We start from the raw sequence: 115,343 nt of genomic DNA, 5'->3' as shown, positions 1-115,343 counted from the left end.
CTCAACGCCAGGTGTAGCACCCCTGCCACGATCAGCGATGGCAGGGTGGCACCCACGTCAGGCCACTGGCTCGCCAACCCTTGATACACCGCGATACCGGCGCCCCACGCCACCAAGGCGAGGCCATGCCACCGCTGGCTAGGCGCCATGGCGCGGCGCTGGCGAAGCAGGTAATGGTCGACCAATACCACGCCAAACAACGGCGCGAAAACCGACCCGATCAGCAGTAGGAAATTCTGGTACTGGGCCAGTGGCGCGAGGGCGGCGATCAGCGTGCAGGTTGCGCCTACCAGTATCGCCAGGTGTTCTACTTTCAGGCGCACCAGCAACCCGATGGATACTGCCGCGGAGTGGATATCGGCAAAGGTATTCTCTGACTCATCCAGCAGAATCAGCAGCAAGGGCACGCCAAGCCCGGCGCCGGCCAACGCCAGCAGCAGTGCGTTGGTTTCCCCCGCTGGCGCGAACGCCAACGTATAGGCTACCCCTAGGCACATCAACCACACGTTACCCAGCCAGAAACCAAGCCCCGTCCCCCTGAACACACGAGCCGAAGCCCGACCGAAGCGGGAGTAATCGGCGATCAAGGGCAGCCAGGACAGTGGCATGGCAATCGCAATGTCAACGCCTGCCGCGAACGTCATTGAGCCGTCACCCGCACGCTGCCACAGCAAGGCCAGGTCCGCTGAGGCGAACAGGTGCCAGGTGAGCCAGGTGCAGGCAGCCAGCAGCAGCCAGATACCCCATTTACGCAATACCTTACGCACGAAGGTCAACGGGCCGCTGAAGGCCAGTGCCGTAGCCAACGCACCAAACAGCAGCGTCCACAGCAACGGATTGGCCCAAGCGCTGGCCTCTCCCCAGCGGTCGGCAGCCAATAGGCTGGCGGCGTCCCGCATCACGATCAGCTCGAACGCTCCCCAGCCTACCAACTGAAGCACGTTGAGCAACGCTGGGAGCGCCACGCCGTAGCGCCCCAGGCTGGTCTTGAGGCACGCCATGGCCGACAAGCCGGTGTCGCTGCCAATGACCGCGACGGTTGCCAGTAGCAACACGCCAACAGAAGTGCCCAAGAGTATGGCCAGTACGCCATGGGCCAGGCCAAGCCCCGGCGCTAGCAGGGCGCCGGTTTGCAACACCATCAAGCCTACCCCCAGTGAGAACCACAGGGTGAACAGGTCTCGGGTACCCAATACGCGCCCCTCGGGGGCGATAGGCAGGTCAGGTGAATAGTGAGTCAATTGAGCATACTCGCATGAGACGAACAGGCGACCCGGCGTTCAAACCGGGCCGGTAGGGGTCAAAGCTTGTGATACAGCTGGCTGCCAGCCTCCCGGAAACGCTCAGCCTGCTGGCGCATGCCCTCCTCTGCGCTGACGTCCACGCTGGGGATCTGCCGGGCGGCGTACTCACGTACTTCCTGAGTGATTTTCATGGAGCAGAACTTCGGACCGCACATAGAGCAGAAATGCGCCACCTTGGCAGACTCCTTGGGCAGGGTCTGGTCGTGGAAGGCCCGTGCGGTGTCCGGGTCCAGCCCGAGGTTGAACTGGTCATCCCAACGGAATTCAAACCGCGCCTTGGACAACGCGTTGTCTCGCAACTGGGCACCGGGGTGGCCCTTGGCAAGGTCGGCCGCGTGGGCGGCGATCTTGTAGGTGATGATCCCGGTCTTGACGTCATCCTTGTTGGGCAGGCCCAAGTGTTCCTTAGGCGTGACATAGCACAGCATGGCGCAGCCGAACCAACCGATCATTGCCGCGCCGATGCCCGAGGTGATGTGGTCGTAGCCTGGAGCAATGTCCGTGGTGAGCGGGCCGAGGGTATAGAACGGCGCCTCGTCGCAGCATTCGAGCTGCTTGTCCATGTTCTCCTTGATGAGCTGCATGGGCACATGGCCGGGGCCTTCGATCATGCACTGCACATCGTGCTTCCAGGCAAGTTTGGTCAGCTCCCCAAGGGTTTCCAGCTCGCCGAACTGCGCCGCGTCGTTGGCATCGGCGATGGACCCTGGGCGCAGGCCGTCACCTAGCGAGAAGCTCACGTCGTAGGCCTTCATGATGTCGCAGATCTCTTCGAAATGCGTGTATAGGAAGTTCTCCTGATGGTGCGCCAGACACCACTTGGCCATGATCGACCCGCCCCGGCTGACGATGCCTGTCACCCGTTGGGCGGTCAGCGGCACGTAGCGCAGCAGCACACCGGCATGAATAGTGAAGTAATCCACCCCCTGCTCGGCTTGCTCGATCAAGGTGTCCCGGAACAGCTCCCAGGTCAGGTCTTCGGCGGCCCCACCGACTTTTTCCAGCGCCTGATAGATGGGCACGGTGCCAATGGGCACGGGTGAATTGCGGATGATCCACTCGCGGGTTTCGTGAATGTGCTTGCCCGTGGACAAATCCATCACCGTGTCAGAGCCCCAACGAATGCCCCAGGTGAGCTTGGCCACCTCTTCTTCGATAGACGAGCCGAGGGCGCTGTTGCCGATGTTGCCGTTAATCTTCACCAGGAAGTTGCGCCCGATGATCATCGGCTCCAGCTCCGGGTGATTGATGTTGGCCGGGATAATCGCGCGGCCACGGGCCACTTCGTCTCGAACGAATTCGGCAGTGATTTCTTTCGGGATGCTCGCGCCAAAGCTATGGCCGGCATGCTGAGCGGTGAGCAGGCCCGCAGCACGGGCGTCCTGGAGCTTAAGGTTCTCGCGAAGGGCCACGTACTCCATTTCCGCCGTGATGATGCCTTGGCGGGCGTAGTGCATCTGGGTCACGTTACCGCCTGCTTTGGCCCGACGTGGGCTGCCCACATGGGCGAAGCGCAGTGCGGCCAGGGCAGGGTCTGCCAGGCGTTGCTGGCCGAAGGAGGAGCTCAAGCCCGGCAAGCGCTCGGTGTCGCCGCGGTCGTCGAGCCACCCGGCGCGCACCTCGGCCAGGCCCTTGCGTACATCGATGGAGGCGGCAGGGTCGGTGTAGGGGCCGGAAGTGTCATACACCAGCACGGGCGCGTTGATTTCCCCGCCGAAATCCGTAGGGGTGACGTCCAGGCTGATTTCCCGCATGGGGACACGGATGTCCGGGCGGGAACCCTGTACGTAGATTTTTCGGGACCGTGGGAAGGGCTGCACGGATTGCAGGTCTACTTGGGCCGACTCACTCAGGTGAGGCGTGGTGGCGTGTCGTTCGCTCATACAGGTTCTCCAGCCAGGCTAAGGGGGCGTCGGAGCGAACCTGAAAACAACGACAACGCAGCTGTGCCGGAACAGAGCATGCGGCATACACCACATCCCGGACCGAGCACAAAGAGGACTCGCCGGGAAGCGAGAAATCTTGTTCCCTACGCAGGCATCAACCTGATCAGGTTCAACGGGATCCGGAAATTTCCGATCTCAGCCCCTCACATGGGGCACCCCGACAAGAACAAGCAGGAGTCTAGCCTTATCCTGTGGTAACGCCAACTTCCGTAGGTAATACTGCCTTGCCCGTTTATCAGCGTGATGCCAGGGCAGCACCCGGCCGTACCGCCGGCAGAATTCACGACAAAGGATTGATTATGTTTCACGCCAAACTGCTGGCCATGGTGGCAGCCGGGCTGCTGGCCAGCGGCGCCCAGGCTGCGATTGCGCCCCTGGTCAGCCAGAACGACCTTATGAGCGTTTACCAGCAAGCGGTAGAGAACAATGCCGACCTGGCGGCTTCACGGGCCGATTTTGCCGCTCGCCAGGAGGGTATACCCCAGGCCAGGGCAGGGTTGTTGCCCAACCTGTCGGCCGGTGCTGATGTCAACGACACCCGCCAGGCGCTGGAGCAACCGGCCATTACCGCCAAGCGCAGCGGTACCTCGTACCGGGCCACGCTCAGCCAGCCGATTTTCCGCGCCGACCGCTGGTTCCAGCTCAAGGCTGCGCAAGCGGCCGACGAGCAGGCCGGGCTTGAGCTGTCCGCTACCGAGCAAAACCTGATCCTGCAAACCGCCGAGCGTTATTTTGCGGTGCTGCGCGCCCAGGATGCCCTGGCCACCGCCCGCGCAGAGGAAAATGCCTTCCGCCGACAGCTGGACCAGTCCAACGAGCGCTTCAACGTAGGCTTGACCGACAAGACCGACACCTTGCAATCGCAGGCCAGCTACGACACCGCCCGCGCCAACCGCAGCACCGCCCAGCGGCAGGTGGACGACGCCTTTCAAGCCTTGGTAACGCTGACCAATCGGGACTACAACGCCTTGCAGGGCGTGGTGCATACATTGCCAGTGTTGCCCCCGTTGCCCAACGATGCGCGCGCCTGGGTAGACACCGCGACCCAACAGAACCTGCAACTGCTGGCCAGCAACTTCGCGGTGGAAGCTGCCGAGCAAACCCTGCGCCAACGCAAGGCCGGGCATGCCCCGACGCTGGATGCCATTGCCCAGTACGAAAAAGGCGACAACGATAATTTCCAGCTGAGCAACCCAACCGGCATAAACGGCCTCAGCTACGGCGGCGACGTAGAGCGACGCACCATTGGCCTGCGCCTGGACATCCCGCTCTACAGCGGCGGCCTGACCAGCTCCCAGGTGCGCGAGGCCTACCAGCGCTTCAGCCAAAGCGGCTACCGCCGTGAAGGCTTGCGCCGGCAAGTGGTGGAAGACACCCGCAACCTGCACCGGGCGGTCAATACCGATGTGGAGCTGGTGCAGGCACGTCACCAGTCGATCATTTCCAACCAGAGCGCTGTTGAGGCGACTGAAATCGGCTACCAGGTGGGCACCCGCAACATCGTGGACGTGCTGGATGCTCAGCGGCAGTTGTATGCCTCGGTACGGGACTACAACAACAGCCGTTATGACTACATCCTGGATAACCTACGGCTCAAGCAAGCCGCCGGTACGCTCAGCCCTCAGGACTTGCAAGACCTTGGGCAATACCTGAAGCCGGATTACAACCCGGATAAGGACTTCCTCCCCCCGGACCTGGAGCGCCAGGCCAAGGCGTTGTTAACGCCCAAGAAATAATGAGGGCGCGGCTTTAAACGTTAGGCGCGCTGTAGAGCGCTTCTTCCATACAGGCGGCTCAATGCCTCAAGCAGCCGCCCTAGCGCACCCTGATTAGCTCTCATCACACTCAGGCCAGCTGCGCCCACGCGGCAGGCCTCTTGAGGTAGCTCAATCAGGTGGCGCACGTTATCAGCAAGGCCACCGGCGTTATCAACTACGGTCAGTGCATGGGCGTCCCGCAGCCGCTCGGCAATCTCCTGGAAATTGAACAGGTGAGGGCCGCTGAGCACAGGCTTGCTCAGCGCGGCAGGCTCAAGCAGGTTATGGCCGCCGTTGGGTACCAGGCTCCCGCCAACGAAGGCGATATCGGCAACCCCATACAGCAACAGCAATTCGCCCATGGTGTCGCCCAGCACCACCTGCGTCGCGGCGGTGACCGGGGCGCCGGTGGCACGGCTTGCCAGGGTCAGGCCTGCCTGGGCAATGGCGGTGCCCACTTCAGCGAAGCGTTCGGGGTGGCGTGGCACCAGGATCAACAAAGCATCGCTGTGGGTGCGCAATAACTGCTGGTGGGCGGCCAGTACGATCTCGTCCTCCCCCTGGTGTGTACTGGCCGCAATCCACACGGGGCGGTCAAGGGCTTGCCAATGCTGCCGCAAATGCCGGGCGCGCGCTGGCAGGTCGGGGTCGGGGGCCAGGTCGAACTTGATCGAGCCGGTCACCGTTAACGTATCGGGCCGTGCGCCCAGGCTTCGGAAGCGCTCGGCTTCAGCTTCGGTCTGGACCGCTAGCAGGCTCATCTGCTCAAGCATCGGGCCGGTGAGCCCAGCGAAGCGGGCATAGCCCTTGGCCGAGCGAGCGGACAGGCGGCCGTTGGCCAAGGCCAAGGGAATACGCCGCTGCGCGCACTGGTTCACCAGATTGGGCCACAGCTCGGTTTCCATGACGATGCCCAAGCGTGGGCGCACGTGGTCCAAAAAGCGCCCCATGGCCCACGGCAGGTCATACGGCAGGTAGCAATGCTGGACGCGCGGGTTATTAGCAAACAATGCCTGAATGCGCTCCGACCCGGTTGGCGTCATGCAAGTGAGCGTGATGGTCACCTGTGGATAGCGCTCCAGCAGGGCGCGAACCAAGGGCGCGGCGGCGATACTCTCCCCCACCGACACGGCGTGAACCCAAATACCACCGGGCACCATCGGCGGCAACCCCTTGGCAAAGCGCTCTCCGACGCGCTGCGAATAGGCGGGCGCCTTGCGAGCACGCAGCCACAGACGTGCCGCGATCAACGGCAACCCCAGGTGAAACAAGGCGGTATAAAGCGTTCTATTCATGGCGCGCGAGTGTACCGCAAGTGGGCAAGTGTGGCGTGAGGCTTGCGCAGACGCCCCACTAGACACCTGCAACACGTACCGCTTTCTGCCCGTGTCGCCTACACTGGCCCCCCGAATGCCCCTTTGATAACCGAAGGGAATACAAGGATTTTGCATGAACGCCTACTACTACCTTGCAATCGCCATCTGCGCAGAAGTGATCGCGACCGCGTCGATGAAAGCCGTCAAAGGCTTCAGCACGCCTATCCCGTTGATCCTGGTAGTAGTGGGCTACACCACGGCCCTGTTCCTGCTGACCCTGGTGGTGCGCACGATCCCCGTGGGCGTGGCCTATGCCATCTGGGCGGGGCTGGGCATCGTGATGGTCAGCATCGCGGCACTGTTTATTTACGGGCAACGCCTGGACCTGCCCGCCGTGCTAGGCATGGGGCTGATCGTGGCAGGTGTGGTGGTGATCCAGCTGTTCTCCCGTACCGCCGGCCACTGATCGCGGGGCAGGCAGGTATACTGCGGGCCTGTTTGCGTTTTGAGGTAGCCCATGTCGTCCCCTCTCTCCACTGATGTACTGATTGTCGGCGCTGGCGTTGCCGGCCTTTGGCTCAATGCGCGCTTGCGCCGCGCAGGCTGGTCCACCCTGCTGGTGGAGCAGGGTTGTCTGGGCGGTGGGCAAACGCTCAAATCCCAAGGCATCATCCACGGCGGCGCCAAGTACGCCCTGCATGGCGCGCTGACCGGCGCGTCCGAGGCCATTGCGGACATGCCGCGGCGCTGGCGTGAAGCCTTGGCAGGCACCGGCGAACTCGATCTAAGCGGTGTACACCTGCTTTCTGAGGCTCATTACCTGTGGTCTCCGGGCACCTTGGCGGGCAACCTCACCAGCTTTTTTGCCAGCAAGGCCGTGCGCGGGCGGGTAGACGCGGTAAAAGGCGATCAACTTCCCCCGGCGCTGCAAGACCCTCGCTTCAAGGGCAAGGTGTATCGCCTGGCCGAGCTGGTGGTAGACGTACCGAGCCTGATCGCACGCTTGGCCGAATTGGCCGAGGGCAGCCTGATGGCCGCGCAAACCGTAGCGCCACTGCGCGAAAACGGCCACGTTGCAGGCCTGTACGTCGATGGCCGTGAGGTACGGGCACAACGGGTGGTGCTCAGCGCCGGGGCGGGCAACGAAGCCTTGCTCGCTGCGCTCGGCATTCCTCACCCGGCCATGCAGCGGCGGCCCTTGCACATGGTCATGGCCAAAGGCGCGGCCCTCAAGCCGCTGTACGCTCACTGCCTGGGCGGCGGCCCCAAGCCTCGCATGACCGTGACCAGCCACCCTGCTCCTGACGGTCAATGGGTGTGGTACCTGGGTGGCGAGCTGGCGGAAGCCGCCGGTGTGGCCCGCAGCGAGGCCGAGCAGATTGTCGCCGCCCGCCATGAAGTAAGCCAACTGCTCCCCTGGGTGGACCTGTCACAGGTGCAGTGGGCCACCCTGCGGGTAGACCGCGCCGAGCCTGCCCAGTCGGGCTTGGTACGCCCAGACAACGCCTTCCTGGCCAATGACCCGCCGCTGCTGGTGGGGTGGCCTACCAAGCTTGCGCTGGCGCCGGATTTCGCCGACCGGGTAATCGCCAGCCTGGCCGACGCCGGGTTGCAGCCTGGCGCCTTCGCCCCGTTGCCGGCCCTACCCCGCCCCCCCCTGGGCAAACCGGCCTGGGAGGCGATGCCATGAGCCTGCCCTCCTTGCAGGGCCTACACCGGCCCTTGGGCCAGACCGGCCTGATGGTGTCGCCCTTGGGCTTGGGCACTGTAAAGCTGGGCCGCGACCAGGGGGTGAAGTACCCCAATGGCTTCACCATCCCCGACGACCAGCAGGCCGAGGCGCTGCTGCGGCAGGCTCGACAGTTGGGTATCAACCTGATCGACACAGCGCCCGCCTACGGGCAGAGCGAAGCCCGACTGGGGCCATTGCTGCGCGGCCAACGGGACCAGTGGGTCATCGTTAGCAAGGTGGGTGAGGAATTCGAACACAATCAGTCACGTTTTGACTTCAGCGCCCAGCACACGCGCTTTTCCGTGGAGCGTAGCCTGCGCCGCCTGGAAACCGACTGCATCGACCTTGTACTTGTGCATTCAGATGGCAACGACCTGCATATTCTTGAACACACGGCGGTGTATGAAACCCTGGCTCGCCTCAAGGAAGAAGGTAAGTTGCGCGCCTATGGGTTTTCTGGAAAAACCGTGGAAGGTGGTCTTAAGGCGCTGGAGCATGGCGACTGTGCCATGGTTACCTTCAATCTGAACGAACAGGCGGAGCGGCCGGTCATTGAATACGCAGCGTCAGCAGGCAAGGGCGTATTGATCAAAAAAGCACTGGCCAGCGGCCATGTGTGCCTGACACCTGGGGTAGACCCCGTCAAGGCCAGCTTCGAAGCACTGTTTGCCCAGCCTGGCGTGACCGCTGCAATCGTAGGCACTATCAATCCCGTGCACTTGGCCCATAACGTGGCCACCGCCGCCGCTGCCTTGCGTACACGCTAAGGGCACGGCGGCCTTAATAAGGGAATCCAAATGCCGCGCACCCTTCGACGCAGCAACCCAGGCAACTTCAAAACCATGACCCTGGCCGTGGAAGCAAGCCCCGAAGGGCTGTCCTATCGGGGCATCGGGATGCCGATCAACTTCAGCCAAACGCTTGAAAAACGCCAGCCTATCGAAGTGGCCGACCCCGAGCGGTTCAGCTTGGAGCTGGCGAACCTGGGTGTATCCGTGCGCCTTACCCTCGTGTGGCAAGGGCGCAGCTATTGGGTATTGGTGCGCCAGCAGCGGGTGGACCGCGGCGACGTAGTACTCAAGCTGGTATCCGGGTACGTGCCGGCCCATGAGCTGAACCTTCCCTTGCACACCGCCGTGCAAGAGGTGGCTGAAGAGTGCCTGCTCGAAACACCCGAAGGCTGGTTGAACGGGCGCTTCAAGGACACCTGGCTTCCAGAGACGTACAGCGGCGCGTTGCGTTACCGGGAAAACGCTTCCTTTATCCTGCGGCCGGACACCGGTGAAGCCCTGCCGGTCAGCAGCGGTAGCCTGACCTTGATCGAACGGCCCCGCGCCTATGTGCATTTGCCCACGGCCTCGCTGCAAGTGGTGTACGACTTGCGCCTGGAAGTGCCCAAGGAAGCACGTGACCTTAGCCTGTACCACGTGGATGAGTGCCTGGAGAAAGGCGAGTTGGTCACACGGCTGCGCCGCAGCCATCCCGACCTGTACTTGATCCCCCTGAAAAACGGCGCACCGCTGGCCGAGCTGTATACCTTGCGCAAAGGCAAGCTGATACCCGCGCCTACCCGAGGGCTGTACCTGGCCGAACACTTTGGGCGACAGGAGGGCTGGATAGTGCGCGAGGAGCGAGTACGTTGGCGCGAATGGCTGTCACGTCAGGGCATCAGCGCACCGCTCAAGCCCAAAGGCCGAATCGGCCGCATCACCACACGCGCCAAGGCACTGTTACGCCTGGCCCGGAAAGGCCGTAACGACAACACGGCGTGATCGGGTCCCCGTCGGGTTCCCGAGCGGCTTAACGGTTGCGGATTTTTTCCACGATTGAAGTAGTGGAGCTGTTGGGTACTAGGCTCAGCACCTCTACCTCACCCCCGTAGCCACTGACGATGTCGGCCCCTACCACTTGGTCCACGCCGTAGTCCCCGCCTTTTACCAGCACGTCGGGCTTCAGATAACGCAGCAAGGCCTCTGGGGTGTCCTCAGTGAAGCTCACTACCCAGTCTACGGCGCCCAGGCCAGCGAGTACCGCCATACGGCGGTCAACGCTGTTGATCGGCCGGCCCGGCCCCTTGAGCCGGGACACGGATGCATCGTCATTGACCGCTACAATCAGCCTGTCGCCCCGGCTTCGAGCTTGTTCGAGGTAAGTCACGTGACCGGCATGAAGGATATCGAAACACCCATTGGTGAAAACGATTTTTTCTTGATGGGCACGGGCGTCGTCCACTGCCAACAGCAGTTGTTCGAGGGTCAGTACGCCACGCTCAGAGCCTTGCTCGCGGGAAATAGCCCGGCGCAACTCAGGTGCGCTGATCGCCGCCGTACCCAGTTTCCCCACCACGATGCCCGCCGCCAGGTTGGCCAGGGCCACAGCCTGAGGCAAGGCCTCCCCAGCCGCGATGGCAGCCGCCAGGGTGGAAATCACGGTATCACCCGCGCCGGTCACATCGAACACCTCACGCGCCCGTGCCGGCAGGTGCAGCGCCGGATGATCGGCACGTAGGAGGGTCATGCCATGCTCTCCACGGGTGACCAGCAGTGCGCCCAAGTCCAGTTCGCGCATCAGGGTAGCGCCCTTGGCTACAAGGTCAGCCTCGTCCAGGCAGCGCCCTACGATGGCTTCGAATTCGCTCAGGTTGGGGGTAATCAGGCTGGCACCACGGTACCGATTGAAATCTTTGCCCTTGGGGTCGGCCAGTACCGGAATGTTACGCTCACGAGCAGCGCCGATCAGGGCCTGATGATCTTGCAGCGCGCCTTTGCCGTAGTCCGACAGCACTAGCACTTTCACACCCGCCAGCATTGCCTCTACATCGCCCTTCATCTGCTGTGCGTCGGTGGCGAACGGCTCTTCGAAATCGATACGCAGCAATTGCTGGTGGCGGCTCATCACGCGCAATTTAACAATGGTTGGCTGATGCGCAATGCGCTGGAACCGCGCGTTTACCTTGGCAGCCTGAAGGCTGGCGCACAGGCTTTCGCCCGCCTCATCTTCGCCGATCACGCCTATGAGCGACGCCGGTGCGCCCAGAGCAGCGATGTTCAGCGCCACGTTGGCGGCACCGCCTGGACGGTCCTCTATCTGGTCTACCCGCACCACCGGCACCGGTGCTTCGGGCGAGATCCGCGATGTGCCGCCGTGCCAATAGCGGTCGAGCATCACATCACCGACCACCAGTACAGGTGCTTGATCGAAACGCGGCATCGACAACTTCATGGCCCAACCCATCTACCAATTAACAAAGGCGGCGATAGTAACACAGGCAGCAGAATGGGCTGGAAGCAGTACCCAATAGTGCCGGCAATGGACGCATAAGCCCAGGCATTGGCCCCAGGCGCCGCGTGCGTCTCAGGAGCGACGGCGCTCAAGCCACGTCATGAATTCGGCCTTGGGCTGGAAGAAGCGATTCTCACGCTTGCCCATTCCCGAGGTCGGCGAAAAGGACTCTTCTACCCTGCTGCCGTCAATCCGGATCCTCGATGCGCGGGTAGGCAGAACGCGAACGCGTGCCTTCGACTGCTGCAGCACAAACTTCAAGAGCCGCTCGGAGTGAAGCTTACGGCCGGTAGCTTCGCAAAACGCGAACACCTGCTCGATCCGCTTGCCATAGTGCCGATAGATGTCGCGCCCACAGATTGCGAAGCGATCGTTCAACCCACCCCACCACTGCCACTCCGGAATATAGACATGGCGCCCGTGCGCCTGGGTGAAGGGATAAGCCGGCAGGGGGTCATGATAGAGCAGGTCTGGCCTCGCGAAGACGACAAAATCTGGTTCCCACTGCTCCACCTGCTCCGTCACGGCCCTGAGGGAATTAAGCTGGTAAACCAGGTTACGTAGCGACGCATGCTGATCCTCCCAAGTGTCGCCAAGCGCTTTGATACGCTCGAAATCCCAACGCTCCAACACCCCTTCGTTGCTCGCCAACGTACCGGTCATCCCCTCAAATACGGCGTAATTGTCCTCAGCCAGGGCGCCGCTTTCTCCGGAACGCTCATTGTGGACATGAGCAACTTTGTACAAATGATAGAAGCATTTCACCTCGCAGCCTGCCGGCAGCGCGCCAATAATATTGGTGTTGATCGAAGGGAAGCATTGCTCCGAGTGCCGGGGAATTCCAAAAAACGCTACAGCGACTTTCAACACCGCTCTCCCTCAGGGTCGGCCACGGCCGGTAAATGATCAGCGAAAATCACGCGTGAGTGTTTTCCACCAACGTACCAGGGCGCTGTCAACGCGCTTGCGCAGCGGTACGGTTTGAATATCGGCCTCTGATAACCATTCGCGCTCGTATTGCCAGGCATGACCGCCCCATAGCTTGCCTGCACCGTTAGCAAAGCCCAACGCCAGTAGCTGATACCGATAACCCAGTTGCTGGCGCAAGGTGTCTAGCACAACCAGCGTATTGAAGCCCGTAGAGGGCCCCACGAAGCGTTTACCGTCAGCCCTGGCCATGGGGTAGTGCCACAGCGCCGGGAGCGGAATTCGCTCCCGTAATAGCATCACGCCAGGTACGGCGGACATAGGCGTCGCGCATCCCACGAGCAGGGTGAAGCATCGAGGTCGGCGCTGCTCCAGCGTACGCTGTAGCTCGGGGCGGTAAGGTAAGCCGAAAAAATAGCGATCCGGGGCATTGAAGCCGTGGACGAAGAGGTTTGCGGGGCCTTCAGGGATAAGCTCGTACTTGGTGCACGTGTTAAACGACACTACGAGGTCATCTTCGGTAAGGCTGAGCGCTTCAATATCGGCAGCGCTGATGGCCGGATTATTGGCAATCAGAATCACCCGGCGCGCCATGGCCAAGCAATCCGCAAGGGCTGGCGGCAAGGCTGCGATGATGTCCTGATCACCACCTGGCAGTGCTGTCAGGTCCATGGGCATGGGGTCAGCGCGGCGCTCGCTCACAACCCCGCCACCTTCATCCCATACCGCAACTTTACCCACGCCCGTAATAAGGCCGAAGGCGGCGTGCAGGGCCGTAGCGGTGCTTCGATCTCGCGGGCCAGGTCCTGCCCTACCTTGGAAAAAGCGTAGCGGCTTTCAGCGAACGCCTGGCCATTGCGGGCAATGCGCTGGGCCAGCGCAGGGTCGTCGCGCAACCGTTGCAACTTGGCGATAGCGTCTTCTTCGGAGCTGTAGAACACCACGTTGTGCATGTCCTCGAAGCCCAGCAAGCGGTCCTCTTCGCCCTGGCTCCAGGCTAACAGCACGCACCCGCAGGCCATGGCTTCGAAGTTCTTGATCATGAACTCCCCCATACCGATATCTGCGCTGACGAAGATTTCGATACGGTTGAGCATCTGCAGGTACTCGGCCCCTGAAGCGGTGCGCGTCACCAACATACCGGTGCGTGCCGCCAAGGCCGTAAGCAGCGCTTTACGCTGGGCATACTCCGTGCTTTTCAGGCTGCCCAGGAAACCTACCGGAATGTCCCGTGGCTGTTCGAGGTTGTGCAGCATGGCCTCGTCGTAACCCTTGGACACGAACACGGCGTCGATGCCTTCCTGCTGAAGCTTGCGGGCGATCACCGCCCCTGAGACCAAGGCACGGCACCAGGGCAACTGGCGGTACAAGCGCGAATACATGCCTTTGTATTTGCTGCCGTCCATGTAGTTTTGGTAAGCGTCGTGTTCGATGAAGACCAACCCCGGTATGCACTTGAGCACGCTTAATTGGCGCGCTATGCGCTTGACGCGGAAGAACAGTACGACACGGTCGAACGCCTGGTAATCGACAGAGGCCAGGAAGCTACCCAGGTTCATCTGCTGCTGTTTGTTAAGCCGATGAACCGTGCAGGCCTGGCAATGCTGCTGGAGGATCTGGTACAGGCGGTCCAGAATGACGCGCTGCTCATCCATTACCAAAAGCATGACTTTCATGTCGGTTCTTTACCTCACGGAAACGGGCCAGTGGTGGCCGTGCAAATGGCTGCGGAGTCTAGCACAGCAGGCCGGTGGGCCCAGGGCGTGCAGGTTATAACCGCTTCACCCAAAACAGCTCATGCCGCCGCACCGCCTTGCGGAAAAACTCGTCTTCTCCAGTGCGTGGCCAACGGCGCCCCGCAAGGCATCGCTGTATCCAGCGCCGTACCCTGCGTTTCCACGCGAGTGGCCCTTGCAGGTCATGTTGCAGCCCAAGCGCCATGGCTTTGTCTAGCTGAAGGGAGGCCGGTACCACAGGGCTCCATAGCGCATAGGCCGGGAGTGGTTCGATGGCAGGTGGCAACGCAATGCCATACCCCGCAGGCCCCATGGGCCAGCGGTCGTTGTCATGTAGATGGTTGGCATAGAACAGCGCATACGTGGGCTTCCAGGTACTGACGCGCAGGGCCTCGAACACCGCCTGGGTGCTTGCCATATGGTCGGCGTGAGGGTCCAGTTCCGGATGGGGCAGCACGATGATTTCAGGTTCAAAATGTGCCAGCAGCGCTGCGAGGTCCGCCACCAGATTAGCCCAGGTAGGCTGGCCATCCTGGTCTCCCGGTAGCAGCAACGGGTTATGGCTACGGGCCAAGCGTATGTCTGCCTCACCGGAGGCCATGGACCCGAACGCGGTCTCGGGCGCCGCCGCCATGGCGGGCAACCGAAGGCAGTAATAACCTAATTGAACACAGCGAGTTTGCGGCACCCCACCCCAGAGAGGCGCCGCCAGGCTGTCCCACGTACGCAGGCGCCCCTTGAGCTGTGCAGCCTGTTGCGCCGACAACCCCAAGGCCTCGTAGGCCTCGGCTTCGATCTCGCCTTGGGTCAGGGTGACCAGGCTGACGTCATCGCATCGCTGGTATTGAGCAAAGGCTGCCAGCTCCGCATCATCGGCATGGGGCGCCACGATCATCATGCGGTGGCGGGTGAAGTCCGGGTTGTTCATGACAAACAAACGGGCCTGTCGCCCCAGGCGACAATGCTGCCCAGCCACCTGCAGGTGGCCTGCGACCAGGGTGTCGCGCTGCCCTGACAGGTTGAGGTAACGCACACCGCGCACCCCGCGCTCGAAATCCTGACGGTCATCGCCAATGCGCACCCAAGGGTCGAACAGCCGGCCCATCAGGCTACTGCGCAGGCTGACCTCAAGCACCAGGGTGTCCCCTGTTGGCAAAGGCCCTTCCAGCGCCAGCGGCGTGCCCTCGGCAATGCTCAGGGCGATCGGGCTGACCTCCGGCGGAAAGGCATGACGGTAATCATCGGTAGGCCGGTAGAACAAGTGGTCGGCGAACCAGGCCTCGTGCGCTACCCAGGCCAACAGGATGAACGCCAGCGCTGCCCAGGGGCTGAGCAGTGCGCCAACGCCAAGGGTGACCACCACAAGCCCTACAAGGGCCAGGCGCTTACGCTTGCGGTGGGCCTTCAACAATAACTGCTTACGTTTAGCCATGGCTCAGGTCTCGAACACCGGTACGCTATGGCACCAGCGGTCTTTGTATTCGCGGTCGCCCCGCCCAAAGGAGTAGCGCAGTGTCTTTTCCAGGCTTCGGGCACGCTCCCACTCCTGCTGAGTGTTCAGGAAGCTCAGTACGCTGCCAGGGCTGAAGGCCCGGCTTTGCGGGTCTACGCCGCCGTTGACGTATTCCACCGACACCCAGCCTGGGCTCTCTACCCGGTACAGCACCTGTACGGCCACGGGCGCGCCTTCCAGGCAAATCACCGACCCCGTCATGAACTCGGCAAGCAGGCCAAACACCTCGGCCAATCGCTCGCCGCCTGGCGCAGGAAAGCCCCACCGCCGCTGGAACAGGTCTTTGTAAACAGTGGCCAGGGCATCTGCACTGAAGCTGGCCACAGAGCGAGCCTCACCTCCGGCGTCTTCAAGCAGGCGCAATTCGCGTCGCTGGTTGTAGCGAAACTTCTTGGAGTACTCCTCCGGTGCGCGTGCCATGGCCAGGGTCTCGGGCTGAGCGCGCAAGGTAGTGACGGTGCCTTGGTTCAGGGCAGAGAGGTAGCGGCCCTTCAACCGTACCGGCACCTTTGCTTCAGGCGCCACCGGCAGGATGACCTCGGCATTGCCCAAGTCGAAGACGCCCCGCTTGCGCTCCTTTTTCAGCGCCTCTTTACTTAGCGCCAGGTAACGGCCCCAGCATGGCACTGCCGCCACCCACTGGCCGTTCTGCCGATACCCCAGGTAGCGCGGCGCGATGCCCGCCACTGCCGACAGCCGGGCCACGAAGGCCGGGTGGGTTGCCACGCTGCCACCGAACGCAGCCCACACCTGGGCGTAGGCCTGCGCGTCGATTTCTTCCCAGTCGCGCTCCCGCCATGCACGCGACAGCCTTAGCACGGCTCGCCTTCCGCATCTGGGGTGGCGTCGCTTTTCTCGAACTGCCGGGCGTGGAGCCTGGCGTAATAGCCATTGAGCTCCAGCAATTGCGAATGCGTGCCACGCTCCACAATGCGGCCCTGGTCCATGACCAGGATCAGGTCAGCCTTTTCGATGGTGGACAAGCGGTGCGCGATCACCAGGGTGGTACGGTTTTTCATGACCTCGTCCAGCGCGGCCTGGATATGCCGCTCGGACTCCGTGTCCAGCGCAGAGGTGGCCTCATCGAGAATCAGCAAGGGTGCGTTTTTGAGCAAAGCGCGGGCAATGGCGAGCCGTTGGCGCTGGCCGCCAGACAGCAACACGCCATTTTCACCCACCAGGGTTTCGTAACCGTCTGGCATACGGTCGATAAATTCATCCGCATAGGCCGCAGCCGCCGCGCGCTTGATGTCTTCAAGCGGAGCACCGGCCAAGTCCCCATAGGCAATGTTGTTGGCGACGGTATCGTTGAACAGCGTGACCGCCTGGGTAACCAGCGCCGTGTGCCGGCGCAAGTTGCGCAGGCTGTAGTCCTGGATCTCAATGCCGTCGAGCAAGATCTGCCCTTCGCTGTGTTGATAGAAACGCGGCACCAGGCTGGCCAATGTAGATTTGCCACTGCCCGAGCGCCCTACCAGCGCCACCATTTGCCCTGCTTCGGCTACGAAACTGATGCCATCTAGCACGCGCCGGTCGCTGCCGGGGTACGTAAAGCCCAGGTCACGCACTTCGAGGCGCCCGCTGACCCGGTCTATTTCATAGCTGCCGTTGTCGACTTCGGGTGTTTCATCAAGCTGCTCGAAGATACTTTCAGCCCCTGCCACGCCCTTCTGGATCGTGGAGCTGACCTCCGATAACTGGCGGATAGGCTTGGGCAACAGCCCTGCCATGGTGATGTAGGCCACCAGGTCACCCGCAGACGAATCGCCGCGAAGGTACAACACCAGGAACATCACGATGGCCATGCCGGAATACGTCACCAACTGCAGCATGGGGGTATAGACCGCGCCGGTTTTGGTCATCTTCAGCTGGCGGTCGGTATTGCTCTGGGTTGCCTTTTGGAAGCGCGCCCGCTCGTAGGCCTCGCCGCCAAAGCTGCGCACGACTCGATAACCTTGAATGGTCTCGGACGTGACATGGGTAACGTCACCCATGGCAACCTGTACCTTCTTGCTTTGCTTGCGAAACTTCTTGCTGGTGCTGTTAACCATCACTGCAATCAACGGCAAGATCGCCAGCATCACCAGCGTGAGCTTCCAGTTCATCCACAGCAGCGACGCAAACAGAAAGACAACGGTCATGCCTTCCCGTATGACCACCTTGATGGCATCGGTGGCAGCGCCGGTTACCATGGTCACGTTGAATGTAATACGGGAAATCAGGTGCCCGGAGTTGTGGTTGTCGAAGTAACGGTTGGGCAATTCGAGCAGCTTGTTGAACAGCACGATCCGCAAATCCTGCACCAGCCCCAGGGAGACGCGTGCCAGAAAGAAGTTACCAATGTAGGAGCCCGCGCCCTGCCAGATCGCGATGATCACAATCATCAAGGGCACTGCCTGTAACAGCTGTAGATCGCCTAGCCAGGGGTTGCCAGGAAACAGCGCCGCCTCCGGGTTGGTTAGCCCATCCACGAAGTACTTGAGGATGTACGCCAGCATTGGCTGCGTAGAGGCAAAAATCAGGAAGCCCAGAATACTCAGCAAAAACAGACCTATATAGGGCCGCACGTACGTTAACAGGCGCAGGTAGATCTTGAGGGTGGACTGAGGCCCAGAGGTCGGATTACTCATGGTGTTCCGTGCAGAAAAAAGGGCCACTTTAGCACAGTCCACCCAGGCCATGAATGAAGCCAGCGGGCCAACCCGTGGCAACTCGGGTAAGATGTTCGACCCCTTTTCGAGGAGCATCGATGCAAGCGCTCAACCACTCAGCCTATCTGGCCCTGCGCGAAGGTGCGCGTGTGATCGAAGCCGACGGCTCCGGTGACAAGGTGCTGATACTGGCCGACGGCAGCATGCTGAAATTCTTCCGGCGCAAACGGTTAATCAGTTCCGCCCTGCTGTTTCCTTATGCCAAGCGCTTCGCCAGCAATGCCCGAGCCCTGCACCAGCGGCAGGTGCCCTGCCCTGACATCATCGCGGTGTACCGCATTGCGGCTATCGAGCGGGACGCGGTCCACTACCACCCGCTGGCCGGCCAGACCGTTCGCCAGCTGTTTGGCGACGAGACGCAGCCGGGGTTGCGCCACGAGCTAGGCCGCTTCGTTGCTCGCCTGCATGCCAAAGGGGTGTACTTTCGTTCCCTGCACCTAGGCAACGTGGTATTCACCCCGGAGCGTAACCTGGGGCTTATCGATATCGCTGACCTCAGCTGCCAACGCGGCCCGTTGCCGGTCAGCAAGCGGCTGCGCAACTTCCAGCACATGGTGCGGTACCAGAACGATCTGCAATGGCTAACAGGCGGCGATGGCGCACGGGCATTTCTAGAGGGGTACGGGCTGGAGTTGGGGGCAGCGGATGGCGCTCGTAAGCTGATGCCTCGCCTGGGTGCGTTGTTCAGCTAGCCCTTGTGGCTCAGCCTTTGAATAGCACGCGGGGTAATTTTCTGAAGTAGTCCCAGCGCAGCGCCTGAATCGGGCTGTACTTGAACGCCAGGCGGTAAAACCGCTTGGCTGAATGCCAGTCACCTGCCAGCACCGCTGCACGGAACAATGAAAGGTAGCGCTGGGCCTTGTACCGTGACTGCAATGGCTGGCACGCCGCCGGGAGCGACGCAAATACCTCATCGACGATGATCATCGCCGACACCTCTTCGTCTCGCAAATTACGCAGGCTATCGCAATGCTTGTGGATCTTGGCCGTCGGCTGAGGAACAGTTACCGTGCGCCCATTGACCAGCAAATAGGCAAATACCGGGATATCCTCACCTGCCCGGAGGTTCTCCAGGTATGGCCGCGCAAGTAGCAGGCTACGCCGGGCGACCATGCAGCTATGGGACATCACGATACGCTTTTGGAGCAAGTATTGCTGCGCCAAGGCCCGCTGCGAACCAGGGCACACGGGCGTTGCGAGCCTGAGCTTTTCGCGCATATCGGGGCCTACGGACAAATGCGCCCCCACGATCATCCCTGCATCCGGGGTGGCGCCTATGGCCTGTCTGAACACCTGTAACGCAGAAGGCGTAAGTTCATCGTCCGCATCCAGCGGCAGAATGAACTCGCCCCTCGCCGCGCGAATGCCTGCATTGCGCGCCGCGCCGGCCCCAGCGTTCGCCTGACGCATCACCTTGATTGCCGGCCATTGGTTAGCATACTGGGCGAGCAGCGCTGCAGTACCATCCCGCGAGCCATCGTCTACCACGATGACTTCGATATCATCCATCAACTGCGACGTGACAGAACCCAGCGCCCGAGGCAGGTAATGCGCGTAGTTGTACGTTGGTACAACCACGCTGATCAGGATGGCACTGGAACTCATTCAAGCCCCGCGGACTTCACCACCAGAATGTCTTCCATAATCAGGTACTGCAGGTCCGACCCGAAGAACATGTTCAGCGCATCGGTTGGCGAGCAGATCATCGGCTCGCCCCGGCGGTTAAGCGAGGTGTTGAGCGATACGCCGTTGCCCGTAAGGCCCTCCAGGGCCTTCATCATGTCGTAGTAGCGGGGGTTGTACTCACGCTTGAGCACCTGCGCCCGGGACGTGCCGTCCTCGTGCACCACTTCGGGTACGCGGGTTTTCCATTCCTCGGCCACTTCGAAAGTAAAGGTCATGAACGGGGCGGGGTGATCGACCTTGATCATCTGCGGCGCCACGGTATCGAGCATGGACGGGCAGAACGGGCGCCACCGCTCGCGGAACTTGATCTGGTGGTTGATACGGTCGGCCACCCCCGGCACGCTCGGGCAACCGATGATAGACCGGCCGCCCAAGGCGCGGGGGCCGAACTCCATGCGGCCCTGGAACCAGGCTACCGGGTTGCCTTCTACCATGATCTGGGCGATGCGCTGGGGCATGTCGCTGATCTGTTCCCAGGCAGGCTTGCTGGGGTGACGCGCGCAGGCGGCGATCACGTCTTCGTTGGAATACGAAGGCCCCAGGTACACGTGCTCCATTTTTTCTACCGGCACGCCACGGGCATGGGAAACGTAGGCCGCCGCGCCTACCGCTGTACCGGCATCCCCCGACGCGGGCTGTACGAACAGCTCTTTCACATCCGGGCGGGCGATGATTTTCTGGTTCAGCTTCACGTTCAGGGCGCAGCCGCCGGCGAACGCCAGCTTGCCCGTCTCCTTGAGCACATCACCCAGGTAATAATCGATCATTTGCAACGCAAGCTTTTCAAACAACGCCTGCATGCTGGCGGCATAGTGAATGTAGGGCTCGTCCGCGATATCGCCTTCGCGCTTGGGCCCTAGCCATTCGATCAGCTTGGGCGAGAAATAGAACCCTTTGCCCTTCTCTTTGTACCGGCGCAGGCCGATGACGTTGGCGTAGTCGGTGTTGATGACCAGCTCGCCGTTCTCGAAGCTGGCCAGGCGGGAGAAGTCATACTGGGTGGCATCGCCGTAAGGCGCCATGCCCATGACCTTGAACTCGCCATCGAGCATCTCGAAACCCAGGAACTCGGTAATCGCGCCGTACAGGCCGCCCAGGGAGTCCGGGTCGAAGAACTCCTTGAGCTTGTGGATCTTGCCGTTTTCGCCATAGCCGAAGAAGGTGGTGGCGTACTCGCCTTTCCCATCGATGCCCAGAATTGCGGTTTTTTCAGTAAAACCTGAGCAGTGATAAGCGCTGGAGGCGTGGGCCAGGTGGTGCTCGACAGGCTCGATCTTCACTTTTTTAGGATCGAAGCCGAGCTGCTCCAGGCACCAGACAATCTTGTTGCGGTAACGCTTGTAGCGACGGTTGCCCATGAGCAGCGCATCGAGTGCACGATCAGGGGCGTACCAATAGCGCTTGGCATAATGCCAACGTGCCTTGCCGAACAGGCTGATGGGCGCAAAGGGAATGGCGACCACATCGACATCAGCGGGCGTGATTCCCGCCTGCTCAAGACAGAACTTCGCCGACTCGTAGGGCATGCGGTTCTTGGCATGTTTATCCCGCACGAAGCGTTCTTCTTCGGCCGCCGCGACCAGCTTGCCGTCGATATATAACGCAGCGGAGGGATCGTGGCTGAGGGCGCCGGACAGCCCGAGAATCGTCAATGCCAAGGTCAGGGCCTCTGTGTACTCAATACGCGCCCAGGCGGGCGTCACTATTGGTGTTAATCGAAAACGCGCGAGTATAACCCAACCATCAGCGCCTCAATACCTATGCACGCCCACGCACCGATTAGAAGCTTCAGGCTGCGCTCTTTTCGAAGGAGCCGCCCATGACCGAAGTCGACCCGCTGTCCCGTCTCAACACCTTGGACGCCGCGCTCAAGGAGGGTTTGCGACACGTGCCCACGTTGCTGTCCACCATCGATCAGCGCTACCGCGACGCCCTGCTCAGCCCACTGGTAGAGGTGCCGCTGGACCAGCTGTATCTGAATCAGGCGCCCCTGACGCATTGGCTGTGTGCCCTGGCCCTTGGCGAGCCGTTGCCGGAAGGCCCTGTACAGCAGCTTACCGCTGAGGGTTTCACGCCAGTAAATGAAGACGACAACTACCAGGCACGGCGCTTTCTAAGGCAAAGCGGCACCGACCTGCTGCGCTTGCACCTGGACTGGCTCAGGCGGTTCTGGGCCTTCGCCACGGTGGGCGAGCAGCCTGCCCGGCAGTGGCTGAAGAACCTCTGCCGTGAACACCTTCGCGCCCAGTCACACTTGCGCTACGCCGACGGTACACTTCCCGAAACGGCGAAGTTACAGATAGAGCGCCTGACCGACAGTGGCCCCGCGGGCGCTGCGCTGCCGTGGCAGGGAGCCGTGACGCTTCACAGTGGCCAGGCCAAATGGGTGATACCAGGGGCTTTTGTATTCAGTGAGCAGGATCCTCGCCACGCGCCCACCCTCCCCGTGCTGCTCTGCACATTGACCCAAGGGCTAGAGCCCTTCGAGTCCCTCCCTGCCCTGTATCAGGAGCTTGCCGAGCGGCTGGAGGACGACCGTCAAGGCGCCGCGCTGCTGGCTGCATTGGACCCTGAACGGCAGGACGCCTCGCTGCGTTGCGACAAGCTCACCTTCGAGCCGCTGACCGGTTCGTTGTTCGACGCGCTCCAGGTAAGCCTGGAACGCCGCCAGTTGGCAGCCGTGACACAGGCCTGGGCGCAAGCGAAGGCGCAGTTCGAACTGCGCGACCTGGATGCCGCCAGTGACACCCTTGCCAGCGCGGCCGCCCTCGACACCCTCATTTCCAGCCAAGGGCCGCGCCTGACACGGTACGTGAGGCTGCTGGAACGGGACATGCCTACCTGGATGGTCGGGCTGTCACAGGCGCAACGGCTCGAACTGGTGATAGCGATGCGGGCGCTGGGGCTGGCCACGGCCAATGCCATCGCGCCCGGCATTCCCTCACCCAGGCAATTCGCCAACTCCCAGTGGCTGCGACAGTACGCACGGGAGGAGCTCACTCGGTTACTGCGGGATCAGGGTATTTCGATGTCGCCGGATAACATCATGGTCACCGTGACGTCTGCCACGCCCAGCGGGCCTATCCTTCACCCCTTGAACCCCAGTAGCTCAATCCCGGCGCGCGTACCCGATCACGCCACGCCAACGATCGAACTCACCACCGTCACCCGCACGCTGGTGCAACTGGCCATAGAAAACATTTCCCCCCTGGACCGCGATTACCTGCTGACGGCACAGGTACGCGACAGCAGTGGCCAGCCGATCCCAGGCCTCACCGCGGGAACAGTGCGAAGGCTAGTACGCCAAGCCAATGTGGGTGGAAGCTATGGGCGGTACCTGCTCAGGCGCTTACGCTATGGGCCAGAAGCGCAGTGGCGACGGGAGCGCCACGCCAAGCTGCTGCGCGCAAAACTGCAGGTGGAGGCACTCAAGGCCTGGCATCGCGGCCAGCTGGGCGAAGGGCGCGACGGCTGGGAATGGGTCAATCAGGTACTGACCTACCCTGGGCACGCCAATAGGCCTCAGGTCGGCGCCCAGCGCATCGGCGTCTGGCAACTGATCATTCGTAATACGCCTGTGGAAGGGGTGTACCTGTTTGGCCCCGTCGATGCGCGCGCTGCGCAACCTGTCTTGCTCTACACACCTGAAAGCCCGGCCAGACAGAGCTGGCGCTGGTTCGCCAATCGCCAGACATTGACCCGAGAATGGCTTAACCAGGCAACATTCAAAGACTACATTCTTCAGCGCGTGGCCCTGGCCGAGCGCGAGCCTATCGGCAAATTGCTAGGCAAACCGGCCCTGGCTGCCTATATAGAGGCACGGCTGATTACCCATGACTTCTTCGACAATACCTACCGCTCTGAAACGCGACTGGTCATGGCCAATGCCGATGCCATGAGCGCCTCGAATCGAGAGCTTGATCTACAGGCCATTGCCGAACTGGCAGTGACCCTCACCGAAATCGTTTGCATGGTGCTGCCTGGCCGGATCGCCGGCGTGTTATCCCTTACCCGTGCAATCTGGTCACTGCTACAGGCCTGGAATGCCATCGGCGAAGAACCGGCCAGCGTGGTGCTGCTCCATGCGTTCGACGGCTATGCCAACCTGTACGAGGCTGCGGTCTCACTCTCCACGAGCCCCTTGATCGGCACCCTGACGCGGAGGCTCCCCCTTGGCGCGCCGGTGCCCCTGCATACCCATTACGCGATCAAGCACGAGCGCACCTACCTACGGTATCGACTGGCTACTGAATATGCCGAAGGGGTGTATGAAGGCCAAAAGGACACAGGCAGCTCGGGGTATTTCATCACTGACCGCGATGGGCGCCAGTACGAGGTACTCAATGATGGCGAGCACTGGCGAGTAGTGGATGCCCGCATGCCTCAGGCTTTGGTGAAGCCCATCGTGCGGCGCAACCGAGACGGTGATTGGGAAACCGTGGATGAGCTTCACTGGCGCGGCGTAACGCCGGACATCCCTTTATTGCTTCAGCAAGTGCGCCTGACTGATCCACCGCAAGGGGTTACGCCTGGGATGCCGACCCGCATCAATGGCCAGCACTACCTGCGCCTTGGTGATGCTGTGCTGGCGGTCCGGCCTAGCCTGTTACCGGGGCGGTATACCGTGCTGATTCCAGCCAGCCAGCGCCCCGAGGGTACCCTGACGGTGCTCTTGCGTCGCACACCCTCTGAGGGCTGGCAAGCCAAAGCCCGAACGTCCTCCATGAGCAGCGAATGGTTTGACCTCTGAGCCAAGGCACCCATGCCTACGCTTGCCTAGGTAAGGGGTTTAGGTAGGCGTTCATCCAATAGCTGATGCAACGCACTGGTCGCTGGCCAGTTGCGTAGGAAGCGGGCGCGATCGCGCGCATACGCTGGCGCGAAACCGGCCTGGCTGCCGTGCTGCTGCATGGCGTCCAGGTCGATCATCCACCACTGGCCCTGCTCCCAGAACAGGTTATGGGCCTTCAGGTCGCCATGGCTTATACGTTCGGCGATCAGCCTTGAAAACAGCATATCCAGCGCCTGCAGTTGAGGCTCCGGCACCTTCGCGTCGTCCACATGGGCACTGAAGCACTGCATCAGGTCCGGGCCCTGAAGGTGTTCGGTGACCAGGTAGGCCACACCGCGCAACCCTAAGGTTCGGGTTTCCAATACACCCAGCGGTTTGGGCGTCGCAATGCCCAGAAAGCGCAGCCGTTGTGCTTCGACCCATGAATGCCAGGCACGGCTAGGGCGCCAGAAACGCTTGAACCAGTGCCCCACTCCTTTGATGTTGTAGCGCTTGATGAGCAATACACGGTTGCTGACGGTGACCTGTGCCACCGTGGCCGCGCCGCCGGTTTTGTACATATGCCCCTGTTCGATCAGTGCATCGGCTTGAGCCAATACGGGCAAAATAGCCGCTTCCTCGTCGCGAGGCATGGCTTGCAACTTGGAAAGCCCACGCTCGACGCTGAACAGGCTGCAATCGCGACCGGCCTTGTTCAACAAATCGTGCAGGCGCCAATCACGCACTTTTGCAATGTGCTTTTCCAGGGCTTCAAGCGGCAGGGCGTGCTCGCTGTTGCTCAGCAGGTAGTACACCAGCAGTTCTTCGAGGAAGGGGTCGAATGCCTGTGGCAGCTGAGCGAAAAACACGCCCAGGTTTTTCAATACCGCGTCCCGGGACAATGGCTGCCCTGGCTGCTCTGCACGGACCCCACCGCCGTCTACCACGTACACCTGGCCGTTGTAGCGCAGCAAGTTGTCCAAGTGCAGATCCTCTTGCCAGAGGCCTTTAAGGTGTAGCCGAGCAATAACGTCAAGGGCCTCTGTCAGCACTTCCCGCTGGGCATCCGCCAGCACAGGCAGCGCCGCTACCTCGGCCCAGGCCGCAGCGAGACTTTGTGCGCCTTCGAGGAATTCGAACAGTAACCATCCGCCTTCACCCTCGCGCAGGCCCTCCGCCAGTAGCGTGGGCGTGGGCACGCCCTGAGTTGCCAGCGACCTGGCGCCGTCCCGCTCACGCTGAAACTGCCGAGCTGCACGCGGCCCCACCAGCAACTTGGCGAGCACAGCCCGGCCACGCCATACCGCAGCGCCTACATAACGCTGCCCTGGCAACACCCTGAGCAGCGTCAGCAATTGCAACTCAGCCGGCCCGGCGGCGTCCGCCAGCGGTAGCGTAAGGGGCAACGCAGGAGTACGCCCGATGCGCGCCAGTTGCTGCAAGTTCATCAACGTGCCTCCTTGTGGCGACGGCGAACAACCAGTTGCTCCAGCCAGTCGGTGACGGACCGGTCCATGGTCGGTACCTGCAGGTACGTGGCAAGGAACCCACGAATGTCGGCCTCGGACCACACCGTTGCCCGCCGCAGCAATGGCTCCAGATCGCGAACCCGATCACGCTGACCAAGCCAGGCCCGTCGGGTTTTTTCAAGGTCGATCAACCGCGCCTCGAAGCCCTCGCCTTGACGCTGCAGAAAAATATGCTTGGGGTAGAAGCAACCGTGTACTAACCCGGCTGCGTGCAACTGACGCGCTAACACGCCACAGGCCTGTAACAGGGCGGCCCGGCGTGCGGGTGCCAGCACGGGCCACTGGGCAAGCCAGGCCCCCAGCTCACTCCAGCCGTCCAGTGCCCGCGTCAGCAGCATCGCCTGCCACTGCCCCGCCTGACGGCGCTGGGCAAAGTAACTGGCTTCCAACGCAGGTACCGCTGCCTGGTGATAGAGGCGAATGTTGCGGAACTCGCGGGCAACCGTGGGCTCACCCAACGGGTGGCGCAGGCTGCGGATCAGGTAGTTGTCTTGACGCTTGAGGTAATAACCTTGGGTGCCCAGGTCCAGGCGGAACACTTGGCTCCAGCCGCCACGCCCCACGTTGGCCTCGTCCACGGCGGTGAGCGGCAGCGCCCACAGGGCGTCGAAGGCCGTCAAGCCATGACTGGCCAGCACAGCCTCATCGTGCGCCGCGATAAACGGGGTCATTCGCGGCCCTCGAAAAAATTGACGACGTGCCGGATACGTTTTTTATCCGAGGCATTGAGCCGTTGCCGACCCCGGTATTGCAGGTAGAACCGCAATCGCTGCGTAGCCGAGAGCTGGTACTTGGCCACTTTATCCAGGCAGGCCAAGTCTTTGATGATCCGGTAGCGGAGCATGAAGCCCCACCAGAACGCCCCGTTTGGGCAGTCAATGAGATAGACCACGCCTTCGGCATCTACCAGCAAGTTACGCCACTTCAAGTCGTTATGGGTGAAGTGGTGGTCGTGCAGGTTACGGGTATGGCGCGCGAGTTGCTGGCTGACATGGCTCACCCACTGCCGATCGCGCAGGCGAGGGTCCGCGTTGCGAACCAATAGCCACAGGTCTTCGCTGGCTGGCAGCTCACGGGTAATCATGGCACCACGCTCGAACGAGCCGTTTTCGCGTTCCAACCCAAAGCCCACCACCTGCGCGGTAGGTATGCCCCATTTGGCGAACCGTTTGAGGTTCTGCCATTCAGCCTTGACCCGAGGCTTGCCCAGATAGCGGCGCAGGCCCTTGCCTGCACTGATGTAGCGCTTTACGTAATAGGCCACGCCGTCGTGCATCACCCGCACCAGCTCGGACATAGGGTCTCGGGTGAGCTGTTCGCCTTTAAGCGCGAAGACCGCATCCAGGCTACCGAACACCCCCGCCAGATTTTCGTAGCCTGGGTCTAGATTCCAACCTGCCATCAGAGTGCATCCCCGTAACGCTGCTTGCGCGCGTACAACTGGCCCGCCTTGCGTTCAAGCGCTGCCAGCAGGGTGGCCTCGTCACGCAGGATCTGCCGCAGCGGGCGCTGGAAGTACACACGCAGGAACCGCAGCGTGTCACGCCGCGTAAGCCCGATATCCAAGGCTGAGAAATACAGCGCGGCCAAGTCCTTGTTCCGCCAGCGGGGGGTGATGCGAGCACGGGTGTGTGCCCGGTGCAGGTCAATCACCGACAAGCGGAAATCCTGCGGGTCAAACGCCCGGTCGGTGTGCAGTAGAAAATGACAGATGTAGCAGTCCCGGTGGTTGACACCCGCACGGTGCATGCCGCCGACCATCTCGGCAACGCGCTGGATCAACGCCCACTTGGTACGCGGGGCCGGCGGGTGACTGCGCCAGTCGAGGCTGTAGTCTTCCAGGCTGACCGTGGGGGCGAGTTCTTCCGTGACAATGAACGAATGTTGCGCGGCAGGGTTGGCGCCCCGCTCGCCATAGGCCACGGCCGTCATCGTTGGCACACCCACTTGATGCAAGCGCTCGATGGCAGTCCACTCTTGCCTTGCGCCCAGTACCGGGAGTTTGGCGCTGAACAGGTTTTTGAACACTTCCCCCCACCCGATACCCCGGTGGATCTTCACGAAGTAGCCCCGGCCTTCGACTTCGGTACGCAAGGTGCGCCGGCCTTCGAGTTCGCGGTACACCTGGCCCTGCAGGGCTTCTACCGCCTGGAAAGGGTCCTTGCCTGACCACAGGCGAGAGAAGGGCTCGGCCAGCATGACTTTCATGCGTCACGCTCCTGCAGAATCACATCCGCGGCGTGCTCGGGCATGCTGTAAAGGTCTGCCGTGTCGGCGAAGGCCAAGCCGTTGCGCGACCAGTGTGCGCGGCGCTCGTCGTCTTCCAGCACACGCTGAAGGCTGCGGTTGAGCGCGCTCTGATCGAAGGGCTCGGGAATCACCACGCCGGCGTCGGCCTTCTCGATATAGTGGGCATAGCCGCACACGGCCGTCACTACGACGGGCAGGCCGGCCACTACGGCTTCAAGCAGCACGGTGCCGGTGTTTTCGTTATAAGCCGGATGAATCAGCACATCGGCGCCCAGCAGGAACCGGGGTATGTCACTGCGACCCTTCATGAACCGGACATGCTCATTGAGGCCCAGGGTGGTGCTCTGCAACTGAAACACCTTCGGGTCATCCTGGCCTATCACGAACAGCCGCGTGCGCTGGCGCAGGGCCTCGGGGAGTGCCGCCAGCGCCTTGAGCGTACGGTCAACGCCCTTGGTCTTGAACCCGGAGCCTATCTGCACCAGTAAACGGTCCTCTTCGCCCAAGCCGAATTCCTCACGGAACGCGGCGCGCACATCTGCGGCATTGGCGGGTGCTCGGCGATCTTGTGAGATGCCCGGCGGCAGCAGGTGAAAACGCCCGGCAGGCGTACCGTAGTGCTTCACGAACAACGGCTGCTGCACTTCGGAGATCATCAGGATCTGCGTAGGCGCGCTAGGCGCGAACACCGCGCGCTCATAGTCGGCAAAGTGCCGGTAGCGTGCCCACCGTCGGTAAAGGGGGTTACGCAGCGTCTGGGCTTTGTCTTCGAAACAGCCATCGGCAGCGTAATACACGTCCAGCCCGGGCATTTTGTTGAAACCGATAAGCCTGTCTACCGGGCGGCGGGCGAGGTCCGCATTCATCCAGGCCGTGAGTTTTTCGTTTCGTCGATGGTTGAACAGCGCTTTAACGGGCGCCACCAGCACGTCGAAGCCTGCCGGCACCTCGCCCTCCCAGATCAGTGTGTACACCCGTATCTGGTGGCCCCGCCGCTGGCATTCAAGGGCAATGCGCATGAAGTCGCGCTGCAAGCCGCCGAATGGGAAGTATTTGTAGAGTACGAAAGCCAGTTGCATTAACGCAGGTCCTCGGCCAACAACAGTGCGCTCAGGCGTCCTGCCACTCGCTCCGGGTTCACGCGGGTGAAGCACAGTGGCCACTCACGCTTGATGTCGTGCCGGCGCAAGTCTTCAGGCGTCGGCGTGTACGTGCAGTTTTTCTGCAGGCAAGGCGCGCACGGCCAATCACTGGCCAGGTGTACCTGAGCCTGCCCATAGGCGCCCGTAAGGCCCGGATTGGTGGGGCCATAGACCGACAGCGTAGGCACATCCAACGCGGCGGCCAGATGGCCGAGCCCCGTATCCACGGCCACACAGGCCCGCGCCTTGATCAATACTTCGGCTACGCCAGCCAGGTTGAGCTTAGGCAAGACGGCGACATTACTCAGGCCTGCGGCTATGCGGTGAGCCCGGCGAAACTCCGCTTCGTTGCCCCAGGGCAGGCGCACGCCGATGTTGGCCAGGCCCAGCCGCTCGGCCAGTTCGCGCCAGTAGGCTTCTGGCCAATGCTTGCTGTCCCAGGTGGTGCCATGAAGAAACACCACAAAAGGTATGGCATGAGGCACCGCCAATTGCCGAGAGCGGTTAAGGCCATACTGCCCGAGGGTTTGCGGCAGGTCATAACCGAGCGCAAGTGCGAACAACTGGCGAACACGCTCTACCGCATGCTGCCCGCGCGCCACGCCCAACTGGCGGTCATAGAAGTGGGACGCAACGGGTTCACGAGCGGACGCTTTGTTCAAGCCGGCCACGGGCGCGTTCACGTAGCGGGTGAGCCAGGCGCTTTTGAACAGCCCCTGAGCGTCGATCACCAGGTCATAGGTGTGCTCACGCATCTGTTGCTTGAAGCGGCGCCATTCCCCACTTCTTACCGTCTGCCACAGGCTTTTGCGCCATCGGCGGATGGCCACGGGTATCACGCGGTCCACGGTCGGGTGCCAGGTGGGGAGCTCAGCGAAACCTTCTTCGACCACCCAGTCGAAGCGGATCCCCGGAATCGCCCGCGCTGCGTCGGTGAGCGCAGGAAACGTATGGATAATGTCGCCCAGGGAAGACGTCTTGATTAGCAATACCCGCACTTAGTCCGCCTCTGCCGTCAGGTGAACGGCCGTAGGCCCTTCCATGCCTTTGAGGGCATCCACCGCACGCTGGGGGTCAAGCTGGCGCAGGCAGTTATAGTGACCAAAGCGGCAGGTACGCTCAAAGCAGGGAGAGCAATCCAACCCCAGGCGCACCACGGCTACCTGCTCAGCCAGAGGCGGCGTGAAGGCCGGGGACGTTGAGCCGTAGATTGCCACCAGTGGCCGATTGAGCGCCGCCGCCACATGCATCAGGCCGGAATCATTGGACACCACCGCACCCGCGCACGACATCAAGTCAATGGCTTCGGCCAGGGAGGTGTCACCGCACAGATTGACCGCCTCTTCGCGCAGCCCAGGGATCAGGCGCTCGCGAATCGCTTCGGCCACGGGCTGGTCTTTTTTGGAACCGAACAGCCACACTTGCCAGCCTTGGCGGATACGGGCTTCGGCAACATCCGCGTAGTGCTCGGCAGGCCAGCGCTTGGATTCCCCAAACTCCGCCCCAGGGCACAGCGCCAATACGGGCTGATCGAGAGTAAGGCCAAAACGTGCCAGGGCCGCATCGCGGCTGGCTGGCTCGATGCGCAGACGGGGTTGCGGGTAGGGGGCAGGCAGCGCTTCGCCTGGCGCAAACGCCAGGGCCATGAACCGCTCGATCATTAAGGGGTAGCGGTTTTTATCCAGCACCCGCAGGTCGTTGAGCAGCCCGTAGCGAAACTCACCTTTCCAGCCGGTGCGCCGAGCGATGCCTGCGAAAAAAGGCACCAGCGCGGACTTGAGCGAGTTGGGCAGCACAATGGCTTGGTCGTACTGCCCCTTGAACGAGCGGCCTATCTTGCGACGCGTTGCCAGGTCGAATGCCCCATGGCCGAGCGGGAAGCTCAAGGCGCGGCGTACCTGGGGCATGCGTTCAAGCAGGGGCCGGCTCCACTCAGGGGCAAGCACGTCGATCTGGCAGTCGGGATGGCGGGCCTTCAGGCACTGAAACAGCGTCTGGGCCATCACCATATCGCCAACCCAACTCGGCCCGATGATCAGAATTCTCATGGGTATTCCGCAAACGATCGGGGAGGCCGGCGCCTCCCCTTGGATTTTCGTACAGGGCGTAACGGTTAACCTGGCGCGTGTTCCAGGTGCTTGCCCTCATGCCAACCCCAGTTCGGCCCATAGGCGCATGACTTCACGGCGCTCGGTCACGAACTGGTCACCGGCGATCACTACGGCCTGCTTTTGCAAGGCCCGTCGGTGTGTAACGGCGCGATACGCCTTGTAGGCCTCGCGCAAGAGGCTGGCATCGGCTTGGGCCATCAGGCCTGCCTGCTCCAGCCCTTCGAGAATACGGATATTGTCGGTGTAGCGCAGCAGCATGGGGTGTTCGTGCGACCACGCCAAGGCCGCGTATTGCACCATAAATTCAATATCGACGATACCTCCGGCGTCCTGCTTGATATCAAAGGGCGATTGCGCGTCGAAGGCCGTAGGGCCGCGGCCCGCCCCTGTCGCCCGAGTACCCAGGTTATCGCGCATCTTGGCACGCATCTGCGACACTTCCTGGCGCAGCAAGGGCAGGTCACGCTCACGCTGCAGCACGCTGGCACGAATACATTCAAAGGCGGTGGCGACATTGGGATCACCGACCAGTACCCGAGCACGTACCAAAGCCTGGTGCTCCCACGTCCAGGCTTCCTGCTGCTGGTAACGCTCGAATGCACTCAACGCGCTCACCAATAGCCCGGCCGCGCCGGAGGGGCGCAGGCGCATGTCCACGTCATACAACTGGCCGGAGTTTGTCTGAGCGGTTAGCAAATGAATAATGCGCTGGCCCAACCTCGTGAAAAACTGAGCACCGTCGATCGGCTTGGGGCCATCGGTCTCTGCCAGGCCATCCGCGTCATGGATGAATACCAGGTCCAGGTCCGAACCGTGCCCCAACTCAAGGCCACCCATCTTGCCGTACCCCAAAATCACGAACCCTGGGTCGCACGGCTGGCCATCGGCAGACGTGGGCGTGCCATGGCGGGCAACGCTCTGACGCCACGCCAGGGCCAGCACTTCGGCCAAAATGGCCTCGGCCAGCCAGGTGAGGTAATCGCTCACTTTCATCAGCGGCAGGGTGCCTGCGATCTCAGCAGCCGCCACGCGCAGGTTATGCGCCAACTTGAAGTGGCGCAGCGCCTCCATTTGCTGCTCGAGGTCGTCTTCCGGAATACGCGCCAGCCGCTCGCGCAGTTCGGCGGCCAGCTCTGGGGCCAACGGGGGATGAAACAGCCGTGCTTCATTGAGCAGCTCGTCCAGCAGCAAGGGGAAGCGGGTCATTTGCTCGGCGATCCACGGGCTGGCCGCGCACAAGGTAAGCAACTGGCGCAGCGCGCCTGGGTTTTCGGTCAGCAGCACCAGGTAGGCCGAGCGCCGGGCAACCGCCTCGACCAGTGGCAGCACCCGTTCCAGCACCAGGTCTGGCTCGGCATGCTCACTGGCCTGGGCCAACAGGCGAGGAATAAAGGCATCCAGCCGTTCACGCCCCATGCGCTGCATGGCCCGTAGCTGGTTGCTGCCGCGCAGGCTGGCCAAGCGCTCTAAGGCCTTGGCCGGGGCGACAAACCCTGACTCGCTCAGTTGCAGGCAGGCGGCTTCGTCGTCTTGGCGTTCTTCCCACAAAGGCAGCCATTCGGCGCCCACCACCACATCCCCGTCGCCTTCGTCTTCATCCGGGTCGGCGATGATGCCGCGAAAGTGCCAGTCGATACGCTCGCGCCATTGCGCCAACGCGGCGTGAAAGGCATCCCAGCCCTCAGCGCCCATCATGAAGGCCACGCGTGCCTGGTCCAGCGCCGTTTCAGGCAGCATCTGCGTCTGACGGTCACCAATGGCCTGAAGGGCATGCTCGGTATAGCGAAGGTATTCATAGCCTTCGCGTAGCTCGCTCACGGCGTCAGCCGGCAGGTAGGCCTGGCGCTCTAGCGTTGAAAGTACTTGGAGCAGGGGCCGTTGCTGCAAGCTGAGGTCACGGCCGCCGTGGATCAACTGGAAGGCCTGGGCAATGAACTCTACTTCTCGAATGCCGCCTGCCCCTAGCTTGATGTTGTCCGCCATGCCCTTGCGGCGCACTTCCTGCTGAATCAGCTGTTTCATGGTGCGCAGGGCTTCGATGGCGGAAAAATCCAGGTACCGGCGGTACACGAACGGCCTGAGCAGGTCGAGGAGTTGGGCACCGGCGGTTTGGTCGCCCGCCACCACCCGTGCCTTGATCATGGCGTACCGCTCCCAGTCACGGCCTTGGTCCTGGTAATACTGCTCCAGCGCATTGAAGCTGAGCACCAGCGCCCCCACCGACCCATAGGGCCGCAGGCGCATGTCCACGCGAAACACAAAGCCCTCGGCCGTGACCGGGTCCAGCGCCTTGATCAACCGTTGCCCAAGGCGGATAAAGAACGCCTGGTTGTCTTCCGAGCGCCGCGCGCCACGGGTTTCGCCGCCCTCGGGGTAGGCGAAAATAAGGTCGATGTCCGACGACAGGTTAAGCTCGCCCGCGCCCAGCTTGCCCATGCCCAGTACGATCAGTTGCTGAGGTGTGCCTGAGTGCCGGCCCGTCGGGGTGCCGAACGTCTGGCAGTGGCGGGCGTACAGCCACTGGTATGCCTCGTCGATACACGCATCGGCCAGGTCCGAGAGGTCCTGGCACGTGCCACGCAAGTCGGTCAGGCGCAGCAGGTCGCGCCAGATGATTCTTATTTGTTGACGGGTGCGCTGACGCCGTAACGCAGCGCCCAGTGCCTCTTCGCTCTCACATCCAGCAATCGAGGCCTGTACCTGCTGGCGCATCGTGCCCGGCGCGAAGTCACGCTCAAGCTCGCCGCTCTGGATTAGCGATGCCAACACGGCAGGGGCTCGCATCGTCTGCTCGAACACGAAGTCACTGGCGGCGCACACGTGAGCCAACGGGTCTTTATGTGGTGAGAGGGTTTGCTCAGCGCCGGGGCTCAACGCGGCAAAGGCTTCTTCTATGCGGGCAACACGGGATGTGGCAGTTACCTGCAGTACGTCGGGTAAGGGGATCAGCGCGGGACGGCTCATGGTCTATCCTTGAGGTCGCTTACACGCGGCCACGGCAGGCACGGGGAATACCGTGCGGGTGAACAAACGGCCCAACAAAGGTTGGAAATAGCTGAAACCCGTTCAATTTTGGCATTGGCCATCAAGGGTAACGGTTCCGATGCTCTTTTTTAATGTAGTGAAGGCGATAGACCCGCACGCCACTGCGGCACTTTGTCGCTAACCTCATGGGCTTTCCTGTTGTCCCCGGCACCGCGAAGCATGAAATGAATGCCGATTTGTAGTAAAACTACAGGACACCGGGCCCAACCGACCGGTGATCCAAGAATTCATGTCGTCTGCCCACAAGGCCAGTCGCAAAACTCAGGTCATCGATTCTGGTGGCCTTTCCGCCCTGGAGCAAGCCATGCAAGACCTCGATCCCGTCGAAACCCAGGAATGGCTGGACGCCCTGGAGTCGGTTCTCGACAAAGAAGGCGAAGACCGTGCTCACTACCTGATGACCCGCATGGGCGAATTGGCCACCCGCAGTGGTTCCCAACTCCCCTACGCCATTACTACGCCGTACCGCAACACTATTCCCGTGACCCACGAAGCGCGCATGCCTGGCGACCTGTTCATGGAACGCCGCATCCGCTCGCTGGTGCGCTGGAACGCGCTGGCCATGGTCGTTCGTACCAACCTCCGGGACCCGGACCTGGGCGGGCACATTTCCAGCTTCGCCTCAAGCGCGACGCTCTATGACATCGGCTTCAACTACTTCTTCCAGGCCCCGACCGACGAGCACGGCGGCGATCTGGTCTTCTTCCAGGGCCATGCCTCGCCAGGCGTCTATGCCCGTGCCTTCATGGAAGGGCGCATCAGCGAAGAGCAAATGGACAACTTCCGCCAGGAAGTAGACGGCCAAGGGCTGTCCTCCTACCCGCACCCCTGGCTGATGCCTGACTTCTGGCAATTCCCTACGGTATCGATGGGCCTGGGCCCGATCCAGGCGATCTACCAGGCCCGTTTCATGAAGTACCTCGAAGCGCGTGGCTATATCCCGGCCGGCAAGCAGAAAGTCTGGTGCTTCATGGGCGACGGAGAGTGCGACGAGCCCGAATCCCTGGGGGCTATCTCCCTGGCGGGCCGCGAGAAGCTCGATAACCTGATCTTTGTCATCAACTGCAACCTGCAGCGCCTCGACGGCCCAGTGCGCGGTAATGGCAAGATCATCCAGGAACTCGAAGGCGTGTTCCGTGGCGGCGGCTGGAATGTGAACAAGGTGGTATGGGGCCGTTTCTGGGACCCCCTGCTGGCCAAGGACACCCACGGTATCCTGCAACGCCGCATGGACGAAGTCATCGACGGCGAGTACCAGAACTACAAAGCCAAAGACGGCGCGTTCGTGCGCGAGCACTTCTTCAACTCGCCAGAACTCAAGGAAATGGTCAAAGACCTGTCCGATGACGAGATCTGGAAGCTGAACCGTGGCGGCCATGACCCCTACAAGGTATACGCGGCTTATCATGACGCGGTGAACAACGACAACGGTCAGCCTACCGTGGTCCTTGCCAAGACCATCAAGGGGTATGGCACCGGCGCCGGCGAAGCGAAAAACACGGCCCATAACACCAAAAAAGTGGACGTGGACAGCCTGCGCAAATTCCGTGACCGCTTCGACGTTCCGGTTCGCGACGAAGACCTCGAAAAGCTGCCGTTCTACAAGCCAGAGCCTGGCAGTGCCGAAGCCAAATACCTCAGCGAGCGCCGCGCCGCCTTGGGTGGTTTCGTACCACAACGCCGCGCCAAGAGCTTCAACGTCCCGGTGCCACCGCTAGATACCCTCAAGGCCATCCTCGATGGCTCGGGCGACCGCGAAATCTCCACCACCATGGCGTTCGTGCGCATCCTCACCCAACTGGTGAAGGACAAAGAGCTAGGCCATCGTATCGTCCCGATCATCCCGGACGAAGCACGTACCTTTGGCATGGAAGGCATGTTCCGCCAGCTTGGTATCTACTCGTCCGTAGGTCAGCTGTACGATCCCGTGGACAAAGATCAGGTAATGTTCTACCGCGAGGACAAGAAGGGCCAGATCCTCGAAGAAGGCATCAACGAGGCCGGCGCCATGTCGTCGTTCATTGCTGCCGGTACCGCGTACAGCACGCATAACCAGCCCATGCTGCCGTTCTACATCTTCTATTCGATGTTCGGCTTCCAGCGTATCGGTGACCTGGCCTGGGCCGCGGGTGACAGCCGTACCCGTGGCTTCCTTATAGGCGGCACCGCAGGCCGTACCACCCTGAACGGCGAAGGCCTGCAGCACGAGGACGGCCACAGCCACCTGATGGCCGCGACCATCCCGAACTGCCGCAGCTACGACCCTACCTATGGGTACGAGCTGGCTGTCATCATCCGTGAAGGCATGCGCCAGATGATGGAAGAGCAGCAGGACATCTTCTACTACATCACCGTGATGAACGAAGCCTACACCCAGCCTGCCCTGCCGGCCGGTGCTGAAGAGGGCATCGTCAAGGGCATGTACCTGCTCGAAGACGATACCCGTGAAGCGGCGCACCACGTGCAGCTGCTGGGCTCGGGCACCATCCTGCGGGAAGTGCGCGAAGCCGCGAAGATCCTGCGCGATGACTTCAACGTAGGTGCGGACGTGTGGAGCGTTACCAGCTTCAACGAACTGCGCCGTGATGGCCTGGCCGTAGAGCGTAGCAACCGCCTGCACCCTGGTCAGAAGCCTGAGCAGACCTACGTTGAGCAGTGCCTGACCGGCCGTAAGGGCCCGGTGATTGCTTCCACCGACTACATGAAGCTGTTTGCCGAGCAGATCCGTCAGTGGGTGCCGAGCAAGGAATTCAAGGTCCTGGGTACCGATGGTTTCGGTCGTAGTGACAGCCGCAAGAAGCTGCGCCACTTCTTCGAAGTAGACCGTCATTTCATTGTGCTCGCTGCCCTGGAAGCCTTGGCAGACCGTGGTGAAATCGAGCCCAAGGTCGTGGCCGAAGCCATTACCCGGTTCGGTATCAACCCTGACAAGCGCAACCCCCTGGACTGCTGAGGAGAACATTCGTGAGCGAGCTTATTCGCGTACCCGACATCGGCAGCGGTGAAGGGGAAGTTATCGAGATTCAGGTAAAGGTCGGCGACCGTATCGAAGCCGAGCAGAGCCTGGTAACGCTCGAGTCCGACAAGGCCAGCATGGAAGTGCCGGCCCCCAAGGCGGGCGTAGTCAAGGCCATCAAGGTAAAGCTGGGGGACCGGCTGAAAGAAGGCGACGACCTGCTCGAGCTTGAAGTAGAAGGCGCTGAGCAGGCACAGGCACCTGCCGAACAGGCAGCTGAAGCCGCACCGGCCGATGCCCCGGACAATGCTGAACAAACCCGCCCATCGGCACCTGCCGCAGCGGCTGACAACAGCGCACAGGGCGCGTCTCAGGATATCCATGTGCCAGACATTGGCTCGTCGGGTAAGGCGCAGATCATCGAAATCCAGGTAAAAGTAGGCGACACGGTTGAAGCAGACCAATCGCTCATTACCCTGGAATCGGACAAAGCCAGCATGGAGATTCCGTCACCTGCTGCGGGTGTGGTCGAGAGCATCAGCGTCAACCTCAATGATGAAGTAGGCACTGGGGACCTGATTCTCACGCTCAAAGGCTCAGGCTCGAACGCTGCTCCGGCCTCTGCCGGGTCGGCACCTGCGCAGGCCCAACCGGGTGCGGCCCAACCGGATGCGGCCCAACCCAAGGCTGCTGAACCTGCTGCGCCAGTGGGCGATACCGTGAAAGACATCCACGTGCCGGATATCGGTTCGTCGGGGAAGGCCAAGATCATCGTAGTGCTGGTCAAGGCTGGCGACACCGTCGAAAAAGACCAGTCGCTGATTACCTTGGAGTCCGACAAAGCCAGCATGGAAATCCCCTCGCCTGAGGCAGGGGTGGTCGAAAGCGTGATTGCCCAGCTGGAAAGCGACGTAGGCACCGGTGACTTGATCCTCAAACTCAAGGTCGCAGGCAGTGCACCCGCCCCGGCTGCAGCGCCCGCAACGGCTGCCAAGGCACCTCAGGAACAGGCACCCGCTGCCAAGCCTGCTGCCACCCAGGCGCCTGCGGCCGCACCTGCCGCCCCAAGCGGCAAGGTACACGCTGGCCCAGCGGTTCGTCTGCTGGCCCGCGAGTTTGGTGTAGACCTGGCTCAGGTCAGTGCTACCGGCCCGCACGGCCGCATTCTTAAAGAAGACGTGCAGGTTTATGTAAAGGCCATGATGGGCAAAGCCAAGGAAGCGCCTGCCGCTACCTCGGCCGCGACGGGTGGAGCAGGCATACCGCCGATTCCGGTGGTGGACTTCAGTCGCTTCGGCGAAGTCGAAGAAGTGCCTATGACTCGCCTGATGCAAGTGGGCGCCGCCAACCTGCACCGCAGCTGGCTGAACGTACCGCATGTCACGCAGTTCGATCAGGCTGACATCACGGAGCTGGAAGCCTTCCGCGTAGGCCAAAAGGCCGTTGCCGAAAAAGCCGGTGTGAAACTTACCGTATTGCCCCTGCTGCTCAAGGCCTGTGCGTACCTCCTGAAGGAATTGCCAGACTTCAACAGCTCGTTGGCGCCTAGCGGCAAAGCGATCATTCGCAAGAAGTACGTGAACATCGGCTTTGCGGTAGACACACCTGATGGCCTGCTGGTACCGGTCATCAAGAACGTCGACCAGAAGAGCCTGCTGCAGCTGGCGGCGGAAGCGGCAGCGTTGGCCGAAAAAGCCCGTACCAAAAAGCTGGCGTCTGACGACATGCAGGGTGCCTGCTTCACCATCTCAAGCCTCGGTCACATTGGCGGTACCGGCTTTACGCCTATCGTCAACGCACCCGAGGTGGCCATCCTTGGGGTGTCCAAAGCGGCCATGCAGCCGGTTTGGGATGGCAAGGCCTTCCAGCCGCGGCTGATGCTTCCATTGTCGTTGTCGTATGACCATCGGGTAATCAACGGCGCAGCGGCTGCTCGGTTCACCAAGCGGCTGAGCGACGTACTGACGGATATCCGTACCATGCTGCTGTAACGGCCTGTGTTCTTCTGCGCATCACGTGCATTAGAACTTCAGGTACCTGAGCCCCGCTTCGGCGGGGCTTTTTTTATCCCTCGCTGGGCCGGCCCCTGCTTTCAGTCAATAACCTGCCATGATGCACTCACTCCTTTGACGCCAATGAAATGTCAACTATAGTAACGATCGGCTGCGCCCATAGCGGAACGCTTCGCTGTGTAAAAAAACCGACGTGTAGCGAGCAAGATGAAGGCATAAAGCCATTGCCTCTCTTGTAAGCAAGGGCGCCATGATGCAACCTTGCCGAACGTGACATCGCTATCCTATAGCCTGTACACCCCGTACTTCTTGAAGCGAGCTCTCGATGAAAAGCCACCCGGACGCTGCCACTCGCTTGGCGGCTGAGGTCGTTACTCAGCTACCGGTGCCATCGCGCCTGGGTATGTTGCGTTTCGAGCGGCTTAACGAGGCAAGCTGGGCCATGCTTTACCTGGACCCTTCTTGCGAAAAAGAGCTGGGCACGTCGGCGGCCGAAATGTGTGCGCTTATAGGCTCGCCTTACGCAAGCCTGATGGAGCCGGAAGCGCGCTATGAGCTTCACGACGCAGTTCAAAGGCAACTGGCGAACCGCGCCCATTATCTGGTGCGTTACCTACTGCACACCCCAGCCGGCCCGCTCCACGTTCTGGAAGTAGGCGAGCCCTATAAGCAGCACAACCGTTCGCTGATGCGCGGCTACCTGCTGATCGTAGACCCGCCCTTCGGTGACAGCCCTGCCCCGTCTGCCCAAGCGCCTGATGACCAAAACGGCCGCTTGAAGATCGCCCTTGAGCTTAACCAACGTGCGCAGCGCGAGCAGCTCCAGCACCTTGAGCGGGTGCGCGCCCAGCAGCACCTGATCCTGAGCCTGGCACGTCAGCGCTATACCACCACCGACCCTCTGCGCGAAGCGGCCGAACTCATTACCCGCAGCGCTTGCGAGATTTACCAGATCGTTGGGGCAAGTATTTGGCACCTGGAAGGCCAAAGGCTGGTGCCTATCGTTGCCTATAACGCCAATAGCCAGGCCTACCACCTGCCAGCACCTATCGATGCCAGCCGCTACCCCGACTATCTCGATGCCCTTCACCGCAGCCGGGCCGTGGATGCCAACAAGACCCATGCCCAGCACACAGGGCCCAGCCTTGCGATTGCTTCACGGCGCAGCGGTGCCGGCTCGCTACTGGATGCCAGTATTCGGGTAGATGGCCAGGTGGTAGGCGTGCTGTGCCTGGAAGCCAGCGACCTTGAGCGTGCATGGGCCTCTGACGACGTCGCCTTTGCCGGTGAGCTGGCTGACCAGTTCGCCCAGGTGATTACAGGCCATAACCGTCGCACAGCAGCCAGCGCCCTGCACCTGTTCCAGCGTGCGGTGGAGCAAAGCGCCAACGCGTTCTTGTTAGTGGACTGCAATGGCGTGGTGGAATACGTCAACCCAAGCTTTACGGCCATCACCCAATACACGCCTGAAGAAGTGCATGGCCACCGATTGTCAGAGCTGCCAGCCCTGGAAAACCTCAGCGAGTTGCTGTTCGATGCGCCCTCCAGCCTGGCCAAGAGCAACAGCTGGCAAGGCGAATTCAAGAGCCGACGCAAGAACCTCGAACCCTATTGGGGCCAGCTGTCCATTTCAAAGGTGTTCAACGATCACCGTGAGTTGACGCATTACATAGGCATCTACGAGGACATCACACAATCCAAGCTTGCCCAGCAGCGCATCGAGCGGCTGGCCTATACCGACAACCTCACCAACCTGGGCAACCGCCCGGCTTTCATTCGCAGCCTGGGCGACCGCTTTGCTGTGGATGTAGACACCCCCCTGGCGCTGATGCTGGTGGACATCGACAACTTCAAGCGGATCAACGACAGCCTGGGGCACCACACCGGCGACAAACTGCTGATCAGTCTGGCGCGACGCTTGCGCAATAGCCTGGCCCCGTCTACCACCCTGGCACGTTTTGCCAGTAACGAATTTGCCGTATTGCTGGACGAAACCAACCCTGAAGCCGCCCGACAGCTAGCGCTGCAAGTACTCAGTACCCTCGACAAACCCATGTTCGTGGACAACCAGCTGATTAACGTCACCGCATCGGTAGGCTTGGCGTGCGCCCCGCTGCATGGCCACGACCCACAAACCCTGATGAAGAACGCAGGCCTTGCTTTGCATAAGGCAAAAGCCAATGGCAGGCACCAAGTGCAGATGTTTACCGAGGTACTGAACGCCGAAGCCAGCTACAAACTGTTCGTGGAAAACAACCTGCGCCGCGCGCTGACCCAGAACGAACTGGAAGTGTTCTACCAGCCTAAGTTGTGCCTGCGTTCAGGCCGACTGTTGGGGATGGAGGCTCTACTGCGCTGGAACCATCCGGAAAAAGGCATGATCCGGCCCGATCAGTTCATCAGCGTGGCCGAAGAGACAGGGTTGATTATTCCTATAGGGAAGTGGGTGGTGCGCCAAGCGTGCCGCATGAGCAAGCACCTGACCGCACAAGGCTACGGCCCGCTGCACGTGGCTATCAACCTGTCCCCCAAGCAATTCTCCGACCCTGATCTCGTGGCCTCCATCAGCCAGATCCTGACCGAAGAGCGACTGTCGCCAGCACTGCTGGAGCTGGAATTGACCGAAGGCCTGTTGCTCGAAGCCACTGAGGGTACCCGCACGCTGCTTGGGCAACTCAAAGGTCTGGGGCTGTCCTTGGCGATGGACGACTTTGGCACCGGGTATTCTTCACTCAGCTACTTGAAAAAATTCCCGATCGACATCATTAAGATAGATCGAAGCTTTATCAATGATATTCCTACCAGTCAGGACGACATGGAGATCACGTCGGCAGTGATTGCCATGGCCCACAACCTCAAGCTGAAAGTCGTCGCCGAGGGCATCGAGACCGCCGAGCAGCTTAGCTTCTTGCGCCGCCATCGGTGCGACGTGGGCCAAGGATATCTGTTTGACCGCCCTATCCCGTCCGCCAGTTTGGTAAGCGCACTCAAACGCTACCCGCGCGGCCCCCTAGCCTGACAGTACTGCCCAGCTAAGGCACAGGCCTGTCATCATGTTCATGCGGAGAAACCCATGGTCCTGCGCTCGGCAATTCTAGTAAACAAAAACGACCTGCCTACTGCGCAACAAGCGCTACCCGGTCGCGAAACCCCTATGGCTGTTCCGGCCGAGCATTTCGTCAACGGCCATCCATTGGAGGCGCCGTTCCCACAGGGGTATGAAGTTGCCTACTTCGGCCTTGGCTGCTTTTGGGGTGCTGAACGCCTCCTCTGGCAGCAGCCCGGCGTCTACACCACGATCGTGGGATACGCTGGCGGCTTTACGCCCAACCCGACTTACGAAGAAGTGTGCTCTGGCCTGACCGGCCACAGTGAGGTTGTCATGGTGGTGTTCGACCCACGTGAAACCAGCTATGACGCACTGCTGAAAGTGTTTTGGGAATCCCACAACCCGACACAGGGCATGCGTCAGGGCAACGACATCGGCACTCAGTACCGCTCGGTGATTTTCACTACCAGCGAAGCGCAATTGCATTCAGCGTTGAGCAGCCGTGAGATCTTCCAGGAAGCGTTGCGCAACGAGGGGCATGCGGCGATCACTACCGACATTCAGCAAGCGCCTACTTTCTACTATGCAGAGGCCTATCACCAGCAGTACCTGGCCAAGAACCCGAACGGCTATTGCGGGATCGGCGGCATGGGCGTGTGCATGCCGCCCAGCCTGCAAGAGAATTGACCCTAGCGAGCCCAAGCAGCGAGGTATAAGCCTCGCGCGCTTGGCCTAAGCCCCCTGATCGGGGATGGGCCATTCCATACGCCAACTGCCTTGGGTCTGGCCGAGCAACTCGGCCAGCCAGGGCAGCAACGCGTTTAAGTCCTCCTCAAGCCCCCACGGCGGATTCGCAATTGCCAAGCCAGATCCATTGAGCTGGCCTTCGGTGTTGGCCGGGTGCACGAACAACTCCGCCCTCAGTAACTTAGGCGAGCCTGTGCTGGTGAGTTCCTGATAGAAACGCCGTAGCCCTTTGTCGTCCTTGATGGGGTACCACACCATTACGACCGCCTGTCGCATGCGCGCGATGGTTTCTTTTATGGCCTTAGTGCAGCGTTGAAGCTCGTCGGGCTGCTCGAACGGTGGGTCGATCAGCATCACCGCTCGTTTTTCTGGCGTAGGCAGCAATGCCCTGGGGACATGCCAGCCCTCGCCCCGGTGAACTGCTACGCGGGGGTCACGCTTCATATTCTCCTTAAGTGCAAGGCCGTCATCCGGGTGCTTCTCGTTGAACTGAAGGCTGTCCTGCTGACGGGCCAAGCGCCGCGCCAGCTCTGGCGACCCCGGGTAGTAACGTAAATCCCCATCCGGGTTGAGCTTGCGCAACACCTGAAGGTACTCCGCTGCCAGCACCGGCGGCTGCTCGGCCTGCCATAGGCGAGCGACGCCCTCCAGGTACTCACCCGTGCGGGTAGCCTGGTCCCCTTGCAGGTCATACAGGCCAACGCCTGCGTGGGTATCGAGATAAGCGAACGGCTGCTCTTTGCGCTTCATCAACGCGATGAGGCGGCTGAGCACCACGTGCTTGAAAACATCGGCATGGTTGCCGGCATGGAAGGCGTGACGGTAATTCATGATGGCTCCTGCAGGGCCCAGGAGTTTACCGCGCACTGGCCCCTTAGCCAAAGCCGAGGGGCCAGGAGGCTATCAGCCGCGCTCGGCGCGCCAGGCCCGGTCGGCCACCTCGAATTGCTGTTTCATGCTCTCGCTTGCGCAGCCCTGACGGCTCACCAGCACAATGGCCAAGCTCGATAGCACGAAGCCGGGGATGATCTCGTAGATGGCCTTCATCACCTCGGTGATGCCCAGGCCTTGAAGCGCCTCAAGACCGGCGATCAGGTTCCACAGCAATACCGTTGCCGCGCCCGTTGCAATACCTGCCAATGCGCCGTTGCGCGTAGTGCCCTTCCACATCACCGAGAAAATCACCAGGGGGCCAAAGGCGGCGCCGAAGCCGGCCCAGGCGTAGCTTACCAGCCCTAGCACCTTGCTCTGCGGGTCTGCGGCCAACGCGATGGCGATCAGGGCGACCAGCAGCACCATGGCACGCCCCACCCAGACCAGCTCACGCTGGGAAGCCGCCTTGCGCAGGAAGTGACGGTAAAAATCTTCGGTCAAGGCGCTGGAACAGACCAGCAATTGGCAGCTCAGCGTACTCATGACCGCGGCAAGAATGGCGGACAGCAGCACGCCGGCGACCCAGGGATTGAACAGTAGCTTGGTGAGCTCGATGAAAATGCGCTCGGGGTTGTCCCCCAAAACATCTGCGTGCTCAGGGTGCGCACCGAAATACCCTATGCCGAAAAAGCCCACGCCACAGGTACCGATCAGGCACAGGATCATCCAGGTCATGGAAATACGACGCGCCTTGGTAATGGACCTGACCGAGTCGGCTGCCATGAAGCGCGCCAGAATGTGGGGCTGACCGAAATACCCCAGCCCCCAGGCCAGCAACGACACGATGCCGATCACGGTGGTGCCACGGAACAGGTCGAAGCTGTTCGGGTTCAGGTTTTCGATGTGCATGAAGGTGGTGTCTACCCCGCCGGTCGCCAGCAGGATGGCGATGGGGGTGAGGATGAGCGCGAACAGCATCAGCGACGCCTGGACGGTGTCGGTCCAGCTCACCGCCAGGAACCCACCGATAAAGGTGTAAGCGATGGTCGCAGCGGCGCCTACCCAGAGGGCAGTCTCATAGGGCAGGCCGAAGGTGCTCTCGAACAAGCGTGCCCCCGCAACGATGCCCGAGGCGCAGTACACCGTAAAAAACACCAGAATCACCACTGCAGACACCACGCGCAGCAAGCCACTTTGGTCATTGAAGCGCGACGCGAAGTAATCGGGCAGGGTAAGGGCGTCGCCGCTATGCTCGGTATGAATACGCAGGCGGCCTGCGACCAGGCGCCAGTTCAGGTACGCGCCAATCATCAGCCCAAGGGCCACCCACATTTCAGACAGGCCACTAATGAAGATGGCGCCTGGCAGGCCCATGAGCAGCCACCCGCTCATGTCAGAGGCGCCCGCAGACAATGCAGTGACCATGCCACCTAGGCGACGCCCGCCCAGGATGTAATCAGAAAGGTTGCGCGTAGCGCGCCAGGCCAATAGGCCGATCAACAGCATGACGCTGATGTACACCATGAAGGCGATTAGGGTGGGGTTGCTCAAGCTCATTCGGCGGGGGCCCTTTTTATTGGAGGTGCACCTTGGGTTGCACCCTGAGCGGGCATCCTAGGTAGGCTTGCCCTCTCCTTTCAAGACGGCTTTAGCGCTTTAGGAATAGTCCTACAAACATTTCAGCAGTTCTTAGCGCATATTTCGCATAGGGCGCTGATTCCTACTGCATAAACGCCTCATACCGCTTAGGAAATAGTTCAATTATTTGGGTTGCACCGGGTTGCACCCTCCTAAGGCGCCGGATAATCTTGAGCCACGCATAAGCCACGTGACCGTGGTAACCCAATGAGGACAACTACAATGGCGACGACCACCCTTGGGGTCAAACTTGACGACCCAACCCGCGAGCGCTTGAAAGCTGCGGCGCAGTCCATTGACCGCACACCGCACTGGCTAATCAAGCAAGCGATCTTCAATTACTTGGAGAAACTCGAGGGTGGCGCGTCCCTGACCGACCTGGCCAGCGCCGCGAATACACCGGGCGATGACGTGGAAGAGGCGCCCGTAGAGCCTGCCCATCAGCCGTTCCTGGAGTTCGCCGAAAGCATCCTGCCGCAGTCGGTGCTACGGGCAGCCATCACCGGCGCCTACCGCAGGCCCGAGCAGGAAATGGTGCCCATGCTGCTTGAGCAGGCACGTCTGCCTGCCCCTATGGCCGACGCTGCCAACAAGCTGGCCGCAGGTATTGCCGAGAAACTCCGCAACCAAAAGAACGCCACCGGCCGAGCCGGGCTGGTGCAAGGGCTGCTGCAGGAGTTCTCGCTGTCTTCCCAAGAGGGCGTTGCCCTGATGTGCCTGGCCGAAGCGCTGCTGCGTATCCCGGACAAAGGCACGCGTGACGCACTGATCCGCGACAAAATCAGCAATGGCAACTGGCAGCCACACGTGGGCAACAGCCCTTCGCTGTTCGTCAACGCTGCCACGTGGGGGCTCTTGCTTACGGGCAAATTGGTCTCTACCCACAATGAGGCCGGCCTGACGTCCTCCTTGAGCCGCATCATCGGCAAGCGCGGCGAACCCATGATCCGCAAGGGCGTGGATATGGCCATGCGCCTGATGGGTGAGCAGTTCGTGACTGGCGAAACCATTGCCGAAGCGCTGGCGAACGCTACCAAGTTCGAAAGCAAAGGCTTCCGCTATTCCTACGATATGCTGGGCGAGGCTGCACTGACCGAACACGATGCGCAGAAGTACCTGGCGTCGTACGAGCAGGCGATCCATTCCATCGGCAAAGCGTCGCACGGCCGCGGTATCTACGAAGGGCCAGGCATCTCCATCAAGCTGTCTGCCCTGCACCCTCGCTACAGCCGCGCTCAGTACGAGCGGGTGATGGAAGAGCTGTACCCTCGCCTGCTGTCATTAACCTTGCTGGCCAAACAGTACGATATTGGCCTGAATATCGACGCCGAAGAGGCAGACCGCCTTGAGCTGTCCCTCGACTTGTTAGAGCGCTTGTGTTTTGAACCGCAACTGGCGGGCTGGAACGGCATTGGCTTTGTGATCCAGGCCTACCAGAAGCGCTGCCCCTATGTCATCGATTACGTGATCGACCTGGCACGCCGCAGTCGCCATCGACTGATGATTCGCCTGGTAAAAGGCGCCTACTGGGACAGCGAGATCAAGCGCGCCCAAGTCGAAGGCTTGGAGGGCTACCCGGTCTACACCCGCAAGGTGTACACCGATGTCTCTTATGTGGCCTGCGCCCGCAAGCTGTTGGCGGCCCCAGAAGCGATTTATCCGCAATTCGCGACCCATAACGCTCATACCCTGGCAGCCATCTATCAGATTGCAGGGCAGAACTATTACCCCGGCCAATACGAATTCCAGTGCCTGCATGGCATGGGTGAACCCTTGTACGAGCAGGTGGTGGGCAAGATTGCCGATGGCAAACTCAACCGCCCCTGCCGTGTCTACGCACCTGTTGGCACCCACGAAACCCTGCTGGCCTACCTGGTACGTCGTCTGCTGGAAAACGGCGCGAACACGTCTTTCGTCAACCGCATTGCCGACCACTCCATTTCCATTCAGGAGCTGGTGGCCGACCCCGTGATCACCATCGAGCGCATGGGTACTCAGGAAGGCGCCTTTGGTCTGCCACACCCCCGCATCGCGCTACCGCGCGACCTGTATGGCCGCGAGCGCACAAACTCGGCCGGTATCGACCTGGCGAACGAACACCGCCTGGCGTCCTTGAGCAGCGCTCTGCTGGCGACCGCTCACAATGACTGGAAGGCAGAGCCCATCCTGGGCTGCGAAGCGTCCAAGGGCAGTGCCCAACCGGTACTTAACCCGTCAGACCACCGTGACGTGGTAGGCCATGTACAAGAGGCCGAGGTGGCGGACGTAAACGCCGCGATTCAGTGCGCCCTCATCAACGGGCCTATCTGGCAGGCCACGCCCCCCGCCGAGCGCGCTGCTGTCCTGGAGCGCGCCGCCGACCTGATGGAAGCGCAGATCCAGCCATTGATGGGGTTGCTGGTTCGCGAAGCGGGAAAAACCTTCACCAACGCCATCGCTGAAGTACGCGAAGCCGTAGACTTCCTGCGCTACTACGCTGTGCAGGCACGTCATGATTTCAACAACGATGCCCATCGCCCATTGGGGCCAGTGGTCTGCATCAGCCCCTGGAACTTCCCTCTGGCCATCTTCACCGGTCAGGTGGCGGCAGCCCTGGCGGCGGGCAACCCGGTATTGGCCAAGCCGGCCGAACAAACGCCCTTGGTGGCGGCCCAGGCGGTGCGTTTGCTGCTGGAAGCCGGCATTCCCGAAGGCGTGCTGCAATTGCTGCCGGGCCGTGGCGACACCGTAGGTGCCGGGCTGGTGGGCGACGAGCGCGTTAAAGGTGTGATGTTCACAGGTTCCACTGAAGTTGCACGGTTGCTGCAACGCAACATTGCCGGCCGGCTGGACCCACAGGGTAGGCCGATTCCGCTGATCGCCGAAACCGGCGGGCAGAACGCAATGATCGTGGATTCCTCTGCACTGACCGAACAGGTGGTCATCGACGTGGTGTCCTCTGCCTTCGACAGCGCAGGCCAGCGCTGCTCAGCGCTGCGCGTACTGTGCCTGCAAGAAGACAGCGCAGACCGTGTGATCGAAATGCTCAAGGGCGCCATGGCCCAAGCCCGCCTGGGCAACCCCGAGCGGTTGGCCGTGGACATTGGCCCGGTAATCGACGCCGAGGCCAAGGCCGGTATCGAGCAACACATCCAGGCCATGCGTGAGAAAGGCCGCACGGTGTATCAGGTTGCCATTGCCGAGGCTGCCGAATGCCGTCGTGGCACCTTTGTGACGCCCACCCTGATCGAATTGGAGAGCTTCGACGAACTCAAGCGCGAGATCTTCGGGCCGGTGCTGCATGTGGTTCGCTACAAGCGTACTGCGCTGGACACGCTGATTGGTCAGATCAACGCCTCCGGCTATGGCCTGACGTTGGGCGTGCACACACGCATCGATGAAACCATCGCCAAGGTCACTGAGAACGTCAACGCTGGCAACGTGTATGTGAACCGCAACGTCGTGGGCGCCGTGGTTGGCGTGCAACCCTTTGGTGGCGAGGGGCTTTCCGGCACCGGGCCCAAAGCCGGTGGGCCGTTGTACCTGTACCGTTTGCTGTCCACGCGCCCCCTCAATGCCCTGAGCCGCACCTTCGAGCGCATGGACACCGCCGCCCCGGATGCGCGCGCGCGCGATGCTTTGCTCTCGCCGCTGAGGGCCCTGCAGGCATGGGCTCAAAGCACTGAGCACAGTGAGCTTGCGCAGCTGTGCGCCCAGTTCGCCAGCCAGTCCCAGAGCGGGGTAGCGCGCCTGCTGCCCGGCCCTACCGGTGAGCGCAACAGTTACGCCATCCTGCCACGCGAGCACGTGCTCTGCCTGGCAGATACCGAAGCAGATCTGCTCTCTCAATTGGCCGCGGTACTGGCCGTTGGCAGCCGGGCAGTGATGGTTGAAGGTGAGCCTACCCGCACCGTCTTCGCCCGCCTGCCCAAGGAGGTACAGGCCAGGGTGCAGGTGATTGCGGACTGGAAACGTGATGAGGCGGTATTCGAGGCAGTCATTCATCACGGTCATTCCGATCAGTTGCAGGCCGTGTGTGAAGCGATTGCCTCACGTGGCGGCGCCATCGTGGGGGTACAGGGCTTGCCGACAGGGGAAACCAACATAGCGCTCGAGCGCTTGGTGATCGAGCGGGCGGTCAGTGTGAACACAGCCGCCGCAGGCGGCAACGCCAGCTTAATGACCATCGGCTAACCTTGTTGTTGTGCAAAACGGCCCGGTAACCCCAGGCCGTTTTTGTTACTAACCCTTACAGAACAGAACGTTTTTAAAAGTGACGCGTTTTGACATAAGGCCGAAGTAGCAGGTTAGAATCCGTTGGCACGTTCTCTGCACGTGCTAAACCCCTGTATTTGAAAAACGGAGTACTGCCTTTGGATGCCTCAACCATCAACAGCCTGTTTCTCATCGGCGCGTTGCTGGTCAGTGCGAGTATTCTGGTGAGCTCGCTATCATCCCGACTGGGTATTCCCATCCTGGTCATCATCCTGGGCGTCGGCATGGTTGCGGGCGTCGATGGGGCGGGCCTGGTCTTTGATAACTACCCCACAGCCTATCTGGTAGGCAACCTGGCACTGGCAGTCATTCTGCTGGATGGCGGCTTGCGTACCCGCGTCGCCAGTTTCCGAGTCGCCCTGTGGCCAGCGCTATCCCTGGCCACGGTAGGGGTAATGATCACCACGGGGCTCACCGGTATGGTGGCGGCCTGGCTGTTCAACCTGAGCCTTATGCAAGGCCTGCTGATCGGGGCAATCGTCGGCTCGACGGATGCCGCCGCCGTGTTTTCGCTGCTTGGCGGCAAAGGGCTGAACGAGCGGGTCACCGCTACACTGGAAATCGAGTCCGGTAGCAATGACCCCATGGCGGTCTTCCTGACCGTGACCCTGATCGACATGCTGGCCAGCGGTGAAACCGGTTTCCACTGGAGCCTGCTGCTTCACCTGGGTCAGGAATTCGGTATCGGCGCATTGCTGGGCTTGGGCGGCGGCTGGTTGATGCTGTACCTGGTGAACCGCATCAACCTGGCACATGGCTTGTACGCGATCCTGGTCATCAGCGGCGGCCTGGCGGTGTTTGCGCTTACCAACGCCCTGCACGGCAGCGGCTTCCTGGCGGTTTATCTGTGCGGCCTGGTGATGGGTAACCGGCCTATCCGTAGCCGACACAGCATCCTGCACATGCTCGACGGCATGGCCTGGCTCGCACAGATTGGCATGTTCCTGGTGCTTGGCCTCTTGGTTACGCCCCATGAATTGCTACCTATCGCCCTACCCGCGCTTGCCCTCGCGTTGTGGATGATCCTGATTGCCCGCCCCTTGTCGGTAGCGGTGGGCCTGATCCCCTTCAAAGCGTTCCACGGCCGTGAAAAGGTCTTCATCAGCTGGGTGGGGCTGCGTGGCGCGGTGCCGATCATTCTTGCGGTGTTCCCGCTGATGGCGGGCTTGCCCCAGGCACAGCTGTATTTCAACCTGGCGTTCTTCATCGTGCTGGTGTCCTTGTTGGTACAGGGCACGAGCCTGCCCTGGGTGGCCCGCCTGCTCAAGGTAACGGTTCCGCCAGATCCGGCGCCTATTTCACGCTCGGCCCTGGAGGTGCATCACACCAGTGAGTGGGAGCTGTTCGTGTACCGCCTGGGCCAGGAAAAGTGGTGCATAGGCGCAGCGCTGCGTGAACTCAAAATGCCGAAAGGCACACGCATCGCGGCGTTGTTCCGTAACGAACAGTTGCTTCACCCGTCCGGGAGTACCGTGCTGGAAGTGAACGACATGCTCTGCGTGATCGGTCACGAACACGACCTGCCCGCCTTGGGCAAGCTCTTCAGCCAAGCACCGCAGCGTGGGCTGGACCTGCGGTTCTTCGGTGACTTCGTACTGGAAGGCGATGCCGAGCTGGGCGCAGTGGCCGCGCTCTACGGCCTGCAACTGGAAGGGGAAGACCCGCAAACCACCCTGGGCCGTTTTATCAGCCACAAGGTCGGCGGCGCACCCGTGGTGGGGGACCAGGTGGAGTGGAACAGCACGCTGTGGACGGTCGCGCTCATGGACGCAAACCGTATCGCCAAGGTGGGGGTGCGCTTCCCCGAAGGCAGCAAACCGGGGCCGGCGCTGTTCCTGTAACTCACCGCTAAGCCGTAGGTAGAAGCCAGGGGCGCTACGCACCTTCTGCCAGGGGGTCAACCGTAGAGCAGCCCCTGGGCCGTGTTTCGACGCACGGGTAAACATATCCCTGACACCTCGGCCCGCTAAGCCCGTAAAATGCCGGGCTTAGCCAATCGACTGTCTCTTTACCATGCCTACCCTGCGCACTCTGCTATGTACTCTTCTGCTGGGGCTTTCCATACCCCACGCCTTCGTGCCTCAGGCCTTTGCCGCCGATGCGCCAACACCTGACTCCGTACAGCAAAGCCTGGACCACATTGCCGACCGCAAGCTGTCCGACGCCGATCAGAAAGCGCTTGAGCAGGTCTTGGAACAGACGCTCACCTTCCTTACCACCAAAGCCCAGCACGAGCAGCAGTTAACGGCAGTCAAGCAGCAGATCGCAGAGGCCCCTCGGCAAACCACAGACAACCAGCGCGAGCTTGACCGCCTCAAGGCCACACACCCCTTACCGCTCGCTCAGCGTTACGCCAGCCAGAGCGTGCCTCAGCTGGAGCAGTTACTCACCGACCGCAGCGCTCAACAAAGCACACTGCAAAAAGCCCTGGGCGATGCCAATACGCTGACTATCTCAGCGCAAACCCGCCCAGAACGCGCTCAAACCGAAATCGCCACGGCTCAAACACGTATCCAGCAGATCAACGCGCTGCTCAAGGCAGGCAAGGACAGCGGCAAAGCCATTGGCGCGGATTTGCGCAACCAGTATGTGGCCGAGCAAGGCGCGCTCGCGGCGCTGATTGCGCTGCGTCGCCAGGAGCTGGCCGGTAATAGCCTGTTGCAGGACTTGGGCAATAGCCAACACGACCTGCTCAGCGAGAAGACCAACCGCCTGGCCCAAGACATCCAAGACCTGCAATCGCTGATCAACCAAAAGCGCCTGGCTCAATCCCAGCAAACAGTCACCCAGCAGTCCCTGGAAGCGCAAAAGGCAGGTAACAGCAGCCTGCTCACCACCGAAAGCGCCACCAACGTGAGGCTGTCTGACTACCTGTTGCGCAGTACGGACGAACTCAACGAGCTGACCCAGCGCAACCTGCGCACCCGCCAGCAGCTCGACACCCTTACCCAGGCCGATCAAGCCCTGGACGAACAGATCAGCGTACTCAAAGGCAGCCTGTTGCTGTCCAAGATTCTCTACACCCAAAAGCAGGCCCTGCCGGCACTGAAGGTGGATCGCAACCTCGCCGACAAGATTGCGGATATCCGCCTTTATCAGTTCGAAGTCAGCCAGCAGCGCGAGGCCTTGAGCAACCCAGGGGCCTATGTCGAGACCCTGATCAACGCGCACCCCGAAGAAAACGCCACACCGCAGTTGCGCAAGTCGCTATTGGACATCGCCTTGACCCGCGCAGACCTGCTGGAGCGCTTGAACCGCGAACTCAGCGCGTTGCTCAATGAATCCATCACCCTGCAATTGAACCAAAAACAGCTGCTCGATACCGCTCAAGGGCTACGCGCGACCTTGGACGAGCAGATGTTCTGGATCCCCAGCAACCGCCCTCTGGACATTGAATGGTTGAGCAACCTGCCCCGCCGCCTGGCCACGCAGGTCACGACGCTCCCTTGGGCGTCGAGCGTGAAGGAGCTCAGTGATGGCTTGATGCAGCGGCCCTTGTTGTTCCTGCCTTTACTGTTGGCGATCGGCGCGTTGCTGTGGCGACGCAAGTACCTCTACGAAAAGCTCAACCAGATGCACCGCAACGTGGGGCATTTCCGTCGTGACCGGCAATGGAATACCCCGGTGGCTATCCTGGCCAACGTGCTGCTGGCCATGCCTGTGGCCTTGGCGTTGGCGGTCTGCGGCATCGCCTTGCAGATCGATGCGCGGGGCCAGAACTTAAGCCTGGGGTCCGCCTTGCTACAGATGGCCAAGGCCTGGCTTACCTTCTATACCGCCTATCGCATCCTGGCGCCCGGTGGCGTGGCAGAGCTGCACTTCCGTTGGGAAAAAGCCCAGGTGGCCTTCCTTCAAGGCTGGGCCAAGCGGCTGGGCATTGTCGTCATGGCGTTGGTTGCCGTGGTGGCCGTGGCTGAATTGCAACCGTCTGGCCTCGCCGAAGACACTCTGGGCATCCTGGTGGTGCTGACCTGCTTCGGGCTGATGGCCTGGCTGCTGAGCCGGCTGGTGCTGTCCAGCCCTACCCACCGCAACGCCTCACTGTTCCGCAAGCTGATCGCCGTACTGTTCACCCTGTTGCCCGTCGGGCTGTTCCTGGCCGTGTGCTTTGGCTATTACTACACCGCCCTCAAACTGACCGACCGGTTGATCGCCACGCTATACCTGATGATGTTCTGGCTTGTCATCGAGGCGGCGTTCGTGCGCGGCTTGAGTGTTGCGGCGCGGCGCCTGGCGTATAACCGGGCGCTGAGTAAGCGGCAGGCGGCAAAGGAAAACGGCGGCGACCCGGAAACCCTGGTAGAAGAGCCAACCCTGGACATCGACCAGGTCAACCAGCAGTCACTGCGGTTGATTCGCCTGGTACTGCTGGGCAGTTTCCTGGGTGCGCTGTACTGGGTATGGTCAGACCTCATCAGCGTGTTCGCGTACCTCGACAACATCACCCTGTACGAGTACACCAGCGGCACGGGTACCAGCATGAGCATGGTGCCGATCAGCCTGGGGGATCTACTGGGTGCGCTGGTGATTATCGGTATCACCTTCGTGTTGGCGGGTAACCTGCCGGGCCTGCTCGAAGTGTTCGTGCTGTCCAAGCTCAACCTGGCCCAGGGCAGTGCCTACGCCACTACTACACTACTGTCCTACACCATCGCAGGCGTGGGTTTCGTGACCACGCTTTCCACCCTGGGGGTAAGTTGGGACAAGCTCCAGTGGCTAGTAGCTGCTTTGTCGGTAGGCTTGGGCTTTGGCATGCAGGAGATTTTCGCCAACTTCATTTCAGGGATCATGATCCTGTTCGAGCGGCCGGTACGCATCGGAGACACCATCACTATTGGTACGCTCTCAGGTACCGTGAGCAAGATACGCATCCGCGCCACTACCATTACGGACTTTGACCGCAAGGACATTATTGTCCCGAATAAAACCTTCATCACCGGGCAGCTCATCAACTGGTCGCTGACCGATACCGTGACCCGTGTCACCTTGAAGATCGGCGTGGACTACGGCTCGGACCTGGACGTGGTACGCACGCTCCTGTTACAGGCCGCCAGCGAAAACCCCCGCGTGCTCAAAGAGCCAGAGCCTCTGGTGTATTTCCTGGCTTTCGGTGAAAGCAGCCTGGACCATGAGTTGCGCATGCATGTGCGCGACCTTGGCGACCGCAACCCCGCGCTGGATGAAATCAACCGGTTCATCAACCGGGAGTTCAAGAAGCACGGCGTGGCCATCTCGTTCCGCCAGTTGGAGGTCCACCTGAAAAACCCCGAAGGGTTCGAGCAGTTCCTGGGCGGCAGGGCACATCCCGATCAAACCGATCCGGCTTGAGGGGGTCCACCCTTTATCACGCACCCGCGGGAGGCCCCATGAAAGCGCTGGACGAACTCGAACTCGATAACCGCTTTGCCCGGTTGGGCGACGCCTTTTCAATCGAGGTAACCCCGGAGCCCATAGAAGCGCCACGGGTGGTGGTTGCCAGCGAGCGCGCCATGGCACTGCTCGACCTAGACCCTGCCGAAGCAGGCACTGCGCTGTTTGCCGAAGTGTTCAGCGGCCATAAGTTGTGGGCTGAGGCCGAGCCGCGTGCCATGGTGTATTCCGGTCACCAGTTCGGCCATTACACGCCGCAACTCGGGGACGGGCGTGGGCTGCTGTTAGGGGAAGTGGTCAACGACGCTGGCGAGCACTGGGACCTGCACCTCAAAGGCGCCGGGCAAACCCCATGGTCACGCATGGGGGACGGGCGGGCGGTGTTGCGTTCCTCCATCAGGGAGTTTCTCGCCTCCGAAGCCCTCCACGCCTTGGGCATTCCTACTACTCGCGCCCTGTGTGTGATCGGCTCCGATACACCGGTGTGGCGAGAGCAGCAGGAGCGGGCCGCGATGTTGGTACGCTTGTCGCCCAGTCATGTACGCTTTGGGCACTTCGAGTACTTCTACTACACCCGCCAGCCGGAACTGCACAAGCAACTGGCCGACTATGTGGTCGCTGAACACTTCCCTGAATGCCAAAACGCTGAACAACCTTACCTGGCGATGTTCCGCACCGTGGTCGAGCGTACCGCAGAAATGATAGCCAAGTGGCAAGCGTACGGCTTTTGCCACGGCGTAATGAATACCGACAACATGTCGATCCTGGGTGTGACGTTCGATTTCGGCCCTTATGCGTTTCTGGATGATTTCGATGCTCGGTTCATCTGTAACCACTCCGACCATCAAGGCCGCTATGCCTACAGCAATCAGGTGCCCGTAGCGCATTGGAACCTCAGCGCCCTGGCTCAAGCCCTCACTCCGCTCATTGAGGTGGCCGCGCTGCAAGAAGCAATGGCGCTGTACCTGCCACTGTTCCAGGCCCATTACCTCGACTTGATGAGGCGCCGCCTGGGCCTTACCACGGCTGACGAGCAAGACCAGGCCTTGGTGGAGCAATTGCTGCAGGTCATGCAATCCAGCGCCGTGGATTACAACCTGTTCTTCCGCCGATTGGGTGAGCAGCCAGCACAGGTTGCGCTCGCCACGCTGCGTGACGAATTTGTGGACCTCGCAGGCTTCGATGCCTGGGCCACGCGCTATCGGGCCCGCCTGGCTCAGCAGCCTGCACAGGAAGAGCATGAACGCCGTGCCAGCATGAACGCCGTTAACCCGCTGTACGTGCTTCGTAATTACCTGGCCCAGAACGCTATCGAAGCCGCACAGGCAGGGGATTACGACGAGGTTCGCCGGTTGCATGCCGTGTTGTCGCGCCCCTTCGAGGAACAGCCGGGAATGGAGGGGTACGCCCAACGGCCGCCTGATTGGGGCAAGCATCTGGAAATCAGCTGTTCGTCCTAGCGGTGGCCGCCTGGCTGATGATTCCCTGCAAACAGGGATTCCTGTGGCAGGGCTCTGCTGTATGATCGGCTGATCAGAACCAGGCCCTACCTTCCATGGCTTTGAAACCGTTCGGGAATACGCTTCGACGCCTCTGGGCGCGGGATAAATTCAGCTACAGCGTGCGTGTTTTCATCGCGCTAACCGGAAGCATGGCCCTGTGTTGGTCACAGAACCAACTGCACATGCTTATCCCGTTATTCCTAGGGATCATCGCCAGTGCCCTGGCCGAGACGGACGACAACTGGCAAGGTCGCCTCACCGCGTTGCTGGTCACGCTGGTGTGCTTTAGTGTTGCGGCCTTCTCGGTCGAATTGCTGTTCCCCTACCCTATTCTCTTCGTAACCTCCATGGCCGTGGCGAGCTTCGCCCTTACCATGCTGGGGGCGCTAGGCGAGCGTTATGGTGCAATTGCCTACGCAACACTGATTCTGTCCGTTTACACCATGATCGGCGTAGACCAACGCGGTGGAGAGCTGACCAGCTATTGGCATGAGCCGGCGCTGCTGGTAGCGGGTGCTGCGTGGTATGGCGTGTTGTCCGTACTGTGGCAGGCGCTGTTCTCGAACCAGCCGGTGCAACAAGGGCTGGCACGGGTATTTCGTGAGCTGGGGCTGTACCTCAAGATCAAATCCTCGCTTTTCGAGCCCGTGCGCGGCCTTGATGTAGAAGCGAGGCGCCTGGAGCTTGCACGGCAGAACGGGCGCGTCGTGGCAGCGCTGAATGTTTCGAAGGAAATCATTTTCAACCGGGTAGGCAGCTCACGCCCAGGCTCCAAAGTCAGTCGCTACCTGAAGCTGTACTTTTTGGCGCAGGATATTCACGAGCGCGCCAGCTCAAGCCACTACCCCTATAACGCCTTGTCAGAAGCGTTCTTCCACAGTGATGTGCTGTTCCGCTGCCAACGGCTATTGCGCCAGCAAGGCAGTGCCTGCCAGCGGTTATCGGAAACCCTGCAACTTCGCCAACCCTTTGTGTATGACGCGACCTTCGCCGAAGCGTTGGGCGACCTGGATGCCTCGCTGGAACACCTGCGCATTCAGAGCAACCCCGCCTGGAAAGGCTTGCTGCGCTCGCTGCGAGCATTGGCCACGAACCTGGGCACTCTCGATCGCCTACTCAGCGATGCCAGCAACCCCGACACCCTGGCCGAAGCCACAGACAGTAGCCTGCTTGATCGCTCACCACGTAGCCTCAAGGATGTCTGGGTGAGGCTGCGCCAGCACCTTACCCCTACGTCGCTGTTGTTCCGTCATGCCCTGCGCCTGCCGCTGGCATTGACGGTGGGCTATGTGATGGTGCACTTGATCCACCCCAGCCAAGGGTACTGGATCATCCTGACCACACTGTTCGTGTGCCAGCCCAGCTATGGGGCCACCCGGCGCAAACTTGGCCAGCGCATCATCGGTACCGCCATCGGGCTTACCGTGGGCTGGGCACTGTTCGACCTCTTTCCAAGCCCCGTGGTGCAGTCACTGTTTGCAGTCGTGGCGGGCCTGGTGTTCTTCGTCAATCGCACCACGCGCTACACCCTGGCCACCGCAGCGATTACCCTGATGATCCTGTTCTGCTTCAACCAGACCGGTAACAGCTATGGGCTATTTCTGCCACGGCTGTTCGATACGTTGCTGGGCAGCCTGATCGCGGGGCTGGCGGTGTTCCTGTTCTTGCCTGATTGGCAGGGGCGGCGCCTAAACAAGGTACTTGCGAACACCCTGAGCTGTAACAGCGCCTATCTTCGACAAATCCTGCGTCAGTACGCCGAGGGCAAACGAGACGACCTGACGTACCGGCTGGCGCGGCGTAACGCTCACAACGCGGATGCTGCCTTGTCCACAACACTGGCCAACATGCTGTTGGAGCCGGGCCATTTTCGTAAAGAAGCAGACGCCGGTTTCCGGTTCCTGGTGCTGTCCCATACCCTCCTCAGCTACCTCTCGGGGCTGGGTGCGCACCGTGGTGCCAGCCTGCCTGAGGAAGTTCGTGAAACGTTGGTGGTAGGCGTGGGCGATCAGCTAGTAGCCAGCCTGGAGGAGATCGCGCAGGGCTTGGCAGAACGGAGCAGCGTGGTGGTACACAGCGAGCCTGAACAGGCATTGGCCGAGCAGTTGGAACACATGCCCGAGGAGCTGGACGAGAGCCAACGCTTGGTGCAAGCCCAACTGGCCCTGATCGCACGTCAGCTAGCGCCGCTGCGCACAATGGCCGCGCACCTGGCTCAGCCTAGGTTGGCAACCGCCAAGGCACCAGGTTTATAGGCCTCGGCGCTTACGCAAAGGCCCACGGGTAGGGCTGCGCAAACGCAGTCGCATCTTCTGCCGTCAGCGGGTGAGCAACCACGAAGCCTTGGATATATTCACAGCCGTTGTCGGCCAGCCAGCGGAACTGTTCCTCGTTCTCTACGCCTTCGGCAATCACCGTAATGGAGAACTGCCGGCACAAGTCGATGATTGCCCGGGCGATACCGGCGTCACGAACGGAATGCGGCAACCTGGCAATCAACTGACGATCGAGCTTAAGGGTATCAATGGGCAGGTCCCTAAGGATCTGCAGCGAACAATGCTCCCAGCCAAAATCATCCAGTGCCACCCGTACACCTAACCCGCGCAGGAATGACAGTTGCCGACGAGTTTCGCCCAGGTTGTGCAAGAGGGAAGGCTCCACCACCTCTATTTCCAGCTGCTGGGGTATCAAGCCGTTGCTGGAGAGCGCGTATTGCAGCTCGGTGACCAAGTTGGGCATGCTGAACTGTGCATTGCTCAAGCTGATGCTCATCACTAGCTGGTCATCGAAACGCTCACGCCAAAGGCGACGCTGGTTCGCGCCTTCCTGATAAATCCATGAGGTAAGCCGGCTGATCAACCGAGCCTCCTCCAACAAAGGGATGAACAGCCCGGGCGGCACGTCACCTACACTTGGATGCTGCCAACGTAACAACGCCTCGAAGCCACGCACGCTGCCATCCGCCACGCGCACCTGAGGCTGATACACCAGCGAGAACTCTTTGTGCTTGATGGCCGCCGAGACGCTTTCTTCCAGCAACAGGCGCGAGCGCGCACGCACGTTCAGGTCTTGGTCGTAATAGCGGTACTGCTGCTTGCCAGCCTGCTTGGCTGCGTACATGGCGATGTCTGCGGCCCGCAACAAATGGTCCAGGTTGACACCGCATTCAGGGTAGGTCGCGATCCCGATACTCACACCCAGCGTGACTTCAAGGCCGTCGATCTGGGTACAACTGCGCATTCGCTCAAGGATTTTCTCAGCCACCTTAGCCGCCTGCTCAGGGTAATCCAGGGTATCGAGCAAGGCGGTAAACTCATCGCCACCAATGCGCCCAATGATGTCATAGGGGCGCAGCAGCTCTTTGAGCTGAGTGGCTACCCAGCGCAATACCCGGTCGCCTGCATCATGCCCGTGGGTATCATTGATGCGCTTGAAGCCGTCCATGTCCAGGTACAGCAGCGCCTGACTTTTTTCGGGGCGCTCATTGCGTACCAGAGCGCTTTCAACGGTTTGGTAAAACCCACGCCGGTTCAGCAGCCCGGTCAGGGGGTCGGTAACGGCCTGGAATTCCAGTTGCTGATGCAGGTTGCGCACCACGGACATGTCCTGAACCGTGAGCACCATGGCTTTTTCGCTGGCCAGCGGCGCGCAGGACAGCGAGACCGGCAGAGACTGGCCCGCGTAGGTACGCAGAAACGCATCATGGACCCGATGAATGTCGCGCAAGGTGTAGGCGCGGAAGAACTCTGACTCGTGCCAGCTCGTAACGTGGGGTTTTTCAATGAAATCGAGCAGGCGCGCGCTCTGCAATTCGTCGATGGTCGCGCCCAGCAATCGCGAGATGGCCGGGTTGGCGAAACGTATATTGCCTATTTCATCAATTACCAAAATGCCTTCAGCGGCATTGTCCAGCACCGAGGCATTGAAAGCCCTTGCTGTTTCGAGATCGCGTGTAAGGCGTTGCAGTTCTCGGCGGCTGCGCTGTTGCTCCAGGATCGCCTGGACCTTGGGCTTGAGTATGTCTGGGTCAATGGGCTTGAACAGATAGTCCACTGCCCCATTGGCATAGCCTTTAAGCACGGCGGCATCAGACTGCTCATTGGCCGTAAGAAAAATGATCGGCGTAAGCCGCGTGCGCTGGCTGCCCTTCATCAACCGGGCCACTTCAAACCCATCCATACCCGGCATTTGTACGTCAAGCAACACCAAGTCGACTTCTTGCTGCAACAGCAGCCCCAGCGCTTCGACGCCAGACGCTGCGGTAAGCACACGCCAATCCTGGCGCTCCAGCAACGCCCGCATGCTTAGAAGATTTTCTGAGTAATCGTCCACCACAAGGATGGTTGATCGGTCTTCAGTAGGTTTTGTGGTTGCGCGATCCATGCTACTTCTCATCTACAGGGTGGCCACAGGCCAGCATTCGCTGGATCTGTGGTAAGTGACACTCTAGCCCCGGTTTTATTGCCTGGCGCAACGGCAAAAGTTCAAAACCAGTGTTTAGCCGACGAATGGCGGTTTGCTGAAACGCTGCAAATCAAAGGGTTATGTATTGCCGACAAGTGGTTGACGCCAAAGGGATGGCGTAAAAGTTCCGCGCATGTATCTTTATTTTCATACAAGGGTAGGCCGCCCTTAGAAGCCTGGGACGTTCCAGGCGCCGCAATATTAGTTGGCCATCAACTTCTCTTCGGCATTTGCAGTCAGGTAAACGACCATGATCGACTTATCAACCTGGAACCTCAGCATCCCTGTTGGCTCGCCTGCTGTTACTATCGACACTCCGATACTTCTCAAAGGTTACACCGATAAATATTTCCATGCTGACACCAATACGTTGTTTTTCTGGGCCCCTGTAACCGGCAGCACCACGAAAAGCGCCAAGTACCCACGTAGCGAACTACGTGAAACCAACGCCGATGGTTCTTTACGCAATTGGAAATACACAGCGGCGGACAATTACCTGCGCGCCAGCCTAACGGTTAATCAGGTGCCGTCCAGTGGGAAGGTAGTGATTGGCCAGATTCACCAGAATGGCAGCAACGAGCCGCTGATCAAGCTGGAGTATCAATACAAAACGGGTAGCAAGACCGGCAATATCGTGGCCAAGCTCAGGGCGTCGCCTGCTCAGGAAGAACCAACGGTTATCCCGATTGGTGGCGGGGTGAAGTTGAACAGTACATTCGACTACACCATTCACCTTGATCAAAACGGTACGCTGACTGTGAATGCCGCCAGCTACCAGTGGAGCATAGCGCTGGATTCAGACTGGAAAACCAAGGACTTGTACTTCAAGGCCGGCGCCTATGTACAAGACAATGCTGGCAGTGCCACGGAAGGTGGCCAGGTAACCTTTAACAAACTTGCCATTAACCATGAGGCAAGCGAGCAACGAAGCGCAGCACGGTAATATAAGGGACGCAAAAAAACGGGTAGGGTTTTAGAACCACTACCCGTTTTTTTATTGCAAAGGCTTAGTTCACCTTGGCGGCCAACTCGCCTTTAGCGTAACGCTGGAACATAACTTCCAGTGACATTGGCTTGATCTTGGAAGCCTGCCCCGCAGTGCCAAAGGCTTCATAGCGGTCGATACACACGTCACGCATGGCAGTCACGGTGTGGCCCAGGTATTTACGTGGGTCGAACTCGCTAGGGTGTTGCGCCATGAAGCGGCGAATAGCCCCTGTAGAGGCCAGCCGCAGGTCGGTGTCGATGTTGACTTTACGTACACCGTACTTGATGCCTTCGACGATTTCTTCGACCGGCACACCGTAGGTTTCTTTAATGTCGCCGCCAAACTCGTTGATGATTGCCAGCCAGTCTTGCGGAACAGAAGAAGAGCCGTGCATCACCAGATGGGTATTGGGGATGCGCTTGTGAATTTCCTTGATGCGGTCAATGGCCAGCACGTCACCGGTAGGCGGCTTAGTGAACTTGTAGGCGCCGTGGCTGGTACCAATGGCGATAGCCAACGCGTCCACCTGGGTTTTTTTGACGAAGTCTGCAGCTTCTTCCGGGTCAGTCAGCATTTGGCTGTGGTCCAGCGTGCCTTCAGCGCCTACACCGTCTTCTTCGCCGGCCTGGCCGGTTTCCAGGGAACCCAGGCAACCCAACTCGCCCTCTACCGATACGCCGCACGCATGAGCGAAGGCTACGGTTTGCTGGGTAACGCGAACGTTATAGTCGTAATCCGACGGCGTTTTGCCGTCTTCCTTCAACGAGCCGTCCATCATGACCGAGCTGAAGCCCAACTGGATGGAGCGCTGGCAGATATCAGGGCTGGTGCCGTGGTCCTGGTGCATGACCACCGGGATGTGTGGAAACTCCTCGACCGCTGCCAGGATCAAGTGGCGTAGGAACGGTGCGCCGGCGTACTTACGGGCGCCGGCCGAAGCCTGCACGATCACCGGCGAATCGGTTTTGTCGGCCGCTTCCATGATCGCGCGCATTTGCTCAAGGTTGTTCACGTTGAACGCTGGAACGCCGTAGCCGAATTCGGCGGCGTGGTCCAGCAATTGGCGCAAGCTAATCAGTGCCATGGTGTGTTTCTCTCCCGGTCCAGGGTCGTTAAAAGGTGCAAGCGCGGCTGTGGACAGCCGCCCTACAAGCTAATCACGGGCCATCATAGGGCCCTTGTCCATCCACGGGGTTTACGACCCCGGCCGATCCATTCTGCCCAACGGCTGGCCATTACACTGCCATGCCGGGGTTACTACGACCCGCAATTCTGCAAATTGTTGCTGTTACTAGTCGGATCGCCCGTCGCATTGGTTTGAACGCGCTGATCGTTCTGGTTGCTCGGCAGGTCTACCGGCGCCGGTGTGAATACTTCACAGGCGCTGCGCCCGCCACCGAACATCGAGCAACCGCTTAATACAAACGTAATACAGGCCAAGGCCAAGGTGCGCTTCATAGGGACTCCATTCATGAACCGGGAATACTCCCTAAAGACCACCCAGGCCCGGGTTCGTTGCCTAAGGGCAGCCGTCACTGCCGTCTGTTTCATACGCCTCAAGCGCCTCTTGCCCCTGGCGCTTGTTGATGACGGGCACGGTTTGCGCCTGCCAGCGAGCCAACGCGCATTCCGGCCCTGGGGCAGCCTCTGCCCTGTCAGGCTCACGCGCAGGCTCGCCACTGGCAGGCGTGTGGCCACAACCCGCCAAGCCACAGGCCAGCAGTAGTGCAAGCGCCGCGCGGTACATGCCGATTAGCCCTTGGCCCGCTGTTCGAGCATTTCAACCGCTGGCAGTACTTTCCCTTCCACGAACTCCAGGAAGGCGCCACCGCCGGTGGAAATGTAGGAAATCTTATCGGCTACCTTGTATTTGTCGATGGCAGCCAAGGTATCGCCCCCACCGGCAATGGAGAAGGCCGAGCTTTGAGCGATACCTTGGGCCAGCGCCTTGGTGCCGTTGCCAAACTGGTCGAACTCGAACACCCCTACCGGGCCGTTCCACAGGATAGTGCCAGCCTTCTTCAGCAATTCGGCAAACTGAGCAGCGGTCTTAGGGCCGATGTCCAAGATCATGTCGTCGTCAGCCACCTCATCCGACGCCTTAACGGTCGCTTGCGCGGTTTCAGCGAATTCCTTGGCGACCACTACATCCACCGGCAGTGGCACGCTGACTTTACTGGCAATGGCTCTGGCAGTATCGAGCAGGTCCGGCTCATACAGCGACTTACCGACCTTGTAGCCTGCGGCAGCCAGGAAGGTATTAGCGATACCACCGCCAACGATCAGTTGGCTGCATACCGCGCTCAAGCTATTGAGCACGTCCAGCTTGGTGGACACCTTGGACCCTGCAACGATAGCGACCATGGGTTGCGCCGGGATTTTCAAAGCCTTGCCCAAAGCGTCAAGCTCAGCAGCAAGCAGCGGGCCGGCAGCGGCCACCTTGGCAAACTTGGCTACACCGTGGGTCGAGCCTTCGGCGCGGTGGGCAGTGCCGAACGCGTCCATCACGAAGACGTCACACAGCGCGGCGTACTGCTGGGCCAGCTCGTCGGTGTTTTTCTTTTCGCCCTTGTTGAAACGGACATTTTCAAACAGCACCACTTTACCTGGCTCGACCGTAACCCCGCCCAGGTAATCGGTCACCAGTGGCACGTCCTGGCCCAAGGCCCTGCTCAGGTAATCTGCCACCGGTTGGAGGCTGTTTTCCGAGGAGTGCTCACCTTCCACCGGCCGCCCCAGGTGTGAACACACCATGACGGCGGCGCCTTTTTCCAACGCCATCTTGATCGTTGGCAGGGATGCGACAATGCGGGCATCGCTGCTTACCTCGCCATCCTTGATCGGAACGTTCAGGTCTTCGCGGATCAGTACACGCTTGCCTTGCAGGTCCAAGTCGCTCATTTTCAACACGGTCATGTGTCAGTCCTTAGGCGTATTCGTTTTTGTAGTAGCGATGTCGAGAAAATGCCCCGCAACATCGAGCATTCGATTGGCAAAACCCCACTCGTTGTCAAACCAGGCCAGCAGGTTCACTAGCCGTGGGCCAGAGACCCGTGTCTGACTGGCGTCCACGATGGCCGAATGTGGGTCGTGATTGAAATCACAACTAGCGTGAGGCAGCTCCGTATAGGCCAGTAAGCCTCGCAAAGGCCCACCTGCCGCGGCTTCTCGCAGCACCCGATTGACCTCTTGCGCATCGGTATCGCGAGCGGTCTGCAAGGTGATGTCGAGGCAAGACACATTGACAGTGGGAACGCGCACTGCTTTGGCCTGAATTCGGCCCGCAAGTTCCGGGAGCAGGCGCTCGATGCCCCGCGCTAGCCCGGTGGAGACCGGGATTACCGATTGAAAGGCCGAGCGCGTGCGACGCAGGTCTTCGTGATGATAAGCATCGATCACCGGCTGATCGTTCATGGCCGAGTGAATGGTCGTAATGGAGGCGTACTCGATGCCAAAGGCTGCATCGAGCAGGCGCAGCAAAGGCACCGCGCAGTTGGTAGTACAGGAGGCGTTGGAGATCAGGCGCTCGGTCCCCGCCAGATGGTGCTGGTTGATGCCATACACCACGGTGGCGTCTACATCCGCCTCACTGGCCATAGGCTGCGAAAACAGCACCCTGGGCGCACCGGCAGCCAGAAAGCGCTCCCCGTCAGCGCGGGTGTTCCAGGCGCCGGAGCATTCCATGATGAGGTCCACTTCAAGGCTGGCCCAATTCACGCCTTCGGGCGTTGCGCTGCGCAGCACGCGTAAACGGTCCCCGTTGATGGATAAACAGCCATCGACCATGCGCACGTCACCGGGGAAGCGGCCATGCGTGGAGTCGAAGCGGGTCAGGTATTCAAGGCTGGCGAGGTCGGCCAAGTCATTGAGCGCGACCACCTCGATGCCAGCGCGGTCTTGCCGCTCGTACAGCGCGCGCAAGACGCACCGGCCGATACGGCCATAACCATTGAGGGCAACCCGATAAGGGCGGGATAGAGACATGGCGCGGTACACACCTTAAAGAGGCCGGCACGGCCAGGGTGAGCCATTGGCGCCCCCCCTGGCCGTGCGGCGGTGTCAGTCTTCCAGCAGCTCGTTGGCGATACCGACGATGTTGTCCACGGTGAAGCCAAACTCCTCGAACAACGCAGGGGCGGGGGCAGACTCGCCGAAGGTGGTCATGCCCACGATGCGCCCTTCCAGGCCAACGTACTTGTACCAGAAGTCCGCATGGGCCGCTTCGATGGCAATACGTGCAGTGACTTCAAGCGGCAGTACTGCCTGCTTGTAGCTTGGCTCCTGGGCGTCGAACACGCTCGTACTCGGCATGGACACGACACGCACCTTACGCCCGCTGGCCGTTAGCGCATCCGCCGCCTGCACGGCCAGGCCCACTTCCGAGCCGGTAGCGATCAGGATCAACTCAGGCTCGCCCGCGCAATCTTTCAGGATGTACCCGCCCTTGGCCACATCGGCCAGTTGCTGGGCATCGCGCGGCTGATGGGTAAGGTTTTGGCGCGAGAAGATCAGTGCCGACGGGCCGTCGTTGCGCTCAAGCGCGTACTTCCAGGCAATGGCCGATTCCACCGCATCCGAAGGCCGCCAGGTGTCCAGGTTCGGCGTACCGCGCAGGCTGGCTAACTGCTCGATAGGCTGGTGGGTAGGGCCGTCTTCGCCCAGCCCGATGGAGTCGTGGGTGAAGACATAGAGCACACGCTTTTTCATCAGCGAGGACATGCGCACGGCATTGCGGGCGTATTCCATGAAGATGAGGAAGGTAGCGCCGTAGGGCACGAAGCCGCCGTGCAAGGCGATACCGTTCATGATGGCGCTCATGCCAAACTCGCGCACGCCGTAGTACAGGTAGTTGCCTGCCGCGTCATCCGCGCTGATGCCTTTGCAGCCTTTCCACAGCGTGAGGTTGGAGCCCGCCAGGTCGGCGGAACCCCCTAGTAGCTCAGGCAGCAGAGGGCCGAAGGCGTTGAGGGTATTCTGGCTGGCCTTGCGGCTGGCAATGGTTTCGCCCTTGGCAACCACACTCGCGATATAGGCGTCGGCCTTGGCGGAAAAGTCGGCGGGCAGCTCGCCACTCATGCGACGGATCAGCTCATTGGCGAGGTCCGGGTGCGCGGCGGAATAGGCCGCAAAGCGCTGGTCCCACTCGGCTTCAGCGGCCATGCCCTTCTCACGGCAGCTCCACTCGTCGTAGATGTCCTGCGGGACTTCGAACGGGGCATGGTTCCACTTCAACGCAGCGCGGGTGAGGGCGATTTCGTCATTGCCCAAAGGCGCGCCGTGGCACTCTTCCTTGCCTTGCTTATTGGGCGAACCAAAGCCGATGGTGGTCTTGCAGCAGATCAGGGTGGGCTGAGCGCTTTTGCGTGCAGTTTCGATGGCTGTTTTGATTTCGTCCGCGTCATGACCGTCGACGTTGCGGATCACCTGCCAGCCATAGGCTTCGAAGCGCTTGGGGGTGTCGTCGTTGAACCAGCCTTCCACCTCACCGTCGATGGAAATGCCGTTGTCATCGTAGAACGCAATGAGCTTGCCCAAGCCAAGGGTGCCAGCCAGCGAGCACACTTCATGGGAAATGCCTTCCATCATGCAGCCATCGCCGAGGAACACATAGGTGTTGTGGTCGACGATTTTATGATCGGGGCGGTTGAACTGCGCGGCCAGGGCTTTTTCGGCGATGGCAAAGCCTACCGCGTTCGCCAGGCCCTGCCCCAAAGGGCCGGTGGTGGTTTCGACGCCAGGGGTATAGCCATACTCAGGGTGGCCCGGGGTGCGGCTGTGCAGTTGGCGGAAGTTTTTAAGGTCGTCGATGGACAAGTCATAGCCGGTGAGGTGCAGCAGCGAATACACCAGCATCGAACCGTGACCGTTGGACATCACGAAGCGGTCGCGGTCCACGAAGGCTGGGTTGGCCGGGTTGTGCTTGAGCACATCGCGCCACAACACTTCGGCGATATCGGCCATTCCCATCGGGGCGCCGGGATGGCCGCTGTTGGCTTTTTGCACGGCATCCATGCTGAGGGCACGAATAGCGTTGGCACGCTCACGACGGCTAGGCATCGCTGATCTCCACTGACAATGATGAAACTGCAAAGGCGGCATTTTCGCTGATGACTGGGTATGCGGCAATGGAAGAACACGTGCATCGCAGTATTTCGGCCTCGGCCCGCAACGACTTCCAATATCAAAACTTTTTGATATTACCCTTGCGGGCTATCTGGGCGCCGTCTAGACTCCGGCCCCTATGAGTCTGCGCATCCCCTCCACCCGTCATGAACCCTCTGACACCCTGGCCAGCCTGTGCAAAGCCGGGGGCGATCCGCTGCGCCTGAACGTATTACGTGCATTGGCCAGCGATTCGTTCGGAGTGCTGGAGCTGGCGCAGATCTTCGATATCGGCCAATCCGGCATGAGCCATCACCTGAAGGTACTGGCCCAGGCAGGCTTGGTTGCCACGCGCCGAGAAGGCAACGCAATCTTTTACCGTCGCGCGCTGCCAGCCGACCACCGTTTGGGCGGGCGCCTGCACGGCGCACTGCTGGAGGAAGCCGACGGCCTTGCATTGCCTATCGACGCCCAGCAACGCATGGCCAAGGTGCAGCGCCAGCGCGCCGCAACCAGCCAAGTGTTTTTTTCCAAGGTCGCGGACCGATTCCGCGCCCAGCAAGACCTGATCGCCGGGCTGCCCCAGTATCGGGACAGCCTGTTGGCACTGCTTGACACTCTGGTGATCGGGCCTGGGGCCAGCGCCATTGAGGTAGGGCCGGGCGATGGCGGTTTCTTGCCTGACCTCGCTCGCCGCTTCGCCAAGGTGACGGCTATCGATAACAGCCCGGAGATGCTCGCGCTGGCTGCACGCTTATGCCAGGAACAGGCCTTGGCCAACGTGGAGTTAACCCTGGGCGATGCGCTTACCGAGCGCCCCCTTGGCGCCGAGTGTGTGGTGCTGAACATGGTGCTGCACCACTTCAGCGACCCGCCACATGCCATGAAACAGCTCGCTGCCCAGGTGAACCCTGGTGGCAGCCTGCTGGTCACCGAGTTGTGCAGCCACGACCAGGATTGGGCCAGGACGGCCTGCGGAGATCTCTGGTTAGGCTTTGAACAGGAAGAACTGGCCCGCTGGGCCACCGCTGCGGGGCTGTGCCCCGGGGATGGCCTGTACCTAGGCCTGCGTAACGGTTTCCAGATACAGGTTCGCCACTTCCGGCGACCGGCTGGCGACACTCACCATCGGTAATTTTTCAGGAAGCCGTCGAGATGAGCGAATATTCCCTTTTCACCTCCGAGTCCGTGTCCGAAGGGCATCCGGACAAAATCGCCGACCAGATTTCCGATGCGGTGCTGGACGCGATCATCGCTGAAGACAAACACGCCCGGGTGGCGTGCGAAACCTTGGTAAAAACCGGCGTTGCAATCATTGCCGGCGAAGTGACCACATCGGCCTGGGTCGATCTGGAAGAAATCGTCCGCAAGGTCATCATCGACATCGGCTACAACAGCTCTGAAGTAGGGTTTGACGGCGCAACCTGCGCGGTGATGAACATCATCGGCAAGCAGTCCGTGGACATCGCCCAAGGCGTCGATCGCAGCAAGCCAGAAGACCAGGGCGCCGGTGACCAGGGCCTGATGTTCGGCTACGCCAGCAACGAAACCGACGTGCTGATGCCCGCGCCTATCCGTTTTTCTCACGCGCTGGTAGAGCGCCAGGCTGAAGCCCGCAAATCAGGCTTGCTGCCCTGGCTGCGCCCGGATGCCAAGTCGCAGGTAACCTGCAGCTACGAAAACGGCCGCGTGGTGGGCATCGATGCGGTGGTGTTGTCGACCCAGCACAACCCTGAAGTGAAATACAGCGACCTGCGTGAAGCGGTGATGGAGCTGATCGTCAAGCACAGCCTGCCGGCCGAGCTGCTGCACAAAGACACGCAGTACCACATCAACCCTACCGGTAACTTCATCATCGGTGGCCCGGTGGGCGACTGTGGCCTCACGGGCCGCAAGATCATCGTCGACACCTATGGCGGCATGGCGCGCCACGGTGGCGGTGCGTTCTCCGGCAAGGACCCGTCCAAGGTGGACCGTTCCGCGGCCTACGCCGGGCGTTACGTTGCCAAGAACATCGTGGCCGCCGGCCTGGCTGACCGCTGCGAGATCCAGGTGTCCTACGCTATTGGTGTGGCGCAGCCTACGTCCATCTCGCTGAACACCTTCGGGACCGGCAAGCTGTCGGATGAAAAAATCATCCAGCTGGTACGCGAGCACTTCGACCTGCGGCCTTACGCAATCACCCGCATGCTCGACCTGCTGCACCCGATGTACCAAGCCACTGCTGCCTATGGCCACTTCGGCCGTAACCCCTACGAAATGACCGTGGGTGGCGACACCTTTACGGCCTTTACCTGGGAGCGTACTGATCGCGCTGACGCGCTGAAGGCTGCGGCTGGGTTGTGATCTCGCCGGTGCTGTAATACTCGGAAAAAGCCTCCTGCGCACAGGAGGCTTTTTTCGCTCTAGGCTTGCGCTTCCCTCTTCCAGGCGCAGCCAACATGCTCGTCACGCGGCTACTTGCTCGATTCTCCTTCGCGGCCACCCTAGTGTTTTCGCCGTTTCTATGGGCCTGCCCCGAATGGTCTCTCGAACAGGCCAGGGCAAACCTCGAGGCCCTGCAAAAGCAGGTGGACGAATGGAACCTGGCCTATCACCGCGATGGCCTGTCGCTCATTTCTGATGAACTCTACGACCAGGCCGAGCGCCGCTTGCATGGCTGGCGCCTGTGCTACCCCAACGCCGCCCAGCCCTTGGTAGATGCACAAGCGATGCCCAGTGGTGCGCAGGCCCACCCCGTGGCGCACACAGGGGTGGGTAAGCTGGCTGACGAAAACGCGGCACGCGCGTGGCTGGCCAACCGCGAAGACGTGTGGGTTCAACCCAAGGTCGATGGCGTGGCGGTCACGTTGATTTACGAAAAAGGGCATTTTACGAGCGCCATCAGCCGTGGCGACGGGTTGCGCGGCCAGGACTGGACGCCTAACGCTTTGAAAATTCCTGGCATTCCTCGCCGCCTGCCAGAACCGGTTAACCTGCACCTTCAAGGCGAAATCTACCTGCACCTCGACAGCCATGTACAAGCACAGGCTGGAGGGAGAAACGCGCGGAGCCAGGTTGCGGGCATGATGGCGCGGCGAGACTTAACCTCTGAAGAAGCTACCCATTTGGGCTTCTTCCCCTGGGAGTGGCCCGAGGGGCCGCCAACCCAGGAGGAGCGCCTGGCCCGGCTGGCCGATCTGGGGTTCGCTGCGCCTCAACACTACAGCCACAAAATCAGTGGCTTCGAAGACGCCAGCGCCTGGCGTGACCATTGGTACAACAGCCCCCTGCCCTTCGCGACCGACGGGATCATTCTGCGTGACAGCCGCCGCCCCGAGGCGAGCCGCTGGAAGGCGCAAACGCCGTATTGGATTACCGCCTGGAAATACCCTTGGCAAAGCGCGCTGGCCGACGTGCGAGACGTGACCTTCGAAATAGGCCGTACCGGGCGCGTTACGCCTGTGCTGGAATTGCACCCGGTGCGCCTGGATGACCGTACGGTAAAGCGCGTGAGCCTCGGTTCGGTACGTCGCTGGCAGGCGCTGGACGTACAACCGGGTGACCAAGTGGCGTTGGCCTTGGCTGGCCTCACCATTCCTCAAGTGGACGAGGTGATTTGGCGCAACCCTGTGCGTGAGCCGGTGGTGCCCCCGCCACCAGCCCGTTATACGCCGCTTACATGCTGGCAACCTGAGCCGGGCTGCCGCAGCCAGTACCTGGCACGGTTGCAATGGATGAGCAGCCAAAACGGGCTGGGTATGCCGCACATAGGCAAGGGCGCCTGGAGCCGGCTGCTGGACGCCGGTTTACTACCAGAGCTGCACAGCTGGCTCAGTTTGGACGAAGCCACATTGGCGAGCGTCAATGGCATCGGCCCGCTTTCTGCCCAGCGCATTGCCCAGCAGTTTGCTGTGGCTCGGAAAAAACCTTTTAAGAATTGGCTTAAAGCGATGAGCGCACCGCCTTTTGGAAAGGCGGATATTCCAGCCAACTGGAGCCTGCTAGCGTCGCGAACCGAAGCTCAATGGGCCAATGAAACCAGTGTCGGCAAGGGGCGTGCGGCGCAATGGGTAGCGTTCTTTCAACACCCCCCAGCGTGGCGTATGGCCAAGGCGCTGCATGATTTACGCGTAGAGGGCTTCATTGAAGGGTTTGAACTTCCCCCTCACTTCCGTTCCAATAGCCCCGAACCCAGTGCAACCCCCTTGGAGAACTCATGAAAGCTTTGCTCACCCTGGCCCTACTTGTCGGTGCAATGGCCCAACCGGCTTTTGCCGCAGAGCCGGTGGAAGGCACCGAGCTCAAGGGCTGCGCGGCGAAGGAGCAAGACCTGCAAAACAAGATCGCCAAGGCCAGCGAGGCGGGTAACAAAGCTCAACTGGAAGGGCTAGAGATTGCCAGGGGCGAGCTGCAAACCAATTGCACGGACGAACGCCTCCAAAAAGAGCGGGAATCCAAAGTGCTGGATGCCAAGCGTGAAGTCAGCGAACGCCAGGCCGACCTCGACAAGGCCATGAAAAAAGGCGACCCCGAGAAGATCGACAAGCGCAAGGAGAAGCTGGCCGAGGCCCGCAAGGAGTTACAAGAGGCAGTGGACGAGCTCGACCAGTAAGCCGAGCGGTTCATCACGCAGCGACGCAGAACAGGCTTACGATCGTTGCCATCCCTACGAACCAGGCAATGGAGCGCAGCGTTGCCTGGTCGATCAAGTAACAGATGATGTACAGCACGCGGCTCACCACGAACAACACAGCAAGCGAGTCCAAGGTGCCTTGTTGGGCGCCGCCCGCTAAATGCGCGATGATCACGGCGGCCGCGAACGCCGGGTTGATTTCAAATCCGTTGAGTTGTGCTGCATGTGCACGCTTGGGTGGCCCTTCGAGCTTATCCAGGTACCCCCGCGGGTCCCGGTTCGCTTCCGCGCCGAAATGCCCACCCAACAGTTTGGCAGTCACGGTGCACACATAGGGCAGCGCGATGGCTATCAGTACGCACCAATAGGCGATTGTCATAATTACCTCGTGTAGGGATGGCTGTTTATACGTGCACGCGGTGCAGGGGCACTTTATGGCATGTTTTCCCCAGGCAGCATAGGCATTGATTCATGCACGCATCGGCTTTGAAGTGGGGCCTCATCGCAACTCAATAGAGGCTCCGCAGCGCGCCCATGAGGGCGCGCCGGGGGGCTCGGGGTATACACCAGGTAATCGCACCCAGCGAGCAGCCCCAACATAAGCACTACAAAAGGCATCGTATGAACTCCAACCACATAGAGGTTGGAATTGTCGGCTGCCAGGGCAGCCCTGCGGGCCCGGAATTGGCTTAAACACGCGTCAGGCATTGCCTACAAGGTGGTCAGGCTTCTACCTCATCGCTTGCGAACTGGTCTTTGATATAGCGAATCTCTGTCCGCCCATGGGGGGCAGGCAACCCGTCTTCGCCCAGGTTGACGAATACCAGCTTGTCCACGGTCAGAATGCTTTTACGGGTGATCTTGTTGCGCACTTCGCAGGTGAGCGTGATGGAGGTCCGACCGAAGGCCGTTGCAGTGATGCCCAGCTCGATGATGTCCCCCTGACGCGAGGCGCTGACGAAGTTGATCTCGGAGATGTACTTGGTTACCACGCGTTGGTTACCCAATTGGACGATGGCGTAGATCGCGGCTTCCTCGTCAATCCAGCGCAGCAGGCTACCGCCGAACAAGGTGCCATTGGGGTTCAGGTCTTCAGGTTTAACCCATTTGCGCGTATGGAAATTCATAAGTCGCCTCGATGCAGTGGAGTTGTCTCCATCCTAGCAGCCCCGCCTTACCGATGTAGCAGCACGGCTTGCCGGCGACCGGCCCCAGCCCAGGTTTTGGGGCGTAGTTCAAACACCTGCACCGGCTTTCGCCAACTGACGTTGTCTCACACACGGGCTGGCCTGGACGTTCAGCATCAGGGCCGCCAGCGCCGGGTGCTGTAGGAGCTAGCGGAGCCACAGGCGGAGCTGGCGAAGGGGCCTGCCCTCGGTACTGCGTCATGCCCGGTTCGCGAACTTCGCCTGCGGCTGCGTTCACTCCTACATGCCGCAGCGTGGTTCAGCCCGTGGGGCAACGGTAGCTGGCGAAAGCCATTGCAGATTGCTCACCTTGTTCGCCAACTGACGTTGTCTCCCAAAGGGCTTTTGGGTTGCGTAACGTCCTGGCCAGACGCAGTCGACATGCTCCAAGACGCCCTATATACTTCACAACGTTTCATCGCCCGCTGCCATGCGGGCGTTCCCGCCACCCAGCCGAGGGGCGCTGCAGCAGGTCATCCTGTCAGGCTCGGTTGGGGCGTTTGCGAGGTCGGTGTTCACCGGCCTCCGGGTACTCAGGCCTTGCCTGTTGCCCTCAACGCACAACGGCGCCCATTCGCATACTACGAATGGAGACTCTTCAATGAGTGCTGTACTGACGCCTGCCGATTTTTCCGATTTCAAAGTGGCCGATATTTCCCTGGCCGCCTGGGGCCGCCGCGAAACCATCATCGCCGAGTCCGAAATGCCTGCCCTGATGGGGCTGCGCCGCAAGTACGCGGGCGAACAGCCGCTCAAGGGCGCGAAAATCCTCGGCTGCATCCACATGACCATCCAGACCGCCGTGCTGATCGAGACGCTGGTGGCGTTGGGCGCAGAAGTTCGCTGGTCTTCCTGCAACATCTTCTCCACGCAAGACCAGGCAGCTGCAGCCATCGCAGCCGCGGGCATTCCGGTATTCGCCTGGAAAGGTGAAACCGAGGCCGAGTACGAGTGGTGCATCGAGCAGACCATCCTCAAGGATGGCCAGCCGTGGGACGCCAACATGATCCTCGACGACGGTGGCGACCTGACTGAAATCCTGCACAAGAAGTACCCCGCCATGCTTGAGCGCATTCATGGCATCACCGAAGAAACCACGACAGGCGTCCACCGTCTCCTCGACATGCTGGCCAAAGGCACCCTCAAAGTGCCTGCCATCAACGTCAACGACTCGGTGACCAAAAGCAAGAACGACAACAAGTACGGCTGCCGTCATAGCCTCAACGACGCCATCAAGCGTGGCACCGACCACTTGCTGTCCGGCAAGCAGGCACTGGTGATCGGCTACGGTGACGTGGGCAAGGGCTCCGCTCAGTCCCTTCGTCAGGAAGGCATGATCGTCAAGGTATCGGAGGTAGACCCCATCTGCGCCATGCAAGCGTGCATGGACGGCTATGAAGTGGTTTCGCCTTACACCAACGGCATCAACGACGGCACCGACGGCTGTGTAGACGCTGCCCTGCTGGGCAAGATCGACCTGATCGTGACCACTACCGGTAACGCCAACGTGTGCGACGCTGGCATGCTCAAGGCCCTGAAAAAGCGTGCGGTCGTCTGCAACATTGGCCACTTCGATAATGAGATCGATACGGCCTTCATGCGTAAGAACTGGGCGTGGGAAGAGGTCAAGCCACAGGTGCACAAGGTACACCGCACCGGCGCCGGCAGCTTTGACGCCCATAACGACGACTACCTGATCCTGCTGGCTGAAGGCCGCTTGGTGAACCTGGGCAACGCAACCGGTCACCCAAGCCGCATCATGGACGGCTCCTTCGCCAACCAGGTACTGGCGCAGATCCACCTGTTCGACCAGAAGTTCGCTGACCTTGCCCCTGAAGCCAAGGCCGTTGCCCTGACCGTGGAAGTGCTGCCCAAGAAGCTTGACGAAGAAGTGGCGCTGGAGATGGTCCGTGGCTTTGGTGGGGTGGTCACCCAACTGACTACTCAACAGGCAGACTACATCGGCGTAACCGTCGAAGGGCCGTTCAAGCCAGACAGCTACCGCTACTGATCAGCAGCGCGCCCCAGGCCGTGTGCCCCAGGCCGTGTGCCCCAGGCCGTGGCCTGGAGCACATGGCTTGTCACCTGATTTCGGAGAGCCGTCTTGACCATGACTTTTACCGATAAAAGCTTCAGCTTCGAGTTTTTCCCTACAAAAACCGAAGCTGGGCATGAAAAGCTGCTAGGCGTCGCGCGCCAGTTGGCAACCTACTCGCCTGCCTTTTTCTCCTGTACCTACGGTGCCGGAGGCTCCACGCGTGACCGCACGCTGGAAACCGTGCTTCAGTTAGAGCGCGAGGTCCAAATCCCTGCTGCGCCCCACCTGTCTTGCGTCGGCGACAGCAAAACAGAGCTGCGCGCACTGCTTGCACTGTACCGTGAAGCAGGTATCAAGCGGATCGTCGCATTACGGGGCGACCTGCCTTCGGGCATGGGGATGTCTGTTGGAGAGCTACGTTACGCTAGCGACCTGGTGGAATTTATCCGCGCAGAAACAGGCGATCACTTTCATATCGAAGTGGCCGCGTACCCCGAGATGCACCCGCAGGCGCGTAACCTGGAAACCGACCTGGCCAACTTTGCACGTAAGGCAAAAGCCGGCGCGGACAGTGCGATTACCCAATACTTCTTCAACGCTGACAGCTACTTCTACTTCGTTGACCGGGTACGCAAGCTCGGCGCCGACTTGCCGATCGTGCCGGGGATCATGCCTATCACCAACTACAGCAAGTTGGCTCGCTTTTCTGAAGCCTGTGGCGCAGAAATCCCCCGTTGGATTCGCAAGCAGTTGGAAGCGTACGGTGATGATGTGGCCAGTATCCAGGCGTTCGGCGAAGAGGTCATTACCCAAATGTGTGAGCGCCTACTGGCCGGCGGCGCACCAGGGCTTCACTTCTATACGCTGAATCAGGCTCAGGCAAGCGTGGCCGTGTGGGAGAACCTCAACCTGCCCCGTTAAGCACCAGGCCCACCCTTAATGGGCCTGGAACTTGCGATGAGTTTGCGTTTAACTAGCCAGCGCCGTTGCCGCGCCTTACTCTTCGTACATGCGCGCACTTGTCCTGATATTTCTACTGCTAACCTTGCCAACGTCGGCCAGTGCGTTGAGTAGCCCTTTGCGCATCGTGACCGAGCCGTGGGCGCCGTATGTCTACCTCGATGGCAACGAACCTGCGGGCATCGACTACGAAATCGCCAATCAGGTATTCAACCGGTTGGGCATCGCGGTGGAGTGGGAATTCTTGCCCTGGAAGCGCTGCTTGATGAAGGTCAAGCAGGGCCAGGCAGATGCCGTGCTAGACATCTTCCACACCGGTGCACGCACGCAGTGGCTAGTGTATGCCGAGGAAGCGCTGTCCCGTGTGGAGTTCGTGCTTTACCAGGCCAATGACCGCCCTGTACCCCTTACCCAACTGCGTACCCTTGAAGGCCTGAGGGTAGGCGTGGCGCCTGGGTTCGAATACGGGCCTGCGTTCGAAGCCTCGCTGGCAATCAAAGAACCTGCGCCTACCTTAGAGGCGAACTTCGGCAAGTTGATGCTTGGCCGTATTGATCTGGTACTCACCGACCGCCGCGCGGGCCAATTTACACTGAGGGAATTAGCGCTAGACGCGCACATCAGCCGGATTGCGGGTGCATTGAACATCAACTTGCTGCACCTGGCGGTGCGCAAAGACAGTGACCTGCCGTTGTTGGCAGAGCGCTTCAGCGACGCGCTGCGTCTGTTCAAACAAGAGCCAGCGTATGCCAAGCTGATCAAGCGTTACGGTCTATAAATAGAATTACCCTTTGTTATAAAAAAGCGCCATTTGGCAGGCAAACACCAGCGCTACGTTAAGGCTCTGTTATACTCCCTCATTCCCGCCAGGCTTACGCCCGGACGCCGGTCCTCGCATTCCTTCATCGCACGCATGCCCTGGGTTCATACCTTGGCCACCTGCCGCGAACCCTCCGCGAGCACCAGCAGTACCGGACGCGGTTGCGTCGATATCCGCCCCGCGCCAGGCAAACGATCCCCGGGCCCAAGCCCTCACAATGAACAGGATTGCCCATGTCCTTTGCTTCCCTCGGTCTCTCCGAGGCTCTAGTCCGCGCTATCGAGGCTGCTGGCTATACACAGCCTACCCCCGTGCAACAGCGGGCAATTCCCGCCGTGTTGCAGGGCCGCGACCTGATGGTTGCCGCCCAGACCGGTACTGGCAAGACCGGCGGTTTCGCCCTGCCTATCCTGGAGCGCCTGTTCCCGGATGGCCATCCTGACAAATCCCAGCGCCACGGCCCACGCCAGCCTCGGGTACTGGTGCTTACGCCCACGCGCGAACTCGCTGCTCAGGTTCATGAAAGCTTCCGTACCTACGCACGCGACCTGAAATTCGTCAGCGCCTGCGTATTTGGTGGTGTGGGGGTCAACCCACAGGTGCAGGCCCTGGCCAAGGGCGTAGACGTCTTGGTCGCCTGCCCTGGCCGCCTGCTGGACTTAGCCGGCCAAGGCAGCGTAGACCTCACCCATGTAGAAATCCTGGTGCTGGACGAAGCAGACCGCATGCTCGACATGGGCTTCATCCATGACGTGAAAAAGGTGCTCGCTCGCCTGCCTGAGAAACGCCAGAACCTCTTGTTCTCGGCCACCTTCTCCAAAGACATCACGGACCTGGCTGGCAAGCTCCTGCACAACCCCGAACGCATTGAAGTGACGCCACCCAATACTACGGTGGAGCGTATCGAGCAACGGGTGTACCACATCGCCGCCAGCCACAAGCGTGCCCTGTTGGCGCACTTGATTACCCAAGGCGCATGGGAGCAGGTCTTGGTGTTCACCCGCACCAAGCATGGCGCCAACCGGCTGGCCGAATACCTTGAAAAACACGGGCTCACCGCTGCAGCCATCCATGGCAACAAGAGTCAGAATGCGCGCACTAAGGCGTTGGCGGACTTCAAGGCCAGCACCGTCCGGGTATTGGTGGCCACCGACATCGCCGCGCGAGGCCTGGACATCGACCAGCTGCCGCATGTGGTCAACTTCGAGTTGCCGAACGTAGAAGAAGACTACGTTCACCGCATCGGCCGTACTGGCCGTGCAGGCCGTAATGGCGAGGCGATTTCTCTGGTAGCACCAGACGAAGTCAAGCTGCTCAGGGGCATTGAGCGCATGACCCGTCAGAAAATCCCTGACGGCGAGCTGATGGGCTTCGACGCCAGCACCATTGAGGCAGAAAAACCCGAGACCCGCGAACGCCAGCCTGCCAACAAGCCTCGTGGCCGCACTACCCCAAGCGACAAACCCACCGGCGGCCGCAAAGATAAAGGCAAGGACAAGGGCAGGGACAACAAGCCTCGCGAGAAATCTGCTGCGCCCCGTGCCGAAGGCAGTGCCGAGCCGCGCCAGCAACGTGCACGCCAACCCCAACGCCCTGCACAGGCACAAGGCGCTGCGCCAGCGGAAAACGGCAACCGAGACCCCGAAGTGTTCCTGGACGACGAAGTGGACAACTTCGGTAACCGGGCAGACTACGTAAGCCCGTACCAAAAGGAAAAGGGCCGTAACCGTCGCCCAGGTACCAACGCAACCAGCCCTGCCCCCGCCCAAGGCGCTCGTCGCCCAGCGGCTGCGGCCCGTACGCCTAACGAAGGCGCTGCCAAGCGCTCCGGCCCTCGTACGACCGGTGCTCAGAAGCCTGCCGGTGGCGGTCAGAACCGTCGGGACAACCCACGCACCCGCCGCCCACGCGATGAAACCGCCGCGCCAGCGGTCAGCGAAGCCCGGCGTGAAACCCCTAAGCCAAAGATCATCATGAAAGAGTCCAAGCTCGACCGTACCCTGACGCCCGAGCAACTCGATGATCTGCAAAACCGCGCGAAGGCCGGGGAAAAGCCTGCCTTGCTGACGCGTAACCGGTAACAACGGCTTGCCCATTACTGGCAAGCCCAGCACCTGGTAAATGCGTTCAGTTGTAATAAAAACGCCGCGCCCCCTCACAGGGGCGCGGCGTTTTTTTAGTGCAGGGCTTCAGGTATTACTTGGCCCGTATCCCTTCAAACACGAAGTACAGCTCAACGGTGTCAGACTGCGGGCCGAGGTCCATGGACTTGGGCGCGAAATCCTTACGGTTGATGCTGGTGGTGCCTTCGAAGCCTGCACGGTAGCCGCCCCATGGGTCTTTACCTTCGCCCAGGAAGGTGGACTTGATCACGACCGGCTTGGTCACGCCGTGTAAGGTCAGGTCACCCGTAACGTCGGCGGTTTGCTTGCCGTCTGCGTTCTTGCCCGTAGGTTTGACGCTGGTGGACTTGAACGTAGCCTCTGGGTAGTTGGCGACGTCCAAAAAGTCCTTGCTGCTGATGTGCTTGTCGCGCTCGGCATGGTTAGTAAACACGCTGGCGGTTTTCAAGGTGACATCGATCTTGCTGTCTTCAGGCTTGGCCGCATCGAAGCTGAAGTTGCCGTCGAAGTCTTTGAACGTACCGGTGATGAAACTGTAGCCCAAGTGGCTGATCTTGAAGTTGACGAAGGCATGTTGGCCTTCTTTGTCGATTTTGTAATCAGCAGCCATAGCCTGGCCAGCAGAGAGGGCAGCAACGCCAAGGGCCAATGCGGCCAGGGTAGTTTTGAGCATTTTTAGTTCCTTTGCAGTGAGTGCATCAAATAAGGGGTCACGCTTTACGGCCCAGCATGCGTACCAAGGTAGCATCCCGGTCGATGAAATGATGTTTGAGGGCAGCCAGCCCATGCAGTACCGAGAACACGACCAGTATCCATGCCAGGTAAAGGTGAATCGTCCCGGCCCGCTCTGCCTGGTTTTCGATCCCGCTATAAAGCGCGGGCACGTCGAACAGGCCGAATACAGAAATACCTACGCCATCGGCGGTGGAGATCAAGTATCCCGTTACCATCACTAGGAAAATATCCAGGTACAGCAACAGGTGGACCGACACGGCTGCCAGGCGCGTAGGCTTGCCCTGATTAGGGGTAGGCGGCGGCGGTGGGCTTATTACCCGCCACACCACCCGCAGCAGCATGACCATGAACAGCACCAGGCCGATGCTTTTATGCAGCTCAGGCCCTGCCTTGCGCCACGGGTCGTAGTACCCCAGGCCTACCATCCATAGCCCTAAGGCGAACATACCAAACACCGCCAAGGCCACGCCCCAATGCAGCAGTAGGCTAACGGCCCCATACCGGGACGGCGAATTACGAAGCTGCATGTCAGCACCCTCAGTGAACATGGGAGAAGAGTAAGCTATTACCTATCGAAAAAAAGCGAAAAAATTCGCTTCAAACAATCGAAACTGGTGATAGGAATAGTCCCCTGACTGCGTTAAGGCAAGGTTAATGGGAGTGGCGGGGGGCCACGTTCTAAGGCTACGGGGCGTGCCCGTCGGGTCGAAGTGTATTTCGGGTTGTCTGCCAGCCACGCATTGCATAGGCTTGCGCTCTTTTCACCGGCCTGCGGGCCGTGCCGGAGCCTTTACATGAGCCAGAACCAGTATTGGATGGACCGTGACCTGGCGGTGTTATGGCACCCCTGTACGCAGATGAAAGACCATGAGCGCCTTCCCCTCGTCCCTATCAAGCGGGGCGAAGGCGTGTGGCTGGAAGACTTCGATGGCAAGCGCTACCTGGACGCGGTCAGTTCGTGGTGGGTGAATGTGTTTGGCCACGCCAATCCGCGTATCAATCAGCGGATCAAAGATCAGGTGGATCAACTTGAACACGTGATTCTGGCCGGTTTCAGCCATTCACCGGTAATCGAGTTATCCGAACGCCTGGTGGCTATCACACCTGACGGCCTGGACCGGGTGTTTTACGCCGACAACGGCTCATCGTGCATCGAAGTGGCGTTGAAGATGAGCTTTCACTATTGGCTCAACCGTGGCCAACCGAACAAGAAACGCTTCGTCACCCTGACCAACAGTTACCACGGCGAGACCATCGCGGCGATGTCTGTAGGCGATGTGCCCTTGTTTACTGAAACCTATAAGGCATTGCTGCTCGACACCTTCAAAGTGCCAAGCCCCGATTGCTACCTGCGGCCGGAGGGCGTGAGCTGGGAAGCGCACTCGCGCACCCTGTTTGCCGCCATGGAGCAGACACTCGCCGAGCACCACGGCAGTATCGCCGCCGTTATCATCGAGCCGTTGATTCAAGGCGCCGGTGGCATGCGCATGTACCATCCGGTGTACCTCACATTGCTACGTGAGGCGTGCGACCGCTATGGCGTGCACCTGATACACGATGAAATCGCAGTAGGCTTTGGCCGCACCGGCACGATGTTCGCCTGCGAGCAGGCAGGCATCCGCCCAGATTTTCTGTGTTTATCCAAGGCACTCACCGGCGGGTACCTCCCCTTGGCCGCCTGCTTAACCACGCAGGACGTGTACGAGGCGTTCTACGACGACTACTCCACCTTGCGCGCCTTCCTGCATTCGCACAGTTATACGGGCAACCCCCTGGCCTGTGCAGCCGCCTTGGCGACCCTGGACATCTTCGAGCAGGATGACGTGATTGAACGCAATCGCGCACTGGCCACCCGCATGGCCACGGCCACCGCGCATTTGGCAGACCACCCGCATGTGGCTGAAGTACGCCAAACCGGCATGGTACTGGCCATCGAGATGGTACGTGACAAGGCAAGCCGCGAAGCCTACCCCTGGCAGGAACGGCGAGGCCTGCAGGTGTTTCAACATGCGCTGTCGCGCGGTGCCTTGCTGCGCCCGTTGGGCAGTGTGGTGTACTTCCTGCCACCCTACGTCATTACGCCTGACCAAATCGACTTCCTGGCGCAGGTGGCTACCGAAGGCATTGATATCGCGACCCAAGACCGTGCGCCGGTGAGCGTCGCGGTGGATAGGCACCCCAACTTCCGTGACCCGGGCTGACAGGCCTTACCTCTCATCCTTATTTTGGCGTTGCTGGCCCATGAGACTTTCTCGCTTTTTCGTCGACCTACCGCTGGCCCTCGGCGAGCATCAACTGCCTGAGACCCAGGCGCATTACATAGGCCGCGTGCTGCGCTTGGCCGAAGGTGACCAGGTGCAGCTCTTCAATGGGCTAGGCCAGGAATACAGGGCCACCCTCCTCCACGTAGGCAAAAAAGCCTTGAGCGTGCAGGTAGAGGAGGTGCTGGACGGCCTACCGGAAAGCACCTTGCCTATTCATCTGGGCCAGGGGCTGTCCAGGGGCGAGCGCATGGACTGGGCCATTCAAAAGGCAACCGAGCTGGGGGTGAGCGAGTTGACGCCTATCATCAGCGAGCGCTGTGAGGTTCGCCTCAAGGATGAGCGTGCTGACAAGCGCCTGGCGCATTGGCGTCAAGTGGCAATAAGCGCCTGTGAACAAAGCGGGCGGTCCAGAGTGCCGATTATCCATCCGCCTTTGTTGCTTGCTGACTGGCTGGCTCAGTGCACCGCTGCTCTCAAGCTGGTGCTGCACCCTGTGGCCGCACCGCTCACCAGCCATGCCGCACCTGCTTCCCTGGCTTTTTTGATCGGGCCCGAGGGCGGCTTGAGCGATACGGAAGTGGCCCGGGCACAACAGGAAGGGTTTCAAGCAGCGCGGCTTGGCCCGAGGGTACTGCGAACGGAAACCGCTCCAGTCGTTGCGCTGGCCGTGGCACAACAGCTATGGGGCGATTTCAGCGCGCATTGAGCCGCGCCTGTACGAGGCCTTCGGCTAGCTTTTCCAGGTTTGGTATGCGCGCTACCTCCTGGCCTATCATGACGCCCGCCAGCTCGAGCGATGCCAGCGGAACATCGATATAGCTGAGTTGGCTATCCAGCCGCACGGTACGGGGGATGCCTTGAATCACCAAGGCAAAAAACCGCAGGCGCTCACCGATGCCGTGCATGACCGCAATCCGCACCCGCTCGCCCCGAGGCAACGGCTGACCACATGCGCCCTCGAAGCTAACCAGGGGCACCTGGCGCCCCCGCCACGCTACATCCCCTAAATCCCATGGGGCGCTAGTGGCTACAGGGATGCCGGTGTGATAACCGATCAGCTCGGCCACTGCCACGTCAGGCACCACCAACTGGCTGTTTGCCAGGGGCAACAGCAATGCGCTGAGGGAGTCACGGCGGGAAAACGTGCGCTCAGGCATGCTTACTGCTCCAGAACCGAATCAGGTGAAGCAACTGCGACTCTTGGTAAGGCTTGCCCAAGAACTCGCTTACCCCCAACGCCATCGCACGTTGGCGGTGCTTATCCCCTGTGCGTGACGTAATCATGATGACCGGGATGGTGGCCAGTCGTGGGTCGGCGCGCAGCCGCCCTACCAGTTCAAAACCGTCCATGCGCGGCATCTCGATGTCGACCAGCAGCACGTCCGGCTGGTGCTCGGCCAAGCCTTGCAATGCCTCTACCCCATCGCGGGCAGTAATCACCCGTACGCCGTGACGCTCAAGCAGGCGGCTGGTGACCTTGCGCACCGTGACAGAGTCGTCGACTACCATCACCAACAGCGGCTTGGCCTGAATCGGACCGAAGCGCGTGATGGGCATGATGGCCGCATCCAGTCGAGCGTGGGCCGCACGGATCTGCGCCAACGGGTCGATAATCATCACCACTTGGCCATCGCCCAGAATAGTCGCACCTGCCAAGCCCGGCACCGAGGCAAACTGAGGCCCCAGGCTTTTCACCACAATCTCCCGAGAGCCTGCCAGCGCATCCACGTGCAACGCCACTTGGTGGTCGGGCGCGCGTATCAGCAGCAGCGGTTGCGCCACGTTGCTTTCGAGCTGGTCGGGCCGTGGCGCTACCCCTAATACTTCGCCCAGGTAGCGCAGGTCGTAAGACAATTGGGCGTAGCGATAACGAGGCAGGCGTGTGGCGTAGGCGGCCTCAAGGGTTTCCGGCGCCACCCGTACGATGCCCTCCACGCTGTTAAGCGGTACCGCGAACAACTGCTCCCCACATTGCACGACCAGCGCCTGGTTGATGGACACACTAAACGGCAAATGAATCAGAAACCGTGCGCCGCTCCCTGCGTGGCTGTCGATCACCATGCTGCCACCCAGTTGCTTCACCTCTTCATGCACCACGTCCATGCCCAGACCACGCCCTGAAATCTGGGTAATCTTCTGGGCAGTGGAGAATCCAGGCTGAAGGATGAACTGCAGCACGTCATGGTCGCGCAGGTCGTTGTCAGGGCTCAGCAGGCCACGCTTGATGGCCTTGTCACGCACCGCTTGCAACGGTATGCCGGCGCCGTCGTCGCTCATCTCGATCACGATCTCGCCACCCTCATGAGCGACGCGTAGCGTGACCAGGCCGCGCTCCGGCTTGCCTGCTGCCACACGGGCTGCGGTGCTCTCCAGGCCGTGGTCGATGGCGTTGCGCAGCATGTGTTCCAAGGGCGCGATCATCCGCTCCAGCACGGTGCGGTCCATTTCCACCTCGGTGTCGCTCGTCTCGAAGGCGACGTCCTTGCCCAACTCGTCGGCCACTTGGCGCACGATACGTTGCAATCGCGGCAATACCCGTGAGAACGGCACCATGCGGGTGCGCATCACGCCTTCCTGCAACCCCGAACAGATACGCGCCTGCTGCGCAAGCAGCGCCTGCGCCTCTTGGTTACGGGCCGCCAGGGTGTCTTTGAGATCAGACAGGTCCGACACTGCTTCAAGCAAGGCCCGCCCAAGTTCGCGCAACTGCGTCTGACGCTCCAGCTCTAGAGGATCGAAACCCTCCTCCAGCAGCGCTTGCGGTGGCCGGCCCGCTGGTGGCTGTACGGTTTCACTGTCCAGGCGCATGAGCTGGTCACGCATACGGGTGAGCGTGGTTTCCATTTCCAGCAGCGCCGTTTGCCCGTCGTTCACTTGCTGCTCGATACGCCCGCGCGTGATCGAGGCTTCGCCGGCCAGATTAGCCAAGTCTTCCAGGGTCTGCGCCGCGACCTTGACCTGATCGCCACCGCCACGCTCGGCCGCTGGCAACTGGTCGGCGGCGGTTGCGCGCGCAGGTTCGCGCAGCGGTGGCAAGGTCTGCCCTCCATACCCCTGCACAGTACGCAACAGCATGTCATCCACAGGGACCGGGTCGCCGGAACGCGCGGCATCGAGCATCAAGGCCAGGCGGTCGTGCCCCCGGTGCAAGAGCTTGAACAACGCGGGCGCAGCCTGTATTTCCCCTGCCGACAGGCGCTCGTACAGGGTTTCGAGCTCGTGCGCCAAGTCGCCCACCGGCCCTACCTCGGCCATCCGCGCACCACCCTTGAGGGTATGCAGGTCGCGCAGCAGGTTCTCCACCTCCAGGCTATTGGCCGGCTCTGCCTGCCAGCGAGCCAAGGCGGCGCCAGCACTTTCGATCAGGTCCGCGCCCTCATCGAGGAACACTTGCAGCAGCTCGCGTTCGCGAGCCTGGGCGTCGGCTTCCTGCGCCGGAATAACCTCGGTAATCAGTGTAGAAAAAGGCGCGTTCAGCTCGGCTAGCCAGTGGGCATGACTGTCAGCGGCGGGCTGCCCAAGGCTGCTCCCTGAAGCTGGCTCGCCCAGCTCAGCAAGCCACTGGTGCAGGCGCTCATGGGCCTGACGGGCACGGCTCGCTTCGTGGGGGTTGTCGTGTAAGCGGCCATAGAAGGCCCCGAGGGCCTCACCAAAATCAGCCAACTCTCGTAACCCTGCCAGGCGCGCCCCACCGGCGAGGGTGAACAGGTCTCGCTCCAGGGCCACCAACGCGCTGTCCCGGTGAGGGTCCAGTAGCCAGACCCGCAGTGCTTCGTCCGCGCTTTCCAACAGGTCACTGGCTTCATCCAGGAAAAACGCGACCAACTCAGCCCTGCCCTCAGACACCTCGGGCACTGTCACAGGCGGCGTCAACGTCGACCATGGGTGGGCTGCGGCCGTAGGCGCCCCGAACGCATCAGGCGCCAAAGCGCTTTCAAGCCAGCCTTGCAGGCGGTGCAGCGCCTCAGCGTGGGGCGTGACTTCCTGCCCGGCGGCCAGCTCGTCGAACATGTCAAAGAGGGCATCCTGGGCGTGCTCGGCATCGGCTAGCAAGGCGGTTGAGGCTGCCAGGCTGGCCTCATCGACGGCGCCATAGACATCCAGCAGGGCCTCGCACAGGGCATCCATGGCAGGCAAATCAGCCAGGTGTACGTACTGCCCCAACTCATCGAGCGCTTCTAGTAGCGCGGGCAGCGTGTGCAGGTCGGCAGGCGTGCGCTGCCACTGAGCCAGGGCTGCCTGGGCCTGATCCAGGTAGTCGATACCTTCAGTGAGCAAGCCGGCCCTGGCACTTCGAACGGAGCCGGCGTTGGCGTCGTCGCCCTCTGAGCTCACCAGCAGGGTATCCACTTGGCTGGCCAACGCTGCCACCCCTTCGATAGGCGCAAGCCTGTGCTGTGCAACCTGCGCCAGCGCGGGCACCAATGCGTTTAACGCCTGCCGCAGCACACCAAGCTCTGCAGGGCCGAATGTCCACTCACGGGCCCGGTACTCTTTGCTCAGCCGATACACGACAGCGGCAAGCTCGCCTACGCTGTTCACGCCAGCCATGAACGCGCTGCCTTTTAGCGTATGCAGTGCTCGCTGCAAGGCGTCCGTCACAGCAGCAGGCGGTGTGGCCTGTTCAATAAAGCCCCGCAGCGTGTCCAGATAGGCACATGCCTCCTGGTGGAAGATATCGAGCAATTGCCCATCCACTGCCACGTCTGCAGGCGCAGTGGGGGCTGTGGCTACCTGAGCATTGACAGGCTGTAGGGGCAAACGCTTCAGCGCAAGGCCATCCAGGGCATGGCGCGCGCTGGCCAGCAAGGCCTCTTCCGCTTCACGCGGGTCTACCATCCAGCGTCGCAGCATCCACTCAATGGCACAGAGGGCATCGGCCAGGGTTTCCAACACGTGCGGTGCTGGCGGTTGGCGCTCTTGAAGCAAGCGCTCATGTACGTACTGGTCCAAGGCGTCGAGCAGCGTGAGCAGGGCTTCGGGGCGCACCATGGCCAATGCGCCACGCAACTCTGCCAACTGTCCCGGTATGGAGGCCAAGGGCGCCAGTACCCAGCCGCCGTCCAGGCATTCACTGATGGACTGCTCGATGCGCTCCAGCGCCGTCAGCGCCTCTTCGATTGCCAAGTGATGAATGCGCTCAAGCTCGGCGGCAGCGATTTGCGCTGCGCCTGGCACTGAGTCTTCCGGGCCTACCATGCCTGCCAGCGTGCTTTCGACGTACAACAGCGCACCTCCGGCATCCAGCACTGCCGCTTCGTCGAGGTAGTCGGCACCCGCAGCCCATGCCTGGATAGCGCTCATCTGATCGAGGATCGCCCGTCGGGGTTGCTGGAAGCCTAATACCGCCAGGGCATCGGCAATGCGACGTAGCGAATGCCCGATAGTGGCCAGGCTCGTACGGTCGCGGGTGTCACCCTGAAGGTACTGGTCCAGCCGCGCCTTGTTGCGCACCAGCTCCTCGCACAAGGCGCCGATCAGAGGCCCCAGGCCGGCGCGGTCCGGGGTAACGGCCGGCATGCTGCGTGTGGGTGCCTCCGGCAGCGGCTGGCCCACCAGCTCAGCGAGATCAGCACTCGACAGTGGCGGCTCGCCAAGGGCGGCACAGGTTTCGTTCAGCCAGGGCTGTAGCAGGGAGGGCAGGTCATAACGGGCCGTGGCCACCCGCTCCAGATAGCCCGGCAGGCGGTCAAGCAGGTGACGCAGGGCATCGACCGCTGCGGGAGATGGCCTGGGCAGGTTGGCCAGGCGTTCAAGGTCGGTAGCCAGGCGCATGGCACCGGGGAAGTTCACGAACCCTAGCACCGCCACTACGGTGTGCAAGGCCTGCGCACAGGTATGAAGGCCTGAAGGAGAGGCGGTATCCAGGGCCTGCCGCGCCTGGGCCAAGGTAGCGGTCAGCTCGGGGCGCAACCAATGCAGGCCCACTACGTCCGCGCGCCCTTCTCGGTCGAGTTTCATCGCGGCCTCAATCGGCATCGGTGGCAGGTAATGTGAAGCCCGACACCGACCGCCGCATTTCGCTGGCCATTTGTGCCAGGTTACCCATGCTTTCCGCCGCCGCCGTAGAGTCAGAGGAGGTCTGTGTGGTGATTTCCTGAATCACCGCCATGGTGTGAGAAATCTGACCCGCCGAGGAGGTTTGCTGCTGCGCGGCGTTGGAAATCCGCTGAATCAACGCCGCAAGGTCTTGGGAGACGCCTTCGATCTCTTCCAAAGCCACGCCGGCGTCTTGTGCCAAATGCGCGCCTCGGACCACTTCATACGTGGTCTGCTCCATGGACATCACCGCCTCGTTGGTGTCGGCCTGGATCGCACGTACCAGCATTTCTATCTGCCGGGTGGCGGCCGAAGAGCGTTCGGCCAGGCGTTGTACTTCGTCGGCCACTACCGCGAACCCTCGCCCTGCCTCGCCGGCCATGGAAGCCTGGATCGCGGCGTTGAGCGCCAGTATGTTGGTTTGTTCGGCAATATCGTCGATCAAGCCTACGATATCGCCGATTTCCTGGGAGGACTCACCCAGGCGCTTGATCCGCTTGGAGGTGTCCTGAATCTGGAACCTGATCACGTCCATGCCTTGAATCGTGTTGTGCACCACCTTGCTGCCTTTATTGGCGATGCCCACCGAGCGCTCCGCCACTTTCGCGGACTCATAGGCATTGGAAGACACATGATCGATGGACTGCGCCATGTCGCTGATAGCGCGAGAGGCTTCGCTGATCTGTTGCGCCTGATGCTCGGACGCCTTGGCCAACTGGCCTGCCGTACCTTGTGTGTGCTGCACGGCCATGGCAACACGCTCAGCGGCACGGTTGATAGTTGCGACCAAGTCGCGCAGTTGGTCAATGGAATAATTGATCGAATCCGCGATGGTGCCGGTGAAGTCTTCGGTGACCGATGCCGTTACCGTCAGGTCTCCCGTGGCCAAACCTTCGATTTCATCGAGCAGGCGCATGATTGCATGCTGGTTGCGCTCGCTTTTTTCGGCCGTCTCGCGTAACCGGCGATTGGTCTCGCGCACCATGACCATGGCCATCAAGATGATGCAGGCCAACGCTAGCAAACCCAGTACGTACCCACCTACCACATCCAGCGTACGCCCGGTGGCCAGGTCTTCGAAGCCATCAGCGAGACGCGATGCCTCGTCAAGCAGGGTCTGCGACAGCTTGAAGATCTCTGTAGCCGCTGCCCGTACCTTGAACAGTGCGGGTGAGGTTTCAAGGATTTCGTCCACAGAGCCGGACACGAACGCGAACAACTCGGCGATTTCCTGAAGCCGGGCACGGGCCTGTGGGTCTTCTACCCGGCGGATCCCCTGGGTGGCGCTGCCGTTAAGCATGCCATTGAGGACCACGCCAAAGCGGTTGGCGTCTCGCCCAAAGGCCTCAGCCGCCCGTGCTGCGTTTTCATCACCCGCCAGAACGATGTTGACCGACCCCAGGATGCGCTCGGCAAGCAGTGACTGGCGCTGAGCGACCGCGACCTGATCGGCGGGCGCGCCTCGGCGCAACAGGCTGTCCACGACCTTTTCGGACTCAAGCTGCAACTGTGGCACGGTCTCAGCCAAGGTTGCCGCGACCTGATGCAGCGACAGCACAGTCTGCTCACTGGCCAGAATCGCGTCGGCGCTTTTACGCAGGCGTTCCCAATCATGCTGTACGGCAAGCATCTGGGCCTGCACGGCTGGGGGCGCCGGCGGCAGGCCGGTGGGCACGTCACCTTCAGTCAAATAACGCCAGCGACGGTCAAATTCATTGCGTGCATTGGTGAGTGCATGAAAGGCATCACCCTTGCCCGCCGCGGCCTCGGTGGCATTCTTGGCGATGCGCTGAGACACCACACGCAGTTCACCTGCATGACCGATGTACTGTTTATCGTGGTTGGCCTGGGTATTGAGGTAAGCAAAATTGGCGAACAGCAGGATGATCAGGACCACCAGAGCGACGAACAAGCCAGCGATTTGAGCGGTGCTACGCGAGCCCTGCACGGTGCCGCCAGCGCCAGCGCTATTGCGCAGTCCATGTGCCTCGTCAGGTGTCATGCCGCCACATCCAGAAACTCCGTTGCCGTCACTAACGCGATGGGGCTGAAGACCGTCCACTCACGCTCATCGAAAAAGTACCCACCCACAAAAGGCGCGAGGGCGTCGTCCAGGTTTTCGGGGCGCACCGTTGCCAGGTCTGACAGCGGAAAATGCTGCAAGCCGGGGGCTTCATCCACCAGCAGGCCGATAAAGACTTCATCATGGTCGATCACTAACACGCGGCGTTGACGGCGATGGCTCGACAACGCTGCGCCGAAATACCCTGAAAGGTTCATGACCGGCAACAAACGCCCGCGTAGATTGGCAACCCCCAGCACCCAGGGCTTGACCCTTGGAATACGCGTCATGCGCGGCTCTGGCAGTACCTCTGCCACTTCGCTCATGGGGGCTACGAACCAGCCGTTTCCCATGCGAAAACTGATGCCGCTCCAGGCTTGGGCTTCGTTGGGTTGCACAGGCAACTCGGCAGCATAGGCACGGCAACGCTGGTCCATGGCCAACAGCAGCTCAAACGCGGTGTACGCAGTGTTCATGGTACCGTCAGTGCGCCAGAACGCTTTCGAGCGCGGCGATTAGCTTGCTTTCTTCGAACGGCTTGGTCAGGTACGCCCGCGCACCCTGACGCTCACCCCACACCTTGTCTGTTTCCTGGTCTTTGCTGGTGAGGATGATGATGGGGATACCCGCAGTTGCTTCATCCTTAGTGAGCTGGCGAGTAGCCTGGAAACCATTGAGGCCGGGCATGACGATGTCCATCAGCACCGCATCGGGCTTTTCCTGACGGGCCAGGGCCACGCCATCGGCGCCATTGCGGGCCTTGAGTACCTCGTAGTTATACCGCTTCAGCAAGCCAGCTAGCTTTTCCAGTTCGGTCATGGAGTCATCAATGATCAGGATTCGAGCCATGCGGGTTCTCATTCGGTTGAAAAAGGGGCGCAGTGGTAGGCGGCCAGGGTTGGAATTCGGGAGCTTCGGCGTGGATTGCCGCTAACAGCGACGCCCGGTCGAACGGCTTGGTCAAGAAGCGATCGGCGCCAACGGCGCGCGCGCGCGCCCTGTCGAACAGCCCCTCGCGGGACGACAGCATTATCACTGAAGTTCCTGCAAAGCGAGGGTTCTGTTTGATCAACTGGCAGGCCTGGTAGCCATCGAGGCGCGGCATCATGACATCGATGAACACCACGGCCGGCTGATGATCGGCCAGCAAGGCCAAGGCCTCGAAACCGTCAACGGCGGTCAAGACCTGGCAACCGGCCTGCCCCAGCAGGGTTTCGGCGGTGTGGCGGATGGTCTTGGAGTCGTCTACCACCATGACCTTCAAGGCCCGCGAATGCTGTTCCATGGTTGCTCGTTCGGTGTACGTCGGCAGGCAGGCCCAGCTGCGCCTGGCTAGGCGAACAGGGCCCGGAAGCTGTTCCTCGACGCTTTGTAGCACACTCCGGTGACTGCTTCCACGCCGGGCCGAGGCGCGCGACCTTGACCACAAGCCCGCGCCGGGCCACCCTGATGGCCATTATTGCCTGCCCCTTTGTCTGGAGACACACCACCATGCCCATCCGCGTCGGCATCGTCATGGACCCTATTTCACGCATCGCCTATAAAAAGGACACGTCTCTGGCGCTGCTGCTGGCCGCCCAGGCCCGTGGCTGGGAATTGACCTACATGGAGTTACCAGACCTCTACCAGGCCAACGGCCAGCCACGCGCGAAGGCCTGCGGGCTGAAGGTGTTTGCCGACCCCCAGCGGTGGTACACCCTGGATGCCCCTGAGGACATCGCGCTGCAAGACCTGGACGTGATCCTGATGCGCAAGGACCCGCCCTTCAACATTGAGTTCGTGTACGCCACCTACTTCCTGGAACAAGCCGAGCGGGCCGGCGTGCTGGTGGTCAACAAGCCGCAAAGCCTGCGTGACTGCAACGAAAAGCTGTTCGCCACGCAATTCCCGCAGTGCAATCCGCCTACACTGGTTAGCCGTCGCCAGGACATTATCCGCGACTTCGTGGCCGAGCACGGCGACGTGATCCTCAAGCCGCTGGATGAAATGGGCGGTGCGTCCATCTTCCGTCACCGCCCAGGCGACCCCAACCTGTCAGTCATTCTGGAAACACTGACGGTTCATGGCACCCACCAGATCATGGCGCAGGCATATATCCCGGCCATCCTCGAAGGTGACAAGCGCATTCTGATGATCGACGGCGAGCCCGTGGATTATTGCCTGGCGCGCATTCCGGCAGCGGGTGAGACACGGGGTAACCTGGCAGCCGGTGGCCGAGGCGAAGCACGCCCCCTGACGGACCACGACCGCTGGATTGCCGCCCAGGTAGGCCCAAGCCTGCGCGAAAAAGGCCTGATGTTCGTGGGGCTGGATGTGATTGGCGAATACCTTACCGAAATCAACGTCACCAGCCCTACCTGCGCGCGTGAGATAGACGCCGCGTACGGCACCGACATCGGCGGCCTGCTGATGGATGCCATTGCCCGCACGTTAGAGGCTCGGGCTTAACCACTCATGGCCCTCCCGGCGCTGATCACAGCCGCGCCGGGTGTTTTGAGGTATTATCCCCCGCCAATCGCAGCCACACACCCCTTTGGTAGGGTGCCAGGTACCCGATGACCAGCTTTACCGACTTCTCGAAATTCGCCCCCGCCTCGGTTCGCCCATCGGACCGATTGGGCTTTGCCTTGGTCGTTGCAGCCTTGCTGCACCTGGCGGTAATCCTGGGTGTCAGCTTCAGCATGGCACCGCCGCCAGAGGTGAGCACCACGTTGGAGGTGACCTTGTCCACTTTCAAAAGTGACAAGGCGCCAGAGCGCGCGGACTTCATTGCCCAGAACAACCAGCAAGGCAGCGGCACGCTGGATCACGCGGCGGTACCCAAGACCACCGAGGTGGCGCCATTCCAAAGCGAGCAGATCAACCGCGTTACGCCACCCCCGGCGCCACGGCCGGTACGTGAACAGGCCCCCCAAACCACCAAGGCGGTGGCGACCACCGCACCCCAGGCCACCAAGGTCGATGCACGCCCACAAAAGCAACCTGTGGACGTAAAGCCCAAGGCTGCCACGCCGGATTTCGACAGCGCGCAGTTATCCAGCGAAATCGCCAGCCTTGAAGCCGAGCTGTCCAACGAACAGCAGGCCTATGCCAAGCGCCCGCGTATCTATCGCTTGAGCGCCGCCTCGACCATGCGCGACAAGGGCGCCTGGTACAAAGAGGATTGGCGCAAGAAGGTAGAGCGCATCGGCAACCTCAACTACCCCGAAGAAGCCCGCCGCCAGCAGATCTACGGCAGCCTGCGCATGTTGGTGTCCATCAACCGGGATGGCTCGCTGTATGAAGTGCTGATTCTGGAATCCTCGGGCCAGCCCCTGCTGGATGAAGCCGCCAAGCGGATCATCCGCCTCACCGCGCCTTTTGCACCCTTTACCGGCGACCTCTCGGACATCGACCGGCTGGAGATTGTGAGGACGTGGCGGTTTGCGAAAGGGGATCGGTTGTCGAGTAATTGAAGGTCATCTGTTAGCTGGAAAGCCGGCAGCTTGGGCACACGGCGAGCACTTGAAATCTCTGTGTGCGCTTCACGTGCTCTACAGGAGCACGCTTCGTGTAGATGACTCGCGGCCGCGACCTGCCCACTAGATTACGGCCTTACGCAAAAAGGCATGGCGACCTCCTGCTATGGAGACGCGCAAGCCTCTATAGCTAGGCCTGCGCCACATAACGCACGCAACGGCTCGTTGGGTGGGCTAGGGCTAAAACTCTCTTGAAGACTGCTGCTGGACGAAGTGTCTGACCTTCCGCATACGTTCCTCAAACGCAGCTTTCCTGATTCTCCTGACTTACCTCACTTACGAGCTGGAGCGAGTAGCGTTCATAGGGGGCGGTCAACCAATGCGCGTGAGATCGAGAGGAAATAAAAAGTCTTGAAATATCAACGAGCTTTTCGACTGGGCAGATTTTTCCTACAGCATTATCAGAACTTTTACCTACGAATTTTCACTTCAGCTATTCATGATTAGGTTTATAACTAGTGTGCAAGGAAGATCACCCATCGGAGAAATGAAGGAGGTTGCTGATAGAGCGATCATGGAGCAGATCTTGATCGAGCGAGACCACAAGTATTCAACAGGCAAGCACTAAAAATTATCGGTGTCGATGAGGCGCTAGCACCATAGCGGTGCGACTATGCAGATGATGGTCATCTCGCTAGCGGCAAGTGGATAGGCCTTAGTTGGATATAGCTAGGCACCTCCATCAGAACACTAAACCCGGCACTTGGAATTAAAATTTTTGATTCTCAAGGACTAGCGTTCAAATTTCAAACCAGCCTAATCCTGGGCTGGATTGACAATCGAGGGTACACACATGAATGAAAAAAAAGAAATGAAGCTCGAAGATATGGACCTTATTGAGGAGAATGCAAGCACCTCGCCAGTATTCACTCCAGTAGTACTTACCGATTACGAAGCCGTTGCAGGAAAAACGGCCCCAGAGTTTTAGGACAACAGCGGCCCGGCATAAGTCGGGCCCGCTGCATAAATGGGTGGTGATATGCACTATCAAAAAATAAGGCCTGGGGTTTGGATACTTGAAGATTTAGGGCTAGTATTTTTCCATAACGGAAGTGGGCTTTTAAAACTAAATAAGGCCTGGTACTTATCCTCATTCTCAGACGAAAGCGTAGCGAAAGAAATTTTAAACAGGTTCCCTGATTTTTTTGAACCGGCAACTGTCCAAGAAGGACCCGACAGCTATGAGAAAAGGAAAATCAAATTTATCTCTCGCCCATCAACCTAACAGTAGTGCGACGCAGATAAAAATTCGACTCGCTTTAGTTGCTCTTCCCTACGGGGAAGGGCCACAAAAAATAATGCCCCTGGGATTGCAGAATATTTCTGCCTATGTGAAAAGGCACAGTTCTGTTATAGATATAAAGATATTTGACTACTCCGAGCTTCAAGTTTCTGATGTTAACCAGCTAGCCAACCTGATAGCTTGGGAACCGCAAATGGTCGGCTTCTCGGTATACAGTAGCAACGTAGTGGCTGCAAAACTATGGGCCAAGACCGTCTCGGCTCACCTAGCCAACACATTCATCTTCTGCGGCGGCCCTCATATTAGCTTGGCTGCCGAGTCATTTCTTAGGTACGCCGATAATGTCTACAGTCTCGCCCTTATAGGAGAAGGGGAATACTCTACACTATCGCTGACCCAACAGCTTTCGGAAAAACTTATGCAGGCTCGGGATCCAGCTGAACATCGTTGTGACCAGAGCCTTAAAGACCAACTAGATTTCCATATGATTCCCAATGCCATGTGGATAAACATGCACGGGTCATGCTGCACAAGTTACAAATTCAAAAACCAAGTTCCGGCCTGTGAATGGGAAAATCCACTACTCGATTATCAATCCAGTGATATCCAATCTCTTTACTACACTGATAGAAGAGACGGCATACGTAGGCGAGCGATAGCATTAACCATTAGCAGAGGCTGTCCATTAGCTTGCTCGTTCTGTGCAATTGTAGCAGCCGATCAAGAAGGTCCAAAATGGCGAGCTACGGAAGCAAATACATTATTATCTTGGCTAGAGCACGCCGCGCGCACCTATAGCTTTGAACATGTATATATGATGGATGCTAATTTCTTTGTTCGTAAAGAACGTGTATTGGAATTCTCCGAGGGGCTGTATAACTTATTCAATGGCAAAGTTACCTGGAGTAGCTCCTCCACTGTCGAATACCTTCTAAAAATTGAAGACAATCTGCCTACTTTAGTTACTCAAGGGCTCAGACTTGTAGAATTAGGAATCGAGTCTGGATCTCAGACTCAACTGGATTATATGAACAAGAAAATCACGGTTGATAAAAACATTTCAGCCGTTCGGGCGCTTCACAATAACGGGATTTCGCTGGGTCTTGATTTCATAATGTTTTATCACGATCAGAATCCAAGAGAAATTCTAGAGAACCTGCTATTTATACTCCGTGCCGGCCTTACTGAGCATGAGTCCCTAGATCACTATTTTAATATTCTGATGTTGTATCCTGGCACCCCTGTGCGAGAAGCATTAGAGTTAAGACTCGGGTACCCTCTACCTCTCGACGAGCTACCTGAATCGCGCGCTTTTATACAAAATCATGAAGTATCACTGATTTATAGTAATTTTATTGATGGTTTCGCTAGGAGATACCTGGCTCGACTAGAGGCTGCGATTTCGAGGAACATTATGAGGGTAATGGAGGGAAAAAATAAATATACTCGAGCATACTATTCACTTCTGAATGTCTACTTGCTCCATTTACCATTCAAAGTATTGTGGTCACTCTCGCGCAACCCTGCATCCGGGCATCTAGATTTGGATACCTCAGACTATGCTTATCTAATTTCCCTAAGCTTAGATGAAGATATGGCCCCGACTAATTCCGACTATAGCGAGGTTACCACCGGGTCTGGAGGTCGGCGGGGTGAACTGATAGCAAAAAGTCGCTGAGGTAGCCAGTGAATAACAATATTCGAATAGGCACTAGTGGTGGTCAAGAAGATCTAAAGGAGCTACTGGATAACTCTGAGAAGCTCAGTCAAGGATGGGACTCGTCAATTACGCACTTCAGCGTAGGACTTCGTTTTTTTGAGCTTTTTGACGTTGAGTTAGGAGAGCGTGCCTCGGCAAATGGGATTTCTCTTGCAGTGCATCCTGTAGATATTAATCTCTCAGCGGAACTGGATACAGAGGAAATTTTATTATTTAAAAAGAACTTATGCGGCTTCCCATTTATATATTTAGAGGAGGATCTTGGCCTATGGCGGTACCAAAAAATTTTCCTAGGTGCGCACCAAACAGACCCAGGATTTTCTGAAGCATCACTTTATAACGCAGCGGCTAACGCGACTATACTTCAAGATATGTTAGACATTCCAGTGGTCGTAGAAAACCCGCCTGTCTATAGTGGCGAAATTGGAATGGGGTTTTGGAATTACTACAAGCAGATTTGCGATTCATCAGGCTGTCAAATGGCCTTTGATATAGGCCATTACCTAGGATATTGCAGGATCCACAATATCTCACACCAAGTACCTTCAAAACAAGACCCTATCTGGAAACATATTAAAACCATCCACTTGTCGGGAATGAAATGTTGGCGATGGAATAATGTAATGGTTTGGCTAGATCAGCATGCTGATAAATATAGCGATGAAATGATGGTGATAGTGCGAAGCTGCATTATTAACGCTCACGCAGCGCACAATATTTTATTGGAAATGGAAGGTGCTAGCAGTAGTACTCGTCTACAAAATTTCTTGTCAGTACAGTCAATCCTAAGAGAATATTACTAATGGAAGATATGTATAGGAGATTCGAAAGTTTTTACTCTTTCGACAATCTTACGCGCAAAGATACAGAAACTAGCCGCAGCGACATCACCTTACGCTTTGATTCAACTCGTAGATTCATTGACATTGTACGCTTTATAAATCGACGCTGGCCTTTCTCAATACCATTCATATCTAGCATATACGGCGAATTATTCTGGCGCACTATTTTTGACAAGTTTCCTGCTGAAGCAAGCGACTGTCCCAACCTCTATCAAGCATCGGTAAAAAGAGCTGCCATAGTTATACAGAGACTCGACGGTGAATTTTTAACAGAGCTACTTTGTTACGAGGACTTCAGGAACGGATCAGGTGAATTTCGTTACTCATCTAATGCAACAGACTTCAATACACCGACCAAGATCCCCTACGACCTTAGCTCATTTTATCTTTCGCTGATGTTTTACGGCCGAGCGTCCGCGCCCTCTTTTTTCTATCAACAACTTGATATCGAGCCTGGCTGTACCTATAAGGTGCTTATCAGATGAACGCAGGCCATCGAGTGGCGCGTGCTGATGCTCTTTATTTCGCAATAGCCGTCACAGTTACTATTATCGAACTTGCAATAATTTCCACCACACCTAGCTTAGGTCAACTAGCGCTCGAATATGCACTTATTTCTCAGCTAGCCATATCTATTTTGATAGAGTTTGGAACAGCATACACTCTGGTCGCGAGGCTCGGCATTGTCCGCGCCACGCACGCTGGTTTCACCTTAAAAACAATAAGCTGCTGCCTGTTCTTCTCCGGAGTCGCTATCGCAGACCAGTCTTTCTTTTACGGCTGGTTACTCATTTTCGCCTCGTTTCTGCCCGACGCGATGGGGACTGGACTATTGAAATCCGCCTTTAGGCCCGCCTATAGCGCAATGCACTATTGCGCTGAGGGCAAGCCCGCTGACTTCATAAACAGCTTGAAAACGTCTAACACAATCCGATTAGGTCTTCCTTGCTTTTTGCTGTGCCTAGCCGGTACGGCCCATTTCTTCGCGGCCAATGTAGAGCCTCTTTGTTTTATGTTCTTGCTCGTATTCACCTGCCGGTGCGTTCAGGCCATGCTCGCTCGAAGCGATCTTCGCGAAGCAAGTTCAACCCTTCACAACCAAAAAAAATTGGTAGCACACCGCATCAAAGCTGTTTTCATTGCTGTTAAAATGGCTCCTAAATTATGGTTATGCTATATCCTAGGCACGATATTTGAATCAATTATATTAATGTATGGAATTGGCTTGATCTATAAGCACAAAGACGCCTCACTATTACCCGAGGCCGGCGCTTGGATAGGTGCGTCCGCAGTGTCCTTATGGATCTATCTATTTTCTTATGCAGGTACGGGTCCGATTATTCATCACTGGTCTGTCCTAAAGTCAAATAAATTATTTTTGTCGGCTTGCTTATGCTTAATGGGCGCCATAGCTTACTTGCTTTCGCTGAGCCCGGGCCAGGTAAGTTATCTCGTGGGCTTACTTAGCTTCTGCTTTTCCGCATCTATATCAGCAATACTTCTGGTCAGATACGCCTCCACCCAGTTATTGCACTTATTTACAGAACAGGAAAGTGCCGAAATTTTACTTTGGGCGGAGTTTAGTGCGAACGTAGCGCTAATCGCTATAGTAGGCGTGACTTCTATTCTGGCCGGCCCAGAAAGCATAGTGTTTATTTTTAGCATGGCGGTTGCCAAGGCTGAGTGCAACACAGCTATTGAGTTAAGGAGGGGGGCTGGTGATGCTTAGCCATCATAGCCGTCATCATTTCAATGGGGCATTTGTAATCAAATCGCTGACGCGGACGGATGTTCAACTGGTACGCAATGGCATCCAGTTGCTCCTGACTTACACCTGACAGATCGGCTCCCTTAGGCAAATACTGGCGGATCAATCCGTTAATGTTTTCGTTGCTGCCCCGCTGCCAAGGGCTGTGCGGGTCGCAGAAGTAGATCGCCACGCCAGTGCGCTGGGTGATTTCAGCGTGCCGCGCCATTTCACGACCCCTGTCATACGTCAGCGTTTTACGCGCCGCCAGTGGCATACGATTCAATGCCGCACTAAAGCCCTCAACAGCCGAGGTGGCCGTCGCATCGTTCATCCTGACCAGCATCAGATAGCCTGTACTTCGCTCCACCAGGGTCCCGACAGCCGATGCATTGGCCTTGCCCTTTATGAGATCGCCTTCCCAATGGCCCGGCATTTGCCGATCCTCTACCTCTGGCGGTCGTACGTGAATGCTGACCAGATCAGGGATTTGACCGCGCCGGTCAACACCGCCAGACCGTGGGCGCCTGGTGGTGTTGCCTTGGCGAAGGCAGATGATCAGTTCCTTGCGAAGCTCGCCCACTGGCAGCGCATAGATGGCGTTGTAGATGGTCTCGCGACAGACGAAGGTGTCTTCAAAGTTAGGAAATTCCATGGACCTGAGCTTGCCTGCAATTTGCTGTGGGGAAAAGCGTTGTCGCAACAGATAGACCACAAGATCGAACAGGTCGCTGCCTGGGACCAGCTTTAGCGCAGGGCGGCAGACCTGGCGGCGAGAGCGCATGTGTTGCTGGGCTTGGCTGGCTGAATAGCGATGAGCGGTCAGACTGTTGCGGCGCACTTCGCGGCTGATGGTCGAAGGGCTTCGGTCGAGCATCCTGGCAATGGCCCTCAGGCTCAGGCCCTGAAGAGTGCCTATTTGGATGGTCACGCGTTCTTCGATGTTGAGCTCTTGATAGGACATAGGCATACCGTACCGGAAAGGTCAGGTGTTGCACTCAGTTTTTGCCGCTATCCATTTTATTCTTGCTGTCTACTCTAGTAGCGATCATTTTTTGTATGAAAAACTCTTAGAGGCGTTCTGAAATAGCATCTTATTCAGGTGTTGATGAACAATCTTGTCGAATTTTCGATTAGATGGCCCAAAATGCCAAAACCGCACCAATTCTAGTGGGCTTGGCGGTTTCTAATTGGCTTAGCTAGGCACAACCTTCATCGCTACAGGCTCACAAGGCGCGCTTGCCAGTGCGCAGATCTACAGCCTGATCGAAGCGGTAAAGGCTAAGAGCAAGAACCCTATGGGTAGTGACGGTATGTGCTGAAGCGATTGATGCGTACGCAACCCTGGGGATTATGAGCAGGTTACTGTCTTGAAATTGCTCGGTCAGCAGCAAAAGTAATCACGCTGTAATTCGTTGGCAGGTGGAATTTACCGAACGCTTACGGCGCTACGGCTGTTCAGATATGGCGTGCCAAAAACAGGCTAAGGTTAATCCAGCCCCAGCCGATAGCAGCGTATTGGCAGTGCCCCTTCCCCGGATAGCCCCATGATAAAAACAATACAAGCCCGCTATACCGCTACGTTCGTTGGCTTCATCCTGGTAATCGCACTGCTCACCATCGTCGGGATCGAGTTATTCGTTACTCCTGCTCTTACGGCCACCGACGAGCGACGCTTGATAAACGAAGGCGCCGAGATCGGCAGCGTGATCAAGAACGAACTGGCCCGTGTACAAGCCCAGCAGCGCGTCATTACCGAAACCGTACCGCAACTGAGCAGCGAGGACATCGACCGCTTATTGCCGGCCATGGTCAACCAGTACGGCGAGCTGAAGGTATTTGGCGGCGGCGTATGGCCCCTGCCGGATAAACGCACCCCAGGGCAGGCCAAGCACAGCACCTTCTATCACCGGGACAGTAGCGGCAAGTTGATCGTCAACACCCACTGGAACTCCCCGGAATCTCAGAATTACTTCGAGCAGTCGTGGTACCTGGGCGGGCTCAAGGCACCTGCTGGCCAGTGCAACTGGGCTAACGCCTATCAGGATGACGCCAGCCCCGAACCCCGTACCAACTGTGCCATGGCGATCACTAAGAATGGCGCGGCCTATGGTGTCTCTACCATCGACGTGACCCTGGGCTTTTTCAACGAGTTGGTGGCCCGAAAAGAAGCCGACCTGCATGCTCTGCTGATGATCGTGGAGAAAGACGGCAAGATTCTCAGCAACCAGCCTGAGATCCCTGGTAATAACGTCCTGAAAAACCTCTCGGACCTCGCCGGTCAGTACCCCTTCGCCAAGGCACTGCAGCAGGGCTTGCAAGCGCCTGCCACCACCGGCGTGACCCAGCAGACCTACACCGGCGCCGATGGCCAGGCCTACAGCTTGTTCATTCAACCCATCGCCGGTACGCCCTGGTCAATGGCCGTGGCTCAGCAAACCCGAGAGTTGACGGCCCAAAGCAGCAAAGTGCTAACCACCCTGGCTGCCTTGCAGGTGCCCATGGTGATCGTGCTGTCGCTGATCATGGTGTTCGCGTTGCGCCAACTGATGAAACGCTTGGCCGTGCTTCGGGCCAATATCGATACGCTGTCGGCCGGTGACGCTGACCTTACCAAGCGCATCATCATCCGCGCCGAAGATGAAGTCGGCGCGGTAGGCCACTCCGTCAACCGCTTCATTATCTACCTGCAGACGCTGCTCACCGAAGTGTCGGACTCGTCTGTCGTCATTGCACAGGGCGTGGACCAGTTGCGTGGCCAGTCTCAGGGGACTAATCAGATCCTTACCCGCCACGCCAGCGAGACCGATCAAGCCGCTACCGCCATCACTGAAATGAGCTCCACCGCCGACGAGGTAGCGCGCAATGCTGCGCAGACCGCCAGCATGACCCAGACGGCCAATGAAAACGCCCGTCTTTCTAAAGTCGTGGTCGACGACGCCTCCAACAGCGTGCGCGAACTGATCGGTGAGGTAGAGCTGGCCACCGCCAAGGTACGGACCATGGAGCAGGATGCGGAGCGCATCAACGCGGTGCTGGCAGTGATCGGAGAAATTGCCGGGCAAACCAACCTGCTGGCGCTCAATGCCGCCATCGAAGCAGCGCGTGCGGGTGAGCAGGGCCGGGGCTTTGCCGTGGTAGCTGATGAGGTACGCGCCTTGGCAGGGCGTACCCAGGCCAGTACCTCAGAGATCAATGAAATGCTTGCCCGTTTGCAGCAAGGGGTAGGCGCCGCCGTGGTGGCCATGGAAAAAACCAAGCAAAGCTGCCAGGCCACGGCAGAGAAAACCGCCAAGGTCAATGAGGGCCTGGACGGCATGGCCGACTCAGTAGTGCGCATCAACGACCTCAGTACACAAATCGCCACGGCGGCGGAAGAGCAAAGCGCAGTGAGCGAGGAGGTGAATCGCAACATGGTGGCGGTGCAGCAGATCGTTGAGGAACTGGTGGCAGGCGGCACCCAGAGCGAACAGAGCACTGCGGCCTTGGCCGCCTCGAATGAAAAGCTGATCGCGGTGGTGCGCCGGTTCAAACTCAAATAAACCCAGGCCTGCCCAGCCATTGGCTGGGCTTCTGCCAACGTTTGCGGCCCAGGACGGCCACACCTCGATTTTTGTGACATTGAGTTCCAATCGGCGCTGACCGCTTGTAAGCCCCTTGCGGCAGCGCCAAACTACGCGCATGAAGACCCTCGAAACGAGTTACCTCAAGCACCAGTTCCTGATCGCCATGCCGCACATGGCTGATCCGAACTTTGCTCACACCTTGACCTATATCGTCGAACACACCGAACGTGGTGCCATGGGCCTTGTGGTCAACCGTCCGCAGTCTCTTAATCTGGCCGATATCCTTGAGCAGTTGCGGCCAGACAGCCCGCCACCGCTGACGTCACAACTGGTGCCGGTGTATGCCGGCGGCCCCGTGCAAATGGACCGTGGCTTCGTGCTTCACACCAGCGGCCCTACGTACGACGCCACGGTCGAGCTAGGCGGGATCGCGTTGTCCACCTCCCAGGATGTGCTATTCGCCATTGCTGACGGCCTGGGCCCAGTGAACAGCCTCATTACCCTGGGTTATGCAGGTTGGGAAGCGGGGCAGCTGGAAAGCGAAATGGCAGAAAATGCCTGGCTTACCTGCCCGTTCGAGGCAGACATCCTGTTCGCCGTGCCCAGCGAACAGCGCCTTGAAGCGGCCGCGGCGCGCCTGGGCGTTAATCTGAGCCTGCTGACCAGCCAGGCAGGGCACGCCTGATGACCATTCGCATGTTGATGGGGTTCGATTACGGCAGCAAACAGATAGGCGTTGCCGTCGGCCAGGTGATCACCGGTCAGGCGCGCGAGCTGTGCGTACTCAAGGCTCAGAATGGCGTGCCGGACTGGCTGCGCGTAGAGGCACTGATCAAGGAGTGGAAGCCTGATGCACTGGTGGTAGGCCTGCCCTTGAACATGGACGGCACGCCCAGTGACATGAGTGCCCGCGCCGAGCGCTTTGCCCGGCAACTCAATGGCCGCTTCAACCTGCCAGCCCATACCCACGACGAACGCCTTACCACCTTCGAAGCCAAGGGCGAGCAAATGGCCCGTGGCCAGCGTGGCGGCAGCTACCGGGACAACCCTGTAGACGCCATTGCTGCCCGTCTGTTGCTGGAGGGCTGGCTGGAGGCCAACGCCGCGCTTCTTTCCAATTCCTGACCCCCGCCGGGCCGCGCTGGCGGTGCCGGGCTCTTTACTGGAGCTTGCATGACCTTGAATCTACCCAACCCCGACGCGCTGATCAGTCAAATGGCCGCTAACCTTGCGGCTCGGCTACAAAGCCGTGGCATTGAGGCGCCCCGTTTCATCGGCATCCGGACCGGCGGCGTGTGGGTCGCCAAGGCGTTGCTCGAACACCTGGGTAGCGACGCCACGCTAGGCACCCTGGATGTCTCCTTCTACCGGGACGACTTCAGCCAGAATGGCCTTCATCCGCAGGTTCGCCCTTCCGAGCTGCCTTTCGAGATCGAAGGGCAGCACTTGGTATTGATCGACGATGTGCTCATGAGCGGCCGCACCATTCGCGCCGCGCTCAATGAGCTGTTCGACTACGGCCGACCGGCCAGCGTGACCCTCGTCAGCCTGCTGGACCTTGATGCCGCCGAGCTGCCGATCCGGCCAGACATAGTAGGCGCCACCTTGGCCCTGGCCCCGGATGAGCGGGTAAAATTGACCGGCCCGTCTCCACTTGCTCTGGAGCGCCAGGCCATCAACTCCGCCCTCAGTTCTCAAGAGTCCCTTCGATGATGCCGACTAACGCCAAGCGCCCGTTGCAGCTAAATGACCAAGGCCAGCTGCGGCATTTTCTTTCCCTCGACGGGTTACCCCGCGAGCTGCTGACCGAAATCCTCGACACCGCCGACTCTTTTCTCGAAGTAGGTGCCAGGGCCGTCAAAAAGGTACCGCTGCTTCGTGGCAAAACGGTGTGCAACGTGTTCTTCGAGAACTCTACCCGCACTCGTACCACCTTCGAACTGGCGGCACAGCGGCTGTCAGCGGACGTGATCACCTTGAACGTGTCTACGTCTTCCACCAGCAAAGGGGAGACACTGTTCGATACGTTGCGCAACCTGGAAGCCATGGCCGCCGACATGTTCGTAGTGCGCCATGCCGATTCTGGCGCTGCCCACTACATCGCAGAACATGTAAGCCCGCAGGTTGCCGTCATCAACGGGGGCGACGGCCGCCACGCGCACCCTACCCAGGGCATGTTGGACATGCTCACCATTCGCCGGCACAAGGGCGGTTTTGAAGACCTCTCCGTGGCCATTGTGGGCGACATCCTGCACTCGCGCGTTGCGCGCTCCAACATGATCGCCCTCAAGGCCCTGGGTTGCCCGGACATCCGCGTGATAGCGCCCAAGACGCTGCTGCCGGTCGGCGTGGAACAGTACGGCGTCAAGGTATACACCGATCTGGCGCAAGGCCTTAAAGGCGTGGACGTGGTGATCATGCTGCGCCTGCAACGTGAGCGCATGCAGGGCGGGCTGTTACCCAGCGAGGGGGAGTTCTACCGGCTGTTCGGCTTGACGACCCAGCGGCTGGCGCTGGCCAAACCCGACGCGATCGTCATGCACCCCGGGCCCATCAACCGAGGCGTGGAGATTGAATCCGCCGTGGCCGATGGCCCTCAGTCAGTCATTCTCAACCAAGTGACCTACGGCATCGCCGTACGGATGGCCGTGCTGTCCATGGCCATGAGCGGCCAGGCGACACAGCGGCAGATCGAGCAGGAGATCACCCAGTGAGTGTGAGCATTATTGGCGCCCGGCTTCTCGACCCTGCTTCAGGCCTGGATCGACACGCCGACCTTCATCTGGCCGACGGCAGGGTGCTTGCCATCGGCGCTGCACCGGCAGGGTTCGTGGCCACAACGCAATTACAGGCCAAAGGGCTGATTGCTGCACCAGGGTTGGTAGACCTCAACGTTTCGCTACGTGAGCCGGGTTACAGCCGTAAAGGCACGATCGCCAGCGAAACCCGTGCTGCGGCTGCTGGCGGAGTAACGGCACTGTGCTGTCCACCGCTTACCCGCCCGGTATTGGACACCTCTGCGGTGGCCGAGCTGGTACTGGACCGCGCCCGCGAGGCTGCCCACTGCAAGGTGTTCCCGGTAGGCGCGCTTAGCAAGGGCCTTGAGGGTGAGCAACTGGCCGAGTTGATCGCGCTGCGCGACGCAGGTTGCGTAGCCTTCGGCAACGGCCTGAATGGATTTCCCAATACCCGTACGCTCTGCCGCGCCCTGGAATACGCCGCCACGTTTGACCTGACGGTGGTGTTCAATTCCCAAGACCGGGACCTGGCGGCCGGTGGCTTGGCGCATGAAGGCCCGACTGCTAGCTTCCTGGGCTTGTCGGGGGTGCCGGAGACGGCAGAAACCGTGGCCCTTGCAAGGGACTTGCTACTGGTGGAACAAAGCGGCGTGCGTGCGCATTTCAGCCAGCTCACCACAGCCCGTGGCGCCGAAATGATCGCCCAGGCCCAGGCTCGGGGCTTACCGGTCACCGCAGACGTAGCGCTCTACCAGCTAATCCTCACGGACGAAGCGCTTACCGGTTTCTCCAGCCTGTACCACGTACAGCCCCCTCTGCGTACGCGCAAGGACCGTGATGGCTTGCGTGAAGCAGTCCGTACAGGCGTGATACAAGCGATTTCAAGCCATCACCAGCCACATGAACGAGATGCCAAGCAGGCACCGTTCGGCGCGACGGAGCCCGGCATCAGCAGTGTGGAATTGCTGCTGCCGCTGGCTTTGACCCTGGTAGAAGAAGGGTTGCTGGACGTCCCTACCCTACTGGCGCGCCTGACATCGGGGCCTGCTCAGGCCTTGCGCTTGCCAGCGGGCAGCCTGGCCGAAGGCGGCCCGGCCGACATCGTGGTCTTCGACCCGTCGGCAACCACAGTCGCCGGCGAGCGCTGGTTCTCACGAGGCGAAAACAGCCCCTTCATGGGCCACTGCCTGCCGGGCGCAGTGCGTTATACGTTGCTGAATGGAAACATCAGCCACGAAGCGTAAGTCACTATTAACGTGTTCGGGGCTGTGGTGGGGGGAAATCTAGACTAGGCCCCCACTATAGCCCGCCTTGGAACTGATACATTTCAGCAGCCACCTATAGCAATCATTCGAATGAGAGCTTCGTTATGCTTGCGCCATTAGGCACATCCCAACACGTTTCCGGCGCCGCGCTCGTACCAGAAGGCGTTTTTATTGGTAACCATAGTCTTGAGACATTGCTTCAAAAAGTGCGCAGCGATATAAATCCGCAGATTGAGAAAACATTCGCTGCCTGGCTCGATGGGCGTAAGGACCCCACTTCAGGCATGTTTACCCCATCCAATGCATTGATGCTCGCTGCACTTGAAACTGCTTCGAAGGCTTTACGTGAATGTGGGCTCAGCCTGCATTCACTAAATGATTTACCTGAAAATGCCCACTTGTTGGTAAGAGAAGCATTAGCATCAGCTAAAAAAAGTCCGGCGTTATTATCCATCCTTCCAGCTGAATCAAGGGGCGGCCATTTGATTCTTAACATGGATACTAATCAAGTAGACTTCCGGCTGGCCGATATCCATCGTATTCAACAACAAGGCTTCGCTGGTAAAGCTGCGTTTTTACAGATAGCGCCTGAGCACCAGTGGCGTATGTGTGTCGACCCACAACGTGTGCTATTCATAGAGCGGTATTTCAATCATGCAAGCACAAATCCAATGCTACCCTTTATCTTTGACTCTGAACACGCTTACTTGCATAACATGTTTAAGGCATGGTCAGTCTCGATGAAACATCTGGATCATCCTTTAGATAGTAGACTGTTAGTTATTCTTCATGGAGCTTGCGAGCCCCTATCTTTGACCAATGATGACGGCTTCAACGAGTGGGGCGGTGGGTTCACGGTAACAATGGGCAGCAACATGTCACCTGCCGGCAAGGAAGAACTGTTGGCATTTTCTCGTGAGCTCCGTCAGGAAATACCAGATTATGGGGTTGTAATAAACCCATCAGCCCACATGCATTTCATTCAGCATCTAGAAAAAGTTCAGCCAGGCGACCGTGAAGCCTTGTGGAGGGCTGTTGAGCCTGACAGGTTTGGCATGGTAATGCGCCCGTCGATCTCAAGCCCAGCGCTGAAAACTATCATTGCGCGCTGGATACAGCACTATGAAAAATGCATGCATGACAGGCCCGACGATAAGCTCACTCACATCGTGCATCTTTGCCAAAAACTCGAACGGCTTCATCCTTTCGGTGATGGAAACTGCAGGACCTTTGGAGTTTTGCTGATGAACAACCTACTCGCCCGCAACAACCTGCCGTTATCAATGTTGGAAGACCCAAACCTCCTGGATGCTCATTCACTGGCCGAATGCGTGGTAAAAGTCCAAGAAGGTCAGGCGCAGGTTCAGCAGTGGGTTCAGAGCAAGCGAGTGGATGTGCGCCCCATAGGTGGCCAAACTCGCTTGCAGGCGCGATTGGAATCTCAGGCCCAGCATCAGGCATCACCGTGATTGCAGTTAGCCTCGCTTAAAGGTGCTGCGGTACACGCCTATGCTGCGCACGTAAACCCTCTGCAACGGGATTGAGGGCACCTGCGTCTTCACTCCCGATACGCCTCGCGATTCTTCAACGACACCTGGTCATTGAGTGTCCAGAAGTCGTACAGCACCCCTACCAGGAATAGCCCGCCGGTGAAGAAGTACAGCACTGCGGTGATCCACTTGCGCTGGTACAGGCGGTGTATGCCAAACAGGCCCAGGAAGGTCAGCAATAGCCACGCGATGTTGTAATCCAGAGGGCCGCTGTGGAAGCGTAGGTCCGCATGGCGGTCCATGGCGGGGATGAGAAACAGGTCGATCAGCCAGCCAATGCCAAATAGCCCGAAGGTCAGGAACCACAAGGTCCCGGTCACAGGCTTGCCGTAATAGAAGCGATGGGCACCGGTAAATCCAAGGATCCACAGTGCGTAGCCAAATACGATGCTGTGCGTATCGTGCAGCCTGGGCTCGGGTTGATAGGTATTCATAAGGGTTCACTAACCTCCTGATTATTAAATTTTCTTGGAAGTAGTGTGACTTTTGTGCCGCTGTCCGACAAGCGGTCAGGAGCACAATGATCTGGGCAAAGCCTGCTAGAACGGGGCTTGGCTGGGATACATAGACCCAAAATCGAGATTTTGGTTCGCTACCCCCCTGCCTGCCTCGACCAATGGCCAAGAAACTGGAGAAAAAGCTGTTATAAAGTTTCGCGCCACACTACTGAGCCCTGCCTAATGCACCTAATGATCAAGACATGGCTAACCATTTGCCTACTATGTCCACTGGCCGCTTACGCCTCCAACCGTGAGCAATCTCTTCCTCCCAGTTTTTCCGGTTACGCTGCCCAAGCGGGCAAACAACACGCTGCACCCCGTACCCCTGCGCACATCGCGCGCCGAACCGCGCCTCACTCTGCGCAGGTCGCCGCTGCTCAAATGGCAGCACGCCAGAGCAACAGCGTACTGAGCCGCGCCGTGAATGTACTGGGCACCCCTTACAAGTGGGGTGGCAGCAGCCCCAGCAAAGGTTTTGATTGCAGCGGCCTTGTCAAATACGCCTTTAACGACGTAAAAGCCGTCAACCTGCCCCGTACTTCGAATGCCATGGCCGATGGTCACGGTATCAAAGTGGCCCGTAATGACCTCAAGCCCGGCGACTTGATTTTCTTCAAAATCAAAGGGCGCCAGGTCAATCATGTGGCTATCTACTTGGGCGATGACAAATTCATTCATGCGCCTCGGCGGGGCAAGTCAGTCTCCATCGACACCCTCAACAAGCCTTATTGGAACAGCCATTACGTGGTTGCCAAGCGGGTACTGCCCAAGCAGCCCGCCGCTGCCACCTTGCGGGTCAGCCAGCGCTGACCCTAGCCCTGAGGGCGGGTCAAAGTGCGTCAGGGCTCTTGGCCTTCTCCCTCGCGGCTTCCTTGCTGATCAAGCCCTTCCTCAGCAACTCTTTGAGACAGGCATCAAGGGTTTGCATACCCAGATTGCCCCCGGTCTGAATGGCTGAATACATTTGCGCGACCTTGTCCTCCCGGATGAGGTTACGAATGGCCGGGGTGCCGATCATGATCTCGTGCGCGGCCACGCGGCCGCCTCCGATCTTGCGCAACAGGGTTTGTGACACCACTGCCTGCAACGATTCCGACAGCATTGAGCGCACCATGGATTTCTCCTCGGCGGGGAACACGTCCACCACTCGGTCGATGGTCTTGGCGGCCGAGGTGGTATGGAGGGTGCCGAACACCAGGTGACCCGTCTCTGCCGCCGTTAGCGCCAGGCGAATGGTTTCCAGGTCTCGCATCTCCCCTACCAGGATGACGTCTGGGTCTTCACGCAACGCTGAGCGCAGTGCATTAGAGAAGCCCAAGGTGTCTCGGTGCACCTCACGCTGGTTGACCAGGCACTTCTTGGATTCGTGCACGAATTCGATCGGGTCTTCGATAGTCAGGATGTGGTGATGCTTGTGGTTATTCAGGTAATCGATCATTGCCGCCAGCGTGGTGGATTTACCTGACCCGGTAGGGCCGGTGACCAATACGAGGCCGCGGGGCACGTCGGTAATACGGCGAAACACATCCCCCATGCCCAAGTCTTCCATGCTCAACACCTTTGAGGGGATGGTCCGGAAGACTGCACCGGCGCCCCGGTTCTGGTTAAACGCGTTGACCCGGAAGCGCGCCACGCCAGGCACCTCGAAGGAGAAGTCAGTCTCCATGAACTCTTCGAAGTCCTGGCGCTGCTTGTCATTCATGATGTCGTAGATCAACCCTTGTACCGTTTTCTGGTCCAAGGGGGGCAGGTTGATCCGGCGCACGTCGCCGTCCACCCTGATCATCGGTGGCAGGCCGGCCGACAGGTGAAGGTCGGAAGCGCCTTGCTTCGCGCTAAAAGCCAACAACTCGGTAATGTCCATGAGGCTCCCCAAAAACAGACAAGCAGGTAGAATGCCGCAGACCCCTAAAGCCGCTGGCGCCAAGTGATGTCCACCATAGCAGACAACCTTTCCTCGGTGAGCGCCCGAATCGGCGCCGCCGCTCGCGCCGCTCAGCGAAGCGAAGCCAGCGTCCACCTACTGGCCGTAAGCAAGACCAAGCCGGCGCAGTTGCTGCGTGACGCGCATGCTGCCGGCCTTCGTGATTTCGGTGAAAACTACCTACAAGAAGCCTTGGCCAAACAAATCGAACTGGCAGACCTGGCCCTCACCTGGCACTTCATTGGGCCTATTCAATCCAATAAAACCCGTGCCATTGCCGAACACTTCGATTGGGTGCATTCGGTGGATCGTTTAAAAATCGCCGAGCGCTTGGCCGAACAGCGGCCTGAACACCTGCCGCCGCTCAATATCTGCCTGCAGGTCAATATCAGCGGCGAAGCCAGCAAGGCGGGTTGCTCACCTGATGAGTTACCCGCCTTTGCTCAGGCGGTGGCAAAGTTGCCGAGGCTGCGGCTGCGTGGCCTGATGGCGATTCCCGAACCCAGTGCCCGCGCGCAGGAACAAAACGCGGTGTTCGCCCGGGTCAGGGTATTGAGCGAGGCCTTAAACCTAGGCCTGGATACCTTGTCCATGGGCATGAGTGACGACCTCGAAGCCGCTATCGCACAGGGTGCGACCTGGGTGCGTATCGGTACTGCACTGTTCGGCGCGCGCGATTACGGCACGCCTGCCTCCCCTGCTTGACTACCTAATGACAGGATTTCACATGCACTCACCCCGTATTGCCTTTATTGGCGCTGGCAACATGGCTGCCAGCCTGATCGGTGGCCTGCGCGCTCAAGGCATTGAGGCAGATCGGCTAACGGCCAGCGACCCTGGTGCCGACACCCGTCAACGCATCGCCGAGGCCCATGGTATCGCTACGTTCGGCGATAACGCTCAGGCCGTGGCGGGCGCCGACGTCGTTGTGCTTGCCGTAAAACCTCAAGCCATGAAGGCCGTTTGCGAAGCCTTGCGCCCTGCCCTGCAACCTGGCCAACTCGTTGTTTCCATCGCGGCGGGTATCAACTGCGCCAGCCTGGCCAACTGGCTGGGCGACCCCCCGCTAGTGCGGTGCATGCCCAATACACCGTCACTGGTAGGCCAAGGGGCCAGCGGCCTCTATGCCAATGAGCAGGTCTCACGCGCACAGAAAGCCGCTGCCGAGCAATTGCTCGCGGCAGTGGGTGTGGCAGTGTGGCTGGACACCGAAGCGCAGCTCGATGCGGTGACGGCGGTATCAGGCAGCGGCCCTGCTTACTTCTTTCTTTTGATCGAGGCTATGACCCAAGCTGGCGAAGCACTGGGCCTGCCTCGGGAAATAGCCGCCCGGCTGACCCTGCAAACTGCATTGGGTGCTGCACACATGGCCACGGCAAGCGACGTGGACGCCGGCGAGTTGCGCCGCCGGGTAACGTCCCCGGCAGGTACCACCGAGGCTGCAATCAAAACGTTTCAGGCCGGCGGCTTCGAAACACTGGTAAACAAGGCCCTGGGTGCGGCAGCGCACCGCTCGGCGGAACTGGCCGAACAACTCGGCCGCTAAAGGAGCCTTAGATGATTGGATTGAACACAGCGTTGATTTATGTGCTGCAAACCCTCGGCAGCCTTTACCTGCTGATTGTGCTGCTGCGCTTCGTACTGCAGCTGGTGCGCGCGGATTTTTATAATCCCTTGAGCCAGTTCGCGGTGCGGGCCACTCAACCGCTGCTTCGCCCGCTGCGCAGAATCGTGCCCAGCCTGTTTGGCCTGGACATGTCTTCGCTGCTATTGGCCATCGTGATTCAGATGATCATCATGGCGCTTACGCTGCTGCTGGCCTACGGCACCACGGGTAATCCGTTGCAGCTGCTAGTGTGGTCGATCATCGGGGTCACTGCGCTGTTCCTGAACATCTTCTTCTTCGCCATGATCATCAGTGTGATCCTGTCCTGGGTAGCACCGGCGAGCCATAACCCTGGCGCGGCGCTGGTGAACCAGATTTGCGAACCGGTGTTGGCACCCTTCCGGCGGATACTGCCCAACCTTGGCGGGCTGGATATTTCCCCGATTTTGGCATTCATGGCGCTCAAGTTGTTAGACATGCTGGTCATCAACAACCTGGCGGCCACTACCGGCATGCCGCAGATCTTACGCACGCTGATCTGAATAACAGGCGCACAAGCGGCATCGGACTCAACGCCAGTGTGCGGCCGGTCGCGAGCAAGCTCGGCTGCTACAAGCGGTACCGGGTTCAACGCCAACAGGAAGCTTAGCGGCCAATACCACGCGTGCGTGATGGGGGTTGCGTAGCAACCGCTTGCTCCCTCTGCCCCCCCTCCTTATCCTTACGCCTCATTTAAGTGAGGGCAGGGTCGATGTCCGAAGTCTTCCCGGAACAGTCTGTCGGTTTAGTCACACCACAACTCGCGTACTTCAGCGACCCATTGCCCTTGGCCTGTGGTCGGGCCTTGGGCAGCTATGAGCTTGTCTATGAAACCTATGGCCAGCTCAACAGCAACGCCAGTAATGCCGTTCTGATCTGCCATGCGCTGTCAGGCCATCATCATGCTGCGGGGTACCATCACGAAGAGGATCGCAAGCCCGGTTGGTGGGACAGTGCCATTGGGCCCGGCAAACCCATCGATACCGACCGATTCTTCGTGGTCTCCCTTAACAACCTCGGCGGATGCAATGGCTCCACCGGCCCCAGCAGCCTGGACCCAGAGACCGGAAAGCCGTTTGGGGCCAATTTCCCCGTGCTTACCGTAGAGGACTGGGTCAATAGCCAGGCGCGCTTGGCGGACCGCCTGGGCATTACCCAGTGGGCAGCCGTAGTGGGCGGTAGCCTGGGCGGGATGCAAGCGCTGCAATGGTCCATCAGCTACCCTGATCGCCTGCGCCACTGTGTAGCCATTGCCTCGGCGCCCAAACTGTCTGCGCAGAACATCGCCTTCAATGAAGTTGCCCGGCAGGCGATCCTCTCTGACCCCGAGTTCCACGGTGGCGACTTCCAGGCCCAAGGGGTGATTCCCAAGCGCGGCTTGATTCTGGCGCGCATGGTGGGCCACATCACTTACCTGTCCGATGACGCCATGGGTGAAAAATTCGGCCGGGAGCTTAAACACGACCAGCTGGCCTACGACTTCCATAGCGTTGCGTTCCAGGTAGAAAGCTACCTGCGTTACCAAGGTG

Annotated in this window: 87 protein-coding genes, 1 pseudogene and 2 riboswitches (2 of these 90 running past the window's edge); of the genes and pseudogenes, 46 read left to right on the top strand and 42 right to left on the bottom strand. The window is 59.9% G+C overall.

What is annotated here, in order from left to right; genetic code table 11:
* Together cytX and thiC are read right to left on the bottom strand one after the other, a co-directional pair.
* On the bottom strand, positions 1-1,241 hold the 5' portion of the coding sequence (cytX, locus tag AC4LE2_RS01880; RefSeq protein ID WP_491823788.1) for a putative hydroxymethylpyrimidine transporter CytX. It extends 49 nt beyond the left edge of the window; 1,241 of the gene's 1,290 nt are visible here — the first part of the coding sequence; it begins with the start codon at positions 1,239-1,241; its stop codon lies beyond the left edge, outside the window.
* A 59-nt stretch (positions 1,242-1,300) separates the two neighbouring features.
* On the bottom strand, positions 1,301-3,187 hold the full coding sequence (thiC, locus tag AC4LE2_RS01875; protein ID WP_491823786.1) for a phosphomethylpyrimidine synthase ThiC: 1,887 nt from the start codon (positions 3,185-3,187) through the stop codon (positions 1,301-1,303).
* 126 nt (positions 3,188-3,313) lie between these two features.
* A riboswitch (TPP riboswitch) is annotated at positions 3,314-3,420 on the bottom strand.
* A gap of 129 nt (positions 3,421-3,549) precedes the next feature.
* Here thiC and AC4LE2_RS01870 point away from each other — a divergent pair.
* Positions 3,550-4,986: a TolC family outer membrane protein gene (locus tag AC4LE2_RS01870; protein ID WP_491823784.1), complete on the top strand. Its 1,437-nt coding sequence runs from the start codon at positions 3,550-3,552 to the stop codon at positions 4,984-4,986.
* A 20-nt stretch (positions 4,987-5,006) separates the two neighbouring features.
* Here the strand turns inward: AC4LE2_RS01870 and waaA are convergent, their stop codons facing one another.
* Complete coding sequence (waaA, locus tag AC4LE2_RS01865; protein ID WP_491823782.1) at positions 5,007-6,302, bottom strand: lipid IV(A) 3-deoxy-D-manno-octulosonic acid transferase; 1,296 nt, start codon at positions 6,300-6,302, stop codon at positions 5,007-5,009.
* Between the two features lie 154 nt (positions 6,303-6,456).
* On the opposite strand from waaA, the gene AC4LE2_RS01860 reads away from it, so the two are divergent.
* Genes AC4LE2_RS01860 through AC4LE2_RS01845 form a run of 4 tightly spaced genes read left to right on the top strand, consistent with a single transcriptional unit; the run spans position 6,457 to position 9,827 of the window.
* Complete coding sequence (locus AC4LE2_RS01860; protein ID WP_491823780.1) at positions 6,457-6,789, top strand: DMT family transporter; 333 nt, start codon at positions 6,457-6,459, stop codon at positions 6,787-6,789.
* A gap of 51 nt (positions 6,790-6,840) precedes the next feature.
* Positions 6,841-8,013 (top strand): NAD(P)/FAD-dependent oxidoreductase, encoded by a 1,173-nt coding sequence (locus tag AC4LE2_RS01855; protein WP_491823779.1) that lies wholly within the window; start codon positions 6,841-6,843, stop codon positions 8,011-8,013.
* The gene (locus AC4LE2_RS01850; RefSeq protein WP_491823777.1) at positions 8,010-8,822 is read left to right on the top strand and encodes an aldo/keto reductase; all 813 of its coding nucleotides are present in this window, start codon (positions 8,010-8,012) and stop codon (positions 8,820-8,822) included. The genes AC4LE2_RS01855 and AC4LE2_RS01850 overlap by 4 nt, the downstream gene beginning before the upstream one ends.
* Positions 8,823-8,852: 30 nt before the next feature.
* A complete protein-coding gene (locus AC4LE2_RS01845) occupies positions 8,853-9,827 on the top strand; it encodes a metal ABC transporter ATPase (protein WP_491823775.1) in 975 nt (324 codons plus the stop codon).
* Positions 9,828-9,855: 28 nt separating this feature from the next.
* Here AC4LE2_RS01845 and hldE read toward each other — a convergent pair whose 3' ends face one another.
* The 7 genes from hldE to msbA all read right to left on the bottom strand — a co-directional run bounded on the left by hldE (position 9,856) and on the right by msbA (position 18,143).
* Positions 9,856-11,277 carry a bifunctional D-glycero-beta-D-manno-heptose-7-phosphate kinase/D-glycero-beta-D-manno-heptose 1-phosphate adenylyltransferase HldE gene (hldE, locus tag AC4LE2_RS01840; protein WP_491823773.1) on the bottom strand — a complete coding sequence of 474 codons (1,422 nt, stop codon included), beginning with the start codon at positions 11,275-11,277 and terminating at the stop codon, positions 9,856-9,858.
* A 132-nt stretch (positions 11,278-11,409) separates the two neighbouring features.
* Complete coding sequence (locus AC4LE2_RS01835; RefSeq protein ID WP_491823771.1) at positions 11,410-12,207, bottom strand: hypothetical protein; 798 nt, start codon at positions 12,205-12,207, stop codon at positions 11,410-11,412.
* Between the two features lie 36 nt (positions 12,208-12,243).
* A complete protein-coding gene (locus tag AC4LE2_RS01830; protein WP_491828026.1) occupies positions 12,244-12,936 on the bottom strand; it encodes a hypothetical protein in 693 nt (230 codons plus the stop codon).
* Positions 12,937-12,962: 26 nt separating this feature from the next.
* Positions 12,963-13,940, bottom strand: a complete 978-nt coding sequence (locus AC4LE2_RS01825) for a glycosyltransferase family protein (protein WP_491823769.1) — start codon at positions 13,938-13,940, stop codon at positions 12,963-12,965.
* 94 nt (positions 13,941-14,034) lie between these two features.
* Positions 14,035-15,432 carry a PIG-L family deacetylase gene (locus AC4LE2_RS01820; RefSeq protein ID WP_491823767.1) on the bottom strand — a complete coding sequence of 466 codons (1,398 nt, stop codon included), beginning with the start codon at positions 15,430-15,432 and terminating at the stop codon, positions 14,035-14,037.
* A 3-nt stretch (positions 15,433-15,435) separates the two neighbouring features.
* Positions 15,436-16,332 (bottom strand): GNAT family N-acetyltransferase, encoded by an 897-nt coding sequence (locus AC4LE2_RS01815; protein ID WP_491823765.1) that lies wholly within the window; start codon positions 16,330-16,332, stop codon positions 15,436-15,438.
* The gene (gene msbA / locus AC4LE2_RS01810; protein ID WP_491823763.1) at positions 16,326-18,143 is read right to left on the bottom strand and encodes a lipid A export permease/ATP-binding protein MsbA; all 1,818 of its coding nucleotides are present in this window, start codon (positions 18,141-18,143) and stop codon (positions 16,326-16,328) included. The genes AC4LE2_RS01815 and msbA overlap by 7 nt, the downstream gene beginning before the upstream one ends.
* A 119-nt stretch (positions 18,144-18,262) precedes the next feature.
* Here msbA and AC4LE2_RS01805 point away from each other — a divergent pair, with 119 nt between their 5' ends.
* Entirely contained in the window at positions 18,263-18,916 is a 654-nt protein-coding gene (locus AC4LE2_RS01805) for a BUD32 family EKC/KEOPS complex subunit (RefSeq protein WP_491823761.1), read from the top strand.
* A gap of 10 nt (positions 18,917-18,926) precedes the next feature.
* On the opposite strand, the gene AC4LE2_RS01800 is transcribed toward AC4LE2_RS01805, so the two are convergent.
* Together AC4LE2_RS01800 and AC4LE2_RS01795 are read right to left on the bottom strand one after the other, a co-directional pair.
* On the bottom strand, positions 18,927-19,829 hold the full coding sequence (locus tag AC4LE2_RS01800) for a glycosyltransferase family 2 protein (RefSeq protein WP_491823759.1): 903 nt from the start codon (positions 19,827-19,829) through the stop codon (positions 18,927-18,929).
* Positions 19,826-21,568, bottom strand: a complete 1,743-nt coding sequence (locus tag AC4LE2_RS01795) for a carbamoyltransferase family protein (RefSeq protein ID WP_491823757.1) — start codon at positions 21,566-21,568, stop codon at positions 19,826-19,828. Before AC4LE2_RS01795 ends, AC4LE2_RS01800 begins: the two co-directional genes overlap by 4 nt.
* Positions 21,569-21,729: 161 nt before the next feature.
* Between AC4LE2_RS01795 and AC4LE2_RS01790 the strand changes: the two genes are divergently transcribed.
* Positions 21,730-24,660 carry a hypothetical protein gene (locus AC4LE2_RS01790; protein WP_491823755.1) on the top strand — a complete coding sequence of 977 codons (2,931 nt, stop codon included), beginning with the start codon at positions 21,730-21,732 and terminating at the stop codon, positions 24,658-24,660.
* 26 nt (positions 24,661-24,686) lie between these two features.
* Here AC4LE2_RS01790 and AC4LE2_RS01785 read toward each other — a convergent pair whose 3' ends face one another.
* The 8 genes from AC4LE2_RS01785 to glnE form a co-directional block, all read right to left on the bottom strand.
* Positions 24,687-26,129: a lipopolysaccharide kinase InaA family protein gene (locus AC4LE2_RS01785; RefSeq protein ID WP_491823753.1), complete on the bottom strand. Its 1,443-nt coding sequence runs from the start codon at positions 26,127-26,129 to the stop codon at positions 24,687-24,689.
* On the bottom strand, positions 26,129-26,881 hold the full coding sequence (locus AC4LE2_RS01780; RefSeq protein WP_491823751.1) for a lipopolysaccharide kinase InaA family protein: 753 nt from the start codon (positions 26,879-26,881) through the stop codon (positions 26,129-26,131). Before AC4LE2_RS01780 ends, AC4LE2_RS01785 begins: the two co-directional genes overlap by 1 nt.
* Complete coding sequence (locus AC4LE2_RS01775; RefSeq protein WP_491823749.1) at positions 26,878-27,612, bottom strand: lipopolysaccharide kinase InaA family protein; 735 nt, start codon at positions 27,610-27,612, stop codon at positions 26,878-26,880. Before AC4LE2_RS01775 ends, AC4LE2_RS01780 begins: the two co-directional genes overlap by 4 nt.
* Entirely contained in the window at positions 27,612-28,418 is an 807-nt protein-coding gene (rfaP, locus tag AC4LE2_RS01770; RefSeq protein WP_491823747.1) for a lipopolysaccharide core heptose(I) kinase RfaP, read from the bottom strand. Before rfaP ends, AC4LE2_RS01775 begins: the two co-directional genes overlap by 1 nt.
* A complete protein-coding gene (locus AC4LE2_RS01765) occupies positions 28,415-29,539 on the bottom strand; it encodes a glycosyltransferase family 4 protein (protein ID WP_491823745.1) in 1,125 nt (374 codons plus the stop codon). Before AC4LE2_RS01765 ends, rfaP begins: the two co-directional genes overlap by 4 nt.
* Positions 29,539-30,600: a lipopolysaccharide heptosyltransferase I gene (gene waaC, locus AC4LE2_RS01760; RefSeq protein WP_491823744.1), complete on the bottom strand. Its 1,062-nt coding sequence runs from the start codon at positions 30,598-30,600 to the stop codon at positions 29,539-29,541. The genes AC4LE2_RS01765 and waaC overlap by 1 nt, the downstream gene beginning before the upstream one ends.
* Positions 30,601-31,650 (bottom strand): lipopolysaccharide heptosyltransferase II, encoded by a 1,050-nt coding sequence (waaF, locus tag AC4LE2_RS01755; protein WP_491823742.1) that lies wholly within the window; start codon positions 31,648-31,650, stop codon positions 30,601-30,603.
* Positions 31,651-31,746: 96 nt separating this feature from the next.
* On the bottom strand, positions 31,747-34,677 hold the full coding sequence (gene glnE, locus AC4LE2_RS01750) for a bifunctional [glutamate--ammonia ligase]-adenylyl-L-tyrosine phosphorylase/[glutamate--ammonia-ligase] adenylyltransferase (protein WP_491823740.1): 2,931 nt from the start codon (positions 34,675-34,677) through the stop codon (positions 31,747-31,749).
* Between the two features lie 385 nt (positions 34,678-35,062).
* Here glnE and aceE point away from each other — a divergent pair, with 385 nt between their 5' ends.
* The 4 genes from aceE to msrA all read left to right on the top strand — a co-directional run bounded on the left by aceE (position 35,063) and on the right by msrA (position 43,462).
* Positions 35,063-37,711, top strand: a complete 2,649-nt coding sequence (gene aceE / locus AC4LE2_RS01745) for a pyruvate dehydrogenase (acetyl-transferring), homodimeric type (protein WP_491823738.1) — start codon at positions 35,063-35,065, stop codon at positions 37,709-37,711.
* A gap of 11 nt (positions 37,712-37,722) precedes the next feature.
* Complete coding sequence (gene aceF / locus AC4LE2_RS01740; protein WP_491823736.1) at positions 37,723-39,705, top strand: dihydrolipoyllysine-residue acetyltransferase; 1,983 nt, start codon at positions 37,723-37,725, stop codon at positions 39,703-39,705.
* Between the two features lie 346 nt (positions 39,706-40,051).
* Complete coding sequence (locus AC4LE2_RS01735; protein ID WP_491823734.1) at positions 40,052-42,745, top strand: sensor domain-containing phosphodiesterase; 2,694 nt, start codon at positions 40,052-40,054, stop codon at positions 42,743-42,745.
* A 54-nt stretch (positions 42,746-42,799) separates the two neighbouring features.
* Positions 42,800-43,462 carry a peptide-methionine (S)-S-oxide reductase MsrA gene (msrA, locus tag AC4LE2_RS01730; protein ID WP_491823732.1) on the top strand — a complete coding sequence of 221 codons (663 nt, stop codon included), beginning with the start codon at positions 42,800-42,802 and terminating at the stop codon, positions 43,460-43,462.
* A 45-nt stretch (positions 43,463-43,507) separates the two neighbouring features.
* On the opposite strand, the gene AC4LE2_RS01725 is transcribed toward msrA, so the two are convergent.
* Both AC4LE2_RS01725 and putP read right to left on the bottom strand, forming a co-directional pair.
* Positions 43,508-44,353: a 23S rRNA (adenine(2030)-N(6))-methyltransferase RlmJ gene (locus tag AC4LE2_RS01725; RefSeq protein WP_491823730.1), complete on the bottom strand. Its 846-nt coding sequence runs from the start codon at positions 44,351-44,353 to the stop codon at positions 43,508-43,510.
* A 72-nt stretch (positions 44,354-44,425) separates the two neighbouring features.
* Positions 44,426-45,952, bottom strand: coding sequence for a sodium/proline symporter PutP (gene putP, locus AC4LE2_RS01720; protein ID WP_491823728.1), 1,527 nt, complete (start codon positions 45,950-45,952; stop codon positions 44,426-44,428).
* Positions 45,953-46,255: 303 nt separating this feature from the next.
* Between putP and putA the strand changes: the two genes are divergently transcribed.
* The 5 genes from putA to yccS all read left to right on the top strand — a co-directional run bounded on the left by putA (position 46,256) and on the right by yccS (position 59,414).
* On the top strand, positions 46,256-50,206 hold the full coding sequence (gene putA, locus AC4LE2_RS01715; RefSeq protein ID WP_491823726.1) for a trifunctional transcriptional regulator/proline dehydrogenase/L-glutamate gamma-semialdehyde dehydrogenase: 3,951 nt from the start codon (positions 46,256-46,258) through the stop codon (positions 50,204-50,206).
* A gap of 179 nt (positions 50,207-50,385) precedes the next feature.
* Positions 50,386-52,128: a potassium/proton antiporter gene (locus tag AC4LE2_RS01710; protein ID WP_491823724.1), complete on the top strand. Its 1,743-nt coding sequence runs from the start codon at positions 50,386-50,388 to the stop codon at positions 52,126-52,128.
* Between the two features lie 172 nt (positions 52,129-52,300).
* On the top strand, positions 52,301-55,615 hold the full coding sequence (mscK, locus tag AC4LE2_RS01705) for a mechanosensitive channel MscK (protein ID WP_491823722.1): 3,315 nt from the start codon (positions 52,301-52,303) through the stop codon (positions 55,613-55,615).
* A 38-nt stretch (positions 55,616-55,653) separates the two neighbouring features.
* Positions 55,654-57,117, top strand: coding sequence for a protein adenylyltransferase SelO (selO, locus tag AC4LE2_RS01700; protein WP_491823720.1), 1,464 nt, complete (start codon positions 55,654-55,656; stop codon positions 57,115-57,117).
* Between the two features lie 95 nt (positions 57,118-57,212).
* A complete protein-coding gene (yccS, locus tag AC4LE2_RS01695; RefSeq protein ID WP_491823718.1) occupies positions 57,213-59,414 on the top strand; it encodes a YccS family putative transporter in 2,202 nt (733 codons plus the stop codon).
* A 10-nt stretch (positions 59,415-59,424) separates the two neighbouring features.
* On the opposite strand, the gene AC4LE2_RS01690 is transcribed toward yccS, so the two are convergent.
* Positions 59,425-61,542 (bottom strand): putative bifunctional diguanylate cyclase/phosphodiesterase, encoded by a 2,118-nt coding sequence (locus AC4LE2_RS01690; RefSeq protein WP_491823716.1) that lies wholly within the window; start codon positions 61,540-61,542, stop codon positions 59,425-59,427.
* A gap of 331 nt (positions 61,543-61,873) precedes the next feature.
* On the opposite strand from AC4LE2_RS01690, the gene AC4LE2_RS01685 reads away from it, so the two are divergent.
* Positions 61,874-62,566, top strand: a complete 693-nt coding sequence (locus AC4LE2_RS01685; RefSeq protein ID WP_491823714.1) for a polysaccharide lyase family 7 protein — start codon at positions 61,874-61,876, stop codon at positions 62,564-62,566.
* Positions 62,567-62,630: 64 nt separating this feature from the next.
* Here AC4LE2_RS01685 and fba read toward each other — a convergent pair whose 3' ends face one another.
* From fba to tkt, 6 genes are all read right to left on the bottom strand, one after another.
* Positions 62,631-63,695 carry a class II fructose-bisphosphate aldolase gene (gene fba / locus AC4LE2_RS01680; protein WP_491823712.1) on the bottom strand — a complete coding sequence of 355 codons (1,065 nt, stop codon included), beginning with the start codon at positions 63,693-63,695 and terminating at the stop codon, positions 62,631-62,633.
* 173 nt (positions 63,696-63,868) lie between these two features.
* Positions 63,869-64,069 carry a putative periplasmic lipoprotein gene (locus tag AC4LE2_RS01675; RefSeq protein ID WP_491823711.1) on the bottom strand — a complete coding sequence of 67 codons (201 nt, stop codon included), beginning with the start codon at positions 64,067-64,069 and terminating at the stop codon, positions 63,869-63,871.
* Between the two features lie 61 nt (positions 64,070-64,130).
* Entirely contained in the window at positions 64,131-64,358 is a 228-nt protein-coding gene (locus AC4LE2_RS01670) for a hypothetical protein (protein WP_491823710.1), read from the bottom strand.
* A gap of 5 nt (positions 64,359-64,363) precedes the next feature.
* The gene (locus tag AC4LE2_RS01665) at positions 64,364-65,527 is read right to left on the bottom strand and encodes a phosphoglycerate kinase (RefSeq protein WP_491823708.1); all 1,164 of its coding nucleotides are present in this window, start codon (positions 65,525-65,527) and stop codon (positions 64,364-64,366) included.
* Between the two features lie 3 nt (positions 65,528-65,530).
* Positions 65,531-66,595 carry an erythrose-4-phosphate dehydrogenase gene (gene epd, locus AC4LE2_RS01660; protein WP_491823706.1) on the bottom strand — a complete coding sequence of 355 codons (1,065 nt, stop codon included), beginning with the start codon at positions 66,593-66,595 and terminating at the stop codon, positions 65,531-65,533.
* 75 nt (positions 66,596-66,670) lie between these two features.
* Complete coding sequence (gene tkt, locus AC4LE2_RS01655; protein ID WP_491823705.1) at positions 66,671-68,668, bottom strand: transketolase; 1,998 nt, start codon at positions 68,666-68,668, stop codon at positions 66,671-66,673.
* 184 nt (positions 68,669-68,852) lie between these two features.
* Between tkt and AC4LE2_RS01650 the strand changes: the two genes are divergently transcribed.
* From AC4LE2_RS01650 to AC4LE2_RS01635, 4 genes are all read left to right on the top strand, one after another.
* Positions 68,853-69,848 carry an ArsR/SmtB family transcription factor gene (locus AC4LE2_RS01650; RefSeq protein ID WP_491823703.1) on the top strand — a complete coding sequence of 332 codons (996 nt, stop codon included), beginning with the start codon at positions 68,853-68,855 and terminating at the stop codon, positions 69,846-69,848.
* 20 nt (positions 69,849-69,868) lie between these two features.
* Positions 69,869-71,059 carry a methionine adenosyltransferase gene (metK, locus tag AC4LE2_RS01645; protein WP_491823702.1) on the top strand — a complete coding sequence of 397 codons (1,191 nt, stop codon included), beginning with the start codon at positions 69,869-69,871 and terminating at the stop codon, positions 71,057-71,059.
* Between the two features lie 95 nt (positions 71,060-71,154).
* The gene (gene ligB, locus AC4LE2_RS01640) at positions 71,155-72,915 is read left to right on the top strand and encodes an NAD-dependent DNA ligase LigB (protein WP_491823700.1); all 1,761 of its coding nucleotides are present in this window, start codon (positions 71,155-71,157) and stop codon (positions 72,913-72,915) included.
* Positions 72,912-73,307: a DUF1090 domain-containing protein gene (locus tag AC4LE2_RS01635; RefSeq protein ID WP_491823699.1), complete on the top strand. Its 396-nt coding sequence runs from the start codon at positions 72,912-72,914 to the stop codon at positions 73,305-73,307. Before ligB ends, AC4LE2_RS01635 begins: the two co-directional genes overlap by 4 nt.
* Before the next feature lie 13 nt (positions 73,308-73,320).
* Here AC4LE2_RS01635 and AC4LE2_RS01630 read toward each other — a convergent pair whose 3' ends face one another.
* Both AC4LE2_RS01630 and AC4LE2_RS01625 read right to left on the bottom strand, forming a co-directional pair.
* On the bottom strand, positions 73,321-73,707 hold the full coding sequence (locus AC4LE2_RS01630) for an MAPEG family protein (protein ID WP_491823698.1): 387 nt from the start codon (positions 73,705-73,707) through the stop codon (positions 73,321-73,323).
* 343 nt (positions 73,708-74,050) lie between these two features.
* Entirely contained in the window at positions 74,051-74,455 is a 405-nt protein-coding gene (locus AC4LE2_RS01625; protein WP_491823697.1) for an acyl-CoA thioesterase, read from the bottom strand.
* A gap of 509 nt (positions 74,456-74,964) precedes the next feature.
* Positions 74,965-75,094: riboswitch (S-adenosyl-L-homocysteine riboswitch) on the top strand.
* Positions 75,095-75,116: 22 nt separating this feature from the next.
* On the opposite strand from AC4LE2_RS01625, the gene ahcY reads away from it, so the two are divergent.
* The 4 genes from ahcY (at position 75,117) to rhlE2 (ending at position 80,414) form a co-directional block, all read left to right on the top strand.
* Positions 75,117-76,526 carry an adenosylhomocysteinase gene (gene ahcY / locus AC4LE2_RS01620; protein WP_491823695.1) on the top strand — a complete coding sequence of 470 codons (1,410 nt, stop codon included), beginning with the start codon at positions 75,117-75,119 and terminating at the stop codon, positions 76,524-76,526.
* Between the two features lie 99 nt (positions 76,527-76,625).
* Positions 76,626-77,474 (top strand): methylenetetrahydrofolate reductase [NAD(P)H], encoded by an 849-nt coding sequence (metF, locus tag AC4LE2_RS01615; RefSeq protein WP_491828025.1) that lies wholly within the window; start codon positions 76,626-76,628, stop codon positions 77,472-77,474.
* Between the two features lie 88 nt (positions 77,475-77,562).
* Positions 77,563-78,291, top strand: a complete 729-nt coding sequence (locus tag AC4LE2_RS01610) for a substrate-binding periplasmic protein (protein WP_491823693.1) — start codon at positions 77,563-77,565, stop codon at positions 78,289-78,291.
* A 275-nt stretch (positions 78,292-78,566) separates the two neighbouring features.
* Entirely contained in the window at positions 78,567-80,414 is a 1,848-nt protein-coding gene (gene rhlE2 / locus AC4LE2_RS01605) for an RNA helicase RhlE2 (protein ID WP_491823692.1), read from the top strand.
* Between the two features lie 115 nt (positions 80,415-80,529).
* Here rhlE2 and AC4LE2_RS01600 read toward each other — a convergent pair whose 3' ends face one another.
* Positions 80,530-81,129, bottom strand: a complete 600-nt coding sequence (locus tag AC4LE2_RS01600; RefSeq protein ID WP_491823690.1) for a YceI family protein — start codon at positions 81,127-81,129, stop codon at positions 80,530-80,532.
* 37 nt (positions 81,130-81,166) lie between these two features.
* Complete coding sequence (locus tag AC4LE2_RS01595; RefSeq protein WP_491823688.1) at positions 81,167-81,718, bottom strand: cytochrome b; 552 nt, start codon at positions 81,716-81,718, stop codon at positions 81,167-81,169.
* A 267-nt stretch (positions 81,719-81,985) separates the two neighbouring features.
* Here AC4LE2_RS01595 and AC4LE2_RS01590 point away from each other — a divergent pair, with 267 nt between their 5' ends.
* Both AC4LE2_RS01590 and AC4LE2_RS01585 read left to right on the top strand, forming a co-directional pair.
* Positions 81,986-83,392: an adenosylmethionine--8-amino-7-oxononanoate transaminase gene (locus AC4LE2_RS01590; protein WP_491823687.1), complete on the top strand. Its 1,407-nt coding sequence runs from the start codon at positions 81,986-81,988 to the stop codon at positions 83,390-83,392.
* 40 nt (positions 83,393-83,432) lie between these two features.
* Positions 83,433-84,161 (top strand): 16S rRNA (uracil(1498)-N(3))-methyltransferase, encoded by a 729-nt coding sequence (locus tag AC4LE2_RS01585; RefSeq protein WP_491823685.1) that lies wholly within the window; start codon positions 83,433-83,435, stop codon positions 84,159-84,161.
* Here the strand turns inward: AC4LE2_RS01585 and AC4LE2_RS01580 are convergent.
* The 6 genes from AC4LE2_RS01580 to AC4LE2_RS01555 are packed head-to-tail and all read right to left on the bottom strand — an operon-like array spanning position 84,148 to position 92,841.
* Entirely contained in the window at positions 84,148-84,612 is a 465-nt protein-coding gene (locus AC4LE2_RS01580) for a chemotaxis protein CheW (RefSeq protein ID WP_491823684.1), read from the bottom strand. The genes AC4LE2_RS01585 and AC4LE2_RS01580 overlap by 14 nt on opposite strands.
* Entirely contained in the window at positions 84,605-89,416 is a 4,812-nt protein-coding gene (locus AC4LE2_RS01575) for an Hpt domain-containing protein (protein ID WP_491823682.1), read from the bottom strand. The genes AC4LE2_RS01580 and AC4LE2_RS01575 overlap by 8 nt, the downstream gene beginning before the upstream one ends.
* Positions 89,417-89,423: 7 nt before the next feature.
* Positions 89,424-91,496, bottom strand: a complete 2,073-nt coding sequence (locus AC4LE2_RS01570) for a methyl-accepting chemotaxis protein (RefSeq protein WP_491823681.1) — start codon at positions 91,494-91,496, stop codon at positions 89,424-89,426.
* On the bottom strand, positions 91,493-92,032 hold the full coding sequence (locus AC4LE2_RS01565) for a chemotaxis protein CheW (RefSeq protein WP_491823679.1): 540 nt from the start codon (positions 92,030-92,032) through the stop codon (positions 91,493-91,495). Before AC4LE2_RS01565 ends, AC4LE2_RS01570 begins: the two co-directional genes overlap by 4 nt.
* Before the next feature lie 7 nt (positions 92,033-92,039).
* Entirely contained in the window at positions 92,040-92,405 is a 366-nt protein-coding gene (gene pilH, locus AC4LE2_RS01560) for a twitching motility response regulator PilH (protein WP_491823677.1), read from the bottom strand.
* On the bottom strand, positions 92,383-92,841 hold the full coding sequence (locus AC4LE2_RS01555) for a response regulator (RefSeq protein WP_491823675.1): 459 nt from the start codon (positions 92,839-92,841) through the stop codon (positions 92,383-92,385). Before AC4LE2_RS01555 ends, pilH begins: the two co-directional genes overlap by 23 nt.
* Positions 92,842-93,047: 206 nt before the next feature.
* Between AC4LE2_RS01555 and gshB the strand changes: the two genes are divergently transcribed.
* The 6 genes from gshB (at position 93,048) to AC4LE2_RS01525 (ending at position 100,608) form a co-directional block, all read left to right on the top strand.
* On the top strand, positions 93,048-94,004 hold the full coding sequence (gshB, locus tag AC4LE2_RS01550; RefSeq protein WP_491828024.1) for a glutathione synthase: 957 nt from the start codon (positions 93,048-93,050) through the stop codon (positions 94,002-94,004).
* Positions 94,005-94,111: 107 nt separating this feature from the next.
* Positions 94,112-95,011 (top strand): TonB family protein, encoded by a 900-nt coding sequence (locus AC4LE2_RS01545; RefSeq protein ID WP_491823673.1) that lies wholly within the window; start codon positions 94,112-94,114, stop codon positions 95,009-95,011.
* Positions 95,012-95,867: 856 nt separating this feature from the next.
* Complete coding sequence (locus tag AC4LE2_RS01540) at positions 95,868-96,002, top strand: hypothetical protein (RefSeq protein ID WP_491823671.1); 135 nt, start codon at positions 95,868-95,870, stop codon at positions 96,000-96,002.
* 253 nt (positions 96,003-96,255) lie between these two features.
* Positions 96,256-97,995: a B12-binding domain-containing radical SAM protein gene (locus AC4LE2_RS01535; protein ID WP_491823669.1), complete on the top strand. Its 1,740-nt coding sequence runs from the start codon at positions 96,256-96,258 to the stop codon at positions 97,993-97,995.
* An 8-nt stretch (positions 97,996-98,003) separates the two neighbouring features.
* Positions 98,004-98,840 (top strand): multinuclear nonheme iron-dependent oxidase, encoded by an 837-nt coding sequence (locus AC4LE2_RS01530; protein WP_491823668.1) that lies wholly within the window; start codon positions 98,004-98,006, stop codon positions 98,838-98,840.
* Between the two features lie 520 nt (positions 98,841-99,360).
* On the top strand, positions 99,361-100,608 hold the full coding sequence (locus AC4LE2_RS01525; RefSeq protein ID WP_491823666.1) for a hypothetical protein: 1,248 nt from the start codon (positions 99,361-99,363) through the stop codon (positions 100,606-100,608).
* On the opposite strand, the gene AC4LE2_RS01520 is transcribed toward AC4LE2_RS01525, so the two are convergent.
* On the bottom strand, positions 100,574-101,590 hold the full coding sequence (locus AC4LE2_RS01520) for an IS30 family transposase (RefSeq protein WP_491823487.1): 1,017 nt from the start codon (positions 101,588-101,590) through the stop codon (positions 100,574-100,576). The genes AC4LE2_RS01525 and AC4LE2_RS01520 overlap by 35 nt on opposite strands.
* A gap of 583 nt (positions 101,591-102,173) precedes the next feature.
* On the opposite strand from AC4LE2_RS01520, the pseudogene AC4LE2_RS01515 reads away from it, so the two are divergent.
* From AC4LE2_RS01515 to AC4LE2_RS01480, 8 genes and pseudogenes are all read left to right on the top strand, one after another.
* Positions 102,174-103,307, top strand: a pseudogene (locus AC4LE2_RS01515) (HAMP domain-containing protein); the annotation flags it as partial.
* Between the two features lie 153 nt (positions 103,308-103,460).
* Positions 103,461-104,168: a methyl-accepting chemotaxis protein gene (locus AC4LE2_RS01510; RefSeq protein ID WP_491828023.1), complete on the top strand. Its 708-nt coding sequence runs from the start codon at positions 103,461-103,463 to the stop codon at positions 104,166-104,168.
* 139 nt (positions 104,169-104,307) lie between these two features.
* Positions 104,308-104,877 carry a YqgE/AlgH family protein gene (locus tag AC4LE2_RS01505; RefSeq protein WP_491823665.1) on the top strand — a complete coding sequence of 190 codons (570 nt, stop codon included), beginning with the start codon at positions 104,308-104,310 and terminating at the stop codon, positions 104,875-104,877.
* Positions 104,877-105,317: a Holliday junction resolvase RuvX gene (gene ruvX, locus AC4LE2_RS01500; protein ID WP_491823663.1), complete on the top strand. Its 441-nt coding sequence runs from the start codon at positions 104,877-104,879 to the stop codon at positions 105,315-105,317. Before AC4LE2_RS01505 ends, ruvX begins: the two co-directional genes overlap by 1 nt.
* A 54-nt stretch (positions 105,318-105,371) precedes the next feature.
* On the top strand, positions 105,372-105,905 hold the full coding sequence (gene pyrR / locus AC4LE2_RS01495) for a bifunctional pyr operon transcriptional regulator/uracil phosphoribosyltransferase PyrR (RefSeq protein WP_491828022.1): 534 nt from the start codon (positions 105,372-105,374) through the stop codon (positions 105,903-105,905).
* On the top strand, positions 105,905-106,906 hold the full coding sequence (locus AC4LE2_RS01490) for an aspartate carbamoyltransferase catalytic subunit (protein WP_491828021.1): 1,002 nt from the start codon (positions 105,905-105,907) through the stop codon (positions 106,904-106,906). The genes pyrR and AC4LE2_RS01490 overlap by 1 nt, the downstream gene beginning before the upstream one ends.
* Positions 106,903-108,174: a dihydroorotase gene (locus AC4LE2_RS01485; protein WP_491823661.1), complete on the top strand. Its 1,272-nt coding sequence runs from the start codon at positions 106,903-106,905 to the stop codon at positions 108,172-108,174. Before AC4LE2_RS01490 ends, AC4LE2_RS01485 begins: the two co-directional genes overlap by 4 nt.
* 125 nt (positions 108,175-108,299) lie before the next feature.
* Positions 108,300-109,664, top strand: coding sequence for a Fic family protein (locus AC4LE2_RS01480; protein WP_491823659.1), 1,365 nt, complete (start codon positions 108,300-108,302; stop codon positions 109,662-109,664).
* Positions 109,665-109,753: 89 nt separating this feature from the next.
* Here AC4LE2_RS01480 and AC4LE2_RS01475 read toward each other — a convergent pair whose 3' ends face one another.
* On the bottom strand, positions 109,754-110,179 hold the full coding sequence (locus tag AC4LE2_RS01475) for a TM2 domain-containing protein (protein ID WP_491823657.1): 426 nt from the start codon (positions 110,177-110,179) through the stop codon (positions 109,754-109,756).
* A gap of 246 nt (positions 110,180-110,425) precedes the next feature.
* Here AC4LE2_RS01475 and AC4LE2_RS01470 point away from each other — a divergent pair, with 246 nt between their 5' ends.
* The gene (locus AC4LE2_RS01470) at positions 110,426-111,055 is read left to right on the top strand and encodes a C40 family peptidase (RefSeq protein WP_491823656.1); all 630 of its coding nucleotides are present in this window, start codon (positions 110,426-110,428) and stop codon (positions 111,053-111,055) included.
* A gap of 19 nt (positions 111,056-111,074) precedes the next feature.
* Here the strand turns inward: AC4LE2_RS01470 and AC4LE2_RS01465 are convergent, their stop codons facing one another.
* The gene (locus AC4LE2_RS01465) at positions 111,075-112,109 is read right to left on the bottom strand and encodes a type IV pilus twitching motility protein PilT (RefSeq protein ID WP_491823654.1); all 1,035 of its coding nucleotides are present in this window, start codon (positions 112,107-112,109) and stop codon (positions 111,075-111,077) included.
* A 66-nt stretch (positions 112,110-112,175) separates the two neighbouring features.
* Here AC4LE2_RS01465 and AC4LE2_RS01460 point away from each other — a divergent pair, with 66 nt between their 5' ends.
* The 4 genes from AC4LE2_RS01460 to metX form a co-directional block, all read left to right on the top strand.
* Complete coding sequence (locus AC4LE2_RS01460; RefSeq protein ID WP_491823652.1) at positions 112,176-112,874, top strand: YggS family pyridoxal phosphate-dependent enzyme; 699 nt, start codon at positions 112,176-112,178, stop codon at positions 112,872-112,874.
* A 22-nt stretch (positions 112,875-112,896) separates the two neighbouring features.
* Positions 112,897-113,715 carry a pyrroline-5-carboxylate reductase gene (gene proC / locus AC4LE2_RS01455; protein WP_491823651.1) on the top strand — a complete coding sequence of 273 codons (819 nt, stop codon included), beginning with the start codon at positions 112,897-112,899 and terminating at the stop codon, positions 113,713-113,715.
* 11 nt (positions 113,716-113,726) lie between these two features.
* Complete coding sequence (locus AC4LE2_RS01450; protein WP_491823650.1) at positions 113,727-114,317, top strand: YggT family protein; 591 nt, start codon at positions 113,727-113,729, stop codon at positions 114,315-114,317.
* A gap of 209 nt (positions 114,318-114,526) precedes the next feature.
* Positions 114,527-115,343: the 5' portion of a homoserine O-succinyltransferase MetX gene (gene metX / locus AC4LE2_RS01445; RefSeq protein WP_491823648.1), read on the top strand. Its footprint extends 323 nt past the window's final position; only the first 817 of its 1,140 coding nucleotides appear in the window; it begins with the start codon at positions 114,527-114,529; its stop codon lies off the right edge, out of view.

The organism is Pseudomonas sp. 9.3L, assembly GCF_058536285.1.
This window is presented reverse-complemented; position numbering and strand designations above follow the sequence as displayed.

Coding starts and splice junctions, on each gene's coding strand:
- AC4LE2_RS01825 (WP_491823769.1), bottom strand. CDS start 13,940: ATGAAAGTCATGCTTTTGGTAATGGATGAGCAGCGCGTCATTCTGGAC.
- AC4LE2_RS01690 (WP_491823716.1), bottom strand. CDS start 61,542: ATGGATCGCGCAACCACAAAACCTACTGAAGACCGATCAACCATCCTT.
- AC4LE2_RS01545 (WP_491823673.1), top strand. CDS start 94,112: ATGACCAGCTTTACCGACTTCTCGAAATTCGCCCCCGCCTCGGTTCGC.
- AC4LE2_RS01590 (WP_491823687.1), top strand. CDS start 81,986: ATGAGCCAGAACCAGTATTGGATGGACCGTGACCTGGCGGTGTTATGG.
- AC4LE2_RS01675 (WP_491823711.1), bottom strand. CDS start 64,069: ATGAAGCGCACCTTGGCCTTGGCCTGTATTACGTTTGTATTAAGCGGT.
- AC4LE2_RS01585 (WP_491823685.1), top strand. CDS start 83,433: ATGAGACTTTCTCGCTTTTTCGTCGACCTACCGCTGGCCCTCGGCGAG.
- AC4LE2_RS01480 (WP_491823659.1), top strand. CDS start 108,300: ATGCTTGCGCCATTAGGCACATCCCAACACGTTTCCGGCGCCGCGCTC.
- AC4LE2_RS01565 (WP_491823679.1), bottom strand. CDS start 92,032: ATGAACACTGCGTACACCGCGTTTGAGCTGCTGTTGGCCATGGACCAG.
- putP (WP_491823728.1), bottom strand. CDS start 45,952: ATGAGCTTGAGCAACCCCACCCTAATCGCCTTCATGGTGTACATCAGC.
- epd (WP_491823706.1), bottom strand. CDS start 66,595: ATGTCTCTATCCCGCCCTTATCGGGTTGCCCTCAATGGTTATGGCCGT.
- AC4LE2_RS01845 (WP_491823775.1), top strand. CDS start 8,853: ATGCCGCGCACCCTTCGACGCAGCAACCCAGGCAACTTCAAAACCATG.
- AC4LE2_RS01535 (WP_491823669.1), top strand. CDS start 96,256: ATGAGAAAAGGAAAATCAAATTTATCTCTCGCCCATCAACCTAACAGT.
- msrA (WP_491823732.1), top strand. CDS start 42,800: ATGGTCCTGCGCTCGGCAATTCTAGTAAACAAAAACGACCTGCCTACT.
- aceE (WP_491823738.1), top strand. CDS start 35,063: ATGCAAGACCTCGATCCCGTCGAAACCCAGGAATGGCTGGACGCCCTG.
- fba (WP_491823712.1), bottom strand. CDS start 63,695: ATGGCACTGATTAGCTTGCGCCAATTGCTGGACCACGCCGCCGAATTC.
- AC4LE2_RS01850 (WP_491823777.1), top strand. CDS start 8,010: ATGAGCCTGCCCTCCTTGCAGGGCCTACACCGGCCCTTGGGCCAGACC.
- AC4LE2_RS01820 (WP_491823767.1), bottom strand. CDS start 15,432: ATGGCTAAACGTAAGCAGTTATTGTTGAAGGCCCACCGCAAGCGTAAG.
- AC4LE2_RS01575 (WP_491823682.1), bottom strand. CDS start 89,416: ATGAAACTCGACCGAGAAGGGCGCGCGGACGTAGTGGGCCTGCATTGG.
- tkt (WP_491823705.1), bottom strand. CDS start 68,668: ATGCCTAGCCGTCGTGAGCGTGCCAACGCTATTCGTGCCCTCAGCATG.
- AC4LE2_RS01450 (WP_491823650.1), top strand. CDS start 113,727: ATGATTGGATTGAACACAGCGTTGATTTATGTGCTGCAAACCCTCGGC.
- metK (WP_491823702.1), top strand. CDS start 69,869: ATGAGCGAATATTCCCTTTTCACCTCCGAGTCCGTGTCCGAAGGGCAT.
- AC4LE2_RS01630 (WP_491823698.1), bottom strand. CDS start 73,707: ATGACAATCGCCTATTGGTGCGTACTGATAGCCATCGCGCTGCCCTAT.
- AC4LE2_RS01670 (WP_491823710.1), bottom strand. CDS start 64,358: ATGTACCGCGCGGCGCTTGCACTACTGCTGGCCTGTGGCTTGGCGGGT.
- putA (WP_491823726.1), top strand. CDS start 46,256: ATGGCGACGACCACCCTTGGGGTCAAACTTGACGACCCAACCCGCGAG.
- pilH (WP_491823677.1), bottom strand. CDS start 92,405: ATGGCTCGAATCCTGATCATTGATGACTCCATGACCGAACTGGAAAAG.
- AC4LE2_RS01460 (WP_491823652.1), top strand. CDS start 112,176: ATGTCCACCATAGCAGACAACCTTTCCTCGGTGAGCGCCCGAATCGGC.
- AC4LE2_RS01580 (WP_491823684.1), bottom strand. CDS start 84,612: ATGCCTGAGCGCACGTTTTCCCGCCGTGACTCCCTCAGCGCATTGCTG.
- AC4LE2_RS01870 (WP_491823784.1), top strand. CDS start 3,550: ATGTTTCACGCCAAACTGCTGGCCATGGTGGCAGCCGGGCTGCTGGCC.
- AC4LE2_RS01800 (WP_491823759.1), bottom strand. CDS start 19,829: ATGAGTTCCAGTGCCATCCTGATCAGCGTGGTTGTACCAACGTACAAC.
- AC4LE2_RS01625 (WP_491823697.1), bottom strand. CDS start 74,455: ATGAATTTCCATACGCGCAAATGGGTTAAACCTGAAGACCTGAACCCC.
- AC4LE2_RS01635 (WP_491823699.1), top strand. CDS start 72,912: ATGAAAGCTTTGCTCACCCTGGCCCTACTTGTCGGTGCAATGGCCCAA.
- AC4LE2_RS01570 (WP_491823681.1), bottom strand. CDS start 91,496: ATGACACCTGACGAGGCACATGGACTGCGCAATAGCGCTGGCGCTGGC.
- mscK (WP_491823722.1), top strand. CDS start 52,301: ATGCCTACCCTGCGCACTCTGCTATGTACTCTTCTGCTGGGGCTTTCC.
- AC4LE2_RS01555 (WP_491823675.1), bottom strand. CDS start 92,841: ATGGAACAGCATTCGCGGGCCTTGAAGGTCATGGTGGTAGACGACTCC.
- selO (WP_491823720.1), top strand. CDS start 55,654: ATGAAAGCGCTGGACGAACTCGAACTCGATAACCGCTTTGCCCGGTTG.
- AC4LE2_RS01860 (WP_491823780.1), top strand. CDS start 6,457: ATGAACGCCTACTACTACCTTGCAATCGCCATCTGCGCAGAAGTGATC.
- AC4LE2_RS01725 (WP_491823730.1), bottom strand. CDS start 44,353: ATGAATTACCGTCACGCCTTCCATGCCGGCAACCATGCCGATGTTTTC.
- ligB (WP_491823700.1), top strand. CDS start 71,155: ATGCTCGTCACGCGGCTACTTGCTCGATTCTCCTTCGCGGCCACCCTA.
- gshB (WP_491828024.1), top strand. CDS start 93,048: ATGCCCATCCGCGTCGGCATCGTCATGGACCCTATTTCACGCATCGCC.
- ruvX (WP_491823663.1), top strand. CDS start 104,877: ATGACCATTCGCATGTTGATGGGGTTCGATTACGGCAGCAAACAGATA.
- AC4LE2_RS01610 (WP_491823693.1), top strand. CDS start 77,563: ATGCGCGCACTTGTCCTGATATTTCTACTGCTAACCTTGCCAACGTCG.
- AC4LE2_RS01765 (WP_491823745.1), bottom strand. CDS start 29,539: ATGCAACTGGCTTTCGTACTCTACAAATACTTCCCATTCGGCGGCTTG.
- AC4LE2_RS01470 (WP_491823656.1), top strand. CDS start 110,426: ATGCACCTAATGATCAAGACATGGCTAACCATTTGCCTACTATGTCCA.
- hldE (WP_491823773.1), bottom strand. CDS start 11,277: ATGAAGTTGTCGATGCCGCGTTTCGATCAAGCACCTGTACTGGTGGTC.
- AC4LE2_RS01790 (WP_491823755.1), top strand. CDS start 21,730: ATGACCGAAGTCGACCCGCTGTCCCGTCTCAACACCTTGGACGCCGCG.
- AC4LE2_RS01665 (WP_491823708.1), bottom strand. CDS start 65,527: ATGACCGTGTTGAAAATGAGCGACTTGGACCTGCAAGGCAAGCGTGTA.
- AC4LE2_RS01780 (WP_491823751.1), bottom strand. CDS start 26,881: ATGACCCCGTTTATCGCGGCGCACGATGAGGCTGTGCTGGCCAGTCAT.
- AC4LE2_RS01540 (WP_491823671.1), top strand. CDS start 95,868: ATGAATGAAAAAAAAGAAATGAAGCTCGAAGATATGGACCTTATTGAG.
- AC4LE2_RS01490 (WP_491828021.1), top strand. CDS start 105,905: ATGCCGACTAACGCCAAGCGCCCGTTGCAGCTAAATGACCAAGGCCAG.
- AC4LE2_RS01510 (WP_491828023.1), top strand. CDS start 103,461: ATGAGCTCCACCGCCGACGAGGTAGCGCGCAATGCTGCGCAGACCGCC.
- AC4LE2_RS01650 (WP_491823703.1), top strand. CDS start 68,853: ATGAGTCTGCGCATCCCCTCCACCCGTCATGAACCCTCTGACACCCTG.
- rfaP (WP_491823747.1), bottom strand. CDS start 28,418: ATGAAAGTCATGCTGGCCGAGCCCTTCTCTCGCCTGTGGTCAGGCAAG.
- AC4LE2_RS01465 (WP_491823654.1), bottom strand. CDS start 112,109: ATGGACATTACCGAGTTGTTGGCTTTTAGCGCGAAGCAAGGCGCTTCC.
- proC (WP_491823651.1), top strand. CDS start 112,897: ATGCACTCACCCCGTATTGCCTTTATTGGCGCTGGCAACATGGCTGCC.
- AC4LE2_RS01520 (WP_491823487.1), bottom strand. CDS start 101,590: ATGTCCTATCAAGAGCTCAACATCGAAGAACGCGTGACCATCCAAATA.
- waaF (WP_491823742.1), bottom strand. CDS start 31,650: ATGAGAATTCTGATCATCGGGCCGAGTTGGGTTGGCGATATGGTGATG.
- waaA (WP_491823782.1), bottom strand. CDS start 6,302: ATGAATAGAACGCTTTATACCGCCTTGTTTCACCTGGGGTTGCCGTTG.
- AC4LE2_RS01595 (WP_491823688.1), bottom strand. CDS start 81,718: ATGCAGCTTCGTAATTCGCCGTCCCGGTATGGGGCCGTTAGCCTACTG.
- AC4LE2_RS01775 (WP_491823749.1), bottom strand. CDS start 27,612: ATGGCAGGTTGGAATCTAGACCCAGGCTACGAAAATCTGGCGGGGGTG.
- AC4LE2_RS01735 (WP_491823734.1), top strand. CDS start 40,052: ATGAAAAGCCACCCGGACGCTGCCACTCGCTTGGCGGCTGAGGTCGTT.
- msbA (WP_491823763.1), bottom strand. CDS start 18,143: ATGAGTAATCCGACCTCTGGGCCTCAGTCCACCCTCAAGATCTACCTG.
- AC4LE2_RS01785 (WP_491823753.1), bottom strand. CDS start 26,129: ATGAACTTGCAGCAACTGGCGCGCATCGGGCGTACTCCTGCGTTGCCC.
- ahcY (WP_491823695.1), top strand. CDS start 75,117: ATGAGTGCTGTACTGACGCCTGCCGATTTTTCCGATTTCAAAGTGGCC.
- AC4LE2_RS01525 (WP_491823666.1), top strand. CDS start 99,361: ATGAACGCAGGCCATCGAGTGGCGCGTGCTGATGCTCTTTATTTCGCA.
- AC4LE2_RS01855 (WP_491823779.1), top strand. CDS start 6,841: ATGTCGTCCCCTCTCTCCACTGATGTACTGATTGTCGGCGCTGGCGTT.
- AC4LE2_RS01505 (WP_491823665.1), top strand. CDS start 104,308: ATGAAGACCCTCGAAACGAGTTACCTCAAGCACCAGTTCCTGATCGCC.
- AC4LE2_RS01830 (WP_491828026.1), bottom strand. CDS start 12,936: ATGGACCTGACAGCACTGCCAGGTGGTGATCAGGACATCATCGCAGCC.
- rhlE2 (WP_491823692.1), top strand. CDS start 78,567: ATGTCCTTTGCTTCCCTCGGTCTCTCCGAGGCTCTAGTCCGCGCTATC.
- AC4LE2_RS01685 (WP_491823714.1), top strand. CDS start 61,874: ATGATCGACTTATCAACCTGGAACCTCAGCATCCCTGTTGGCTCGCCT.
- AC4LE2_RS01475 (WP_491823657.1), bottom strand. CDS start 110,179: ATGAATACCTATCAACCCGAGCCCAGGCTGCACGATACGCACAGCATC.
- AC4LE2_RS01805 (WP_491823761.1), top strand. CDS start 18,263: ATGCAAGCGCTCAACCACTCAGCCTATCTGGCCCTGCGCGAAGGTGCG.
- thiC (WP_491823786.1), bottom strand. CDS start 3,187: ATGAGCGAACGACACGCCACCACGCCTCACCTGAGTGAGTCGGCCCAA.
- yccS (WP_491823718.1), top strand. CDS start 57,213: ATGGCTTTGAAACCGTTCGGGAATACGCTTCGACGCCTCTGGGCGCGG.
- glnE (WP_491823740.1), bottom strand. CDS start 34,677: ATGAGCCGTCCCGCGCTGATCCCCTTACCCGACGTACTGCAGGTAACT.
- AC4LE2_RS01600 (WP_491823690.1), bottom strand. CDS start 81,129: ATGCTCAAAACTACCCTGGCCGCATTGGCCCTTGGCGTTGCTGCCCTC.
- metF (WP_491828025.1), top strand. CDS start 76,626: ATGACTTTTACCGATAAAAGCTTCAGCTTCGAGTTTTTCCCTACAAAA.